This window comes from Sphingobacterium hungaricum, assembly GCF_015210005.1.
Lineage (GTDB): Bacteria > Bacteroidota > Bacteroidia > Sphingobacteriales > Sphingobacteriaceae > Sphingobacterium > Sphingobacterium hungaricum.
The window spans coordinates 346,029-461,371 of the sequence record NZ_MU158698.1; the positions used below are offsets into that span (position 1 = coordinate 346,029).

Annotated in this window: 96 protein-coding genes and 5 tRNA genes (2 of these 101 cut by a window edge); 36 read left to right on the forward strand and 65 right to left on the reverse strand. The window is 37.9% G+C overall.

What is annotated here, in order from left to right; genetic code table 11:
* From C4F49_RS04610 to pyrE, 11 genes are all read right to left on the reverse strand, one after another.
* On the reverse strand, positions 1-396 hold the 5' portion of the coding sequence (locus C4F49_RS04610) for a hypothetical protein (protein ID WP_196934710.1). The gene continues 258 nt to the left of window position 1, outside the view; only the first 396 of its 654 coding nucleotides appear in the window; the start codon lies at positions 394-396; its stop codon lies beyond the left edge, outside the window.
* A 333-nt stretch (positions 397-729) separates the two neighbouring features.
* A complete protein-coding gene (locus tag C4F49_RS04615; RefSeq protein ID WP_196934711.1) occupies positions 730-1,143 on the reverse strand; it encodes a hypothetical protein in 414 nt (137 codons plus the stop codon).
* On the reverse strand, positions 1,144-1,356 hold the full coding sequence (locus tag C4F49_RS04620) for a hypothetical protein (protein WP_196934712.1): 213 nt from the start codon (positions 1,354-1,356) through the stop codon (positions 1,144-1,146).
* 693 nt (positions 1,357-2,049) lie between these two features.
* The gene (locus tag C4F49_RS04625; protein ID WP_196934713.1) at positions 2,050-4,026 is read right to left on the reverse strand and encodes a hypothetical protein; all 1,977 of its coding nucleotides are present in this window, start codon (positions 4,024-4,026) and stop codon (positions 2,050-2,052) included.
* Positions 4,027-4,042: 16 nt separating this feature from the next.
* On the reverse strand, positions 4,043-4,228 hold the full coding sequence (locus tag C4F49_RS04630; protein WP_196934714.1) for a hypothetical protein: 186 nt from the start codon (positions 4,226-4,228) through the stop codon (positions 4,043-4,045).
* A 1,155-nt stretch (positions 4,229-5,383) separates the two neighbouring features.
* Positions 5,384-7,330 (reverse strand): fimbrillin family protein, encoded by a 1,947-nt coding sequence (locus tag C4F49_RS04635; RefSeq protein ID WP_196934715.1) that lies wholly within the window; start codon positions 7,328-7,330, stop codon positions 5,384-5,386.
* A 51-nt stretch (positions 7,331-7,381) separates the two neighbouring features.
* Positions 7,382-7,567: a hypothetical protein gene (locus C4F49_RS04640; protein WP_196934716.1), complete on the reverse strand. Its 186-nt coding sequence runs from the start codon at positions 7,565-7,567 to the stop codon at positions 7,382-7,384.
* 862 nt (positions 7,568-8,429) lie between these two features.
* Positions 8,430-10,298: a hypothetical protein gene (locus C4F49_RS04645; protein WP_196934717.1), complete on the reverse strand. Its 1,869-nt coding sequence runs from the start codon at positions 10,296-10,298 to the stop codon at positions 8,430-8,432.
* 45 nt (positions 10,299-10,343) lie between these two features.
* Positions 10,344-10,526, reverse strand: coding sequence for a hypothetical protein (locus C4F49_RS04650; RefSeq protein ID WP_196934718.1), 183 nt, complete (start codon positions 10,524-10,526; stop codon positions 10,344-10,346).
* 756 nt (positions 10,527-11,282) lie between these two features.
* Positions 11,283-11,681, reverse strand: a complete 399-nt coding sequence (locus C4F49_RS04655; RefSeq protein ID WP_196934719.1) for an SRPBCC family protein — start codon at positions 11,679-11,681, stop codon at positions 11,283-11,285.
* Between the two features lie 11 nt (positions 11,682-11,692).
* A complete protein-coding gene (gene pyrE / locus C4F49_RS04660) occupies positions 11,693-12,343 on the reverse strand; it encodes an orotate phosphoribosyltransferase (RefSeq protein ID WP_196934720.1) in 651 nt (216 codons plus the stop codon).
* A gap of 22 nt (positions 12,344-12,365) precedes the next feature.
* Between pyrE and C4F49_RS04665 the strand changes: the two genes are divergently transcribed.
* Positions 12,366-12,950, forward strand: a complete 585-nt coding sequence (locus C4F49_RS04665; protein WP_231388207.1) for an NUDIX hydrolase — start codon at positions 12,366-12,368, stop codon at positions 12,948-12,950.
* Positions 12,951-13,042: 92 nt separating this feature from the next.
* Here the strand turns inward: C4F49_RS04665 and C4F49_RS04670 are convergent, their stop codons facing one another.
* A complete protein-coding gene (locus C4F49_RS04670; RefSeq protein WP_196934722.1) occupies positions 13,043-13,534 on the reverse strand; it encodes a hypothetical protein in 492 nt (163 codons plus the stop codon).
* A gap of 276 nt (positions 13,535-13,810) precedes the next feature.
* Here C4F49_RS04670 and C4F49_RS04675 point away from each other — a divergent pair.
* The 4 genes from C4F49_RS04675 to C4F49_RS04690 all read left to right on the forward strand — a co-directional run bounded on the left by C4F49_RS04675 (position 13,811) and on the right by C4F49_RS04690 (position 17,295).
* A tRNA-Leu gene (locus C4F49_RS04675) sits at positions 13,811-13,892 on the forward strand.
* A 141-nt stretch (positions 13,893-14,033) separates the two neighbouring features.
* Entirely contained in the window at positions 14,034-14,387 is a 354-nt protein-coding gene (locus C4F49_RS04680; protein WP_231388208.1) for an ISAon1 family transposase N-terminal region protein, read from the forward strand.
* Positions 14,388-14,427: 40 nt separating this feature from the next.
* Positions 14,428-15,363 (forward strand): ISAon1 family transposase, encoded by a 936-nt coding sequence (locus C4F49_RS04685; RefSeq protein WP_196937206.1) that lies wholly within the window; start codon positions 14,428-14,430, stop codon positions 15,361-15,363.
* 183 nt (positions 15,364-15,546) lie between these two features.
* Complete coding sequence (locus C4F49_RS04690; protein ID WP_196934723.1) at positions 15,547-17,295, forward strand: hypothetical protein; 1,749 nt, start codon at positions 15,547-15,549, stop codon at positions 17,293-17,295.
* A gap of 37 nt (positions 17,296-17,332) precedes the next feature.
* Here the strand turns inward: C4F49_RS04690 and C4F49_RS04695 are convergent, their stop codons facing one another.
* Entirely contained in the window at positions 17,333-17,833 is a 501-nt protein-coding gene (locus tag C4F49_RS04695; protein ID WP_196934724.1) for a hypothetical protein, read from the reverse strand.
* A 209-nt stretch (positions 17,834-18,042) separates the two neighbouring features.
* On the opposite strand from C4F49_RS04695, the gene C4F49_RS04700 reads away from it, so the two are divergent.
* The gene (locus C4F49_RS04700; RefSeq protein ID WP_196934725.1) at positions 18,043-18,588 is read left to right on the forward strand and encodes a thermonuclease family protein; all 546 of its coding nucleotides are present in this window, start codon (positions 18,043-18,045) and stop codon (positions 18,586-18,588) included.
* A gap of 54 nt (positions 18,589-18,642) precedes the next feature.
* On the opposite strand, the gene C4F49_RS04705 is transcribed toward C4F49_RS04700, so the two are convergent.
* The 3 genes from C4F49_RS04705 to C4F49_RS04715 form a co-directional block, all read right to left on the reverse strand.
* Positions 18,643-19,308, reverse strand: a complete 666-nt coding sequence (locus C4F49_RS04705) for a response regulator (RefSeq protein ID WP_196934726.1) — start codon at positions 19,306-19,308, stop codon at positions 18,643-18,645.
* Positions 19,309-19,322: 14 nt separating this feature from the next.
* Positions 19,323-21,017, reverse strand: coding sequence for an ATP-binding protein (locus tag C4F49_RS04710; RefSeq protein WP_196934727.1), 1,695 nt, complete (start codon positions 21,015-21,017; stop codon positions 19,323-19,325).
* A 71-nt stretch (positions 21,018-21,088) separates the two neighbouring features.
* Positions 21,089-21,280 (reverse strand): hypothetical protein, encoded by a 192-nt coding sequence (locus tag C4F49_RS04715; RefSeq protein WP_196934728.1) that lies wholly within the window; start codon positions 21,278-21,280, stop codon positions 21,089-21,091.
* Between the two features lie 412 nt (positions 21,281-21,692).
* Between C4F49_RS04715 and C4F49_RS04720 the strand changes: the two genes are divergently transcribed.
* The 3 genes from C4F49_RS04720 (at position 21,693) to C4F49_RS04730 (ending at position 25,343) form a co-directional block, all read left to right on the forward strand.
* Complete coding sequence (locus C4F49_RS04720) at positions 21,693-22,559, forward strand: hypothetical protein (RefSeq protein ID WP_196934729.1); 867 nt, start codon at positions 21,693-21,695, stop codon at positions 22,557-22,559.
* Positions 22,560-22,918: 359 nt separating this feature from the next.
* Positions 22,919-24,262, forward strand: a complete 1,344-nt coding sequence (locus tag C4F49_RS04725; RefSeq protein WP_196934730.1) for an ammonium transporter — start codon at positions 22,919-22,921, stop codon at positions 24,260-24,262.
* Between the two features lie 58 nt (positions 24,263-24,320).
* Positions 24,321-25,343, forward strand: a complete 1,023-nt coding sequence (locus C4F49_RS04730; RefSeq protein WP_196934731.1) for an outer membrane beta-barrel protein — start codon at positions 24,321-24,323, stop codon at positions 25,341-25,343.
* A gap of 4 nt (positions 25,344-25,347) precedes the next feature.
* Here the strand turns inward: C4F49_RS04730 and C4F49_RS04735 are convergent, their stop codons facing one another.
* Positions 25,348-26,115: a class I SAM-dependent methyltransferase gene (locus C4F49_RS04735; protein ID WP_196934732.1), complete on the reverse strand. Its 768-nt coding sequence runs from the start codon at positions 26,113-26,115 to the stop codon at positions 25,348-25,350.
* Between the two features lie 130 nt (positions 26,116-26,245).
* Here C4F49_RS04735 and C4F49_RS04740 point away from each other — a divergent pair, with 130 nt between their 5' ends.
* Positions 26,246-26,713 carry an SRPBCC family protein gene (locus C4F49_RS04740; RefSeq protein WP_196934733.1) on the forward strand — a complete coding sequence of 156 codons (468 nt, stop codon included), beginning with the start codon at positions 26,246-26,248 and terminating at the stop codon, positions 26,711-26,713.
* A 72-nt stretch (positions 26,714-26,785) separates the two neighbouring features.
* Here C4F49_RS04740 and C4F49_RS04745 read toward each other — a convergent pair whose 3' ends face one another.
* The 3 genes from C4F49_RS04745 to C4F49_RS04755 all read right to left on the reverse strand — a co-directional run bounded on the left by C4F49_RS04745 (position 26,786) and on the right by C4F49_RS04755 (position 31,216).
* The gene (locus C4F49_RS04745; RefSeq protein ID WP_196934734.1) at positions 26,786-29,008 is read right to left on the reverse strand and encodes an NADP-dependent isocitrate dehydrogenase; all 2,223 of its coding nucleotides are present in this window, start codon (positions 29,006-29,008) and stop codon (positions 26,786-26,788) included.
* 174 nt (positions 29,009-29,182) lie between these two features.
* A complete protein-coding gene (locus C4F49_RS04750) occupies positions 29,183-30,163 on the reverse strand; it encodes a cation diffusion facilitator family transporter (RefSeq protein WP_196934735.1) in 981 nt (326 codons plus the stop codon).
* A gap of 69 nt (positions 30,164-30,232) precedes the next feature.
* Positions 30,233-31,216, reverse strand: a complete 984-nt coding sequence (locus tag C4F49_RS04755; RefSeq protein WP_196934736.1) for a bile acid:sodium symporter family protein — start codon at positions 31,214-31,216, stop codon at positions 30,233-30,235.
* Positions 31,217-31,361: 145 nt separating this feature from the next.
* On the opposite strand from C4F49_RS04755, the gene C4F49_RS04760 reads away from it, so the two are divergent.
* From C4F49_RS04760 to C4F49_RS04770, 3 genes are all read left to right on the forward strand, one after another.
* A complete protein-coding gene (locus C4F49_RS04760) occupies positions 31,362-32,567 on the forward strand; it encodes a pyridoxal phosphate-dependent aminotransferase (RefSeq protein ID WP_196934737.1) in 1,206 nt (401 codons plus the stop codon).
* A 164-nt stretch (positions 32,568-32,731) separates the two neighbouring features.
* Complete coding sequence (locus C4F49_RS04765; protein WP_196934738.1) at positions 32,732-32,986, forward strand: DUF6364 family protein; 255 nt, start codon at positions 32,732-32,734, stop codon at positions 32,984-32,986.
* 1 nt (position 32,987) lies between these two features.
* Positions 32,988-33,410, forward strand: coding sequence for a type II toxin-antitoxin system VapC family toxin (locus C4F49_RS04770; RefSeq protein ID WP_196934739.1), 423 nt, complete (start codon positions 32,988-32,990; stop codon positions 33,408-33,410).
* Between the two features lie 58 nt (positions 33,411-33,468).
* Here the strand turns inward: C4F49_RS04770 and C4F49_RS04775 are convergent, their stop codons facing one another.
* The 4 genes from C4F49_RS04775 to C4F49_RS04790 are packed head-to-tail and all read right to left on the reverse strand — an operon-like array spanning position 33,469 to position 40,548.
* Positions 33,469-34,740, reverse strand: a complete 1,272-nt coding sequence (locus C4F49_RS04775; protein WP_196934740.1) for a glucose-1-phosphate adenylyltransferase — start codon at positions 34,738-34,740, stop codon at positions 33,469-33,471.
* A gap of 1 nt (position 34,741) precedes the next feature.
* Positions 34,742-36,157, reverse strand: coding sequence for a glycogen synthase (locus C4F49_RS04780; RefSeq protein ID WP_196934741.1), 1,416 nt, complete (start codon positions 36,155-36,157; stop codon positions 34,742-34,744).
* A gap of 4 nt (positions 36,158-36,161) precedes the next feature.
* Complete coding sequence (gene glgB, locus C4F49_RS04785) at positions 36,162-38,072, reverse strand: 1,4-alpha-glucan branching protein GlgB (protein WP_196934742.1); 1,911 nt, start codon at positions 38,070-38,072, stop codon at positions 36,162-36,164.
* Positions 38,073-38,091: 19 nt separating this feature from the next.
* On the reverse strand, positions 38,092-40,548 hold the full coding sequence (locus tag C4F49_RS04790; RefSeq protein ID WP_196934743.1) for a glycoside hydrolase family 31 protein: 2,457 nt from the start codon (positions 40,546-40,548) through the stop codon (positions 38,092-38,094).
* A gap of 274 nt (positions 40,549-40,822) precedes the next feature.
* Between C4F49_RS04790 and queA the strand changes: the two genes are divergently transcribed.
* Entirely contained in the window at positions 40,823-41,872 is a 1,050-nt protein-coding gene (queA, locus tag C4F49_RS04795) for a tRNA preQ1(34) S-adenosylmethionine ribosyltransferase-isomerase QueA (protein WP_196934744.1), read from the forward strand.
* Between the two features lie 66 nt (positions 41,873-41,938).
* Positions 41,939-42,634 (forward strand): 2-C-methyl-D-erythritol 4-phosphate cytidylyltransferase, encoded by a 696-nt coding sequence (locus tag C4F49_RS04800; RefSeq protein ID WP_196934745.1) that lies wholly within the window; start codon positions 41,939-41,941, stop codon positions 42,632-42,634.
* Here the strand turns inward: C4F49_RS04800 and C4F49_RS04805 are convergent, their stop codons facing one another.
* The 9 genes from C4F49_RS04805 to C4F49_RS04845 form a co-directional block, all read right to left on the reverse strand.
* Complete coding sequence (locus C4F49_RS04805) at positions 42,635-42,787, reverse strand: lmo0937 family membrane protein (RefSeq protein WP_196934746.1); 153 nt, start codon at positions 42,785-42,787, stop codon at positions 42,635-42,637. It lies immediately after the preceding gene.
* Between the two features lie 75 nt (positions 42,788-42,862).
* A complete protein-coding gene (locus tag C4F49_RS04810) occupies positions 42,863-43,627 on the reverse strand; it encodes an MBL fold metallo-hydrolase (protein ID WP_196934747.1) in 765 nt (254 codons plus the stop codon).
* A complete protein-coding gene (locus tag C4F49_RS04815; protein ID WP_196934748.1) occupies positions 43,624-43,896 on the reverse strand; it encodes a hypothetical protein in 273 nt (90 codons plus the stop codon). Before C4F49_RS04815 ends, C4F49_RS04810 begins: the two co-directional genes overlap by 4 nt.
* Positions 43,897-43,936: 40 nt before the next feature.
* Positions 43,937-44,944, reverse strand: coding sequence for a glycosyltransferase (locus C4F49_RS04820; RefSeq protein ID WP_196934749.1), 1,008 nt, complete (start codon positions 44,942-44,944; stop codon positions 43,937-43,939).
* Position 44,945: 1 nt separating this feature from the next.
* Complete coding sequence (locus C4F49_RS04825) at positions 44,946-45,896, reverse strand: glycosyltransferase family 2 protein (protein WP_196934750.1); 951 nt, start codon at positions 45,894-45,896, stop codon at positions 44,946-44,948.
* A 33-nt stretch (positions 45,897-45,929) separates the two neighbouring features.
* Positions 45,930-46,547, reverse strand: coding sequence for a DUF4199 domain-containing protein (locus C4F49_RS04830; RefSeq protein ID WP_196934751.1), 618 nt, complete (start codon positions 46,545-46,547; stop codon positions 45,930-45,932).
* A gap of 3 nt (positions 46,548-46,550) precedes the next feature.
* Positions 46,551-47,219, reverse strand: a complete 669-nt coding sequence (locus tag C4F49_RS04835) for a hypothetical protein (RefSeq protein ID WP_196934752.1) — start codon at positions 47,217-47,219, stop codon at positions 46,551-46,553.
* A gap of 5 nt (positions 47,220-47,224) precedes the next feature.
* Positions 47,225-48,490 carry a dihydroorotase gene (locus C4F49_RS04840; RefSeq protein ID WP_196934753.1) on the reverse strand — a complete coding sequence of 422 codons (1,266 nt, stop codon included), beginning with the start codon at positions 48,488-48,490 and terminating at the stop codon, positions 47,225-47,227.
* 202 nt (positions 48,491-48,692) lie between these two features.
* Positions 48,693-49,262 carry a UbiX family flavin prenyltransferase gene (locus tag C4F49_RS04845; protein WP_196934754.1) on the reverse strand — a complete coding sequence of 190 codons (570 nt, stop codon included), beginning with the start codon at positions 49,260-49,262 and terminating at the stop codon, positions 48,693-48,695.
* Positions 49,263-49,585: 323 nt separating this feature from the next.
* Between C4F49_RS04845 and C4F49_RS04850 the strand changes: the two genes are divergently transcribed.
* Positions 49,586-50,236 (forward strand): ankyrin repeat domain-containing protein, encoded by a 651-nt coding sequence (locus tag C4F49_RS04850; RefSeq protein WP_196934755.1) that lies wholly within the window; start codon positions 49,586-49,588, stop codon positions 50,234-50,236.
* Here the strand turns inward: C4F49_RS04850 and C4F49_RS04855 are convergent.
* Together C4F49_RS04855 and ribD are read right to left on the reverse strand one after the other, a co-directional pair.
* Positions 50,233-51,519 (reverse strand): DUF2851 family protein, encoded by a 1,287-nt coding sequence (locus C4F49_RS04855; RefSeq protein WP_196934756.1) that lies wholly within the window; start codon positions 51,517-51,519, stop codon positions 50,233-50,235. The two genes, C4F49_RS04850 and C4F49_RS04855, sit on opposite strands and share 4 nt — an antisense overlap.
* A gap of 47 nt (positions 51,520-51,566) precedes the next feature.
* Positions 51,567-52,613: a bifunctional diaminohydroxyphosphoribosylaminopyrimidine deaminase/5-amino-6-(5-phosphoribosylamino)uracil reductase RibD gene (ribD, locus tag C4F49_RS04860; protein ID WP_196934757.1), complete on the reverse strand. Its 1,047-nt coding sequence runs from the start codon at positions 52,611-52,613 to the stop codon at positions 51,567-51,569.
* A gap of 63 nt (positions 52,614-52,676) precedes the next feature.
* Here ribD and prmC point away from each other — a divergent pair, with 63 nt between their 5' ends.
* The 5 genes from prmC (at position 52,677) to C4F49_RS04885 (ending at position 59,615) form a co-directional block, all read left to right on the forward strand.
* Positions 52,677-53,525, forward strand: a complete 849-nt coding sequence (gene prmC, locus C4F49_RS04865; protein WP_196934758.1) for a peptide chain release factor N(5)-glutamine methyltransferase — start codon at positions 52,677-52,679, stop codon at positions 53,523-53,525.
* A 149-nt stretch (positions 53,526-53,674) separates the two neighbouring features.
* Positions 53,675-53,747 (forward strand) — tRNA-Lys (locus tag C4F49_RS04870).
* Positions 53,748-54,176: 429 nt separating this feature from the next.
* Positions 54,177-54,920: an ImuA family protein gene (locus C4F49_RS04875; protein WP_196934759.1), complete on the forward strand. Its 744-nt coding sequence runs from the start codon at positions 54,177-54,179 to the stop codon at positions 54,918-54,920.
* On the forward strand, positions 54,913-56,406 hold the full coding sequence (locus C4F49_RS04880; RefSeq protein WP_196934760.1) for a Y-family DNA polymerase: 1,494 nt from the start codon (positions 54,913-54,915) through the stop codon (positions 56,404-56,406). The genes C4F49_RS04875 and C4F49_RS04880 overlap by 8 nt, the downstream gene beginning before the upstream one ends.
* A gap of 17 nt (positions 56,407-56,423) precedes the next feature.
* Positions 56,424-59,615 (forward strand): error-prone DNA polymerase, encoded by a 3,192-nt coding sequence (locus tag C4F49_RS04885; protein ID WP_196934761.1) that lies wholly within the window; start codon positions 56,424-56,426, stop codon positions 59,613-59,615.
* A gap of 53 nt (positions 59,616-59,668) precedes the next feature.
* On the opposite strand, the gene C4F49_RS04890 is transcribed toward C4F49_RS04885, so the two are convergent.
* Complete coding sequence (locus C4F49_RS04890; protein ID WP_196934762.1) at positions 59,669-60,373, reverse strand: hypothetical protein; 705 nt, start codon at positions 60,371-60,373, stop codon at positions 59,669-59,671.
* Positions 60,374-60,721: 348 nt separating this feature from the next.
* Here C4F49_RS04890 and C4F49_RS04895 point away from each other — a divergent pair, with 348 nt between their 5' ends.
* Positions 60,722-61,147: a hypothetical protein gene (locus tag C4F49_RS04895; protein WP_196934763.1), complete on the forward strand. Its 426-nt coding sequence runs from the start codon at positions 60,722-60,724 to the stop codon at positions 61,145-61,147.
* Between the two features lie 143 nt (positions 61,148-61,290).
* Here the strand turns inward: C4F49_RS04895 and C4F49_RS04900 are convergent, their stop codons facing one another.
* The 6 genes from C4F49_RS04900 to C4F49_RS04925 all read right to left on the reverse strand — a co-directional run bounded on the left by C4F49_RS04900 (position 61,291) and on the right by C4F49_RS04925 (position 71,760).
* Entirely contained in the window at positions 61,291-63,579 is a 2,289-nt protein-coding gene (locus C4F49_RS04900) for a GH92 family glycosyl hydrolase (RefSeq protein WP_196934764.1), read from the reverse strand.
* Positions 63,580-64,691: 1,112 nt separating this feature from the next.
* Positions 64,692-67,886 (reverse strand): efflux RND transporter permease subunit, encoded by a 3,195-nt coding sequence (locus C4F49_RS04905; RefSeq protein WP_196934765.1) that lies wholly within the window; start codon positions 67,884-67,886, stop codon positions 64,692-64,694.
* A gap of 23 nt (positions 67,887-67,909) precedes the next feature.
* Positions 67,910-68,971, reverse strand: coding sequence for an efflux RND transporter periplasmic adaptor subunit (locus C4F49_RS04910; RefSeq protein WP_196934766.1), 1,062 nt, complete (start codon positions 68,969-68,971; stop codon positions 67,910-67,912).
* A gap of 13 nt (positions 68,972-68,984) precedes the next feature.
* Positions 68,985-70,328 carry a TolC family protein gene (locus C4F49_RS04915; RefSeq protein ID WP_196934767.1) on the reverse strand — a complete coding sequence of 448 codons (1,344 nt, stop codon included), beginning with the start codon at positions 70,326-70,328 and terminating at the stop codon, positions 68,985-68,987.
* Positions 70,329-70,344: 16 nt separating this feature from the next.
* Positions 70,345-70,947: a TetR/AcrR family transcriptional regulator gene (locus tag C4F49_RS04920; RefSeq protein WP_196934768.1), complete on the reverse strand. Its 603-nt coding sequence runs from the start codon at positions 70,945-70,947 to the stop codon at positions 70,345-70,347.
* A 150-nt stretch (positions 70,948-71,097) separates the two neighbouring features.
* Positions 71,098-71,760 carry an NUDIX hydrolase gene (locus C4F49_RS04925; RefSeq protein ID WP_196934769.1) on the reverse strand — a complete coding sequence of 221 codons (663 nt, stop codon included), beginning with the start codon at positions 71,758-71,760 and terminating at the stop codon, positions 71,098-71,100.
* 131 nt (positions 71,761-71,891) lie between these two features.
* Between C4F49_RS04925 and pfkA the strand changes: the two genes are divergently transcribed.
* Genes pfkA through gap form a run of 3 tightly spaced genes read left to right on the forward strand, consistent with a single transcriptional unit; the run spans position 71,892 to position 74,736 of the window.
* On the forward strand, positions 71,892-72,875 hold the full coding sequence (gene pfkA, locus C4F49_RS04930; RefSeq protein WP_196934770.1) for a 6-phosphofructokinase: 984 nt from the start codon (positions 71,892-71,894) through the stop codon (positions 72,873-72,875).
* An 8-nt stretch (positions 72,876-72,883) separates the two neighbouring features.
* Positions 72,884-73,735, forward strand: a complete 852-nt coding sequence (locus C4F49_RS04935) for a hypothetical protein (RefSeq protein ID WP_196934771.1) — start codon at positions 72,884-72,886, stop codon at positions 73,733-73,735.
* 2 nt (positions 73,736-73,737) lie between these two features.
* A complete protein-coding gene (gap, locus tag C4F49_RS04940) occupies positions 73,738-74,736 on the forward strand; it encodes a type I glyceraldehyde-3-phosphate dehydrogenase (protein WP_196934772.1) in 999 nt (332 codons plus the stop codon).
* Positions 74,737-74,955: 219 nt separating this feature from the next.
* On the opposite strand, the gene mnmA is transcribed toward gap, so the two are convergent.
* Positions 74,956-76,047, reverse strand: coding sequence for a tRNA 2-thiouridine(34) synthase MnmA (gene mnmA, locus C4F49_RS04945; protein WP_196934773.1), 1,092 nt, complete (start codon positions 76,045-76,047; stop codon positions 74,956-74,958).
* Between the two features lie 185 nt (positions 76,048-76,232).
* On the opposite strand from mnmA, the gene C4F49_RS04950 reads away from it, so the two are divergent.
* Positions 76,233-76,305: transfer RNA gene (locus tag C4F49_RS04950), tRNA-Phe, on the forward strand.
* Between the two features lie 35 nt (positions 76,306-76,340).
* Positions 76,341-76,413: transfer RNA gene (locus C4F49_RS04955), tRNA-Phe, on the forward strand.
* Positions 76,414-76,561: 148 nt separating this feature from the next.
* Here C4F49_RS04955 and C4F49_RS04960 read toward each other — a convergent pair.
* Complete coding sequence (locus tag C4F49_RS04960; protein WP_472908831.1) at positions 76,562-77,524, reverse strand: ISAon1 family transposase; 963 nt, start codon at positions 77,522-77,524, stop codon at positions 76,562-76,564.
* A gap of 13 nt (positions 77,525-77,537) precedes the next feature.
* Positions 77,538-77,891 carry an ISAon1 family transposase N-terminal region protein gene (locus C4F49_RS04965; RefSeq protein ID WP_231388211.1) on the reverse strand — a complete coding sequence of 118 codons (354 nt, stop codon included), beginning with the start codon at positions 77,889-77,891 and terminating at the stop codon, positions 77,538-77,540.
* A 581-nt stretch (positions 77,892-78,472) separates the two neighbouring features.
* Between C4F49_RS04965 and C4F49_RS04970 the strand changes: the two genes are divergently transcribed.
* From C4F49_RS04970 to C4F49_RS04980, 3 genes are all read left to right on the forward strand, one after another.
* On the forward strand, positions 78,473-79,531 hold the full coding sequence (locus C4F49_RS04970; RefSeq protein WP_196934774.1) for a DUF262 domain-containing protein: 1,059 nt from the start codon (positions 78,473-78,475) through the stop codon (positions 79,529-79,531).
* Positions 79,532-80,158 (forward strand): hypothetical protein, encoded by a 627-nt coding sequence (locus C4F49_RS04975; RefSeq protein WP_196934775.1) that lies wholly within the window; start codon positions 79,532-79,534, stop codon positions 80,156-80,158.
* Positions 80,159-80,433: 275 nt separating this feature from the next.
* On the forward strand, positions 80,434-81,024 hold the full coding sequence (locus C4F49_RS04980; RefSeq protein ID WP_196934776.1) for a hypothetical protein: 591 nt from the start codon (positions 80,434-80,436) through the stop codon (positions 81,022-81,024).
* Positions 81,025-81,293: 269 nt separating this feature from the next.
* On the opposite strand, the gene C4F49_RS04985 is transcribed toward C4F49_RS04980, so the two are convergent.
* From C4F49_RS04985 to C4F49_RS05070, 18 genes are all read right to left on the reverse strand, one after another.
* Positions 81,294-82,244, reverse strand: coding sequence for an MBL fold metallo-hydrolase (locus C4F49_RS04985; RefSeq protein ID WP_196934777.1), 951 nt, complete (start codon positions 82,242-82,244; stop codon positions 81,294-81,296).
* Entirely contained in the window at positions 82,234-82,833 is a 600-nt protein-coding gene (gene coaE / locus C4F49_RS04990; protein ID WP_196934778.1) for a dephospho-CoA kinase, read from the reverse strand. The genes C4F49_RS04985 and coaE overlap by 11 nt, the downstream gene beginning before the upstream one ends.
* Entirely contained in the window at positions 82,834-83,721 is an 888-nt protein-coding gene (locus C4F49_RS04995) for a YbbR-like domain-containing protein (protein WP_231388212.1), read from the reverse strand.
* A gap of 642 nt (positions 83,722-84,363) precedes the next feature.
* The gene (locus tag C4F49_RS05000) at positions 84,364-85,530 is read right to left on the reverse strand and encodes an AGE family epimerase/isomerase (RefSeq protein WP_196934780.1); all 1,167 of its coding nucleotides are present in this window, start codon (positions 85,528-85,530) and stop codon (positions 84,364-84,366) included.
* 12 nt (positions 85,531-85,542) lie between these two features.
* Positions 85,543-86,931, reverse strand: a complete 1,389-nt coding sequence (locus C4F49_RS05005; RefSeq protein ID WP_196934781.1) for an MFS transporter — start codon at positions 86,929-86,931, stop codon at positions 85,543-85,545.
* A 29-nt stretch (positions 86,932-86,960) separates the two neighbouring features.
* A complete protein-coding gene (locus C4F49_RS05010) occupies positions 86,961-88,130 on the reverse strand; it encodes a glycoside hydrolase family 130 protein (protein ID WP_196934782.1) in 1,170 nt (389 codons plus the stop codon).
* A 334-nt stretch (positions 88,131-88,464) separates the two neighbouring features.
* Positions 88,465-89,664 carry a glycoside hydrolase 5 family protein gene (locus C4F49_RS05015; RefSeq protein ID WP_196934783.1) on the reverse strand — a complete coding sequence of 400 codons (1,200 nt, stop codon included), beginning with the start codon at positions 89,662-89,664 and terminating at the stop codon, positions 88,465-88,467.
* 77 nt (positions 89,665-89,741) lie between these two features.
* Complete coding sequence (locus tag C4F49_RS05020) at positions 89,742-90,803, reverse strand: glycoside hydrolase family 26 protein (protein ID WP_196934784.1); 1,062 nt, start codon at positions 90,801-90,803, stop codon at positions 89,742-89,744.
* A gap of 9 nt (positions 90,804-90,812) precedes the next feature.
* Positions 90,813-92,495 (reverse strand): DUF5060 domain-containing protein, encoded by a 1,683-nt coding sequence (locus C4F49_RS05025; protein WP_196934785.1) that lies wholly within the window; start codon positions 92,493-92,495, stop codon positions 90,813-90,815.
* Positions 92,496-92,500: 5 nt separating this feature from the next.
* A complete protein-coding gene (locus C4F49_RS05030; RefSeq protein WP_196934786.1) occupies positions 92,501-93,685 on the reverse strand; it encodes a glycoside hydrolase family 26 protein in 1,185 nt (394 codons plus the stop codon).
* 12 nt (positions 93,686-93,697) lie between these two features.
* The gene (locus C4F49_RS05035) at positions 93,698-94,639 is read right to left on the reverse strand and encodes a hypothetical protein (protein ID WP_196934787.1); all 942 of its coding nucleotides are present in this window, start codon (positions 94,637-94,639) and stop codon (positions 93,698-93,700) included.
* An 11-nt stretch (positions 94,640-94,650) separates the two neighbouring features.
* Entirely contained in the window at positions 94,651-96,183 is a 1,533-nt protein-coding gene (locus C4F49_RS05040; protein ID WP_196934788.1) for a RagB/SusD family nutrient uptake outer membrane protein, read from the reverse strand.
* Between the two features lie 16 nt (positions 96,184-96,199).
* Positions 96,200-99,262 carry a SusC/RagA family TonB-linked outer membrane protein gene (locus tag C4F49_RS05045; protein ID WP_196934789.1) on the reverse strand — a complete coding sequence of 1,021 codons (3,063 nt, stop codon included), beginning with the start codon at positions 99,260-99,262 and terminating at the stop codon, positions 96,200-96,202.
* A 225-nt stretch (positions 99,263-99,487) separates the two neighbouring features.
* The gene (locus tag C4F49_RS05050; protein WP_196934790.1) at positions 99,488-100,369 is read right to left on the reverse strand and encodes an AraC family transcriptional regulator; all 882 of its coding nucleotides are present in this window, start codon (positions 100,367-100,369) and stop codon (positions 99,488-99,490) included.
* A gap of 967 nt (positions 100,370-101,336) precedes the next feature.
* On the reverse strand, positions 101,337-101,660 hold the full coding sequence (yajC, locus tag C4F49_RS05055; RefSeq protein WP_196934791.1) for a preprotein translocase subunit YajC: 324 nt from the start codon (positions 101,658-101,660) through the stop codon (positions 101,337-101,339).
* Positions 101,661-101,687: 27 nt separating this feature from the next.
* Complete coding sequence (locus tag C4F49_RS05060; RefSeq protein ID WP_196934792.1) at positions 101,688-102,137, reverse strand: DUF1573 domain-containing protein; 450 nt, start codon at positions 102,135-102,137, stop codon at positions 101,688-101,690.
* A gap of 6 nt (positions 102,138-102,143) precedes the next feature.
* Positions 102,144-103,091 (reverse strand): transcription antitermination factor NusB, encoded by a 948-nt coding sequence (gene nusB, locus C4F49_RS05065; protein WP_196934793.1) that lies wholly within the window; start codon positions 103,089-103,091, stop codon positions 102,144-102,146.
* 52 nt (positions 103,092-103,143) lie between these two features.
* Positions 103,144-104,217 (reverse strand): Glu/Leu/Phe/Val family dehydrogenase, encoded by a 1,074-nt coding sequence (locus C4F49_RS05070; protein WP_196934794.1) that lies wholly within the window; start codon positions 104,215-104,217, stop codon positions 103,144-103,146.
* A 163-nt stretch (positions 104,218-104,380) separates the two neighbouring features.
* On the opposite strand from C4F49_RS05070, the gene C4F49_RS05075 reads away from it, so the two are divergent.
* From C4F49_RS05075 to C4F49_RS05095, 5 genes are all read left to right on the forward strand, one after another.
* On the forward strand, positions 104,381-106,159 hold the full coding sequence (locus C4F49_RS05075; protein WP_196934795.1) for an ABC transporter ATP-binding protein: 1,779 nt from the start codon (positions 104,381-104,383) through the stop codon (positions 106,157-106,159).
* Positions 106,160-106,319: 160 nt separating this feature from the next.
* Positions 106,320-108,227: a DUF3857 domain-containing protein gene (locus C4F49_RS05080; RefSeq protein ID WP_196934796.1), complete on the forward strand. Its 1,908-nt coding sequence runs from the start codon at positions 106,320-106,322 to the stop codon at positions 108,225-108,227.
* A gap of 84 nt (positions 108,228-108,311) precedes the next feature.
* Complete coding sequence (locus C4F49_RS05085; protein WP_196934797.1) at positions 108,312-110,291, forward strand: DUF3857 domain-containing protein; 1,980 nt, start codon at positions 108,312-108,314, stop codon at positions 110,289-110,291.
* Complete coding sequence (locus C4F49_RS05090; RefSeq protein WP_196934798.1) at positions 110,284-112,194, forward strand: DUF3857 domain-containing protein; 1,911 nt, start codon at positions 110,284-110,286, stop codon at positions 112,192-112,194. Before C4F49_RS05085 ends, C4F49_RS05090 begins: the two co-directional genes overlap by 8 nt.
* A 72-nt stretch (positions 112,195-112,266) precedes the next feature.
* Positions 112,267-112,339: transfer RNA gene (locus tag C4F49_RS05095), tRNA-Ala, on the forward strand.
* A gap of 488 nt (positions 112,340-112,827) precedes the next feature.
* Here the strand turns inward: C4F49_RS05095 and C4F49_RS05100 are convergent.
* Positions 112,828-113,478, reverse strand: a complete 651-nt coding sequence (locus C4F49_RS05100; protein WP_196934799.1) for a hypothetical protein — start codon at positions 113,476-113,478, stop codon at positions 112,828-112,830.
* Between the two features lie 283 nt (positions 113,479-113,761).
* On the opposite strand from C4F49_RS05100, the gene C4F49_RS05105 reads away from it, so the two are divergent.
* Positions 113,762-114,151, forward strand: coding sequence for a hypothetical protein (locus C4F49_RS05105; RefSeq protein ID WP_196934800.1), 390 nt, complete (start codon positions 113,762-113,764; stop codon positions 114,149-114,151).
* Between the two features lie 274 nt (positions 114,152-114,425).
* Here C4F49_RS05105 and C4F49_RS05110 read toward each other — a convergent pair whose 3' ends face one another.
* Positions 114,426-115,343, reverse strand: the 3' portion of a protein-coding gene (locus C4F49_RS05110) for a BT_3987 domain-containing protein (RefSeq protein WP_196934801.1). The gene runs 498 nt beyond the window's last position; 918 of the gene's 1,416 nt are visible here — the last part of the coding sequence; its start codon lies off the right edge, out of view — the gene reads right to left on this strand; it ends in the stop codon at positions 114,426-114,428.

Here is a 115,343-nt window from a genome sequence, read left to right on the forward strand (position 1 = left end):
AAAGTAGTTCATAATATTAAACATTACGTCAGCATGCGCGTAGAAGTAGTTAATTTTTTGCCTACTTAACTCGTTAGCCGCATCATAGGCCTCACCTGTAGAGTGGGCCCCATTTTGTGTCAATCCATTGATTTTATAGCCGTTAAAGCCTATACGAGCTCCAATATCTGGTGTAAACCAATTTCCTACATAGAACTCATAACCCGCTGTAATCCGCTTTCCGAAATCTAATTTTTTATCGTGGTCACCGAAAAACACCTGTGGTCCAGCTCCAGCGCCAATAAACCAATTACTGAATGATCCATCGCCACTAAAGCGATTGCCATAAGCAGACTGTGCGACCGCATAATGAGCTGCCATTACCAAGATGAGAAGTGTTAATAATAAATTTTTCATAGTTAATTAATTAGCTTGTAAATAGATGGTTAAGGTTTTATGTTGATAATATGCAAGGTACATAAAAATTCAACAACAAACTACTCCAATTGATTAAAAACTAGAATTTTACATAAAATAGAGCGACTTTTTGTTGAGCAATCTTAAATATTCTACAAAAAAGACAAATTTGAAGATCGTTTTATTCTATAGATTTTTTTTGAAAAAAGAACAAAGAAAAACCTCATTTATTATATAAAAGAGGCTTGATAAAAATGGACGAAAAAAATAAACCAATTCAATGATTATTGAGCTTGAATAGCATCGTTTTAAAATTATACCATTTTGAGCGCATTAATCGTTCCTTTTAATAACTTTAATAATGGGTTGCGTGCTTGAAATTTTAAATTTAGATCCTGTTGCAATCAATTGAAAGCTAGCTTCTGCTCCTTCTACAAGACCAGACACCTCAAATCTGCAGCGCGTTGAGTTGAATGTCACTTTAAGTTTATAAGGATCAGTCACAACAGTTTTATAAACAACCTCTAACATATAATTTGTTGCACCAACCAATTTATCGCAATTTACAGCTACAACCCCTTCTTTTGTTGTGTTTTTCACGGTAAAATTCTCAGGATCATCCAAGTGATTAATTGGCTTTTTCTCCGTCACCGTAAATCCCGAAGACAGCATAAGCTCGAGAACACCTTTGCAAATCCCCTTAACTTTGACTCCCAAATTGGACACCTCCCCAACCACAGCACTCATTTACGTATCTCGATTAGTACGGTCTTGCCTTGTTCCTGAAAATGCAACTACGATCAGATTCTCGAGAATGTCATTCATTGATTTAATTTTTGCGACCTGTTCAGATAAGTCTTTGAACGTGTCATTTCCAGTCATTTTTTGAATAATTTCTTTGATCTTGAGAATGAATTCCGCATCCGTAAGATCTCCATAATAAGTTACCAAGTAATACATGGTTATATAGTTTACAATTTCTCCTTATATAAGGATTACTATAAATTTAAACAAGTGTATAGATAATGTAAAATACATCTTTTAATAAAATTAATTTAAGACAAAATGTATGAAAAAATCAGCTGAATTTAATATAAAAGCAAATGACTATCAGCAATTAAAAAAACAAAAATGCTATAATTAACCTAAAAATACGGTTTGATAATTGAAACTAAAACCTGTTATCGATGTATTTAAATTTCGCTGTTACAATAGCTTTTTTATCATGGCTAAACAATTAAAACAACTTATAAAAAAACTAAATTGATGGAAAATTCCCGCATTAAACCGATAACTAAATTTTTATAAATCAAAAGAAAATCTTTCCTTCGAATTCCTATAGATATCGTCAATAATGCTGCACCCGAATGGCAAGTTTAATGACTAAAAGATTATTTAAAAAAATAGAAATGCAAAAGTTTTATATCAAATTTCTAACTTTCAAGTCTAAAGTTAGAACTTTCAAGTTAGATTTAGAACTTACTAAGTTCGTTATAGGTTACTGGCATGATCCAATAAATAGCATAGGTACAAAATCTATATATAAATTTATTAGCTTATTCTATTCTGCCAATATATTGTATATCAATGATGGTCCACTATAAATAGCAAAACCCGCTTGAGCGGGTCTTACTAATTTCATTATTTGTTAAGTTATTGAACTTCTTTTAACCATTTTTCGATCAAATTCATCATAATTACCGAATTCGCGACTTTGGTACTTGCCCAAACACTATTTCCAAAAGAACTTATTATTGGCCTTTTGTTCGCATCGAGTAAAAATGGATACGAGGTGTTTCCTACCGATTGAGATGCTTGCGTCCAACCTGGGTTATACACTGTAAATCCTCCATCGGAAAGCCAATAAAAATTGCTCGTTTTTGATTTGAAAAAAACAATATTATCTGTAAAGTCTGCATCTCTTCCTAACACATCAATCATAGAAAGATTAGCATTTAATAATGAATGCCCAGCATTAGCATCATCATAGATATTTTGATTAGCTCCAATACCGAATGAGCCATTTAAAATTGTATTATTTGTTGCGTTACCCAATCTCCAATACACATCATTTGCTCCACCATTCGAAAGAATACCGTTACTTTTGCTTCCAGTTGAATGGGTATCGGAACCCGAATAAAAACTCACTAGCGACTTTTCTCCCGGACTATCTTCCAAGTTTTCACCATAATACAAAACTCGACCTCCAGCAGCAACAAATCCTCTAATAGCCGTCACATCACTAGTCGTTGGACGGTAATCATAGCTAACTAAGAGAAGTTTATAACCCGCTGAATTTAGATCATCTAAACCACCTGAACCTACATCCCTACTTGTCACACTCCAATCATCGTAGCTAGTCGTTATGACTTTGCCGTTAGGGCCAAAATTATTTTGATTAAACATGGCCGCATATAAACCCGAATTTGCATGTCCAGTTCTTACACCTACGGCTTTCTTAGACTCTGCTTCCGAGAATATTTTATAATAAGCATATACTCCAACTTCCAGTATTTTAAGCTTTTTAATATCTATTTTAGGTTTTAATTCGATCTTGGCTGTATAATTATACCCTTCGCTAGTTTGGACTGGCGTAAATGTAAAGGTTCTGTTCGTAAATCCTGTCAAGCCTGCCGTAGTATTAATAGCGAGACCTATAATATTAACATCCATACTAGGAATAGATGTTGCCGGAGCTGTATAATAATATGCCCTTCTAACCGACGCATTAATTTCTTTGAAATCTATTGTCGTTGTTGAAAGAGTACTTGGAGCAGAAGCAAATCCTCCAGTCTTCAAGTCTAATGCGCCCCCTCTAAAATAATTAGCTGAACCTAATCTCCCACTTAAAGCCGTAAATGTTCCTGGATACGTAGAAGCATTGATCTCAATTGTAATCCGGTGAAGCTTGTGCGCAAAAGTTATCTTCACGGGAACAGTAACATCCTGGCCATCTCCTTCAACGCCAGGAATAACACCCGTAAAACCGGCAGCGTGAATCAAGTCCCGTTGATCGGAAGCAATTTTTCCATTAGTTGGCTCTTGAGGTTCATTGTTATCATTAAATGAATAGGCTATCCAGTAATAACTCTTGCCCTTTTCGACAGGAATACTTAATGGCGAGCCGGCTACTCCTATTGTAGAGGAAATAGCTGCAGAAGTTCCAGTTGCGTCAGGATACAGTATCACTCGATATTTCACGTCTTTTACTAAAGGACTCTTTGTAGCGACAGGATTGATGTTATTTAAATTTCCTACGCCCACAGCGCTTAATTTAGACGCTGTAGAACCGTTAGAATTGGCTCCATGATCTTTTCCCATGGAAACTTCAGCATAAAAGTCACCAAAATCAACAATAGTCGGCTTTACATTCTCTGTAACCGGACTTAGATTAGAACGGATAGATGTACTTGCATTCTTATCAAGAGATCCATCAATCTGTTCTTCAATCCCATCAATAGTTATAGCTAATTTTGTACCTGTGTCTGCAGGATTGACATTTATTTCATTTTTACAACTTACAAGTAAAATCGATATAAATAGAACAGGCAAAACAATATTGAAGCTAAAGCTTTCTTTAACTCGATTCAACATAGTTACATATATTCGGTGATGATGTTTAATTTTCATATTATAGCACAATGATTTAAAAATAAGTTTGTTGGGTACCAGGGTTACTACTTTCTTTCCAGTCTTCAACGTCTGGGTAATTTGCATCAGTTCCTTCAATAGTAATCTTAGCACCCGATCCTGTAGCTATCCCCTCCTCCATCTCTAGATAGAATACTTCTATTTTGGGAGCGATATACTCTAATAATTTTTTTCCATTCATGATTTTTACTTTTATTCGTTTTTAGTGGTTGTCTATTATCCATCATATAAGTCCCTATTATTTATAAGTGATATACTTAAAAAATAGGTTTCGAACAATGAGATTACTAAAGGAAAACAGCCTCCCTAATAATTTTCTGTGAATTGATTTGTCTATTGTTTATCGTATAATAATTTGCTTATAACTCGTTCAAATTTTCTTTAACGAATATATTTTTACAAAATTAATTAACTTTAACGATACGAAGCAATAGCGTCAACCTACTATTTATAAGCTATTTAATTCTTGTAGAACAATTACTACACATCACTATGCTAGCATATTTACAACACAATAAAATGAAATATAAACATTTGAATATAAGTAGTTTGAATAATTTTTAAATAAAAATGTTAAAACATATTTTCGCATAAAATCGGATAGAACGTCAATTTTAGTAGGTGAGAAAGGCTAGCCAAATTTGTTGTAGACGTTTGATAGACGCGGTCAAAAGTTAACTAAAAAGATAAAGCAGCTTTAATCTATTAGAAAAGGGTTTTTTGTCATTTCGCCAAAAAGCATTTTTTTATGTCTTACAAATTGTAATCGATTTCTAAGAGGATTCGAGCACGTAATAAACACATATCCTATGGATAATGGAAAGACTTGTATTACGAGACAAGGAGCAAATTCTTCCGATAATAGGTCAGAAAATGACGAATAATTTTGGCGTCAACAAAAATTGCCTGTAGCACAGGCTAATGTAGACTAACATAAAATTAAGAGGAAATATAATATATACTTGTAAAAGATGCTACTCAAAACCTGATTTAATTCTTTAAAGAAGTTTCCTAGAAATATATGTGTATCAAAAGAACTTATTGATTTTTCCTAAAGACGAATCAATAAGGTTGTAGACCAACTATTTTGCAAGTATTGCCTATCAAATTTGTGTACAATCATTCTGACTGATAAAAAAAATCCAATGAATTATTCGAATAACACTATTGTAATCACATCTTTTTGTTAAATAATGTCGGCTTCTTGATTCAAGTCAGTGTAAATATTTTAGTGCGCAGATTTCCTCCCGCTTCTTTCAATATTCATCCAAATATATCCGTGTAATAATAAAGCCCACCAAGGGCGGGCTTTAATTACATAAGTCAACTTAATTGGTTATTGAACTTCTTTTAACCACTTTTCGATCAAATTCATGATAATTACCGAATTCGCGACTTTGGTACTCGCCCAAACGCTATTTCCAAAAGAACTAAGCATTGGGCTTTTATTTGCGTCCAATAAAAATGGATAAGATATGTTGCCCACAGATTGCGACGCTTGCGTCCAAGCAGGATTATATACTGTAAACCCTCCATCTCCAATCCAGTAAAAATTACTGGTCTTCGATTTAAAGAAGACGACATTACCTGCAAAATCAGCATCTGTTGCCAACACATCGATCTTAGACAGGTCGGCTCCTACCAGGGAATGACCTGCGTTTGCATCATCATAAACAGTTTGATTGGCCCCGGCACCAAATGAACCATTCAAAATCGTGTTACTTGTTGCGTTCCCTAGTCGCCAATATACATCATTTGCTCCGCCATTCGAAAGGACTCCATTGGTTTTACTACCTGTAGAATGAGTATCTGAACCTGAATAAAACTTAACTAGCTGTTTTTCCCCTGGACTATCTTCCAAGTTTTCGCCGTAATACAAAACTCGACCTCCAGCAGAAACAAATGTCTTTATCGCCGCTACATCAGCATCTGTCGGGCGGTAGTCATAGCTGACCAACAAAAGCTTATAGCCAGCTGAATTTAAGTCGTCTAATCCACCTGAACCTACATCCCTACTTGTAACATTCCAATCGTTATAACTAGTTGTAATCAGCTTACCGGAAGAGCCAAAATTCTTTTGATTATACATAGCGGCATACAATCCTGAATTAGCATGTCCAACAGCTGTACCGGGAGTCTTTTTAGATTCAGCCTCAGATAATATTTTATAATAAGAGACCGTACCAACCTCTAATATTTTAAGCTTCTTGATATCTATTGTAGGCTTTAGCTCAATTTTCGCAGTATAGTTATAACCCTCGCTTGTTTGGACTGGTGTAAATGAAAAAGTTCTGTTAGTAAAGCCCTTAAGCCCTGCCGAGGTATTAACAACCAGAGCCCCGATAGTGACATTCATACTTGGAATGGATGTGATAGGTGCAGTATAATAGTACGCCCTTCTTACTGAATTGTTAATAACTTTAAAATCTATTGTTGTTGTCGAAAGGGAGCTTGGAGCTGGAGAGAATGCTCCAGTTTTTAAATCTAATGTCCCACCTCTAAAATAATTAGCCGAACCTAAAGTTCCAGTTAAAGTTTGGAATGTTCCAGGATATGTTGAAGCATTGACCTCGATGGTGATGCGGTGAAGCTTGTGAGCGAAGGTAATCTTTACAGGCACCGTAATATCCTGCCCATCACCTTCAACACCAGGAATAACACCCGTGAACCCAGTTGCGTGAATCAAGTCCCTTTGATCGGAATTGATCTTCCCGCTGCTAGGTTCCTGAGGATCATTATTATCGTTAAATGAATATGCTACCCAATAGTAATTTTTACCTTTTTCAACAGGAATACTTAATGGCGATCCGGCTATTCCTATTGTGGAAGAAATAGCGGCAGAGGTTCCCGATGCATCGGGATAAAGTATAATACGATATTTGACATCCTTTAATAAAGGACTCTTCGTGGCAACAGGATTGATATTTTTTAAATTTCCTACACCTACAGCGCTTAAATTAGTACGTGGTGAACTAGTTAACTTGACCCCGTTATCCTGTTGCATGGATACTTCAGCATAAAAATCACCGAAACTAACCACAGTCGGCCTTTCAGCATCATCCACATCCGAATAGCTAATCTTCGACTTTATAGCTGTACTTGCGTTCTTATCAAAAGATCCTTCAATCTGCTCTTCAATCCCATCAATAGTAATAGCCAATTTTGTACCTGTATCAGTAGGATTGACATCTATTTCATTTTTACAACTTACAAACAAAATCGAAATAAGTAGAACGGATAAAACAACTTTAAAGGTAAAACTTTCTTTAACTCGATTCAACATAGTTAAATATATCTGTTTAGTATGTTTAATATTCATATATAGTACAGTAGTTTAAAAATAAGTTTGTTGAGTACCAGTACTAGAACTTTCTTTCCAGTCTTCAAGGTCTGGGTAATTTGCGTCAGTCCCTTCAATAGTAATCTTAGCACTTGATCCTGTAGCTATCCCCTCCTCCATTTCAAGATAGAGTACTTCAATTTTTGGAGCGACATACGCTAATAATTTTTGGTGATTCATGATTTTAATCTTATTTGCTTTAAGTTGATGTTCGTTTATAGTAGCCGATTCTTAATGTGCTATCACATACCTAATAGTGAGCTTCAATTGACATACATAGTCCAATCAAACCTTGTACACTATTCCCCGATATCATGTGTTTTTTTAAGTTTAGTTATCAAATGATTGCTTTTCAACAATGCTGTGCAAAAATAATTAACTTAAAAGATACTTGTCAAGGGATAAATAACCTATTTTGATTCATTTAAATATTTGTAGTTATATAGCTACAAAATGTTTCAAATAAACAACTCAAACCGAGAATAATATAAATTCAACAAACTAATTATCAGTAATTTAAATAAAAATAGCTAATACTTAGTAAATTTCATTTTTTCTTTAAAAAGAGAATATACTATCGAATATACACTATTTAACATCGTCGTAGACGCATGGTAGACGTTGATAAAATTTAACTAAAAAGATAAATTGATATTGTTTTGATTTGAAATAGAAACCTGATGTTCATATTCGTAGTAGAAAGGTCAATTTGCAGAATTTAAATCGTGAATTGAACGTTTCCACGAGAAGAAAATCAAATCGATGCAATAAATTATTACTATAATTTCACAAACAATTTATAATTAGAAATGCCTATCCCTATCTGAAATAATAGACAATAATTCTAATCAAATTTTAGGGAATAGTCTTGTTTGTAATAAATCTTAACTAGCTAGAATCTACAAACACCAACATACGCTGACCTAAAAACCAACATTTATACGTTATTGCCTTCCTATAAAACTGCAATTCCTAAAGGAAAATCCTTTAGGAATTGAGGTTATTGAAGTGGATAATTATCGCTAATTAAAGCATCTCAAAATTACTGCGCATCCAATAATGCCTGTCCGATAATATTCATTAATACAGTAGAATTGGCAACAGATGTTGGAGTACCCGGCGTTGGTGTATACCAAGCTCCAATATAAGGCGCACCCGTCGATGTTAACAAAAATGGAAAAGAATTTGCCCCATTCGCAGACCCAGGAACGTTGTATGAAGAATTATAAACATCAAAGCCACCATCTCCAACCCAGTAAAACTTTCGGGTTTTTGATTTAAACATTGCGACCTGTGCCGCATTTGTAGAATTCGTTGCAAGCACATCTATTAAAGATAGATTAGGACTGGTAATCACAAATCCTGCACCAGCATCGTTACCAACTTGCTTACTTCTTGCATCACCAAACTTCCCATTTAAAACTGCATTCGTAGTTGTATTAGCTAACAAGCCCCAACTTGTATAAGATGTTGTGCCTGCATATGTGCTTAATAGAGAAGCTTCTCCAGCTGAACCAGGATTTTCAACCGCGTATATGACTGTCCCCCCATTATTTAGGAAGGTCGTAATCGCCGTCGCTTCAGCAGTTGTAAGAATATAAGCGTAACCGACGTATAAAAGTTTATAAGAACCTGTATTCAAATCAGTCAATTCACCAGCTACTCCCGGACGAGAAGTCAACGCCCAATCCGTGTTTAAGGTAGGTATGATGCCGGTCGGCCCAAAGTTGCTAGCACTCTTAAGAGCATGGTAAATTCCGGAGTAAGGATGGTCCATAATCGCATATGGCGCTGACCCTACTGATAATATTTTAAAGTTAACTGGGTTAGGCAGCGGCTTGAAATCTACTCTAGCCGTATAACTAGATGACTCACTATTCGCAATCATCGGCCAAGTAAAAGTCCTTGCAGTGGAAAACGACTTAGGGCCACCAGTCGTAGAAATCGTCATAGAATTAATCCGCACTTGAAAATTAGCCAGCGAAGTGACAGGCATGGTGTAATAGGTAGCTGTTTTTACAGCATTGTTCGTAACAGGATTGAAGGTAATTGCTGTACTTGGCATAACTGTATTAGTCGAGTTGGCCGTTAACCCTCCCGTTTTTAAATCAAGTGTCCCTGCTCTGAAATAGTTATTAGCTCCCAAATTTGCGGATATTGCTGTAATTATGCCAGGATAGTTAGCAGCGGTTACTTCTACTTTTATGCGTGAGAGTTTATGCCTTAATCTAATTTTTAGAGGTACTTTAATTTCCTGCCCATCCCCCACTGTGCCCGGGATAGTAATAGGTATACCCACAGCATGCAACAAATCACGTTGATCTGTAGGCAACAAACCATCCGAAGGAGTTCCAGGATCTGTATCATCATTAAAAGAATAGACAACCCAATAATAATTTTTACCTTTTTCTACAGGGATATTTAGTGCTGTTCCAGCCGTTCCTAGGGTTGAGGAAACAGGTACAGTAGAACTAGAGCTGTTATCGTATACCAAAACCCGATATTTGACTCCAGTGGTTAACGCGGTTACGGCCGCCTGCTTAGCGACGTTATTTAAATTTCCGGGCCTCACAGCACTTACCTTAGTTAACTCAGACTGATTATTACTATAAAAATCTTGCTGTAAAGATGTTACCGCATTGAATTCGCCGAAACTTTCGACAGAAGCTTCATCGGCCAATGCCATAGTTTGTTTCGAAAAGTGGGGATGAACAGAGGTGCTTGCATCCTTATCTATTGTGGCTTGACCTTCGTCTTCTATCCCTTCAATAGTAAGAACCAGTCGCGTTCCATCATCTATAATTTCATTTTGCATATTCTCTTTACAACTTGCAAAGAATAGGCATGAGAGTATAAAACTGCTAAAAATTCCAATTTTATACGCACGGATTTTTATGGCTTGTGTTGACATCGTTAGAGGGTGTGGGTTTAGGGTTATTTAAAATGCAGAAGCGGTCTACAAAAAGCTATTCTGGCTGCCAGTTTGTTCGGTCCAATCATCGACTTCGGGAGTGATTGCATTTGTATCACTTCCAACAGTTACAGTAGCACCAGAAGTAGCCGCAATGCTTTGTTCTAAATCTAACCAAGTCACGGTAATGGTAGGAGCAACGTACTCCAATAAACTTCTGCTATTCATTTTGTTTTAAGGTTGAGTATATTTCACATAGATTATTGCTGTTTGCAAACTTTAGCATATAAACTCCTGCGTTTTATTTGCTAGGAATCTGATTTAACAGACTGCCCATCAATGTAAATTGCTACAAACAGGTCTGTCTTACCAATATAAGGTTATGCATTTGCTAGTTTAGGTAGAATATTCTATCAAGGAGATGCCAATATTAATCAAGAGTCATCGTAAATATTTCCTAGCCTAAAACGCATTATTTTCCAGCTAGGACCATTAATAGCTTGGTCAATTTTCATTTGTACGGTAAGACAAATTAAAAACTTGGGTTTAGGAAGTCTTTTGATCTGAATAGTGTTAATAATTAATTATAGCTGTTAATAATTAATATCGACAATACATGTATTCCTAATACATATATTAAGCACAACAAACAAAAATTAACTCATTAGCTATATAAAACAAAAATAATAAAGGAAAACCTACATTTAAAAGAAAATATTGTAATTTAAATGTCATAATAATTTATTTATACTAAGTATATCAATTATTTTTATAATTATAAATACGAAAATTTAAATAAGTAAAGTATAAATACTTAAAATCAACAGAATTAAAACATAAATCAGTCCAGTCGACTAAAAAGGTCAATTTTAAAAATAAGTTTATGGAAGTGGTTAATAGCAAATTAAGCAAAATCAATTACACATCACAAAAAAAGCCTGCTCAATTAGTTTTGAGCAGGCCTTATATCTTTTAATTGGTTTATTATCCTAAAATTTCTTTCAGACGAGCAACTTGGTGATCCGCTAATTTCTGCAAAGGTCCAGCTGCCATCATTTTCATCATCATGTTCAATTGTGCTTCAATGACAAAGGTAGCTTTCGTCACTTCAGAACTCTCCTGCTGCGTTTTCCAGCGCAATGTGATTTCAAAAGGCGCTTCCTCCAAAGGCACACAAACGACTTCTTGATTCTCAATACGTTGACTGATCTTCAAAGAAAGCTTAGCCATATTCTTTATCGTAAAACGAGCCTCATCTTTGGTAGAAGACCAGTTATAGATGTTGTCAGGCATTAGTTGTTCATGATTATTTAAATCCTGCAAAAACTCATAAACCTCTTCAATCGGTTTATTCACGATGCAACTGTTCTGGATAATAGTCATAGGATTAGTTATTAAATTAATTCCGCATTCCAAGTAGACGGGTTTTTACGCCATTCTTCAAGCAGTTCAATATCAGATTCTAAAATATAGCTATTTTTAGCAGCTACATTGATTAATGCATTATAGTCGCACAGGCTAAACAAAGGACATTTAGCTTCTTCAAAATTTGCTGCCGCTTCGTCAAATCCATAAGTGAAGATAGAAACTAACCCAACCACATTACAATCATTCTCACGCAAAGCTTTCACCGCAGCTAAGCTACTTTTGCCCGTAGAAACTAAATCTTCAACAACCACGACACGTTGGCCTGAGTTAATCTCGCCCTCAATAAGATTTTGGCGACCATGATCTTTCGCACTGCTGCGAACGTAGGTAAAAGGTAATCCTAAATCTTGAGCGACTAAAACCCCCTGAGGTATACCTGCTGTTGCGACACCAGAAATCATTTCAACCGAACCAAATTCATTCTGGATCAATTGGGCTAGATTCTGCCTGATGTACGTACGGATCGATGGATGAGATAAAGTTATCCTGTTGTCACAATAAATTGGAGACTTCCATCCCGATGCCCAAGTAAAAGGGTTTTTAGGTTGCAATTTAATTGCTTTAATTTGCAGTAAGGATTCAGCAATTTTCTGTTCAACCTCATTTAATTTATTCATGGCACAAATTTATAAAATTTATATGAACCAATCTCTGCTAATTATTGCAGATTTTGCTCCTTCTGATTTAATTAATATTCAAACAATTGGATTACAAGATATTGACTTAGAAAAACTTTTCAACAATTCTGTAAACAACACGTTACCTGTAACTTATTTATATATTCATCCTCAGGCAGAAAAACATTTTAAAGATATTTTGATCAATACTAGGATCATTAAAGCTGCTGGCGGTCTTGTGAAAAATGGAGACGGGGATTACCTATTTATTTATCGCTTAGGCAAGTGGGATCTTCCAAAAGGAAAAGCCGAAGAAAATGAAAAAATGCGCGATGCTGCATTGCGAGAGGTGGAGGAAGAATGTGGCATTAAGGTAAATTATTTAGGAAAAAAAATCACGACGACCTATCACACGTATATGATGCGTGGCAAATTTGTGCTTAAACAAACAAACTGGTATGATATGGGCGTTAATAAATGTCCAAAATTAATCCCTCAACTGGAGGAAGACATCACTCAAGCAGAATGGATTGGCAAGTCGGAATTCCCAAAAGTAATGGAGAATTCCTATCCTTTGATTATAGACATTGTCAAGAGCATTAGATAGTGAATTAGTGCGTTGGAGTAAAAAAAGAAGCCCTGCTAACAACTAGCAGGACTTCTAAACACTTAAACTATAACTAATCACAAACGTATTTTCTAGCTTTGCAAGCTTTCGGTCGTTTCTTCAGAAACCACTTCTTTGCTTTCGCGCTCTTTTCTATCAAAATTTCTTCTTCGTTCCCCATGTCCGCGCTTGCGGAATCCAGGGCCTTTATCGTTAGCAATCTTATTTTTCATCAGCTCTTTTTGCTCTGGAGTCAAGATTTTTAACAAATCTTCTCTCGAGGCTCTTAAATCCTGTTTGCGCGCTTCCATTTCTTTTTTACGCTGTTCGAAACGGAGTTTTTGTTCTTGCGCAGTTTTTAGATTTAACGCGTAGACTTCTTTTTTCTGAGCCTCTGTAAATTTCAGCTCTTTATCCAAACGATTTGTCTTCATTTGCGCCAGCTCTTCAGGAGTTTTATTTACAAACTCGCTTCTTGGGTGCTTCTTCCCTTTCGTATTTTTTACAGAATCAACTTGTTCTTGTGCGATCGAAGCAAAACTAATCCCTAGGAATGTTAAGCCGAATACTAAGATTTTTTTCATACCCTGAACTATTTTTAATTTAACTTTTAATCTTGTTTATTGGTAAGATGCATATTGGGGCAAATCGTTTAAACTATATACTGTTAAAAAAGGTTAAGAATGGTGTTCTTCGCTTTAACCATAGAAATTTAGAACTAATACCACAAAAATCGCTAAAAATAAAAAACTGATTGATAATGTATTAGCCTAGCACGCATAAAAAACTATAAAACACATTCAATATTGCTTTGCAATTTTCGAAAGAAAATCTATCTTTGCATCATTCCAATTCAAAATGCCCAGCTGGCGGAATTGGTAGACGCGTTGGTCTCAAACACCAATATCTTCGGATGTGCCGGTTCGACTCCGGCGCTGGGTACAAAGAGAGAGAAAGAATTTATTCTTTCTCTTTTCTATTGAGGGTTATTTTTTAATAGACTGCTAAATAAAGGGATCATGTTCAAAAGTTGTGGAGTAGGAAAAAAATAATAAGATATTTGTGCTTTGATCTTTTATAAGTATGCACGATTCGTTCAAAGCTTTAATGCCTTTAATTATTCCGGAAGGAGTTTCCGACTATTTCGAAATGACCCATTATTCTAAAGATGACGGGAGATTGGACATCTTTCTGGAAGAGCTTAACATCACACCCGAAGAATATCAAGGACAAAAATTGGTTTCCAAAGGTTTTTTCGACCCTATCACCCTTCAAGATTTCCCAATACGCGGCCTACAGGTATATCTGCACGTCAAACGCCGTAGATGGCTTAACCGGGATATAGATAAGGCAGTTTATAGGAACTGGGAGCTAGTAGCCAAAGGAACGCGCATCACACAGGATTTCGCGGCTTTTTTAAAAGAGATCAGCGGATAGCCAGGCACATAGCATCCAGAGCATATCTTCATTTTATGGCATAAGCGCTAGCAAGCTAAGGAGATACTATCGGAACAAGCTCAGTGGTTTTCAAGATTGGGAACATCGAGATAATGCAAAGCAGGGGCTCATCTTTGCCGAGAACATCAGCCCTCATCTTTCTATTGACGAAACCTGCCTTTCCCATGGAGAACTTTATACAGTCTTGAGCAATAAACATGCACGAGGCAAAAAGGGAACCATCGTAGCGATATTGAGCGGCACTAAATCCGACAATATTATTCCCTTGCTTCAAAAGATACCTTTGCGGATCCGCAAACAAGTCACGGAGATTACCCTGGACTTAGCTGGAAATATGGGCCTGATCGCTAAGCGCTGTTTTCCCAATGCAGTTCAGGTAATCGATAGGTTCCATGTGCAGCAGCTGGCTAGCGAAGCGCTTCAAGAAATCAGGATAAAACATCGGTGGCAGGCTATAGATGACGAAAATCAAGCTATCGACCAAGCACGGAAGAAGAAAGAAAGCTATTGTCCAGAAATGCTTCCCAATAGCGATACGCTCAAACAGCTGCTGGCAAGGAGCCGATATCTGCTCTATAAAAGCGAGCACAAATGGACGGTTGAACAGAAAGAAAGAGCTGTTATATTGTTCGAGCGCTATCCAGATATTGAAAAAGCTTACCGCCTGTCACAGGAGCTCTCTTGGATATTCAACACAACAGTGGATAAGATATATGGATTTACAAGGCTAGCGAAGTGGGCAGACAAGGTCGAACGGGCGGGGTTCAAGTCCTTCAATACCGTATCCAGAACGATAAACATACACCACAAAACGATATTGAACTACTTCGATAACAGAAGCACAAATGCTTCAGCAGAATCTTTCAATGCTAAGATAAAGGCTTTCAGAAGTCAATTTAGAGGTGTAAGGGATGTCAACTTTTTCCTGTTTAGATTAACTAAATTATTTGCTTAGTCCACAGGTTTTGTTTATGATCCAAATAAAGCAGATATTTTGATAAAACCATGGTTTGTTTATAAAATCCGCTGATTATGAACTACTTAGATTGAGTTAACTATCAATAAGACATCAATAAAAATTTTTAATCGTACTCATCTAATGATTTATAATCGGATCTAACATTAAGATATTGCGCAAATGGCATTTAGATTCTGTTTATTTATTCTTTATTTAACATTAAATCTGAATGGTTATACTCAAACAGTCAGTAACCAAAAAATTAGAGCAGAAATTTCAGATGAAATTTCAAACGAGGAATTTGACTCTGCCTATACCAAGATTACGAACCTAATCAATGCCAATCAATCTAATGAGGATGAACTTATTGAATTATTAGGACTAAAATACATTCTTTTTACAAATAAAGAAGAATTGCACAACGTAATCGCTGTACATACAGAATTTGTTGATTTAGAAAAAACATATCCAAAAAATCACACATTAAAATCGTATAAACATTTAATAAAAGCCTACATAGAATCCTCGCTAAGTCATTATAAAGAAGCAGTCGAAGAAGCCCAATTAGCGTTACTCAGTGGTGAAAAGGCTAAAAATAGCAAATTAATTAATCAAGCAAATCTTCAAATCGCTCAATCATATGTTCAAACTGGCAACACAGGACAAGCAATCAAGTATGCAAATAAAGTTTATAAGGGGCAAATTAAAGACAAGGACTATATAGGCCAACTCGGAGCATTGCTAGTTTTAAATTCATGTAAAGTTCAATTATATTTAGAAGACAAAACCGAAAGCAACGAAAAAAGAATATTGGCAAACCTTTCTCTTTTAAATGATTTAGCCGTAAACAACAAAGAAGATTTAGGTGCCTATAATGAGACGTCGGTATACATCAATGTTGCAAATTTTTACATTTCGGTAAACCCTGATTATCCAGATGCAAAGAAATTAGGCACGCAGGCGTTGGATAAAGCTTTCGCTACAGCAAGGCCAATGAAGGTGAATGACTATTTGCTCGCTCATATTTATAATCTTGAATACCAGTTAAGAAATTCAAACAAAGATCCAAAGGCTATCCAGTCTTTATTTAAGGGAATTCAAGCCCTAAAATCTTCTGCGCTTGTAAACAACTACATGCTGGCTTATCAAAATTTAAAAATAGCAGAACATTATGAAGGAATTGAAAATTATAAAACTGCAAATAAATATTTAAGAGAGGTTCAGCACTATAGTGATTTAGCAAACAGCAATGACCAAAAAGAATCGTTACTCAACAATGAAATTTATTTTCAATCGCAACGTTCAGAAGCTGAAAAAAAATTGTTAGATGAAAAAATTGATTTATTAAATAAACAGAAAATTCTTTCCTTTATCATTTTATTTTTTAGCATTGCTTTTGGCTATGTTACCTATCTATATGTTCGAAAAAAGAGAGACGAAGCAGTCATTGCAAAAATAATTGCTGAAAGTGAATTAGTGAACACTCACGGTCAATTAAAGTCAATCAAAAAAGAAAAAATCAAATTAGAAAAATTAGCTTTAATCGACAAGCTGAACTTAGATAAAAAAACAGAGGTATTGAATCAAATTTCTTCTAAAAACTCTGACAATTTCGAGTCAAATGTTAAAAAAATCATCAAAACGAGCGATGAAAATGATAAAGAAATTTTTCTGATGAAATCTACTTTGAAAGAGATCCATCCCGATTTCATAGATTTTTTGATGGAGAGATCTAACAATACGCTAACGGAGATAGATTTAAAATACTGCTCGTACATCCATTTGCGGTTCAACACGGTGAGCATAGCTTCCATTTTGAATGTCGAAACAAAATCAGTCCGTATGGCAAAATATAGAATTAAACAAAAATTAAAACTAGATAAGGATCTTGATTTGAACAAATTCCTCCAAAATTATCCTCAAGAATAAAATAAATAATATAATTGCAAAAATTAAGAATCGAGTATTACTTTAAATTTATGATATGCCCTTTTAGCTTTTGCAAAATATCCAATAGACATTGGGCATCGTCAATAACTAACGAAACACACGAATCATCGTCATGTCGGTTTAATTTTAAAAAGAAATCCCATGAATTATCCGCAAAACAACTTCCTACTTCAAGCCCTGCCCTACTTAAAAAGCTAACTTCCGTATAGTGTTCTGGATAGGATTGAAATACTTGATTCTTTAAGATTGATATTGATTTTATCAGAACATCCAATTCATCCTCATCTATTGTCCCGACGTTGGAAACACTAGTTTTAGAACAATCAGCTGGGAAATGATTCTCGAATCTAATTGCCATTTCTTGCCTACCATTGATCATGTCCATGTAAATTACGAGCAAGACTTTAATGGTCTTGACGTAACCGATTTCAATAAATTGAGAACTTATTAATACGCCCGCTTTTTTTGAAAATACTTCCGCTTGACTTTGCTGCCTTTCTTTGTGCAAACTATTCATAATACTTAAATTTTTCATCTAGACTCAATGTGTACATAATATACGTTAACAGATTTATTTTAGATTTAAGTGCGTTTTTCGACCATCCTAATCCACCAAGTAGCTCAAAGTTATTCTTACAGCAGGAGAATCAATTACGGTTTCCCGTAAATTAAAGAAATCGTAAATTGCACATTTGTGTAGCATATCATTTCAAATTTTATCGTTTAATGAATTTCTTTTTCCTTGCTTTCCTTGTAACAGTCGTTTCTATCGCGAGTTCTTGCCAAACCTATCCTTCAAATTCTCAAGAATACATCCAAACCTATTCATTGGATGAACTGAACACCACGATACCAAATGGATTTCATCAGGTTACCAAAATTTCTGATGGCGACACATTTTGGTGCGTAAATCGTAAAAATGAAAAAGTAAAAATCAGATTTATTGGAATTGATACTCCAGAATCCAGAAATGCGTTCAAAAAGAAAAAACAGCCTTTCGGAAAGGAAGCGTCAGCATTCACAAGCAATTTAATCATGGATAAATTTGTAAAGCTAACTTTTGATATTGACTCTCTGGATCCGTTTGGTCGCGCCCTCGCCTACGTTTATCTACAGGACGGGACTTTCGTCAACGAAGAAATTATCCGAAATGGCTTCGCAACCATAATGACCGTCGCTCCTAACGTAAAATTCGAAAACAAGTTTATCAAAGCGCAGCGTTATGCAAGGGAACGGAAATTAGGAATGTGGGCTATGCCAATTTCCAATTAAAAAGGAGACCTTAACGATCTCCTTTATCTAAGTTAATTGGTAAATAAAATAGTTTTAGATCAGTCCTTTGTCTCGGCAATAGACTACAAGCTGTTCATTATTCGTTAAACCCAAGACATCTTTCATAAGATTCAGACGCTTTTCGACGCTGCTTAGGCTAGAGGGTCTGATACTTTTTTCCTGCAAATAATCCGGAATACTTTTCTGACGAACACCCTGGGACAGATAAGAAACAATAGCAAGATCCAAGGTACTGAACTCATGGGAGTTCTTTTCACGAATGGCTTGTTTGAAATCCGATGAATAATATATCTTGTTCCTGTAGATTGCTTGGAAAGCATCTTTTAGAGATTGAGCGTCTCTCCTTGCCTTTCGGACATACCCGTTAATTCCGTATATTTTATAAAGCTCATCAATTATGCTATCTCTACTTTCCGCGGAAAAAACAATAACTTTTAAATCCGGCTGAAGCGCTCTGGCGGCTTGAACAAGCTCTTTGCCATCGGCAATTTTCTGTTTATGATGATCCTCTTCAAAAGAAAGATCTGTAATCAACAAATCATATGGATCCCCTTCCCGAACGGCAACCTGAATTCGAGACAATGCATCATCGCAATAATAAACGTATCGGGCATCTGGAATCTCTAAATCCTGCAATGTCTTTTGAATCGAGATATTTGTAGATTCATGATCCTCGGCAATTAAAACCTTTTTAAACATACACTAAACTTTTTTTAGCTGAAAGGAATGAAGATCGTTACCTTGAACCCACTTTCCCTTTCTGTAGCAAATATAATCTCGCCAAAAAGGTTTTCAATACGGTTTTCCGTATTTGCTAAACCATTTCCTTTTACTGAATCATTAGCGAAACCAACTCCATTATCTGAATAATAAATACTTAGACTTTCCGAACTTTTCTCAAAGCGGACAATAACCTCCGAAGCTTGGCTATGTTTCCGCATATTCACCATTAGTTCTTGCAAGACATGCGTAAGTTCGTTCTTTATTTTTTGATCTACGTCCTTCCAAAGCTCAGGTGAACTTCCAGCAGTAAGTACGATCAGATCTTCCGTTGCGAAAGATGTCAATAGATTAGAAATTTTTGTTGAAAAGTCTTCTTCGATCAAAACGTGATCTTCGGTCTCGTAGGATATATCCCTAGATTTTTCATACACCTCTTCTAATTGATCTAATACGGATTCTCGATCAATTTCATCTTTATTTTCAATTTCAGCCATGACCCGGTAAATCCCATTTGCTACCACGTCGTGAACTTTACGGGATGTCTTTAGCCGATTAGCTTTGATTTGCGCATCGGTCTCCAGCTCCAACCTTTGTTTGCGTTTCTTGTACCAAAATATTGCCCCAAAAACTAACAGAACCGACAACAAAAAAATTGAAGTTGTCAATATTTTCTGACGGCTAACACGATAGTCTTTTTCTGCATTATCTTTTTGCAATTCCAGATTTTCAGCTTTATTCTTTTCGACCTCATATCGAATCACAGCGAATTGATTCTTGGCGGAAGATCTAGCAAATTGAACGCTATCTTCAAGAGATTTGTATTTTTCAAAGTAAAATTTAGAAGAGTCCGGAGAACTTAATCGAATCAATTTAGACAAAGATAAAATTTGATCATCAGCGCTTTTTACTCTTGTAGAAACCTGAAGCATCTGATTTGCATAATAGAGTGCAGAATCTGTGCGCACTGTCGAATAATAATCCGATAGGTGAGCATAGCTAGAATTCATGCCCCAATAGTCTTTAGCAGATTCACGAATGTGCAAAGCCTCTAAAAAACTTGGCAATGGATTATAATTTTTAAATAGCCGTCTCCGAGAATTCGCCATGTTCGTAAGCGCTCGAGCTAGTTCTACGTCTTTTATACTTGTTGAATGGATAGCCTTTTCAAAGACAGCGATTGCCTTTTGGTATTCTTTCTTGTCATGATATGTTTTGCCAATATTATTTAGATACACTGCATTATTGGCCGAATCGAGAGAGTATTTTAATGCTAAATTGTAAAACTCTAAAGCTCGGTCGTATTCATTCAGTTGGTAAGTCGTAATACCTAAATTATTGTAATTAGAACTTAAATACACAAAATGTTCAGGCTTCTTTTGATCTAAATATGATATTGCTTCCAGCGAAGTTTCTTGTGCCCCAAAATAATCTCGCTTATCGGACTGAATGATCGCCATCTGTATTAAGCAGTTTGCTGTATTTAGGCTGTCCTTTGCTTCAATAAATATATTTTTCGCAATGTTAAAAACCAAAAATGCACTATCCGTTTTCCCATTATCCAAATGAACATAAGCCTTTTCATAATAAGGATATCCATCTGGCATCGCTTTTTTTGCTTCTTGTTTCTTACAAGAAAATAATAAAGTAATGGAAGTTAATAAAATTAAAGGATTAGATATATTCATAATTTGGTTTGAATGTACAAAAAATATACATAAAAAAAGGAGAGCAAAATGCTCTCCTAAATATTCACCAACTATCGAGTAGGTGGAATTGGTGGCCTTGGAGGAATCGGAGGACGCACTTGCCCCGTATCTCCACCGACACCATGATCATCGCCATTGTCGCCGTCGCCGTTTTCCGTTTGGACATAGGTTTGGACATTATTGCATATTGCGTCCGCAGGGCTGCTTACAGCCAATAAAAGATTGATAAGTAAATACCACATTTTACAAAAAATTAAAAGTCAAAAACTTGTTAGTTCCCTGCGCGCCATGCGCAGGGGTTACTACGTTTGTTTCAGAAGGCCTTCTGAATTTTTTGGGAAGTGGAGACAATCGCGGAAGCAAACAACTGCTTCCCAAACCGGTTATTGACTACCGCAATATTTTCTCCTGTAGAATCTATTCTCTATCTTTATTCACATAGAGCAATTCGATACTTGAATTGATTCTGAGACAAATTTATAACACATAAATTGCTGATTATTAATAAATTCCAGGGTTTCCGATTATTCCATTGGAATTCCGAAAATTCCGACGGGATTCCAAAAAAGCAGTTTGTAATTCGTTGTTTTGTAGATAATAGCGATTACGGTTTTCCGTAAATTCCAAGCCAATTGTTCATTTAATTTTGAGTTGATGTTTACATTTGAAATTTTTAGAGAAGAAGTTATAACCTGTTATAAGGAAAAGAAGCAACAGCATAAACTATATAGCCAACTAGAGAATCCATCACCTGGAAACCTCAGAAATTTATGTTTGATTATCTTTTCAAATGGATTGTCCAAAGAGGATACTCAAACATTTAATGAGTTTTTTAATCCCCTAAATCAGTCCAACGAGTTGGAGACAAGCATAAATCGATTTGACTTAGATAAACTTAGGCCATTAAGAAATTTTATTTTAGGTAAGGCTAAAAACCCAAAAGATGAGGTTGTCAAGCTTTTGGCTATTCTTGTTGACTTCCAGCCTAGACCCTACGAAAATTGGAAAAAATCAAATAGCACAACAGTCATAGAGAATGACAATGTTGAATCAGGGGAAAAGGACAGCTCTGAGATCGAGGCAGAAATCCCAGTAAATACAGAACAAGCAATTACTGCATTAAACGACGCGAATAGCTTAAAATCAAACAGCAAATCAAAATACTTGGTAGTTACGCTTGGTCTAGTTTTGCTTTTAGGAGTATTTTTATTTATAAAATATGGAACCCTACAAAAGCAATGCATGTATTGGAACAATGACCGCTATATTGCTGTGGATTGCAAAGAAAAAATTCCAGGTTCGGAAGTCATTGCATTGGATGAACACAAATTAAACAACTTTAGGAGAATAACACGTCCAGATACGTTATCAAATAAAGATGTAAGCAGGGTATGGTACTCGAAAGTAAATAACTCTGTAGAATTTTTCACCGAACCAGGACATCATCCGCTTTATGATAAACCATTAAAAGCAGTGACGGCCTATATACTTAACCAACACGCTTTGGAGATAAAAAATTAGGATTCAATTCATAAATTATAAATTTTCTACAAAAAAAGGGGGATTCTTTCATCAAAGAATCTCCCTTTTGCATTTAAAAACACAACAAATCCTTCATATTGATAAATATTTTATCCAAAATAAAGCCAATACATAAATATTAATGAAATAATCGATTATAAATTATCTAACAAAAGTATTTTTAATACAAAAAATTCAAATATTAATACAAAAATCAAAGAATTTAAAAATTTAAAAGAAAAATTATTAAAATATTTTCAAAAAAAGTTTAATTTTATAAAAAATATACTAATTTTATAAAAAATATTTCTACTTAACCATAATTATTAATTAAAATTTAACTAAAAACATCTAAAAAAATGAAAAAACTTACACTACAACAGTATCTACCCTTTCTAATCTTACTAATAATTGCGATTTGCGCATTATTTGTTCCATTAGCTCCCAATTTCGATGACGGAACTTACAATTCTTCGGACATTGCATTTGTTTTGATCTGCGCAGCGTTGGTTTTTCTTATGACACCAGCATTATCGTTCTTTTATGGCGGAATGGTCAACAGAAAAAATGTGTTATCGACGATGATGAAAAGCTTCGTCGCAACTGGAGTGATTACGGTCTTGTGGATTGTTATGGGATTCAGCTTAGCTTTCGGCGATAGCATCTACGGAATCATCGGCGATCCGAGAACGTTCTTCTTTTTCCAAGGCGTGAATTCAGGGCCTGCATTCGGAACAATTCCTCTTTCGCTTTTTGCAGTATTCCAATTGATGTTCGCAATCATTACTCCAGGTTTAGTTGTTGGGGCAGTAGCAGAGCGTATCCGATTTACATCGTACATTTTGTTCATTGTCTTGTTCGCGATTTTTGTTTATTCGCCTTTGGCGCATTGGACATGGTCTCCAAATGGATTTCTATTGCAAATGGGTGTTTTAGATTTCGCTGGAGGAACAGTTGTTCATATTTCAGCAGGAATGGCAGCATTGGCTGGAGCATTGGTATTAAAAAGAAGAAAATCTCATTTGGAGCATAAAGAAGTTCCTCCGGCTAACATTCCATACGTACTTATCGGTACAGGCTTATTATGGTTTGGATGGTTTGGATTTAATGCTGGATCAGCTTTAGCCGCTAATTCGTTGGCTGTTTCCGCATTCATTACGACAAATATTGCTGCAGGTGCTGCCGGATTATCATGGATGTTATTTGATGTTGCCAGAGGCAAAAAACCATCTGTATTAGGATTTTGTATAGGTGCAGTTGTCGGTCTAGTTGCGATTACTCCTGCTGCAGGATTTGTCAGCATTCCATCAAGCATTTTTATTGGAACCGTTTCTGCAGTAATTTCCAACCTAGTAGTTGCATGGAAACAAAAAACAAGCCTTGATGACACATTAGATGTATTTCCATGTCACGGAATTGGCGGTATCGTAGGAATGATTTTGACAGGTGTATTTGCAACGACTACGGTAAACAGTGCTGGCCAAGATGGTCTTTTATATGGAAACGCTGACTTCTTTTTCACTCAAGTTAAAGGAGCTGTGATTGTAATTATCTTCAGTTTTGTGGTTTCATTTGTTATTTTCAAAATAGTCAACCTTATTCAACCTATCCGCGTTTCGGAAGCAGAAGAAGAATTGGGATTGGACGAGTCTCAACACAATGAAAAATACAATCAAGGTAATTTAAGCCCTGAAATTTCATAAATACTGAACACTACCTACATTTAAAAGAACCGCTTATTTAACAAGTAATAAACTTATCATGAAAAGAAATTTATTAGCTATATTTTTTATAGCCAGCATGTCCTATGCCGTAGCTCAAGAGAACGAATCATCTTTAGAATTTTCAGGATCCGTAGATACCTATTACAAATATGACTTTGCGAAGCAACCCGGAAACATAAAAACATCCTTTGCAACAGACCATAATTCAGTTTCATTAGGCATGATTGATTTGGCCTTGAAGAAAACTACGGGTAAAGCTTCTTTTGTTGGAGAGATTTCGTTTGGCCCTAGAGGCCAATCACAATCTCTTCTTGACGAAGCGAACAACTCATCTTCATTTAACATTCAGAACCTATTTGTAAATTATGATTTTACAGAGAATTTCTCGATGACAGCGGGTTTTATGTCCACATTTATTGGTTATGAAGTTATTTCTCCAGCAGGAAACATGAATTATTCTACTTCTTACCTATTCTCAAGTGGACCATTTCAAAATGCAGGTATTAAAGGAACTTACCAATTCAGTGAAAAAGCAAGTTTAATGGTTGGTTTGTTTAATGATTGGAATGTCTACACAGCGACTCGTGGAGTTTCTAGCATTGGCGGTCAATTGATGCTTGCGCCTGTTGAAGGCTGGACGGCATACATCAATGTCTTATCTGGAGCTGGACTTGGCGGTTATGGAACGATTGAAGATTTAACGACTTCGTACCAATTTAACGACAGCTTTAAATTAGGATTGAATGTTGCCAATTACGACATCAATGATTCAGAAACACCAGGAAGCTATATCGGCGCGGCATTGTATCCACAATATTCAATCAACTCTATGGTTTCTTTTGGACTACGTGGGGAATATCTGGAGTACAAAAAGACAGGTGACATTCCAAAAACAGCTTACACATCAGTAACCTTATCCAGCAATATAAAAACTGGTGGCTTGATTTTTATTCCTGAGGTACGCTTAGATCACAATGGCGACAGTCCGTTTTTAAATTCCAATGGATTAGCTGCGCCAAATGCCGGACAATTCTCATTAGCAGCGATCTATGCATTCTAAAAAATCAACTACCTATGATACAAACATACACTTTAGTAGCATAATGGATTTTTACAAAATCCCCCTCTTTATGTTCTAAAAATAACTTTTGAAGATCGGCTATCATGCTTTCATAACCCGGCGATCCGACTTGAGGAATGTACGAAGAGGACAAATGACGACCTCTTAAGCTTTCATAATCCAGCACTTGCTGATTACTGAAGACTTTCATTTCACAAGCATAAGGAGCAAAAAAGTTTTGAATATGCTGATAGCCGATATTTCTATGATTGATTTGCACATAGTCACTCGCATAATCTAAGATATGTTGCTCATATGCCTTTTCAAAAGCTGTTTCTGTCAAACGCTCATTCCATATCAACGCTACCAGCCCATTTGGGGTAAGAATCCGCTCAAACTCTGGCCGAACAATCGCAGCATCAAACCAATGAAAAGCCTGAGCCGAAACAATTAAATCCACACTACTATCCTCCAATGAAGTTTGTTCTGCCGTTCCGGCAATAGCTTGAAATTTTTCGAAAGATTTTAATTGATCAATAGCAACATTCCTCATTTCTTGATTTGGCTCAACTGCCGTAACAGCATACCCATAATTTAGAAAAAGCTCGCTTGAAATTCCTGTTCCAGCACCAATATCAGCGATCGTCGAAGTTGGAGAAAGGTTGTAGGCGGAGACTAACCAACTCACAATTTCATTTGGATAATGTGGCCGATATTTCGCATAATCTTCTGCCCTATCGCTAAATCTTTTTGTGCTATCGTGTTTAGACATATCCCAAAGTTTAAGTTTTCATTCTAACAAAATAGTGTTTTTCATGTTAATAAGGTGTAAAATAAAAATTATATCTTGAAAAACCCAAGCAAAGGATTCGCATCTTGCATATGATTTAATCGAATAGAATATGAAAACATATCGCTTAACATTTGAACAATTTCTCCCAACAACTTTGGACAAAGCTTGGGATTATTTTTCCTCGCCATTCAATTTGGCCGAGATTACTCCGAGCGAGATGGCTTTTGATGTAAGATCACCATTAACTAAAGAAGACAAAATGTTTCCTGGCTTAATCATCAGTTATAAGGTTTCGCCTTTATTCGGGATTAAATTAAATTGGGTCACGGAGATTACGCACATTAAAGACAAATCCTATTTTGTCGATGAACAGCGCTTTGGACCTTTTGCCTTTTGGCATCATTTACATCAATTTCAAGAAGTCGACGGTGGTGTATTGATGCAAGATGTGTTGCATTATGCCATCGGATGGGGACCTGTAGGTATTCTGGCGAATGAAATGATCGTCTACAAAAAACTAAATCATATATTCAGTTTTCGGCAGCAAAAAGTTGAAGAACTTTTTAAACCAGAATAATCAACTGAAAAACAATAAAAAAATCCTTGCAAGTTTCCCTGCAAGGATTTTTTACCTTTTATTTGTTATTTTTTACTTTAAAACCGCTAGCGCATCGTTTAGAGTTTTCGAAGGACGCATTGCTTTCGAAGCCGAATCATCGTTTGGAAAGTAATAGCCTCCGATATCCTGAGGCTTTCCTTGCGCAGCAATCAATTCAGCATTGATTGTCGCCTCTTGATCTCCTAATTGCGCCGCAACAGGAGCAAATTGTTTTGCCAATTCCGCATCTTTCGTTTGGTTTGCCAAAGCTTCAGCCCAATATAATGCTAAATAAAAATGAGAACCGCGGTTATCGATTTGACCTACGCGACGAGCCGGTGATTTGTCATTTGCCAAAAATTTCTCAGTCGACTGATCCAATGTTTCAGCTAAAATTAAAGCTTTAGAATTATCCTGTGTTTGTGCAACATGCTCCAAAGAAGCCACTAATGCCATAAATTCACCCAATGAATCCCAGCGTAAATAACCTTCTTCCAAAAACTGCTCAACGTGTTTAGGTGCAGAACCGCCAGCGCCTGTTTCGAACAAACCGCCACCATTCATCAAAGGAACAATCGACAACATTTTTGCAGATGTGCCCAATTCTAAAATCGGGAACAAATCTGTTAAATAATCTCTTAATACATTACCAGAAACAGAAATCGTATCTTCTCCTTTGCGAATACGTTCAATCGAAAACTTACAAGCTTCTATTGGCGAAAGAATACGAATATCCAATCCTTGCGTATCATAATTTGGCAAGTAAGCATTTACCTTTTTGATGATTTCACGATCATGCGCACGATTTTCATCCAACCAAAATACAGCTGGAGTAGCGGACAAACGAGCACGGTTAACTGCTAATTTAACCCAATCTTGAATAGAAGCATCTTTTGTTTGGCACATGCGGAAGATATCGCCAGCCTCTACTTTTTGTTCCATTAAAACAGTTCGATTCGCGTCAACAACACGTACAGTACCACTTTCAGCTAGCTGAAAAGTTTTGTCATGAGAACCATATTCTTCTGCTTTTTGAGCCATTAGACCAACATTCGGTACAGAGCCCATTGTTGTTGGATCGTAAGCGCCATGCAATTTACAGTCTTCAATAACCGCTTCGTAAACACCTGCGTAAGAGCGATCAGGAATAATTGCCAACGTATCTTGCTGCTTTCCTTCTGCATTCCACATCTGACCCGAAGTACGGATCATCGCTGGCATCGAAGCATCCACGATAACGTCAGAAGACACGTGCAGATTAGTAATTCCTTTGTCCGAATTAACCATCGCCAATGCAGGCCCATTACTGATTGCCTGATCAATAGCTGCTTTTACTTCCGCTTCCTTTGCATTACCGGCAATTTTCGCGTATAGCTCACCAAGACCGTTATTTTTATTGATTCCTAATTCTTTAAATAAATCAGCATATTTTGTAAAAACATCGTTGAAATACACTTCAACGATAGCTCCGAAAATAATAGGATCTGAAACTTTCATCATTGTCGCTTTCAAATGCGCTGACAACAATACGCCTGATGCTTTCGCTTCTTCGATTGATTTCGCAACAAAAGCCTTCAATTTAGACATGTTCATAACCGATGAATCAATAATTTCACCAGCTTTCAATGGAGAAAGACCTTTCAATTCTTTAACATCTCCGTTTTCAGCAACAAATTCAATTTTGAATTGTGAAGCTTGATCGACAGTCAATGATTTTTCAGTTCCATAGAAATCGCCATCTGTCATCGAAGCGACTTTTGTTTTGCTTTCCGATGACCAAGCGCCCATGCTATGCGGATTTGCTTTCGCATAATTTTTTACTGCTTTAGGTGCACGGCGATCTGAATTTCCTTCACGTAAAACTGGATTAACCGCAGATCCTAAAACTTTAGCATATGTAGCTTTGATTTCTTTTTCATCTTCGTTAGAAGCATCGTCTGGATAATTCGGAATGTTGTATCCAGCTTTTTGCAATTCAGCGATAGCTCCTTTTAACTGAGGAATCGAAGCTGAAATGTTAGGTAATTTAATAATATTCGCTTCTGGCGTAGTCGCTAACGCGCCTAATTCCGCTAAAGCATCCGAGGTTTTTTGATCGGGAGTTAAATACGAAGGGAAATTTGCTAAAATTCTTCCTGCTAATGAAATGTCCTTTAATTCTACATCAATATTTGCAGTCTTGGCAAATGATTGAACAATCGGAAGAAAAGAGTACGTGGCTAATAAAGGAGCCTCATCAGTTTTAGTGTAAATAATTTTAGAAGGTGTTGACATAGTTTTTATGTATTTTGATAATGCATGTATTCTAATGATAAACAGTTTTGTTTAATTTGACATCCCTGCTTAAAAATCGCCTAAAGATAAGAAAATCATAGAGAAATAGGTCAATTTGATATGAATTTACCAACAGATTCGGTAAAGCCAAAGTCAATTTTTGTAAAGAAAAAATTATTGAGATCGAAAATGCTTCATATTCCGCGTTACGTTTTCAGAAGTCCATTCGATTTCTTTTCGAAATGCCTCACTACGGATTGGGCAAGCCTCTACTTTGCAATAATGGCAGCATTCTGGCAAGCAGGGATCGGCATGTACAAAAAATTCCGTAGGCGACTGAAGACCCTTGTTCAACAGATGGTCAAAGTCAGAAATCCGGTCATGCACTTCCGTCAGCGTATAATAGTTTGGCAAGGTCACATGGCAATCGATATGAAGTTCATTCCCGTAACGTTGCACACGCAAATTATGCACATCAATCCAATCTTTTTTTCGGGCCTTATTTAATTCTTCGACGACTTCTTCTACGATTCCCAAATCAGATTCATCCATTAATCCGGATATGGATTTGCGGAGCAATTTATAGCCATTGTACAGAATAAAACTTCCTAGGATAAAGGAAATCAAAATATCAATCCAAGGTAATTTTGTGAGTTGAATTAAATACAGACCCACAATTAAGCCCAGCGAACTATACGCATCAACTTGCAAATGTTTACCGTCTGCTTCAATGGTCAATGATCGAATGGCCTTCCCTCTTTTCATCAGGTAAAATCCCACGGCGAAATTGATTACTGCGGTGATTGCGATTAAGCCAATACCTTCGCTGATGTTCTGCAATTCGTTCGGAAAGAAAAAGTTGTAGCCTGCTTTGATCAATATAATCGAGCCAGCAATAAAAATCAATCCTCCTTCGACGAAAACTGAGAAAAATTCCACTTTCCCGTGTCCATAGGGATGATTTTCATCCTTTGGTTGCGAGGACAAATAAATGCTATAAAAAGCAAATGATGAGGCAATCACATTCACGATACTTTCGGCCGCATCCGTAAAAATTGCGTTAGAATCTGTAAGGAAATACGCAATAAACTTGACAAGCATTAATACAATACCTGTAAGCAACGATAAAAGAATAAGCCTTCTTTGCCTTGACATACGATAAATAAAACACAAACTTAGGGAAAAGTATCTGCGCTTTTGAGAATCTCTCGATTAAATTTCTAACTATACCTTATTTTTCGTAGGCTCTTCTTTTCCGTATCGCTGGGCAATCAAGGTGATGACGAAAATCTGAAAGGCATGATAAATCATCAAAGGAAGAAAATACAAACCAGCATTCGCTGAATTAGCGAATAAAAACTTCCCAAAAACAGAGCCGTGCGTCAGCGATTTCTTGGATCCGCAGAACAGCGCTGTAATTCGGTCTTCGCGATTAAAATGAAAAACTTTGGTGCAAAGCAAATCGATTAGCCCATATACCAAAAAGAAAAGTGCAATTACCCCGACAAAAATCCCGATTAGGTAGATTTTACCGATATTCTCAAAAACTCCGCTCGTAAAAGATTCCGCAAATGACATGTACACAATCAACAGAATTACTGCTTTGTCAAACTTCGCTAAGGCTTTGCTGTATTTCGTTGCCCATTTCCCCCAATATTTTTGCAACAATAAGCCTAAAATAATTGGAACAATAATTTCTTTGATCAATCCTAGATAGACATCGCCTAAAATATCGACATTTTCGAAATCGAGAAACAGGGACATCCATAAAGGTGTGACAATGACGGCAATCAGTCCAGACAAACTCGCATTAAAAATCGCTGCAGGAATATTGCCTTTAGCAATGGATACCATAACGACCGAAGATGATACTGTCGACGGCAGAGCCGCCAAGAAGAAAAATGACAACCAAAATTGTTCTTGCATGTACGTTTGAACAAATGGCCTGAACGCTAATATGATTAACGGAAATAAAATAAATGTGATGGATTGAATCAGCACATGAAGCTTCCAATTGCTCAGTCCAGTCTTGATGTCTGCAAAACTTAATTTTAATCCATAAAAAAAGAAAATCAAAGAAACACCGATCGTCGAAATGGTTTCCAACAGCTCTCCATTTTGAATCTCATTTAATTGAGGAAAAAGATAGGCTATGACAATAACCAGAAGCAAGGCGAGGATAAATCCGTCGATTTTTATTTTTTTCATCCTATGCGTTTAGAGCTTGCAAAGATAAAAGAAATAAAATGGAGGAAATAGTAATTTAAAATATCATTAAAATGAAATGGAAATTATGACGATTTATTAAATTTTAAGCAGAAGGATTAAAAAGTATGTAATATATTTGCATAACATGAGCACGAAAACGATATTATCTGATCGGATCAATAACTTATCCGAATCAGCTACGCTAAAAATGACAAAATTGGGTAGAGAGTTAGCTTCCCAAGGTATTAATGTAATCAGCTTAAGTGTTGGCGAGCCGGATTTTAACACGCCAGAACATGTAAAGGAAGCAGCAAAAGTAGCTTTAGACGAAAACTACACGCGCTACTCCCCTGTACCTGGATATCCGGATTTGCGTCAGGCTATTGTGAACAAGCTGAAGAAAGAGAATAACTTAGATTATGATGTTTCTCAGATTGTCGTTTCGACAGGTGCGAAACAATCATTGTCCAATGTGATTTTGACATTGATTAATCCAGGAGATGAAGTGATTATTCCGACTCCTTATTGGGTTTCTTATTCTGAAATGGTTGTTTTGGCTGAGGGAAAATCTGTTTTTATTGATACCGATATCGATTCGAATTTCAAAATAACTGCTGAACAATTGGCAGCAGCGATTACGCCTAAATCCAAAATCTTTATGTTTTCATCGCCTTGTAACCCTACAGGATCGGTGTATACAAAAGATGAGTTAGAGGCTTTAGTTAAGGTTTTTGAAAAGCATCCAGATATTTATATTATTTCCGATGAGATTTATGAGCACATCAATTTTGTGGATCAGCACGAATCCATCGCTCAATTTGACAGCATTAAAGATCGCGTCATTATTGTAAATGGTTTTTCGAAAGCATTCGCAATGACAGGATGGCGTTTGGGATACATTGCAGCCAACAAAGAAATTGCCGCAGCGAATGACAAATTGCAAGGACAGACAACTTCTGGAACTTGTTCCATTTCGCAACGCGCAGGAATTGTTGCCTATGAGCAAGGATTGGAGACCGTAAATGTAATGAAAGAAGCTTTTGCTAGACGTCGTCAATTAGTTTACGATTTATTAAATGCGATTCCAGGTGTCAAAACAAATTTACCTGATGGAGCTTTTTATTTCTTTCCAGAAATCAGCTCATTCTTTGGCAAAAAAGATGCTGACGGCAATGTAATCAAAGATTCTTCGGATTTAGCCTTATACTTATTGAACGTAGGCCATGTGGCAACCGTTGGAGGTGATTCATTTGGAAACAACAATTACATCCGTTTATCCTATGCTGCATCGGATGATTCATTAAAAGAAGCGTTACGCAGAATCAAAGAAGCATTAGGAAAATTGAGTTAAAATTTAAATATTCCAATTTAAAAGCCTGAAAATATTTTTTTCAGGCTTTTTGGTTTACAGTCATTTTCTTTATGATTTAGACGAAATGCAATATTTATGAAAAATTCTTATTTTTATATATAAATTGAAGTTTAAAAAACTTATCGTTAAGATTTTTTAGAGATATGGGAACTAAATTAATTTTAGAGATTGATAACGACATCATTGTACGTGCAAAAAAATATGCTTCAAAAAAAAATGTAAGTCTTTCTTTAATAATTGAAAATTATCTTGATTCGTTAACTTATTTGAAAGACAAAGATTTAGAAGTATCTCCTTTTGTCAAAAGTATTACAAATGGTGAAAGTATCCCCGAAGACTATGACGTTAAAAAGGAGCGAAAAGATTTTACTAGCTATCTAGAAAAAAAGCATCAATGAAGTGCAAAAACTATTCTTAGACACGAATATTTTATTAGATTTCCTTGGGGAAAGAAAGCTTTTTTATGAACCCTCTGCAAAAATTCTAACATTAGCAGATAGAAAAATTGTGAAAATTTATACATCACCCACTTCAATCACTAATGCTCATTACGTATTAAGTAAATTTGAAGATTCGAAATCATCGTTGCAAAAATTAAGAAATTTCAAATTGTTATGTGAAGTATCTATTATGAACAATGATGTCGTAGAGAAGGCACTATATTCAAATTTCAGAGATTTCGAAGATGCTATGCAATACTTCAGTGCATTGGAAACTGAATGTGACATCTTGATAACCAGAAATGAGAAAGATTATAAAAATGCTTTAATCCCTGTAATGAATGCACAAAAGTATCTTGAAAAGTATATACAAGACCGTTAAAGCAAAAGGCTGAAAATTAAATTTTCAGCCTTTTGCTTTACAATAAATTCTATTTTATCTAACAGCCAATGGTAACCCCATTTGCAATTACTGCTTCTTTTTTAACGACGACAATTCCATCGACAACCGAATGTGTCTTATAATCACCTTCCACTAAATGCTTCCCTCCTTTTATTCGGACATCATTTCCAATACGGCAATTTTTATCCAAAATCGCATTTTCAATGTAACAACGTTCTCCGACTCCAACTGGCGGCGGCGCTTGCGAAGTTGTCATTTCAATGACTTCGTCCAATTGCTCATAATAATCGCTACCCATCATATAAGTCGATTTAATAACCGTACCGTTTCCTATTCGCGAACGAACGCCAATAACAGAGCGATCGATCTTATCGCCACTGACAATACAGCCATCTGCAATAATCGCATTGTTCAATGTTGTTCCCGACACTTTAGACGGCGGCAACATGCGCGCACGCGTGAACACGGTTTCATTAAACAAATCAAATGAAGGAATATCATCCGTTAAGCCGATGTTCGCTTCAAAAAAGGATGCTATGGTTCCGATATCAGTCCAATATCCGTCAAATTGATAACTCAATACACGTTTTTCGCCAATCGACTCAGGAATAATTTCTTTTCCAAAATCCATCCCAGGATTATCTGCCAAAATCTGCTTTAAAACCCCTTTAGAAAAAACATAAATCCCCATCGAAGCCAAATAATTCCTGCCCTTCTTTTGCATATCCGGAGAAACTTCCGAACTCCAATCTGGCAATAAATCAGAACTAGGTTTTTCGATAAAAGAGGTAATTTCGTTATCCTCATTGGACTTCAAAATTCCAAATCCCGTCGCTTCCCGCTCATGCACAGGAATTGTCGCAATAGTTATTTCACTTCCATTCTCGACGTGAAAATCCACCAACGCTGCATAATCCATTTGATACAATTGATCGCCAGAAAGGATCAATACGTAATCGTAATCGACGTTATGCAAGTTTTTCTGCGTTCTTCTAACCGCATCGGCAGTTCCTTCGAACCAACGGTCGCCATCAGCGGTTTGTTCGGCTGCCAAAATATCGACAAAACCTTTACTGAAAATACTGAAATTATATGAATTTTTGATGTGCTTATTCAGCGAAGCTGAATTGTATTGCGTAAGCACAAAAATCTTGTTGTATCCAGAATTCAAACAATTTGAAATCGGGATATCTACTAAACGATACTTCCCTGCAATTGGAACTGCAGGTTTTGAACGTTGATCTGTCAATGGAAACAAACGAGTTCCTCGACCTCCACCTAAAACGATTGAAACTACTTTATGCGCCATATTAATTAAGTATTCGGTTATACAATTCTACATATTTTGCGGCCGATTGATCCCATGAGAAATCAAGTTCCATTGCCATTTTCCTCGTTTTATCCAACGAGGGTTTATCTTCCACCAAGCCCAATGCTCGTTCAATCGCAACGACTGCTTCATCTGCATTGACTTCGTCAAAGACAAATCCATAGCCATTATTTTCAACATCAATAACCGTATCTTTTAATCCACCTGTATTTCTAACGATGGGCAAGGTACCATATTTCAATGCATACAATTGGTTCAAGCCGCAAGGCTCTACTCGGGACGGCATAATCAGCAAATCCGCCGCAGCATAAACTTCATGCGCTAAGCTTTCATTGTAGCCAAAGAAACAAGCAAACTTACCGACGTAGTCCGGCAGTAGGTTTTCAAGACCTTCTTTAGTTTCTGCTTCTCCCGAACCTAATATAAAAATAATTAAATTATTATTTGCATTAGAAAATAGTTTCTTTATAATAGACGGTAAAATATCGGCTCCTTTCTCTCCAGCAAAACGCCCGATATAAGCCATTAAGGGTTTTGAAGGATCTAAACCATATTTTTTTGCAAATGCCTTTTTGCTATCCGTCTTACCTTTTTTGACACCTTTGATAGTGTAGTTTGGTGAGATTAAAGTGTCGGTCGCAGGGTTCCAAATATCGGTATCTATGCCATTCACAATGCCATAGCCCTTTGACCGTTCAGCATAAAACAATTGATCCAATCCATTCGCCTCGTTAAACAATTCTTTCAAATACCCTTCTGAAACAGTCGTGTAGCTATCACAGCATTTGATGGCCGTGGCCAATGGATTGATAAAACCATCCCAATCCAGCAAACCCCATTTCCAGGTATCAAACTGAGGAAGCAAAATCCCTTTATTCCAATTTACGGTTCCATGGTATTGTCCATTATGGACTGTCGCAATTGTTTTTACAACGTTAAAACTTCGGAACTCTTCCGTATGTTTTGTCAAGAAAGGAATCAATCCGACGTGATGATCATGACAATGCATTACATCAGGCATTATGCCATTTGTTTTTAAGTAATGTAACGACGCATGCTGAAAAGCGATCCATTGTTCCGCTTCATCCGGATACATATACACTTCATCGCGGTCTAATTTTCCAGGGATTTTAACCAAATAGACCGGAAACCCGAGTACATCATCCTTCTCCTTTAGAATTTCATAGTTTAACAATTCGGATCCTTGATAAATCGCACCGGTAGCTACAAGATCAAATTCATGATTTTGAACGAAAGGTTTGTTGTACCAGGGCATAATTAAGCTCGCATCGATACCTAATTTCCGTTGGTATTTAGGCAATGCGCCAACAACATCTGCTAAGCCCCCAACTTTCGCAATCGGGTAACATTCTACACTAAAATGAATTACTTTCATAAATTTATTTAGCTTGTTTAAGAATAAGACCACTTAACGGAGGAACAGATACGCTGATCGAAAAAGGCTGATTCATCCACGGAAGCTCTTCCGAATCGGAAACTTCCACCGGATAGTCAGAACCATAATACGCTTCGCTATCGGAGTTCAATAAGACTTCCCATTTGCCAGCAAATGGAACACCAATCCTATACTCATTCCGGACAGTTGGCGTCAGGTTAAGAATAACCAATAATTGATCTTTCGGGTCATTTCCTTTTCTCAAATAAACAAAAACGCTATTCAAATGATCGCCTAATTCGACCCATTCAAAGCCATCGCCTTGAAAAGACTTTTCGTATAAGGCTGGCTGTTCCTTGTAAATTGAATTTAAGGAATGAATAAATTTTAATGTTTTTTTATGGGGTTCATATTCTAGCAAATGGAAATCCAATGATTGGTTTACATTCCATTCCGAAGTCTGGCCAAATTCAGAACCCATGAACAAAAGTTTCGTGCCCGAAAAGGTAAACATATACAAATACAGCGCCCGAAGGTTAGCAAATTTCTGCCATTCATCGCCAGGCATTTTATAAATCAACGACTCTTTGCCATGCACGACTTCATCGTGCGAAAATGGCAACATAAAGTTCTCATGAAACGCATAGACTGTTCCAAAAGTCATTTTATCATGATGATATTTTCGGTTGATCGGATCTTCTTTAAAATAACTGAGCGTATCATTCATCCAGCCCATCATCCATTTCATTCCAAAACCTAATCCATTAGCAAATGTCGGCTTGGTCACGCCAGGCCATGATGTGGATTCTTCGGCAATAGAATGTACGTCAGGAAAATGCAGATATACCGCTTCATTAAATTCTTTCAGAAAATGTACGGCCTCTAGGTTTTCCCTTCCTCCAAATTCATTGGGAATCCATTCATTTTCCTTACGCGAATAATCCAAATACAGCATCGAAGCAACAGCGTCTACGCGCAAGCCGTCCACATGATAGCGCTCGAGCCAAAACAAGGCATTACTGATTAGAAAAGACCGGACTTCATTTCGACCATAATTAAAAATATAAGATTTCCAATCAGGATGAAATCCTTTGCGCCGATCTTCATGTTCATACAAATAACTTCCATCGAAGCGATGCAAGCCATGAGCATCTTCAGGAAAATGCGAAGGAACCCAATCCAGAATAACGCCAATATTGTTTTTATGAAGTTCTTCGATTAAAAACATTAAATCTTGCGGAGAACCATAGCGTGAGGTGGCTGCAAAATAACCTGTGATCTGATAACCCCAAGATGGATAATAAGGATGCTCCATCACAGGCAAAAATTCTACGTGCGTGAAGCCTGCTTCCAATATGTAAGGAACTAGTGCCTTCGCAATGTCGCGGTAATTCAGAAATTCTTCTGGATTAGCAGGACTGCGCATCCAGGAGCCTAAGTGCATTTCATAAACTGAAACTGGTTTATTCAATCCGACACGCGCTCCCCTTTCCTTTAACCATTCCGAATCCTCCCATTCGTACCAAGTTGTTGACACAATGGAGGCTGTTCTAGGTGGCAATTCTGCTTTCAGCGCGAAAGGATCCGCCTTTTCAAGCTTTTCTCCCTGATTTGAGACAATTTGGTATTTATAAATTTCTCCATTCTTCAGGCCAGGAATAAAACCTTCCCATATCCCACTTTCATCCCAGCGCACAAATAATTTGTGCGTGTGTGGATTCCATGCATTAAAATTCCCAGCAACTGCGACGGAACTTGCATTCGGTGCCCATACCGAGAAATAAACGCCCTCGACACCATTCACATCAATTACGTGCGAACCAAACTTCTCATACAATTTAAAATGTTTACCGGATCGAAATAAAGAAACGTCGAAATCCGTAAACAAGGAATACACTTCTACATATTGGCTCATTAGTTGGTTTATTACTTGATTATTGAATAAGTACTTTTCTAAAATCCTTTTCTACGACAGCAATAGAAACCCCTTGATCATCTTTTTGAACCTGCACCTTCACACCATCCACATTAACGGATTGAGGCTCGAATGGCAAACCAATCAAATGAAGAACGCAACTATCATAACGTTCCGTATAAAGACCTTCGATTGTCTGTAAAATCGTCAATGAATTTTCAGTCCCTTGAGTAATGATGTGCTTTTCCAAAAACACATTTTGCTCATAAGCAAATGTATCGCCATGGTCTGTGTAGATATACGAATCAGTTTCACCGATTGTGAAAAACACATTCAATTTCATAGAATCGATCCGATGTTCGCCAGTATATTGCATTACAGGATATTCCGGAATAACACTTCCACCCTTCATAAAAATCGGCATTTCATCTAACGGAGTATCGATAGTGTGCTCTTGCGATCCTTTATACACTTGATTATTGAAATAGTAGTACCAATCACCTTCCGGAAGATAAACGACTTTATTGGTCTGGTTCGGATGTAATACCGGAGATACCAAAATGTTATCTCCAAATCCGAACTCTTCTTCACGAAGCATATTTTTTTGAACATGCTGTTCCAGCAAAGCTATCGGACGCAAAATCGGCTCACCGTATTTATGCTGCTGCCAAAAAATAGAATAGATATAAGGCAGTAGTTTGTAACGAAGTTCAATGAATTTCTTGCAGATTGCTTCCCATTCTGGACCAAAACTCCAAGGTTCGCGATCGCGGGTATCACCTGCTGAGTGAACGCGCATAAATGGAGAAAACACGCCAAATTGCATCCAGCGAGTGTATAATTCACCATCTGGCTCACCCGTAAATCCGCCAATATCGGTTCCACAAAATGAAAGCCCGGAGACAGACAAACGTTGCAATTGCAATGTTCCTAAACGGAGGTGCTCCCAAGTTGCAATATTATCGCCCGTCCAAACGGATGAATAACGCTGTACCCCTGAATAGGCTGCACGCGTAATCGTAAATGGACGTTTATTTTTATATAACTTTTTTAAACCATCGTAAGTGGCGCGAACCATCTGCATACCGTACACGTTATGTGCTTTTCTATGCGATCCGCGATGTCCTTCAATGTGATGGCGCACATCATCTGGAAATGTACCACGTCCGAAAACTGCAGGCTCATTCATATCATTCCAGAATCCGGCTACACCATCATCTACTAAGCCTTTGTAGAGATTCCCCCACCATTCACGGACTTTCGGATTCGTAAAATCAGGAAATTGACAACGCCCTGGCCACACATAACCTTCCATGAAATAATCATCACCACGGCGACAGAAATAATTGTTTTCTTTTCCTTCCTTAAACACCCAGTAATTATCATCGACTTTTATTCCCGGATCGATCATGACAACAGTCTTAAAACCATTCGCCGCCAGATCGCTGATCATTTTCTTTGGATTCGGAAAATAATGTTTATTCCAAGTAAAACAGCGGTATCCATCCATGTAATCGATATCCAAATACATCGCATCACATGGTATCTCTCTTTTGCGGAATTCATTCGCTACTTCACGAACGCGTTGATCTGGATAATAAGACCAGCGACATTGGTGATAACCTATAGCCCACATTGGGGGCTGTTGGTGTGTTCCAGTCAAGCTATGGTATCTTTTTACAACATCCATGATTTGAGGGCCGTGGATGTAATAATATTGCATCTCACCGCCTTCTGACCAAAAACTTGTATGGTCTTTATGTTCAGCACCAAAATCGAAAAACGTTTTGAATGTATTATCGAAGAAAATACCGTAGGCATCTCCACTCGTAACACCAATGTAGAAAGGAATCGTTTTATACAGCGGATCCTGATTGAATGCGTAAGCATAGGTATCCGAATTCCAGTTTTTGTACCTTCTTCCTCGAAGATTCAAGTTTGTTGCTTTGTCGCCTAATCCAAAATACACTTCATCCTCTTTCGCTTCTTTGCTGCAATACACATAATAGCCACCGAAGTCAGGACTTTCTTCCCAATGCATCGGCGCATGATCTGTATTGAATTCTTTATACTGCTTATCCTGAAAAGAAACTAGGAAAGAAGATTTTTCAATTAAACAGACCACCGTATTGGTTTTCACTTTGTAATAGCGTTCATCATCTTCAATCGTATGAGAAACATATTGTTCCTCCCTTTTAGCGAGTGCATAAGAGAAATCAGCCAAAAAGGAACCTTGGGGAGCTAATCGGACACGAATAATTTCTTCGGTCACCACTTTCACTTCAACGCGCGATCTTCCATCTGAAAATAGATAAGAATTGCCTTCCTGTACATAATTTTTAACTGATGAAAGATATTTTTTCTCTATTTGAGGTAAATCCAAAACCGGATTGTTTACGTGCTGTATATTACCGTCTAAGGATTCTTCAGCCAGCAAATCATTTGCGAAATCTTCTTTTTTAATCGTATCTGCCATTTTAATCTCTTGTAACTCGTTTAGTATGATTTTATTGTTGCAGTTAAATTACAATAATTTTCGTAAAAAAAGAGTTATTAATTAAATGATTCGTTTATTCTACTGACAGAAAAATCTGAATTTCTTAAAATCAGCAAATCCATTGCTTAGGAACTGATTCTAATCAGAATAATAAAACAAAAACATAGAGAATCCGTTAAAAAATATGTACCTTTGTATTCTTTTTTAACACCATCTTTAAGATGGACATTTAAATGCATTATCGAAATTAAAGATGAAATTATCTCAATTTAACTTCAATTTACCCGAGTCTTTATTGGCTTCAGAGCCAACCGAAAACCGTGACGAATCCCGTTTAATGGTTTTACACCGTGATTCAGGTAAAATAGAACATAAAATTTTTAAAGATGTGTTGAACTATTTTGACGACAAAGACGTCATGATATTGAACGACACGAAAGTATTTCCTGCACGCATGTATGGAAATAAAGAAAAAACCGGAGCTACAATCGAAGTCTTTTTGTTAAGAGAATTAAATAAAGAACTTCGCTTATGGGACGTATTAGTTGACCCAGCTCGTAAAATCCGCGTAGGTAACAAATTATATTTTGGCGACGATGATTTATTAGTTGCCGAGGTTGTGGACAACACCACATCACGTGGACGTACTATCCGTTTTTTATTCGACGGAACGGATGAAGAATTCAGACGCAACATCGAAATCTTAGGAGAAACTCCGCTTCCAAAATACATCAAACGTAAAGCAACGCTAGAAGACAAATTCAGATACCAAACCATCTATGCAAAAAATGAAGGCGCTGTTGCAGCACCGACTGCTGGTTTGCACTTTTCAAGAGAATTGATGAAAAGATTGGAACTAAAAGGCGTTGAGTTCGCTGAAGTAACATTACACGTTGGTTTAGGAACGTTCCGTACGGTTGAAGTAGAAGATTTGACGAAACACAAAATGGATTCCGAGCAATTTATTATCAGCGAGGAAGCTGCTAAAACTGTGAATAAAGGAATCGATGCTAAACAAAGAATCTGTGCTGTAGGAACAACTTCCATGCGTGCAATCGAATCTTCGGTATCAGCAGATAAACATTTAAAACCTATTTCAGATTGGACAAGTAAATTTATTTACCCTCCATACGATTTCAGTATTGCAAATTCAATGATTACAAATTTCCACACGCCTCAGTCTACCCTATTGGTTATGATTGCAGCATTTGGAGGTTATGAAAATGTAATGAATGCTTATGAAGTTGCGGTTAAAGAGAAATATAGATTTTATAGCTATGGCGATGCCATGTTAATTATCTAAATCTTCAAAAAGTTGATAACTTTGAAACGTGAATAATTTTATTCACGTTTTTTTATGCGATAGCTTATGGAAATTAAGAATTTTGTATTGATTGCAGCAGGCGGAACTGGATCCAGAATGGGAAAACAGCTTCCTAAGCAGTTTTTATTGCTTGATGGAAAACCTGTTTTGATGCATACTTTATCTCAATTTAACAAAGCTAAAACGCCTGCCGAACTGATTGTAATTTTATCCGATGAGATGAAAGAATATTGGAAATCGTTATGCGTAACGCATAATTTTTCCATCCCCCACAAAGTTGTTTCTTCTGGTAATTCAAGATTTCAAAGCATCAAAAATGGACTTGACTTTATTGCAAAAACTTATCCTTGGGATAGTATTGGATTGATTTCTGTTCACGATGGCGCAAGACCAATTATTGAGCCTCAATTGATTGATCAATCATTTCATGCCTGCAAAGAATATGGAACAGCAGTTTGTGCTACGCAAAGCACAAATTCCATACGCATCGGAAATCATAACGCAAGCAATGCAGTTGATCGAGATGAAGTCTGGATTATTCAAACTCCTCAAGTATTTAGATCAGAAATTCTGTTTAAAGCTTACTCGCAAGAAGAAGACCCATTATTTACGGATGATTCGAGTGTAGTAGAGAAAATGGGCAATACCATCTATCTGATTGAAGGTGATAATAAGAACATTAAAATTACCTACAAAGAAGATCTTGCTATTGCCCAGTTATACTTGAATAATTTGACTTGATTAGGCGTTACCCCTAATAATTCTTAATAATACGACAATAATTGCAATCACCAATAGGATGTGTATGATTCCACCCGTTGCGTATCCCCCCAAAAAACTAATAGCCCAAATAATGACTAAAATTACTGCGATAATGTACAAAATGTTTCCCATGACTGTTAAGTTTAAATTAATTGTTCTTTGGTTATAAGAACAGCCTGGAATTGATTTTGTTTTAATATTTTTTAATTATACCCATAATTTTAAGCCATCATAAGCAATTTTAATATCGTCTGGGAGCAGATTTCTTATCTCCTCATGAGTTCCGAACCGATGGCTAATGTGGGTTAAATAAGTCACTTCAGGCTTGATGGATTGCGCAATAGCAATTGCTTCGTTCATGGTCAAATGTGAAATATGAGGTTCTTGCTGTAGCGCATTTAAGACCAATACTTTGACTCCTTTTAACAGCCCCATGGATTCTTCAGAAATAGTTTTTGCATCCGTCACATAAGCAAAATCATCAATCCTAAATCCTAAAACGGGCATTTTGTAATGCATCACCTCTATCGGCAAGATATCTTTATCGAATAGCTCAAATGCTTTTCCAGCTTCTATTTCTTCCAATTCAAGCTGTGGAATGCCAGGGTATTTATGTTCGCTGAAAGCATAGTAAAACTCTCTTCTCAACGATTCATGCGTAGCATGAGTACTAAAAATAGGAATGGATTGCTGTTGCTGATAATTGAATGCCCGCACATCATCCAAACCAGCAATATGATCTTTATGCGCGTGGGTCATCAAAACAGCTTCTAAATGCTGTACATTTTCGCGCAACATCTGCCAGCGGAAATCTGGGCCTGTATCGACTACAATATTTTTATCATTGTATTCAATCAGGATAGACGACCGAAGTCTTTTATCATGCTTATCAACGGAACGGCATACCGCACAATTGCAAGCAATAACAGGCACGCCCTGAGAAGTTCCGGTTCCTAAAAATGTGATGTTCAAAAAGTAAGATTTGTTTGTTTAACGGATAAATAAAATGCTCTCTGTTTTTCTGTTAATGATGATTGATCCGCATCAATTTCTTGAACCAATTCGGACAAAGCCTGAATTTTCACTTCCAGATTTGAAAACTTATTCACCACAATAATTTTTGACGATAATAATTTACAGGCACCAGTTTTGAAATTGCCTTTTTCATACCTTATTTTATAACCTAGGTCTTTTAATAAAGTTTCTAATTTATCTAAATAATGTGCGGTATAACTTAGCATTTCAACAGACAAGATAACAAATTACCTGAATGAATACTGCCTATTTCGATTTTTTATTTAAAATGAAGGAGTCGAGATAGTTTCTTAAAAATCCAAATCCATAGGCAAATAGCTGAGTGAAACTTGCGACAATAGATAATAGGGCCACATAAAGACTTTTAGTTTTTACCAGAGCATGCAAAAACAACAAAACTACATATAGGAAAAACAACGAATTCCCCAACCAAGCTAATTTGTGCAAAAAGTCGATATCATTAAATGTCAATAAATTGATAGCATTAATTCCTAAAAGTGCGAAAAAGCAGATCACAAAAACAGATGGCAAGGCATGCACCCATTTTAGTTCAGAAGGAAATAGTTTATAAATTTCTATCCTGCCCTTTCCAAAGCGATAAGTTTGCCAAAAGAACTGCTGGAAATTTGCCCTTCGTTTGTGGTAAACAAAGGCATCTGGAATCAATCCGACTTTAAAATTTTGCTGGATCATCCGAATGCTGAATTCGATATCTTCCGATTGGCGCGAAAGCAGAAAACCATTGGTTTCTTCATACACTTTCCTAGAAATCCCCATATTGAAACTTCTTGGATGAAACTGGCCGACATGTTTTTTATTCCCTCGAATTCCGCCCGTTGTGAATGGACTGGTCATGGAATAACTGATGGCTTTCTGAATGGAAGTAAACGATTCATGGGCCGCGTCAGGACCTCCAAAAGCGTCCCAGTGATGCTCATTCAAACCCGCAATCACCTTTTCAAAATAATCTGAAGGAACTAAAATATCGGAATCAAAAACGATAAAGTAATTGCCTTGCGCATGTGCGAACCCAAAATTCCTAGCAAAACCCTGACCCTCATTCTCTTTATAGAAATACCGGACGTTCAGCTGATCCTGAAAACTTTCAATTAGTTTTTCTGCACGATTGGACGACCCGTCCTCCACAATAATCACTTCAAAGTTAGTATAGCTCTGAGTAACTAACGAAGCCAAAAGTTCTTTAATTTCCTGAGGCCTGTTATAAAGTGGTATAATGACAGAAAAAAAATACATTCTAGATAACTTGATCTATGTGGTAATTATTTCTATCCGTACTATTTCTTGAAACAAGTTCGGCAATAAATCCAGTCATGAACAATTGAGAACCTAAAATTATTGCGACGAGCGAAAGAAAAAACAAAGGCTGATCGGTTACGTTTCTATACGGTGAACCATCCGCAATGCTCATCAGCTTTTCGATGATTAAATAAAAGGTAATAAAAAATCCAATTAAAAAACTGATTACACCAATAGGCCCGAAGAAATGCATTGGGCGCTTACCGAATTTTCCAACAAAGAAGATGGAAAGCAAATCCAAAAATCCTTTTACAAAACGGCCAGGGCCGAATTTTGTGGTCCCGTACTTTCTAGGATAATGCTGAACAACTTGTTCCTGAATGTTGGTAAATCCAGCCCATTTTGCTAAAACCGGAATATAACGATGCATTTCACCATATACCTCAATGCTTTTGACAACATCTTTTTTATACGCCTTTAATCCGCAATTGAAGTCATGTAAATTATTGATTCCAGACATCTTGCGAGTCACAGAATTGAAAAGCTTCGTCGGAATGGTCTTGGTTAATGGATCGTAGCGCTTTTGCTTCCAGCCAGAAACTAAATCAGCTCCTTGATTCAAAACGCGGTCATACAATTCAGGAATTTCATCAGGACTATCTTGCAGATCCGCATCCATTGTAATGACAACATCACCCTGAGCCGCAGCAAAACCAACATTTAAGGCTGCTGATTTTCCATAATTCCTCCTGAACCGGACTCCGGTAATGTTTTCATCCAAAGCTTTTAATTCCCGGATAACATTCCAAGAACCATCGTTACTGCCATCGTCAACCAAAACAATTTCATAAGAAAAATTATTTTGAATCATTACCCGTTTAATCCAAGCCGTAAGCTCTGGTAAGGATTCTGCCTCATTAAACAAAGGGATTACTACAGAAATATTCATTTACTCTTCCTATGAAATTATTTTGATGTGCTATTAAATTTGGTCTTTATTGTCTTGCCAAGCATGAGGATTGTCAGAAGATTCAACCTTAATAAATACAGGTTTTTCTCTTTTGAAAATTGCAGCTAAAACTAAAGCTAAGATGAAATAAGCAATTAAACTCACACCTAATCCTTTTAATATCTGACCAAAAGAAATAGTTCCTGCCGCTTCTTTAGTTTCTTCTAACATAGCAACCATGCTATCGATCTGTTCATCGTTTGTGCCCATCTTTTCCAAAGACTCAATCGTTAGATTCATCGTGTTATTAATGGATTCTTCTTGAACTTGAGGCATCGCAAAATTAAACAGAGAGATACCGACAATAGAAATAATCGCGCTTATAGCAAGCATGATGTAGATATTCTTCAACGCCGTACTAAAATCCCAGTAGCCACCGACATATTTTCGCAATGAATTAGCGAATATACAAGCGACAACGACAAACAACACATAATTTAACGCCGCTGAAATTGCGGATGAAAGAAATAATGATGTTGCAGACTTTAAAACGTATAAACTTATTATTGAAGCTACTAATGAAATGACACCTAGGATTACCCCATAGCTGATGGATTTCTTTTTAGGATCGATGGTTACAAATTCAGACATAATTTATTTGTTAAAGTTTATAATTAATTGATAGATTGCATTGTCGTATGATTTATTCAAAGCGCTAGCCGAAAAATCAGTTAGTTTTTCAGAAGAAGGATTTGGCTCTGTGAAGAAACTCATGATCGGATAGAATACATCCGCCAACTCATCTTCAATATCCAATGTTTTTGCTGTTTTCGCTATTTCTGCATAATCGCTTTCAATTAAAATCTGGTTAGCGATCACTTTTTCATATATACGATGTTCGTCCTGAAATTCATCATCTTCTACCAACAAGAATTCTTTCAGAAAATCGTCTAAACTAGGATTAACTTCTTCATCTGCACATTCGCGCAAGTATAAAAAGACATTAAGCAATTCGGTTCCGCGATCTAAGGTTTGGTCTTCGATCGATTCCCATTCTTCAGAATCTAAATAGTCTTCTTCTAATTTTTGAATATCTTCAGAGAAGAAATTGATCATCAACAAATCGAACGCAACTTCGCGCAATTCTTCGAACTGCTGATTGGTATCAAATGCCTCGTCCAACAAAGACACTTTATCCATAAATGGAGCTTCGGTGTCATAAATATTTTCCAATGTAGAAAAGAATGCTTTTCCATCAATGCCCTCTTCTTTTGCATAAGCTAGAAGTCCGGCTTCTAATGCATTTTTTACTTTTAAATCCATACTATTTAGTTGTTGAGGTTTAATTTATCATTATTAAAAACCGCTTTCACTTTTCCTTTTAATTCTTGTCCTAACAAAGGACTATTTTTCGATTTAGAATGATTGGTTTTTTCGTCGAAAACCCACGTTTCATCGATATTAAACAATACAAAATTAGCAGAAGAACCTTCTTCAAAATTCGGAACTTCGATATTCACCAACTTTCTTGGTGCAATCGCTAATTTTTCAACAATGGTTTCGGCCTCTAATCCTGCTTTGACTAAGATAGGCAAAACAGTTTGTAATCCAATAATTCCATTTTTTGCGATATGAAATTCCACATTTTTAAATTCAATCTCATGCGGCGTATGCTGTGAAACAATCGCATCGATTGTTCCATCTTTCAATCCTTTCAGTAAAGCCTTTACATCTTTTTTAGTTCGTAAAGGCGGGCTAACTTTGAAATTGCTATCAAAACTTACCACCTCTTCTTCTGTGAAATACAAATGATGGGCAGCGACATCGCAAGTAACTTTTAATCCTTTAGCTTTTGCTTTTTTTACTAAATCCACCGTATCTGCTGTCGAGATTGTCGTAAAATGGATAGATGAATCGTTATATTCCGCTAAATAAATATCGCGTGAAATCATTAATGTTTCCGCTAAATTTGGAATCCCTTTCATCCCCAAATAGGTACTGACGATTCCTTCATTCATTTTATTATCTGCCGCAATGGAATGGTCTTGAGGAAATGAAATGATTAAGCCATCAAATCCTTTGGCATACAATAGCGCGCGGTTCATTAAACCTGCCTCCTGAATACTTTTATTGCCGTCAGAAAATGCAATTGCACCATTGGATTGCATGTCGTACAATTCTGCCAGTTCTTTTCCTTCTCTATTTTTGCTGATGGATCCGATTGGGAACACATCCACTAAAAATCCTTTCGAAGAATTCACAATTAAACTCACTTCAGAACGGCTATGAATTGGAGGGGCCGTATTAGGTTGCACAGTAACTGCGGTAAAACCACCAGCCGCCGCGGCAGCCGCACCCGTTTTCAAATCCTCTTTAGTCTCCAAACCCGGTTCTCCAAAATTGGCGTTTAAATCAAAAAATCCAGCAGAAAGGTAACTGCCTTTTCCATCAATCGTTTCGATGCTTTTATCTGAGGAAATTTTCTTAGCAATTTTACTGATTCTGCCCTTTTCAATAAGAACGTCGACAACTTGATTGTGGTATTTGTTTTCTGGAGAAAGTAAAGTTGCTGAGTTTATTTGAAATGTGTTCATAAATATATTTTCTACGAAGTCAATTTGGGATAACTTGAGGATTGAGAGCGAATATTCTGCAGATTCATTGCTAAAAACAACCTCTTATTTTTAGAAAATGTATTTCTAAAAATAGGTAATTTTTGCAATACGCCAACAGAACATCTCATTGAGAAACAAAAGTACAAAAATCAATGAATTGTGTAACAAAAAACCTAAAAAACTATTCGCCCCACTGGTAACTTTTTATGTCCAAACCAGCTAAATGAAGACATCGGTCTATCACAGTGGCTGCTAAATCTTCGAAAGTCTTTGGCAAAGAATAAAATGATGGGCTTGCAGGGCTAATAATCGCACCCGCCTGAGTCAACAATGCCATGTTACTGATATGAATTGGGCTTAGAGGAGTTTCACGGGTAATGAGAATCAATTTTCTCCGTTCTTTCAACATCACATCCGCGGCGCGAGTGGTCAAATCAGAAGATATTCCATGCGCTATGCGTGCCAATGTCCCCATCGAACATGGACATACAAACATCGTATCGTAGTTGGCAGAACCGGATGCAAATGGAGCGAAAAAATCATTTTTTGCATAAACTTTAAACGGATAGTTTGCATATTCTTCATTTTGCAATTCGAATTTCCAAACATCTTTCGCATTGTCTGACATGACCACGCCCACGCTCTCGATCTGCTGATGCAACGCTTTTAGCTTATCCAACAACACTTTAGCATATATAGAACCGCTTGCTCCAGTGATTGCAACGACGATTTTCCGTTTTTTTTCTTCCATCAAAAACAAAGCTATAAAAAAAGGGTCGAATAAGAAATATTCGACCCTACATCTACCTATGAAAAACATGCCCTTGGGGAGGGCATTACAAATGTACATCAAGATTTTTTAATTTTTATATTTTTTTTAAAATTATCTTTGAAATTTGTAGATTTTTACCTACAAGAAAATTTCTTTAGTAAATCTCAAAAAAAGTTTCACTTTTTTGTCAAATTTTTTAAAAAATTGTTCAGATTGATTCAAACCTGCTTCCAATAAATTTGCCAAAACATACGTCAAATTAACATTTTTTTGCTTATTTCGTATAAATAAATAGCAATCAAATGAGTTTAACCGTTCTGGAGGAATATATTGAAACAGGTAATCACCAAGATTTGGACGTGCTGTTGCGCGCCAATCCTGAGCTTACAAAACAAAACACAAGTCACGACATCTCTCCCCTATTGCTTGCATGCTATTACAACAAACCTGTTATTGTTCAGACTATTTTAAAATACAGCAGCTCGCTAACCATTCATGAAGCTGCCGCTGCAGGACTTACAGAACAGGTCGATTTAATGGTCAAACAAAAACCAGAGGTTAAGGATGAACTTTCAAGCCATGGTTTTACGGCCTTGGGAATCGCTGCTCATTTCGGACGCGAAGATATCGTCCGTCTGTTATTGAAAAATCTGGCTGACCCAAACATTTCATCCCAAAACGGCTACAGCGTATTTCCGTTGCATGCCGCATTGAGCATAAATCATGATGGCATCGCCAAGATGTTGATTGAAGCAGGCGCTGAAGTCAATATTTTGCAAGCGTCCAGAATCACGCCGTTGCATTTAGCGGCTCAGCATGGAAATATTGATCTCATTATTATTTTATTAGAAAACGGCGCTGACATCACCGTCAAAAATGACTTCGGACTAACGGCTTCGGATTTAGCAGACGAAAAAGGCTATAAAGAGATCGCTTCAATACTTCAGGTTTAGATTTTTCGTTTCAAGATCGAAAGACCAATTGAACAGTCAAGGCAGTTTTTCTTTTCGCAATAACGTGCGTACAAATGAAGCAATGCCTGAGAATCAGAGGCATTCTTAGCTTGCAATCCCAATTCTTTAAACTTTTCCGTAATTGAGTTTTTTTCAGGTTTCAGATCTGACAGCCAACGGATTGCCTTTTCAATGAACATCGGATTATCCGAATATTTCCCGTAGGAGAACACAAGCACCGAAAAACAATTGATGACCAGATGTTCAATAAAAGCAGGGCTCCAATTTGTGGAATGCCGGTTTGTTGTTTTTGAAAACCTAAAATGATTTTCCCAATAAACATGCATTGTGAAGGGCTTAAAAAACGCTGTAAAATTTGTAGCTGCATCCATCTCAATTATTTTGGAAAAGAATGAGGGAAATTCAGCGTAAAAACAACAAAGCTGGGCGATTCGATAGGTTGGAAAATTATAGGGCCGCATGCGCAAGAATTTCCATTCTTCAGCATTCATCTGATTGAAATGATAAACAGCTTTCAAATGACGGTAAGTTAATTGCAAGGATAAATAATAGTCATCACCTTCATCCTCTTCCAAAAAACCCGCCTGACCAAAACAGAGCGCCTCAATTTTCACTTTATCTGCGCGAAATTTTTGGAACAATTTGATGTCAATTAGTTCAGCAAGCTTAAGAAATGCTTCAGCATTTACTTTCATCCCAAACGAACGGCACAAAAGCATAAACGCAGCCTTTTCCCAATCCGATTGATGCGACGCAAGGTATTTTTGAACAGCATCAAATTTCAGCTCCAATCGTTCAATACTCATGCGCTGGAGCAAGTTCAGCTTAAGCAACCCATCAACTTCAGGCAATTGCTTTGCGCAAGGAATCCAGCGTTTGGAAGATATCAATTCACTGTAATTGACAAGCACATTGGCATCCACATAATGGCTTAAAATCAGCGTTGGTATTTCAGTTCCATCTGCCCGTCGACAGGGAATCAAATTTTCCCAAATAACGTGTAAAATAACATTGTTGTAGGCAGGGTCTGAATCGTGTTGATGCTGGTACCAATCCTGACCAGTCAAATGGATTTCCACATGACCGACCCATTCCGCTAATCCAATCTGTATTTTGGAATAAAGAAAATCTGGACCGGCATTTTTATTATGCTGGCCTACGCCAACAACCCTGATTTTCTCTCCGTCAGCAGAGAACAAATCCAGTGATTGATAGAGCCTAAACTGCCAAATAAAATGAAGTAATTCTTCCTTAAACAACATAGATAAATATACTGTTATCTAATTGTTTACAGATAATCGGATAAAAACTATAGAGGTAGAATAATTTTTAGCGTATCGGTTGAAATTTTTAAAATTTCAGTAATTTTCCCATTGATTTTTGGTGATTTTTTACCTTTATGCAAAATTGTTTTTGATGTAATCACACGCGCTTCATCCCAGAGATTGGCGTCAATAAATTGTTGAAGCGTATGTGCGCCACCCTCGATAATGATTGACTGCACATCCATCAGGAACAATTGATAAAGAATAGTCTGAGGTAAGTATAAATCAAAGTTTTCAAGAGCGATAAATTTCCGTTTAGCTGTCCATTCAGATTTGACATCATTGAAAATAATAGTCTCCGCTTCTTCCGAATAGATCGAGTTTGTTAGAGGAACATCCAAATGTTTGTCAATCAGAATCCGTTTCGGATTTTTGCCCGACCATTCTCTGACCGTTAATGACGGATTATCAGCAATTGCCGTATTCTTACCAACCAAAATAGCATCTTCTTCGCTTCTCCATTTATGTACAAGCTGTTTGCTTGCCTCATTTGAAATCCAAAGCTGCTGTTGTTCTTCTGGCGCAAAATAGCCATCCGCCGTTTCTGCCCATTTCAAAATCACATAGGGCCTGCTTTTTTCCAATTTCGTGAAGAATCTTCTGTTTGACCACTTTGCTTCTTTTTCCAAAACACCAACCATGACTTCGATGCCTGCATCTTTTATTTTCTTTACTCCTTCGCCATTAACCTTTGCAAACGGATCTATGCATCCAATTACAACTTTTGAAAACTGCTTTTGAATAATCAAGTCAGCACAAGGCGGTGTTTTTCCAAAATGCGAACAAGGTTCGAGGCTAACATAAAGCGTACTTTTTGTAAAAAGTTCGTCAGCGGATTGTCCATATTTTGAAGAACAATCCTGAATGGCATTCACCTCTGCATGAGGGCCGCCATAGGGAGAAGTATATCCTTCGCCAATAATCTTATCTTCATAAACAATCACTGCGCCAACCATCGGATTCGGACTGACAGTTCCGGAACCCAATTGAGCGAGCTCAAAACAGCGCTTCATGTAATGTTCATCTTGCATATACAAAATTATTAAAATCTCCCATAGTAAACGATTAAGGAATCGCTTTTGTAAATTTGCTCCATGAATTCATACAATGCCCTGTCTGAACAGTATAAAAACAATTTACAAGAGCTGTATACTGCGGATGAAATACAGTCAATTCTGAACCTCGCGCTCGAAAAGCTTACGGGGAAAAATGCTTTGACTGTACGCATGCAAAAAGAGATTTCTTCAGAAACTTTTAACCGTGCTTTGGAAATTGGAAATGAGCTTCAGCAAGGCAAACCTATTCAGTATATTTTGGGTGAAGCTAGTTTTTATGGCTTAACCTTGCAGGTTAATGAACATGTCCTGATTCCACGAATGGAAACTGAAGAACTGGTGAACCTGATCATTAAAAATCATAAGGCTGAACAAAACCTGGAAATTATCGATATTGGAACCGGTTCGGGTTGCATTCCAATTGCCTTAGCGAAACACCTACACTATAAAGAAATTACTGCAGCGGACATTTCTTCAGATGCCATCCGATTGGCTAAACAAAATGCGTCAGACAATCAGGTAGCTATCCATTTTAAAGAAATTGACATCTTGGAATGGGATCTTGTTTTTGATGCTGAGCAATATGATTTAATCGTCAGCAACCCGCCCTATATCCGAAACATGGAAAAGGCGGCCATGCATAAAAATGTGCTAGCCTACGAACCTCATTTAGCACTTTTTGTCGAGGACCATACTCCTTTATTATTTTATACCACCATTGCTGATTTTGCTTTGCAACATTTAAAAAAATCAGGAAAACTCTATTTTGAAATCAATCAATATTTAGGAACTGAGACGCAGGACATGCTCCTAAAAAAAGGTTTTAAGAATGTTTTGATTCTAAATGACATCAATGGGGCACAAAGGATGATCGTGGCAGACAGGTAAAATTATATGCATTTTTTCAAACTGAATAACAAGCACTTAATTAATATCCATTAAAATAAGCTGTATTTATTTTGGCACTAAAGTGAATTTTTATACCTTTGCATCACTTTAAACAAAGAAAACAACTTATTTCTTAAACGTTTAAAAAGGATTCCGTAGCTCAGCTGGTAGAGCAATACACTTTTAATGTATGGGTCCTGGGTTCGAATCCCAGCGGGATCACAACTTTCAGAGTAAATTACAGTAAAACCCTTTAAATGGTACCATTTAAAGGGTTTTATTTTTGACCATATCCCCCTTATTCTTCTGTAAAGCTGTTCTTAAAAAGTTCGTAAATCGAGACCTCACTTTTCAACATAAAAAAAGGTCACCAATTTTAACAGTATTAGCCTGACCAATAATCAGTCATGTACCATGCCATATATTGGACATTTTGCCAATCCTCTTCCATAAAAAACTATTTACAAATCGCTTTCCATCATATAACAGCATCTGTTACAAAAAACAAAAAGACGGATAGCACGATGCGATTTTTAAACTCATAATCAATAGGTTGACTATTATTTTGAAAACATTTTTTGCTAAAAATATTAGTATTTTGTAGATTGCATTCAGTATTTTTATTCTAAACACATCAATAATCAAGCGGATATGGAAGGGACTGCAAAAAAAGAAATAATCAAAGTTCTGCGAGAGAGCATATTGAAGATTGAGGGTTTCAAAAGTGTAACAAACGAAATGGACCAGCCAGATTGTATGCTGAATGACATGGCTTCAGCATTTCCCTATGGGAGATTTCCTACCGGAGCTATACATGAGTTTATCAGCCCAACTGCTGCCTGCGCTACCTCTGCAAATGGTTTCATTGCCGGATTGTTATCTGCTTTGATGGCTAATGGATTGCCCTGTCTATGGATCAGTACAAAACGAAGCCTCTTCCCAGCGGGATTAAAATATTATGGCATTGAACCGCATCAGGTTATTTTTATTGATGTAAAAAAGAATAAAGATGCACTTTGGGTTATGGAGCAAGGGTTGAAATGCAATGCCGTAGCTGTAGTCGTAGCAGAGCTCAATGAAGTTTCTTTTTCAGAGTCCCAGCGTTTGCAGCTTGCTGTAGAACAAAGTCGGGTAACTGGGTTTCTCCACCGCAAAAGGCCTCACAAAGAAAATACGCTAGCTTGTGTATCTAGATGGAAAATAAGGCCTAAAAAAAGCTATATAATCGATGATTTGCCTGGCGTTGGCTTTCCGATGTGGGAAGTACAGCTCGAAAAGATCCGCAATGGTAAACCCGGTAAATGGGTGTTTGGATGGAGGGATAAACAATTTGTGTCTATACCACTAACACCTCTCCAAAAAATCCCAGTGCTAAAAATGGAACAATATGGCTAAGCGAATTCTGTCCCTATGGTTCCCTTATCTGGCTACGGATCGGCTAAGCAAACATTATCCTGAACTCAAAAACAAACCTTTTGTATTATCTGCATCTGAAAAAGGAAGGATTGTCATCAAGGCGGCGAATTTGCTCGCTGAGCAGGAAGGTATTACAGCAGGTAAAGTACTGGCGGATGCTAGGGCGATCTTTCCTTCAATAGATGACTTTAAGTACGATCTCGAAGTGATTAACAAGCTTCTTGAATCGCTGGCTGCATGGTGCCTCCGCTTTACGCCGATAGCAGCAGTTGACCCTCCAAATGGCATCATGCTGGATATATCCGGATGTGCGCATCTGTGGGGAGGAGAACCACAGTATCTGAAAACGATTGTCAAGCGACTATTGGATAATGGTTATGAAGTAAGGGGAGCGATAGCCGACACAATCGGAACAGCATGGGGAACCGCAAGATACGGAAGCGGATTTTCTATTGTAGAAAAAGGCAAACAGATTGAAATGCTTGTTTCGCTTCCTTCGGATGCGCTTCGTCTGGAAACGCCAGTCCTCCAGCGTATTCGTAAACTGGGATTTCGCAAAATAGGACAATTCATAAACATGCCAAGCGCAACGCTTCGCCGACGTTTCGGAGAAACATTATTGGAACGCTTAGGACAAGCAGTAGGCTCCTATCCAGAAGCATTGCATCCTATAAAGCCCCAACAGCCTTATCAAGAACGCTTGTCCTGCCTTGAACCTATACGAACAGCTACGGGCATAGAGATTGGACTCCAGAATTTATTGGAATCGATCTGTAACAGAATGGGAAAGGAAGGCAAAGGCTTTCGAACAGGAATATTCAGAGGATATCGCATAGATGGAAAAGTAGAACAGATTAGCATTGGAACCAGCAGAGCTTCAAATGATCCCCTGCACTTATTTAAGCTTTTTCAGCTAAAGATTCAACACATAGAACCCGCGCTGGGCATTGAGCTTTTTGAGTTAGAAGCCTCCCTCGTCGAGGATGTTGAAGAAGATCAGGAAGTCCTATGGAACGTTGGGGGCAACCCTAAAAAAATTGCTGAATTACTAGATAATATCGCAGGAAAAATCGGGATGAATGCCATACACCGCTACTTACCGACCGAACATCACTGGCCCGAACGTTCAGTAAAGTTAACATCTTCACTGGATGAAAAACCATCAATAGCATGGCCTGCGGATAAATTGAGACCGTTGCATCTTTTAGCCAAACCCGAGCCCATAGATGTAATGGTTCAATTACCCGATTATCCACCTATGTTATTTACCCATAAGGGAAAAGCTTATAAACTAATGAAAGCGGACGGCCCTGAGCGCATCGAACAGGAATGGTGGATGGCAACGGGACAACCCCGGGATTACTACCGCGTCGAAGATGAAAATGGCGCACGCTATTGGCTGTTCCGCTCAGGACATTACGAAGATGGAGAAGTACAGTGGTTTCTCCATGGATTTTTTGCTTAAAAATAAGACAGATCAAGATGCAGTATGCAGAACTACAGACAACAAGCAACTTTTCATTTCTTAGAGGGGCTTCACACCCCCAAGAACTTATCGACACAGCCATAGCATTAGGTTATGATGCAATCGCTATTGCTGATCACAATACGCTTGCAGGGATTGTGCGCGCGCATGTTGCCGCAAAAAAAGCAAATATCCGATTTATTCCTGCTTGCCGGATTAACCTATTGGACGGACCTCCTTTGCTCGCATATCCTACCAACAAAGAAGCTTACAGTGCGCTCTCTTCCTTACTCAGCACAGGAAATATACGTACAGAAAAAGGACATTGCCTGCTCTATAAAGCAGATGTCTACGAACATGCAGGGGGAATGAAGTTTATTTCGATTCCTCCTGAAACCCTAAATAGCAATTTCGATTTCGAAGCCGAATACATACATGCATTAAAGGAATATAAAGAAGTACTCGGGAATAATCTCTATTTAGGAGCGTCATTTCTTTATAAAGGTGATGATCAGAAAAGAATGCACCGTCTTTATCAGTTACAGAATAAGCTGAATATTCCAATGGCCGCTATAAATGATGTTCATTACCACAGTCCAGCACGCAGGGAACTGCAAGATGTGATGACCTGTGTACGGGAAAAATGCACGATCCAAACAGCAGGCTTTAGGCTACATGCCAATGCAGAACGCCACCTGAAGCCTATCAAAGAAATGCATCGGCTATTCAAGCACTATCCACATGCTATAGAAAACACATTAGCGATTGTAGAAGCATGCAGTTTTTCTTTAGATGAATTAAAATACATTTATCCGGAGGAAATCGTCAATGAGGGGCGAACGCCTATGGAACAGCTCACTTACCTTACTTGGAAAGGCGCACACGAACATTTCGGCAATACGATACCTGATAAATTAAAGAAAACCATTGAGCACGAACTGGGATTTATGGAACGCAAAAATTATGCGTCTTATTTTCTTACAGTCTATGATTTTGTGAGCTTTGCAAGAAAAAAAAACATCCTTTGCCAAGGGCGCGGTTCTGCCGCCAATTCCGTAGTCTGTTATTGTTTAGGCATCACCTCAGTAGATCCCTCTAAATTCAAGTTGTTATTTGCAAGATTTATGAGTGACGCAAGGAACGAGCCTCCTGATATTGATGTAGATTTTGAGCATGAAAGACGAGAGGAAGTGATGCAATATATTTATGCCAAATACGGCCGAGATCGTGCCGGGATTGTTGCAACGGTAACACAGCTGCACTGGAAAGGCGCAATAAGAGATGTCGGAAAAGCAATGGGTTTATCGGTGGATACTGTGGACAAACTTTCAAAAGCAAGTTATGAGTTTACTGAAGACTGGTTTTCAGGAAAATCAGCACCTACCTCAGATGGTTTCAATATTAGTGATCCTCACCTGAAAAAAGTATTGGAGCTTACGCATCAGTATATGGGATTTCCACGACAGCTCGGCCAACATACAGGCGGATTTGTCATCACACAAGATAAGCTATCGGATCTTTGTCCCATTATCAATGCAAGAATGGAAGACCGTACTAATATTGAATGGAACAAAGACGACATCGAGGCTTTGGGTTTTTTGAAAGTGGATGTGTTGGCGTTGGGAATGTTGACATGTATCCGCAAAGGATTTGATCTTGCCAAGCAACATTATGGTTTAGATTTGACACTAGCCAACATCCCTCAAGATGATGTGAGGGTTTATGAGATGATTAGCCATGCAGACACTGTCGGTGTTTTCCAGATTGAGAGCAGGGCGCAGATGTCGATGTTGCCCAGATTAAGGCCTCAAAATTTCTACGATTTGGTGATCGAAGTGGCCATTGTCCGACCAGGGCCGATACAAGGAAATATGGTACATCCTTATTTAAGGCGGCGCAACGGAGAAGAAATCGTTGAATATCCTTCGGAAGAATTGCGGGAGATATTAGGACGGACATTAGGCGTCCCTTTGTTTCAGGAGCAGGCGATGGAGATCGCTATCGTTGCAGCTGGTTTTACCCCCGATGAGGCGGATGGGCTCCGAAGAAGTATGGCGACCTTTAAAGCAAAGGGAAAGGTAAGCGACTGGGAACGAAAACTAATCAATGGGATGATTGCAAAGGGATATAAAGAAGAATTTGCAAAGCGTGTATTCAGGCAGCTCGAAGGATTTGGAAGCTATGGATTTCCAGAAAGTCACGCAGCCAGTTTTGCCCTGCTCGTCTATGTTTCTAGCTGGATAAAATGTTTTTATCCCGATGTATTCGCAACCGCTTTGCTCAACAGCCAACCAATGGGATTTTATTCGCCTGCTCAGATTGTGATCGATGCACGCAAACATGGGGTCGAAGTAAATCCCATTGATGTCAATTATTCGCTTTGGGAAAATATATTGGAAGAAAAATCAGGACAGTATCATCCTTTACGCCTAGGTTTCCGGCAAGTAAAAGGGCTACAAGAAAACGACATACAACTATTGGTATCAAACAGAAAGACAGCTTTTGGTACGGTCAATGACTTGCTAAATACTGGAATATCCCAATCAGCATTGGAAAGATTAGCGGATGCTGATGCCTTCCGCTCGCTAGGCTTAGACAGAAGGCAGGCTCTTTGGGAGGTTTCCGCTCTTTCAGATCATCCTACCGGATTATTTGACGGACAACCTTCGCACAGCGAACACGAAGCAAAAGTAGACCTGCCTCCTATGTCAGCTATGGAGCACGTCATGCAAGATTACAGCTCCACCACTTTGTCGCTAAAAGCACATCCTGTTAGCTTTGCAAGGGAAAAACTGGACATCTTGCATGTCACCCCTTGCGGGAAATTAAATCAACTCAATAATGGAATATTGATTAAAGTATGCGGGCTGATCACGATCAGGCAAAGACCGGGAACTGCAAAAGGAGTCTTGTTTATTACGATCGAAGATGAGAGCGGGGTAGCAAATCTTGTGGTTTGGAGCAAAACATTTGATGCCTATCGGAAGATCATTCTCCAATCCCGACTTCTAATGGTGACAGGAAAATTGCAGATTGAAGGAGAAGTTACCCACGTCATTGTCCACTCTTGTCATAATTTAAATTCACTCATGAGAATTGATAACAAAAGCCGTGATATCGGTTCTGTTCAAAAAACAGCAAAGCCTGATCAGAATAATTCGGGCCAAGCAATCCAAGGACAACTTTTTCCATCAAGGGACTTTAAATAATGTATGATTTTTAACATTTGCCGAAACATAAACTTAATTCTATTTATAGGGGATTAATTTATCCTTTTCCAGTCTCTATCGTACAAGGTTTTTAATTTCGTTTTAAGGTCAGCACTAAAAATTTCTATTGGGTCTTCGTTTACGTCTAGCGTAACTTCAAATGTCGAAACTTCATCCTTATCGTCGAATTTAAGATTTTTATTGCTGTCTTTGGTCGCTGTGAGAATGATTTTATTGGAGCTTTCAATGAAAGCCCAATTATTTAGATTATAACCTTCAGGAGACAATTTTCTAAATTTTTTCCCTTCTTTATCAGAGACAAACAAATAAATCGGATCGATAGCATTTAATAAGCTGTCGGAGTTAAAGTCTGTTGTGCGAACTTCATAAAAAATATGATTTAACTTCTTTGGTATACTAATTCCTTCGTCTATGTTATACTTGAAATCATAATTTAGAATCAAAACTTTATTTTCCGTCAAAAGATGTGTCGTACTTGTGTGCGTGTTGTAGAACAAAACATTCCAATATCCATTATGGGGCATCTCTTTATACAAATAGTCATTTTCCCTATCCTTATTTTCTCCCATTTTCAATGGAAAAATAAGAATTCCGGAACTATCAATTTCTGAAAATTGCATAGTTTGAATATTTAGATTTTCAATAGGCTCAACATGGACAATTCCTTCGGGACTTTTATCCCGGTTACACGAAATTGATAGAACCAATAAACACAATAAAATAATTGGATTTCTCATAATGGTCTTAATTTTTGATCAATAAATGAGCAACAGTTAAGCAATGAATATTTGAAAATCAATTTATAACAAAATCTTTCTGCTACTATTTCAATATTAATTTAACAAAAAGCATCACAATTTGGAAAAATTGATATTCGATTTTAATGTTCCTAAAATTCTTTAGGTTCGTTTAATCGCTTAAGATTTATCAAGCTCCTTTTGTTACTAAATAAATCCAAAAATCATTAATTAAAAGCACACAACCAAGCGCAAAAAGTAAATTTTATTTACTAATGATTAATATCTATATATTTATTTTGTACGAACATAATAGAAGGAATAATCAACGCACTAAAAGATAGAATTATGAAAGCATATATAGTATCGGGCTTGATTTGGTTATTGCTAGTTTCTTGCGGAAAAGAGGATTGTTTTACAGCGCCTGAGCCAGTGGTTTTTGAATTTGTGGACGGGGCAGGAAATAACTTAATTACCACAGGCGCACTAAATCCTCAAAACTTTGATTTCCGTAAAGTAACCGGCGAGTTTGAAGATGTAAAAATCGATTACAGCTTAGGAGATGATGACCGAATCACGATAAATTCTTTTACAGATGATCCAGGCGTTACAAATTACCGATTTTATTCCATCATCCAATCATTTAGCTTTTCAGTTAAGGCCGAAGAAAATGCTTCGTGCGAAGGCAATAACATTGTTGATGTCCTTCTTATTCATGATGATTACACCGAACAAAACATGCGATTATTTCGCGTGACTTTAGCTAGGCAATAATTTCAACTTGTTTCAAAACTACTTGTTTGGAATCCCATTTTTTTGAAACGTCAAGTGTTGGCGAAATTTCCTTAGATGAAGTATATCCTTGAGGTTTTATAAAGCCTCAAGGATATTGAATAGTTTAATTTAGAAAGGAAAGACTAGTTCTTAGCGCTTAATTCCTTTGTAAATGAATATGGAAAAGCAGAGTCCTTCGTACCTCGAGTTAGATTGGGTTCTGCTGACATATCAAATTGCAATTTCGCTCCCTTCATTAACTCATCAAAGCTTAAATAATTCTTGTCATAGGCTTTGCCATTCAATTTCAGGCTTTTCACATACACATTCTCTTTCTGCTGATGAGTAGAACTGATTTCTACTTTTTTGCCATTTTCAAGATGCAAGGTCACTTTTTTAAATTGAGGGGAACCCAAAACATATTCGCCCGACGCTGGCGCTACAGGATAGAATCCCATCGACGAAAACACATACCACGCAGAAGTCTGTCCATTATCTTCATCTCCGCAATAACCATCCGGTGTAGGCTGGTAAAGTTTATCCATAATCTTGCGCACCCAATATTGTGATTTCCAAGGCTCACCCGCATAATTGTACAGGTAAGGCATGTGCTGTATTGGCTGATTCCCATGTGCATATTGCCCCATGTTCATGACCTGCATTTCGCGCATTTCATGGATCATGCTCCGGCTTTTCATTCCCTCATAACTTGGAATCACGAAAACAGTATCCAGCATTGCTGTAAATGCTTTATTTCCTCCCATCAAATCGATCAAGCCTTGAGGATCATGAAAAACACAGAAACTCCAATGCCAGGAATTACCTTCAGTAAAATCCCTTGACCATGCGCTTGGATCAAACTCAGCGCGGAAATTACCGTCCGAATCTTTAGGGCGCATCAGCTTGGTCTGCGCATCATAGACATTTTTATAGTTCATTGCTCGCTTCGCATACACGGCCGTTTCTGAATCCGGACGACCGATTGCTTTGCCAAATTGATAAATGCACCAATCATCGTAAGCATATTCTAGCGTGCGGGCTACATTCTGGTTAATATCCCGACCAAAAGGAACATAGCCTAATTCATTATACAATTGATAACCCGTTCTTCCCGTAGCCGAAATCTTTGGATGGACGTTATTCGCTCCATGTTGCAAAGCTTCCCACAAAACAGCTGTATCATATCCTTTTCTACCTGTCCGCAACGCATCTGCAACTACTGAAGCAGAATTATTCCCAATCATGGATTCCCGATGGCCAGGACTTGCCCATTCCGGCAGGAAACCGCTCTCTTTATATGCGTTGACCAATCCTTCCTGCATCTGATCATTCATGGACGGATACAACAGATTCAACAGCGGAAACAGCGAACGAAACGTATCCCAAAATCCGGTATCGGTAAACATTGCCCCTGGTAAAACCTGCCCGTTGTATGGAGAATAATGGACTCTATTTCCTTGCGCATTTATCTCAGAAAAATCGCGCGGAAATAACGTAGAACGATATAGAGCGGAATAAAATGTTTTGACTCGCTCCAAATCGTCATCTTCCACTTCTACCCTTCCGAGCACCTCATTCCAGCGATCTTTACCGGCTTGCTTGATTTCTTCGAAGGATTGAGAAACTTCCTTTAGGTTCAGTGCTGCTTGATCGAAACTGATAAACGATGAAGCGACCCTTGCCGTGACTACTTCTCCCTTTTTCGTCTTAAATCCAACAATTCCTCCAGCATGATTATCTTGAACTTCTAACTTCCCTTCCTTGATCTCATTGTTGCTAACGCCAGCTTGGTAGGTAAACGGTTTGTCGAATTCGATGACAAAATAGTTTTTGAAATTATCAGGAACGCCCCCGCTATTTTTTGTAGTATAGCCGATGATTTTATTTTCATTCGGAATAATCTTGATGTAAGAACCTTTGTCGAACGCGTCTATCGCTACAAAAGCTTTGTCCGTTTCCGGAAATGTAATTTTGAATATTGCAGAACGCTCGGTCGGCGAAAATTCAGTTGTGATATCGTAATCGGCAAGGTAGACACTGTAATAATAAGGTAGCGCAATTTCTGCTTTATGCGAGAACCAGCTCGCGCGTTTCTCTTGATCGAATTCAGCTTTACCCGTCATCGGCATAATTGAAAATTGTCCATAATCATTATTCCAGGGACTGGGCTGATGCGTCTGCTTAAAGCCTTTAATTTTGTCAGCGGTATACGTATATACCCATCCATCGCCCATATTACCTGTCTGTGGTGTCCAAAAATTCATTCCCCAAGGCCGGGCAATCGCTGGATAGGTATTCCCGTTGGACAGTTCGTATTTAGATTGCGTTCCGATCAATGGATTTACATAATCTACGGGACTTTTTTCTTGTGCGGTCGATGCTGTTGCAAAAAGCGCGAAACTTAGTGCGACTACGATTTTTGTAAGGTTCATTACATAAAAGTATAGAATCCATGTTAAATAAAAAAATGTGGGAGATATGAGATGTGAGATTTTGGAGTAAAGAATAAGGATGAAGGATTTGGTTTCTAGGTTAGATGTAGTTATTCGATATTTTCCATACAGGATGCCCTAGCAAAGATCTTAAATAGAATGTAGCTGTTCGATATCTTCCGAAGGGAGATTTCGCACTTAGGATGTATCGGGATTTGTAATCCCGAATCTTACTAAGATTTTTCTAGTAGTTCGGATTGCAAATCCACTTTTATCATTAATTCAGGATGACCCTTCGGAACATCCTGGATAGCGGAGGTATATTTGTAATTTATATAAACACACGCGGAACGCGTACGCTAGCGCCCTCTTGTACATTGCTCCGTAGGAGCAAAATATTTGTAGCAAATAATATAGTCTACAATCAGCGATCCGTAGGTTCGCAACAATTATTTGAAAACAATTTGTCAATTCGGTTGCGTACCTACGGCACGCTTTTAATTCCAACCAATCATTCTACCAATATTTAGCCTCTACAAGGCTTTAAGGTGTATTTTCTACTGGCAATAGATTGCTATTTATAAAACATACGCGAAACACGGGCGCTAGCTTGAGTTACCCGCAGATAGGTTTTTGAATTTTTACTTTTGAATTTTTACTTTAAATCCCGCTTTTATCATTAATTCAGGATGACCTTTCGGAACATCCTGAATAGCGGAGGCATATTTGTAATTTATATAAGCACTAGCGCAACGCGTGCGCTAGTGCCCTCTTGTACATTGCTCCGTAGGAGCAAAATATTTGTAGCAAATAATATAGTCTACAATCAGCGATCCGTAGGTTCGCAACAATTATTTGAAAACAATTTGTCAATTCGGTTGCGTACCTACGGCACGCTTTTAATTCCAATCAATCATTCTACAAATATTCAGCCTCTACAAGGCTTTAAGATGTATTTTCTGCTGGCAATAAGTTGTTATTTATAAAACACACGCGGAAAGCGTTCACTAGCATACCGATTTAAAATCCCGAATACTAGAGCGGATTGCCCTAAAAAAAATGCGCTCGGAAAGTAAATTCCGAGCGCATCTTTATCGATATATTTTAGCGAGTTATCCCTTGTGAGAGACTTCTAATTCATCGACATAATGTTCGTTAGGAACATAGTCAGCTACCATTTCAGCTTCGTAATCGATTTTCTCTTTCTTACCGAAACGTCTAGTTAATCCATCAAAGATTGAATACACAACCGGAACGATTACTAAAGTAAGGAATAAAGAAGATAACAAACCTCCGATAATAACGATTGCTAAACCTCTGTTCATATCAGCACCTTCACCTGTTGCTAATGCAATAGGAACCATACCGATAACCATCGCAATCGTCGTCATTAAGATTGGACGAAGACGAGCGTGGTTGGCAGCGATCAATGCATCATGTGTATTATCACCAGCGTCTTTACGATGATTCGCAAAATCCACTAGTAAGATTGCATTCTTACAAACCAAACCAATCAACATGATGATACCTAAGATGGTAAAGATGTTTAAAGTTGTATTTGTTAATGCCATCAATAATAATGCACCGATAAATGACAACGGAACCGAGAAGATTACGATAAATGGCGTGATAAAACTATCGTATAAGGACACCATTACTAGGTAAACCAAGATAATCGATGCCAATAAGGCGATACCTAAAGTACCAAATCCTTCTTCTTGACTCTCCATGTCACCACCCCAAATGTAGTTTACGCCTGGTTTTTGTTCCAACTTATCGAAGTTGGTACCCGTCCATTCAGTAGCAATGGTTGTTAATGGCTTACCAATAACCTGGGCCTGTACAGAAACCGATGGAGATTTATCACGACGTTCCAATAAGGTAGGACCCGAACTGTATGATACATCAGCAAATTGAGACAATTTGACAACTTGTCCTTGGTTATTTTGACCAGTAGTTACAAATTCAAGGTTTTTAACATCGTCAATACTTGTTCTTCCAGCTTCCATAAAACGGATGTTGATATCATACTCATATTGACCAGCTCTAAACTTACCATCTGTGTTACCCGCAAAAGCTGTTTGCATTGTCAAACCGACTGTAGATAAATTCAAGCCTAATTCAGCCATTTTATCACGGTCAACTTGCACGTTGATTTCAGGATTACCTTCTTCTGAGGTTAATTTTACTTCAGATGATCCTGGGATTTTGCGAAGTTCATCTGCTGCTTTATTTGCATATTCCATCGCCTCTTCCAAATCAGCACCTACAACCGTAAGCGTCAGTGGAGCTTGCTCTGGGCCCATCATTCCGACAGGAACCGATGTAATTTTGACACCTGGAACTTGATTCTCTAATTCGCGTTTTACTTTAGCGGCATAGACATTTGTACTTTCTTTTGATTCACGTTTCTCATGAAGAATAACTTGAATTTCGGATTTATATTTCGTTCCGGAAACACTACCCATTCCATCCGAAGATTGACCTACTGTCGTAATTAAACGCTCAACATCAGGAAGGTTTGTTAAGTATTGTTCAGCTTTTTGAGTTGCAAAATTCGTTGTCTCAATTGACGCATCTTTCGGCAATTCCATCTGAATCATAAATTCGCCTTTATCCGATGCAGGGAAAAACTCCCCTCCGATAAATCCAAGACCTACTAAAGATAGCGAAGCGAAGAACATTACAATAACCACTAACATCGTGATTACTTTGTTCCATCTGCTTTTCAAACTCCAAGTCAACAAATCCGAAATAGAGTGCGTAAACTTGTTTAATCCTGCTTCGAAACCATGAACAATTTTTCCAAAAAATGAATTTGGATTCATGTGCTCTAATTTACCGAAACGAGAGAACAACCAAGGAACGACTGTAAACGATACAAGCAAGGAAAGCAAGGTGGCAATAATGACCGTGACACAGAATTGGGACAGGATATTTGCCGCCATACCCGAAGACATTGAAATCGGCAAGAACACAACCACAATTACTAATGTAATCGCTGTAACCGTAAACCCAATTTCGGAAGCTCCATCATAGGCTGCACGAATCGCACTCTTACCCATTTCCATGTGTCGGTGAATATTCTCGATAACAACGATCGCATCATCGACCAAAATACCAACCACCAATGAAAGTCCTAGCAAGGTCATTAAATTCAGGGTATAACCCATGAAATAAATACCGATAAAGGTAGCAATTAGGGATAATGGTATCGCAACCATTACAATCGCGGCATTTCTCAAACTATGTAAGAAGAACAACATGATTACACCTACCAATACAATCGCCAAGAATAAGTCAAAAATAACGTTACTTGCTGCTTTTAATGTATAATCTGATGTATCGTTCGCAATAAATACTTTAACCCCTTGAGATGAATAACCTTGCTCAACTTCTGTGATCGATTGTTTAACCGCCTCACTCACCGCCACCGCATTTGCATCAGACTGCTTCATGATCTGCAAGAAAATTGTGCTCTGCTGATCTAGCCTTGAGATTTTTTCAACTTCTTTTTCACCATCTTGTACATCTGCAATGTCTGAAAGACGAATGCGCATGCCCGCAGGTGTCGTGATAGGAAGATTACGCAATTGTTCGATTGACGTGAATTTACCTGCCAAACGAATCAATGTTTGGTTATCTCTAGTTTTTACGTTACCTGTAGGAAAGTCAAGATTTGAAGAAAGCAATTCTTGCTGAACAGCTGAAACTCCCAATCCATAACCTTCTAATTTTTTAGGATCTAAACTTACTTCGATCTCACGCTCTTGTCCACCGATTAAATTAACCTGCGCAACACCATTCACACGAGAAAAGATAGGCTGAATCTGTTTGTCCAACAAATCGTACAATTCTTTTTCTGATACATTACTAGTGACACTCAATGTCATAATAGGCATATCATCCAAAGAGAATTTCACCAAGGACGGATTATCTACATCCTCAGGAAGATCACTTAAAATGGCATTAATCTTTCGCTGGGCATCATTTAGCGCATAATTCGCGTCTGCACCATCGTTCAAATAAATCAATACCAAGGATAAACTTTCGTAGGATTTAGCTTCCAGCTTCTTTACGTTTTCTAAAGACGAAACCGCATCCTCTATTTTACGGGTCACCGTATTCTCGACCTCCGAAGGCGACGCTCCAGGGTAGACAGTCTGTACAGTTAAAATGTTGACCTCAAACTTTGGAATGAGCTCATAACTTAATAAACTGTAACTTAAAATCCCTCCTAAAGTCAATATAATAAACATTACAATGACTAAACTTGGTCTTTTAATGGATATTTCTGAAATTTTCATTTACGCTTCTAATTAGTGTGTAATTATTTAATTGCACTCACTTTTGTACCATCCAATAAGTTAATCTGACCTGATGTGATCACCTTGTCACCAGCTTTTAAGCCTCCTAACACTTCGATATCATTTCCGAAATTACGTCCAGATGTGATTTTTACCATTTTAGCTGTGCTATCTTGTTGCATCACAAAAACTGTATTCGAACTTACACTACCCACAAATGCATTGCGTGGAACGACTAACGCATTGATATTTGCGTTCTCTCCAAAAGATGCAGTTCCGTACATACCGGCTCTCAACAAATTGTCTGAGGTATTTTTAACTTCAATTTCAACTGGGAAATTTAAGCTTCCATCCGCTTTAGGCGCAATAAATGTAATGCGTCCAGTGAAACTTTTATCAGGGTAGACACTTACGTTAATCGCGATTTGATTGCCAACTTTTAAAGCCGCAACATTTTTCTCATCAACGTTTACGCGTAATTTTAAAGTGGATACATTCACGATATCGAAAGCTGGCGTTCCTGGAGAAACATAAGTTCCTGGCTCAATTTTACGAGAATTAACGATACCCGAAACCAATGAACGGATCGTAATATCTCCAGCATTTAATTTTGAACTTTTCAATGCATTTTTAGCATTCTCGAATCTCAATTTCGCTTGGTCAACTTGTTGCTGTGTTACACCTCCAGAAGAAAATGCACTTTCAAATCGTTTAACTTCAGCTTCTGCATTGTTGTATTCTGCTTGCGAGTTTGCAACAGTTACATTTAATTTATCACCTTCTACAATTGCTAAAGTCTGTCCTGCGCTCACGCGAGAACCCTCATCAACTAGTACACGAGTAACTTTACCAGATGCCTCAGCAGATACAGTCACCTCTTGAGCAGGAATAAATGTTCCATTAGCAATGTATTGCAAATTGACATCTTGTTGCTTAACAGTATCTAATTGAACCAAAACCGAAGCATTGCGCTGCGCAACAACTTGAACTTCAGCTTCGTTTTTAGCTTTATTTTTTGTTAGGACATAATAGATACCCCCTAATGCGGCAACAATAATAATGATTGTTATAATCGTACGTTTCATTTTTTATAGTTAATTATTCGTTTACTAATGATTTTAAATTTCCGTTTGCTTTGATTAATTGAATTTCAGCTACTTTGTAATTCAATAATGAGGTGGTGTAATTATTTTGAGCATCTGCATAAGCTGTTTCTGCTTCCAATAATTCAGTTAATGTAGCTAATCCATTGCGGTAGTTGTTTCTTGTATTCTCCAAAACATCTTCCGCTAACCCCACATTTTCCTCGTTGCTATTGATGACCAATAGACTATTTTTGATTTGAGCCTTTGCGTTTTCGTTAGCAAGATTTAACCCCAATTTCGTATCTTCTATATCAACCGCAGCTTTTCTGATTTCAATGTCTGCCTGACGGATTTTAGATCTAGTCGCACCACCGGTGAAAATAGGGATAGTCAAGTTCAAACCTACTGAAGAGAAGTTCGACCAAATGTAACCGCTATTTCCAAAAGTTGGAAAAATGTTACCGTTACTTAAATTCCCAAGGTTTCCAGAGATTGACAAGGATGGATAATAAGCAGCCATCATCGATTTTTTATTTAATTTCAGCAACTCCGTTTGTGTATTAAGAGCCAATATCTCAGTTCTGTTATTTACATCATTTGTTTCAAGCGTAGAATTCAGATTCACATTAAATGTTTCTTTTGGCAATTCAATATCCGTGCGGATATCCATTCCGATCGCAAATTTCAATGCATTTTCTTGAATTTCTAATGCATTCACCAATTGCTGTTTCTGTGATTCTAAATTGTTGACTGCAACTGTTGTACGGTCTAAATCAATTTTCTTTCCTAAACCAGCTTTTACCAAACCTTCAATTACACCTCTAGTCTTTTTAGTATTATCTAGATTGCTCTGCAATGTTTTCAATTGCTGCTGTGTCTGAAAAACTTCGTAATAAGAGTTCGCGACCTTCTCAATTAACAGTTCTTCTGTCAATGTATTGTTGATCATATAAAACTCGCGTGTAGTTTTCGCCGCTTTCAAACCAGTAAATAAAGCCTGATTAAAAATTTGTTGCGAAACGGACGCTGTAGCGTTTGTACCCCATTTTTGTCCAAAAGCAACCATTTCAATCTGACTAGGACCTCCAGAAAAAGCACCTACATCTATCGGACTTTTTTGAAGAATCGGATTGTAATTAAGAGATGCTGTAGCACTCAATTGAGGCAATGCTCCGGCGCGAACTTCATCGATCTGGTATTCCGCATTCTCAATATCCAATGCAGATTTTTTTGCATCCGCTTTGTTTTTTAACGCAAAAGTGATTGCTTCTTGCAGGGTTAGCTCTTCTTGAGCGAACAAGGGGTTTGCCATTACAATACTGCAAGCTAGTATTGCAAATAACTTTAATTTATTCATTTGTTTGTATATAGTCTTATTTGTGTATTATTTTATCTTCAAAAATAAATTGGGTTGCTCTTTTTTGACTTTCGAGAATCAAATCGATTTTGTCGTAGTCCGGCAAACAGTTAATAATATTTGAAATATTTTCTTTTAAAGCCAAACCTTTCATAATATCAATATAAAGTTCGGCAGCCTCATCAATGTTGCTGAATTTCACTTCGCCCATGCTTTCTGCCTTTTCAAAAAGACCTCTAAGCTCGGTACAATCTCTGCATTTCATGTCCTCGATGATTTCATCCAATTGTAGATCTTTGATCCAATCTAGATTTTCAGCAAGGTGCAGCATGTAGTATTTCTTAATGACTTTGCAGCGATGCTCTATAATGTCAAATAGCGTTCCTAAAAAATCTCCTTTGAAATTTTCAATGATTTTTATTTGCCCGTCTATCATCTCATTACCAATGTATAAGATAACATCAGCAATTAGCTTCGCTTTATCGGCATAATAGTAATACAGATTCCCCTTCGTAATATTCAAGTCCTCGGCAATCTCGTTCATGGTCGTTTTACTGAAACCAAAACGGGAGAATCTTAGCAAAGCAACTTCAATAATCTTTTCTTTATTTAAACTCATCTCGTATTATCAAAATCTTAATTATTGACTTTTTCTAAATTTTGTTCAAAAGTATAAAAAGAAAACTAGATTGCCTTATCGTTTTTGAAAAAAACAATAGATTATTGACAATTTGATGACCTGCAGTAGTGAATGCTTTTAATCTGTAGCTTATTCTTGACTGAATAGCTTGGCGAATTTGCGCTTATCAAACTTATACAATCGAGCCGCACGATAGGAAACATGCTGTTGCACTTCGTTCAATTCTTTTAAATAGCCCAAATTCATAATCTTTTTGCGGAAGTTCCTTTTATCAAGCTTCTTGCGCAAGATTTCTTCATAGACCTGTTGGAGCTGGGTCAATGTAAATTTGTCGGGCAGCAATTCGAATGGAGCGGTGGAATAGGAAATGGATCTTTTTAATTTATCCAGACTTAAGTTAATGATTTCTTGATGGTCAAAAGCCAATTCTGGCAATTCTGAAACAGAAAACCAGTTCGCCTGTCGCATATAATCCGTCACAGGCTTGACCTTATTTTTTACATCATCAAAACGGATAAGCGTGGTGTACGCTACGGTCAAAATACGTCCTTCCGGATGTCTTTTCACACCTGCAAATGCTGCGAGCTGTTCCATAAAAATGTCTTTCAGGCCAGTCATTTCATACGAAATACGCGCAACTGCATCTTCCATTTCTTCGTACTTATTGACAAAAAAACCAGGCAGTGCCCACCAACCACTGTATGGTGATTCGTTTCGTTCAGTCAGAAGCACTTTTAATTGCCCTTCATGAAAACTATAAATAACGCAGTCGATCGTAAAATGTGTATGCAAACGCTTTAATTTAGTAAACTTTCTGTAACAATTATCATTAAAATATTGTTAAGAATCAAGAAAAACGCAAAAAAATTTAATAGTGTAATATTTACACACTATATTCGTATTTCTAAATATGATATAATCGAATGATAGAAATAAAAAATATAGGCGTTTTCACATCAGGAGGAGATGCTCCGGGCATGAATGCTGCCATCCGTGCTGTAGTTCGTACAGCATTATTTAATGAAAAAAAAATAACAGCAATTTATCAAGGATACCAAGGCATGATTGAAGGCAATTTCTGCGAAATGCAAAGCAGATCGGTCAGCTCAATTATTCAAAAAGGCGGTACAATCCTTAAATCAGCAAGATGTTTAGAATTTAAAACCAAAGAAGGCCGTCAAACAGCTTTTGAAAACTTGCAAAAAGAAGGCATCGACGCTTTAGTGGCGATCGGTGGCGACGGAACTTTTACTGGCGCTAACTTATTCTCGTTAGAATACGGAATCCCTGTTGTATGTATCCCCGGAACAATTGACAATGATTTGAATGGGTCGGATTATACCTTGGGTTACGATACGGCGAATAATACGGTAATCGAAGCAATTGATAAAATCAAAGACACGGCTGCCTCGCATAGCCGTTTGTTTTTTGTGGAAGTGATGGGTCGCGATTCAGGATGCATTGCCTTAAATGCAGGTGTGGCATCAGGTGCTGAAGCGATTTTATTGCCTGAAAAAGACACTGCAATCTCGGAATTGATCGACATGTTGGAAACGGCAGCGGACAAAAACAAATCGTCGACGATTGTAATTGTTGCAGAAGGAGATAAAAATGGTGGCGCGTATAATGTGGAAAAGCATGTCAAGCAAAAATTTGATTATTATGACACAAAAGTTAGTATCTTAGGGCATCTTCAACGCGGTGGTTCTCCTAGTAGTTTTGATCGTGTTCTTGCAACCAAGATGGGCTATCATGCTGTTCAGGAATTATTGAAAGGAAGCACACGAGTAACAATTGGAATCCGAGGAAATAAAATCGTAACCACTCCTTTAGAAGAAGCATTAAATAAAAGCGAATTTAAGCTAGATGAAGATTTAGTTAAAATTGCGCAAGTAATGAATATTTAAGTATAGACATGATTGCAGTTATTTTTAGCGGTTCACGATATGCAGATTGGCGCTTAGCCGAAAAAGGCCGTATTGCCTTTGGTTTTCGCACATCTGGAATAAATCCGTACATCCAAGATGAGCGATATATTCTGCAACTGCTAAACAAAAACACCAATCTCATCAATAATGCAGAAAAGATCAGGAAGATTTATTTCTTTGGCGCCGGCGCTTCGTCGACCGAGCGGCAAGAAAAAATAGAGAAAGTCTTTCAGCAGTTCTTTAAAAATGCAAAAATCAAAGTCAGCCATGATGTGCTGGCTTCGGCAATCTCTACATTCGGGGACGAAAAAGGAATTATCGGAATCATAGGTTCGGGATCTAACGCAGCTTACTATACCGGAAAAAAAGTTTTAGAAAACAACTTTGGCCTTGGCTATATTTTGGCGGATGAAGGATCGACAAATTGGCTAGGCAAACAGTTGCTTAAAGATTTCTTAACAGAAGTAATGCCCTCTGGTTTGAGAGAAAAGCTCTTGCTAAAACATGCTTTGGATCGCAAAACCATTTTGGAAAAAACGTACAACTCGCCTAATCCAAATATCTTTTTGACATCGTTCGCTGATTTTATTTACGAAAACCGCGACGATGCCTACATGTGCCAAGTCATTAAGAATGGATTGTCCAAATACGTAAAGACGTATCTGGTTCCTTTATCGGAACAATATCCAGATGCTGTTTTTAATTTTACAGGATCCGTAGCGGACAATTATGGCGAGTGGCTCAAAGATGCAGTCAAAGAATACCATTTGCCGATAGGCATGATTGTCAAAGAACCTGTACAGAATTTAGTAAAATATTACCTTAATAAAAATAAATAAAAATGAAAATTGGAATTAACGGATTCGGTCGTATCGGCCGTTTAGCTTTCAGAGCAGCTGTAAAACGTAGTGATATTGAAGTAGTAGGTATTAACGATTTAGTTGAGCCAGACTACATGGCTTACATGCTGAAATACGATTCTACTCATGGCCAGTTTGATGGTACAGTAGAAGTTAAAGATGGAAATCTTGTTGTAAACGGAAAAACAATCCGCGTTACAGCTGAAAAAGATCCTGCAGATTTGAAATGGAATGAGGTAGGTGCTGAAGTAATTATTGAATCGACTGGCTTTTTCTTGACTCAAGAATTGGCTCAAAAACATATTGATGCTGGTGCGAAAAAAGTTGTTTTATCAGCTCCTGCAAAAGACGATACCCCTACTTTCGTAATGGGTGTTAACCACAAAGAATTGAAAGCAGATCAAAACATCGTTTCGAACGCTTCTTGTACAACAAACTGTCTTGCTCCTATCGCTAAAGTATTAGATGACAACTTCGGAATTTTAGAAGGATTAATGACAACTGTACACGCAGTTACTGCAACTCAAAAAACTGTAGACGGCCCTTCAGCGAAAGACTGGAGAGGTGGACGTGGTGCTTACCAAAACATCATCCCTTCTTCAACTGGTGCTGCTAAAGCGGTAGGTTTAGTATTGCCTCAATTAAAAGGTAAATTAACAGGTATGTCTTTACGTGTTCCTACGGCTGACGTTTCTGTAGTTGATTTAACTGTACGTTTGGAAAAAGGTGCTTCTTACGAAGAAATCAAACGCGTAATGAGAGAAGCTTCTGAAGGCGAGTTAAAAGGTATCTTAGGATATACTGAAGATGAAGTTGTATCTACAGATTTCTTAGGTGATGCTCGTACATCGATCTTCGATGCAAAAGCTGGTATTTCATTGAACGATAACTTTGTGAAAGTTGTTTCTTGGTATGACAATGAGTGGGGTTACTCCAACAAAATTGTTGACTTAGTACAAGAAGTAGGAAAGCTTGGATAGTATTTAGTAGTTAGTATATAGTATTTAGATACGTGGGTTAATTTCTAACAACTCAAATCTCATATCTAACGTCTTAATAGTAGTTAGTATTTAGATGTAGAGGATGATTGTAGATATCTCATATCTAACATCTCAAATCTCATATCTATAACCTAACAGCTCAAAACAAAAAAAGGGAGAAAATTAATTTTCTCCCTTTTCTGTATACCTAAGTTTTCTCTATTTCATCAAGAATCCGCCGCCAAGCAAATCATTGCCTTCGTAGAACACTGCGGATTGTCCTGGAGCAATACCTTTCACATGATGTGGAAAATCTACACGCATAATATCGCCGTCTTGAACAATGGTCGACAATGCACCTGCGTCTTTGTAGCGGATTTTTGTAATCGCTTCCATCGGTTCGCTAATGCTTGCATATTTCACCAAGTTGATGTTCTTCACGAAAGCTTGCGATTTTTCCAACTCATGCTCCTCTCCTAACATGACCGAATTGCTTTCGGGCAATATTTGGATCACATACATAGGCTTGCCAAAAGCAACCCCCAAACCTTTACGTTGTCCGATCGTGAAATACGGATAACCGATATGCTGTCCAACGACCGTTCCATCTGCCAAAATAAAGTTACCCACGCCAATCTCTTGGTCTAAGGTTGGTCTTTTATGTCTTAAGAATGAACGGTAATCATTATCTGGAACAAAACAGATCTCATAGCTTTCCGATTTATTCGCTAGTTCTTGCTGGCCCATTTGCATTGCCATTTCACGGATTTCCTTTTTCGTAAAGTTTCCTAACGGAAATTGCGTACGTGCTAGGTTTTCTTGTGAAACACCCCATAACACATAGGACTGATCTTTATTTTCATCCAGACCTTTTGAAATCACATGGCGTCCGTTATCATGCAAACGGATATTTGCATAATGCCCTGTTGCGATAAATTCACAATCCAGCTTATCCGCACGCTTCATTAAGGCTTCCCATTTGATATGCGTATTACATAAAACACAAGGGTTAGGTGTGCGTCCGGCAATGTATTCATCCACAAAATTGTCGATTACAAAATCCCCAAATTCATCGCGGATATCGAGAATAAAATGCGGAAATCCATAGTTCACCGCCAATGAACGAGCGTCATTGATGCTATCTAAACTACAGCAGCCCGTTTCTTTCGAAGAACCACCAGAAGAAGCATAATCCCAAGTTTTCATCGTAATACCAATCACTTCGTAGCCCTGTTCGTGCAACATCACTGCCGCAACCGAACTATCCACTCCGCCACTCATGGCCACTAAAACTCTTCCTCTTTTACTCATATCAATTTACTAAAGCGCAAAGATACCCTTATTTGCAAAAATCTCTGTTTATTTGTTGTAAATTTATCTTAATCAAAATCAATACTTTGCTACCTAGAGGCAACTTTTTTAAATCAAAAGTTTTAGATATCGAAAAAAGAAACTACATTTGCAACGCAACAAAGAAATAATGTTGTTTCAAATAAGGTGCCATAGCTCAGTAGGTAGAGCAAAGGACTGAAAATCCTTGTGTCGCTGGTTCGATCCCAGCTGGCACCACAAATTTGAAATCTCATTAGGAAATTGTCTTGCAGGGTGCCATAGCTCAGTAGGTAGAGCAAAGGACTGAAAATCCTTGTGTCGCTGGTTCGATCCCAGCTGGCACCACAAAATTCTCTTCAAATAGTATAATCCACAGATTTTATTTATTGTTAACGGAAACTTAAGGCAAGTAGGCTTTTCGGTTTGGTATTGTATTTAAATTTAACTTATTTATTTTTCCTAAACACTTAGGATCATAAACAAAACCTGTGGACTAAGCAAATAATTTAGTTAATCTAAATAGGAAAAAGTTGACATCCCTTACACCTCTAAATTGACTTCTGAAAGCCTTTATCTTAGCATTGAAAGATTCTGCTGAAGCATTTGTGCTTCTGTTATCGAAGTAGTTCAATATCTTTTTGTGGTGTATATTTATCGTTCTGGATACGGTATTGAAGGACTTGAACCCCGCCCGTTCGACCTTGTCTGCCCACTTCGCTAGCCTTGTAAATCCATATATCTTATCCACTGTTGTGTTGAATATCCAAGAGAGCTCCTGTGACAGGCGGTAAGCTTTTTCAATATCTGGATAGCGCTCGAACAATATAACAGCTCTTTCTTTCTGTTCAACCGTCCATTTGTGCTCGCTTTTATAGAGCAGATATCGGCTCCTTGCCAGCAGCTGTTTGAGCGTATCGCTATTGGTAAGCATTTCTGGACAATAGCTTTCTTTCTTCTTCCGTGCTTGGTCGATAGCTTGATTTTCGTCATCTATAGCCTGCCACCGATGTTTTATCCTGATTTCTTGAAGCGCTTCGCTAGCCAGCTGCTGCACATGGAACCTATCGATTACCTGAACTGCATTGGGAAAACAGCGCTTAGCGATCAGGCCCATATTTCCAGCTAAGTCCAGGGTAATCTCCGTGACTTGTTTGCGGATCCGCAAAGGTATCTTTTGAAGCAAGGGAATAATATTGTCGGATTTAGTGCCGCTCAATATCGCTACGACGGTTCCCTTTTTGCCTCGTGCATGTTTATTGCTCAAGACTGTATAAAGTTCTCCATGGGAAAGGCAGGTTTCGTCAATAGAAAGATGAGGGCTGATGTTCTCGGCAAAGATGAGCCCCTGCTTTGCATTATCTCGATGTTCCCAATCTTGAAAACCACTGAGCTTGTTCCGATAGTATCTCCTTAGCTTGCTAGCGCTTATGCCATAAAATGAAGATATGCTCTGGATGCTATGTGCCTGGCTATCCGCTGATCTCTTTTAAAAAAGCCGCGAAATCCTGTGTGATGCGCGTTCCTTTGGCTACTAGCTCCCAGTTCCTATAAACTGCCTTATCTATATCCCGGTTAAGCCATCTACGGCGTTTGACGTGCAGATATACCTGTGGGCCGCGTATTGGGAAATCTTGAAGGGTGATAGGGTCGAAAAAACCTTTGGAAACCAATTTTTGTCCTTGATATTCTTCGGGTGTGATGTTAAGCTCTTCCAGAAAGATGTCCAATCTCCTGTCATCTTTAGAATAATGGGTCATTTCGAAATAGTCGGAAACTCCTTCCGGAATAATTAAAGGCATTAAAGCTTTGAACGAATCGTGCATACTTATAAAAGATCAAAGCACAAATATCTTATTATTTTTTTCCTACTCCACAACTTTTGAACATGACCCAACACTTAATATTTTATCACAATAAGATATTTAACACTTAATATCTGACACACCAACCCAACCAGTTTAATTAATAAGCTGATTGAATGGTAGTAAAACATTACTTTATTTAAACCGATTTGTATAAATACACTAGCCAATCTGCGAGGTAAGTAGGATATCATTTAATAGACATCGGACGCATGGTTCAACGATATATACAAAATAGACGAAGACTGTTTATCGTATTTTTGACAAAGGTATGGATGATTGGAACGTCATAAATAGTAACAGCATCGTAAGCTGAGCAATACTGTAAAAGAGATTGTTTTTTAGCTAGATATGATAATACTTAGTTAAAAGACAACTGATTTACAAAATCAAGGAATTACCCGAACAAGAAGTATTACAAACATCGTAGCTTAATAAATACGGAAAACCGTTTTATTTATTACTTGGTTTGGCGTATATTCATTGCGGTAATTCCAAAATGGAATACGTTAAAATCTGCGATTATTAAAAATAGAACTTAAATGAAAAATTTCGATAGTAGAACATATAGTATTAACGATTTTCTTGAATGGCATGATAAAAAGCAACTAGAGCTTTCTCCAAAATTTCAAAGAAAATCGGTTTGGACAGATGATGCACGTTCATTTTTAATGGATACAATTATTAGAGGGAAGCCTATTCCAAAAATATTTATAAGACAAACATTAAATATTGATACTAGACAATCGATTAGAGAAGTTGTGGATGGTCAACAAAGATTGAGAACAATTCTTTCTTATCTCAATGATGGATTCGCAATAAGTAAGAACCATAATGAAGAATTTGGAGGATATTATTTTAGCCAATTGAGTAGTATCGATTTAACAATTCAATCTCAAATACTTAATTATGAATTATCTGTTGACCTTCTGGTAAATTTACCAGACAGAGAGATATTAGATATATTTAGTCGTTTAAATTCTTATGCGGTAATACTTAACGAACAAGAAAAAATTCACGCAAGTCATTTTAGCCAATTTAAAATTGTTGTGGACAAATTATCTCACAAGTACAACGAATTTTGGACTGAAAATAAGCTGCTAACAAATCAAAAAATTCTTCGAATGGAAGATACAACTTTAGTAGCAGATTTAGTTATTTCAATTCTAGATGGGATTCAATCAAAGAAGCAAATAAAGTCATATTATAACAAATATGAGAAAGATTTCCCTTTTATGATGAAAGATATAGAATCAAAATTTGACCAAACCATTTTATTAATTCAATCTATTTTTAATGAGGGATTAAAAAACACGGAGTTTAGACGTATACATCTTTTTTATACATTATTTACGTCCTTTTATCATTTTCAATTTGGTTTAAAAGACTTCGATTTAGTTGCAGGCGACATTCATAATAAGAACTGCGAACGTATAAAAAATGAATTGACTTCTTTGAATGAAATTTTCAACTTAAAAGTAATCAATAGCTTGCCAGCAAATGACATCCAATTTTTAGACGACAGTAGAAGAGCAACAACCGACACTAAAGTTAGAAAGAGAAGAACAGAATATCTAACCAATAAAATAAACGCTATTTAAATGGGTTTAGTTCAAAATTTAACAGATTTTAGAGCATCAATAACTGAACTAAATCAGCACATAAGTTTTGCTCATCAAAAATATTCCAGTGGTAGCTATAAACATCAATCTAAATTACGGGAATTTATAGCAGAATCTGCTTTTCTAAGAATTTATGTCGCATGGGAAACATTCGTCGAAAAATGCTTTATTGATTACCTCATCAACGAAGAGTCTATAAATCATAATCGACCAGCAAAATGGGCAATGCCTATAGACGCTAAACACGCAAATGATATAATTATTGGTAATCAGAAACATATGGATTGGTCAAATCCTGAAACTGTAAGAAAAATAAGTAAAATTTTCTTTCATCAAGGATACGTTTTTGATTCATCCTTAAGTTCGATTAATAGCGATTTAATGGATATGAAAACTATACGAAATTCAGCTGCACATATATCTTCATCTACTACTTCTAAACTAGATGGTGTTGCCTCAAGAATATTAGCAATTAGTGCGACTAACTATTCAGCCTATAGATTATTATTTTCTATTGACCCAAGGTCATTATCTTTAGCTAAAACTGTTTTAGAAAGATATTTAGATATTCTTGATGTTACAGCAGAACAAATTGCAAATGGCTAAATCATCTTCAAGAAAAAAATCATATTGATTACATTCGTACATTTATTCTTGCTCTTCACTCAATAGTGGGTAAAAAACTGATACAATTATATTAACCATTGATTTGTACCAGTTTAATTACTAGCTAAGGCGAAAATTTTATATCGAACATACACCCTCCAAGCTTTAGTGTTTTTACTTTCTACGAATCAAATGATCACAAAACCTCCATATCTAGCAATCAAACTTTCCCTCATCAAAAAACTTTCCCTACCTTCACCTACCAATTTATTTTTATGAAATACCTAATCACCCTAATCCTTTGCGTAAGCTATTGCCATTCCTTTAGCCAAAAGATGCAGGTTTATTGTCCGGAGGTTGTAGATACGCTGCTACGAAGCGAGCAATTTGCTGGCGAAAATATAACGGTTATCCTTACTGATGCACGGAAACTTCCAAAGAATACCCAAGCTGACTGTTCCGGCAATCAAGTATTAGGAGCGCTAGTTAAACAGCTTCGGAAAACCTATCCAAAGGCTACGCTGAACATAAAAAACAACTTAAATGCTCAACAGCCTATTTCAGGAAAATACATTAAAATCATGTTAGAAGCTTATCAATTTGGTATCGAAAAGGATTTTGCGGCTTCAATCAACCCCAAATACTACGCACCTGAATCTTTTAAAGATATTCCCGAAGACAGCTATACTGCAGGAACTATACTTGCATTTGAAATCAAAACGGATGAAAAACCTTTCCACTTTGTCGCTTCCCAATTTCATCGCTTTGCGCTAGAAATAAACGAATCAACGAGCAAAAAAGCGCTGCGAGAATCCTTTACCAAAGCATTGAACGACTTCGTTCTGTTTATCGATAAAAATCAATAAGATTACATTAAGGTCATCAGATCTACAAAACAAAAAAACCTGATTAAATCTAAATAATCAGGTTTTTATATCTCTTAGAAGCCTTCCGCTCCTATAAATAGCCCAGTAAATAATAGATAATAATAAACACAATAATAGTTCCGAAACATCCGAAACCCATTTTCTTGGCTCCCCAACCTGCTATTAATACCTTAAAAAACTTATTCATGGCTTTTCTTTTCTTATTGATGTAAACTAACAACATCAAATCAATGAAATTGTTTTCTTTGCTAACGAAGTTCCTTGACCGCGATCGATCCACTTAAATAATCCTTGAGATGACGCCCATCGCCATGGATAGTCCATATTTCCTGAGGACGAACCTGCTCAATAAAAGACAGCAAATCATCCCAATCGACATGGTCCGAAATCAGCAGTTCAATTCCATTCTGATGCTGCAGGCGTTTCCATCCCGATGCAAAAGCACGTATCACATTCTTCGCGCGCATGTAACTTGAAAAAGTAAACGGCGGCACCAAATAAATCTTATTTTGGTCAGGCACTTTCATGGCTTGCCGATTATAAGGCAGGTAGGTCAATTGCTGAAAACCCTCCCGATCATAGATGCGATGAAAAGGCAGAATGCCATGATGCACCAGCACTTCTTTATCTGGGCAATGCGCATTGATCAATGCGGTCAGGCGCTGGGCTTTGCCCAATGTATAACAGCCTAAAAGAATATTGATTTGGGTGGTATTTAGCTTTTTGATTTCTTCGACCGGATCTGGATGTTTGGTCTCGGGATTTGCAAATGTGGTTTCCGTTATCAATACATCCGCCTGTTCGATTTCAATCGGTTCGCAGGTGCTGTCTTCCTGCATCTTAAAATCGCCGGTATACAGGTATTTTACGCCCTGATAAATCATCATGATTTGGGCGGAGCCCAAAATATGACCGGCAGGAATAAAATACAGATCGACCTCCTTAAGCTTAAAATGTTCTGAAAAACCATACACACGGTAAGACTCCTTTCGTTGCCGTGTATATCGGGTTTGCATAAACACAGACGTTGCTGCCGTCGTATAGATTAAGCGGTGACCTGGCCGCGCATGATCGGCGTGAGCATGCGACACCACCGCAGTTTCCACAGGTTCCAATGGATCTAAGTAGAAATCACCATAGCGGCAATAGTACCCTTTATTTTGCTGGACCAGAAAATCAGGCAATGGATTAAGATTCATTCGCCTCCTCTAAAAATAGCTGATGCAGCTCGTAAACCTGAGCGATCAGCGACGCTTTTCCGTCATTTAGCAGGATAAAATCAGCCAACGCCTGTTTGTCCGCATCAGTCATCTGCTTGCTGATTCGATCTTTCACTTGTTCTTCCGTGGCCCCGTCACGTTCCATCACCCGTTGGATTCGGATGGCTTCGGGAGCGGTGACCAGAATAATTTTGTCCAATGCTTTATAAGAACCGCTTTCAAACAATAGAGCAGCTTCTTTAATCGAATACGGATAAGTCTGCGCTTCTGCCCAGTCTTTTCCGTGCTGAATAACAATCGGATGAACGATGGAATTGAGCTTCTTTAATTCAGTTTCGTTATTAAACACTTGATCAGCCAAAAACTTGCGGTTGACTTGTCCGTCTGCGAGGTAGGTTTCCTTGCCGAAGGCAGCTATCAAAGCTTCCTTCAGTTCCGGATTGCTGACCATCAGCGATTTCGCTTCGCTGTCTGCATCATATACCGGCACTCCCAAGGTTTTGAACAGCTTGCAAACCAAACTCTTGCCTGCTCCTATCCCACCCGTTATTCCTATTTTTAAGCTCATTTATTTTCTGACTAAAAAATCCACATTCGCCGGATCGACGCTAATGACTTTTACAAATTCCGGTGACCGCGTAATCAGTACCGGCAGACTTTTCACATGGTTTTCTTCCCATGAATTCATATCCACTACAGCCTCAAAATCGCGCGCTGTCCAAGTATTGTAATCCTTGATCGACACCAAAATAGCGACCTTGACTTTGCTCGGAAGCGTCCGTACGGACGTATATTTTGATGCATTCTCCACGCGGAGCGGAATTTCCAGTATCTTTTCCGTCAGCTCGCCTACCGGAATGGTTATCTCCGTGAATGTCGGATAAATGGTAATGTTGTTTTTTTGATTTCGGTTTAAATAGGCAATCGTTCGGATGTCCGAATGAATGGCCGAACCTTTTATGCTGTCCGTTTCAAGGTATTCGATGCTTGCGACATCTTCCATCGGTCCAGTTACGGTCACATACGCGGGATTGCTTTTGGTTTCACCAATAATGCCATACTGCTTTTTGAAATCAATATGTGTCAGCACGCGCACAGGAATTTTACGCTGTGTCTGCTTTGAAAAATCAAAGAATAAGGTATCGGGATGCACTTTGATTACTTTCTTATCTGCTGGAAACTGCTTGTTGATAAAACCAATCTGGTTAGACATGACGACGAAATTACGGTTCGCCAACCCGCTAAGATCAACCTGAATGGTCGATGTATCTTTATGCAAGTTTGCCAGAAACACTTTCCAACCGGACATGGTTACTTCCACATCTACGGTATCGGATTGCAAGGGGTGAAAAGCTCTTTTCTCGGGAATATTCACGTAGGAAATACCCGCCTTAATGCGGTACTTGTAATCGCTCGATATAGCAAATAGCAACCAGGCGATAAATGATATAAGCACACAGCGCAGAAAAACACCAATTTTTCTCCGTTGATTCTTACTTATTCGTCGTTGCGCCATACTACAAATGTACTATTTTCAAAAGAAACCCGCCATGGATTTTTTAGTGCTACGAGCTAAGCTATTTTGCGGGATTGATTGCGTAAGCATAGTTGTTCAACATCTTCCGAAGGGCGCGATGTAGAAATTATAAGATTACGGAGTAAAGCATAAGGAGCAAAGATTTGGCGACTATGAAGAAGTCGCTGTGAGCTATGTTCAAAATAGCATTCCTTCTGCAGGACAACTTATACAAAATAATGCAAACACATTTACCAAAGGCACAACCGCTTTATAGAAAATACAAAGCGATAAATTTTGTGCCTTAGGTACAAACCTTATTGAAATGGGTAGCGTACCTACGGCACGCTTCTATTATCTTTCCTAAGACTACAAAGCGGTAGCTCCTACGGAGCATTTTTGTATTTTATATAAGCACACGCGAAACGCGTGCGCTAGCGAAAGGGTTTGCGATTAAGCAGGTCTTTGAATTTTTACTTTTGACTTTTTATTTTGAAAGCTGTTCGATATCTTTCGAAGGGTCATCCTGAATAGCGACAATAGCGTCGTAACACGCAGAACGTTTTTTTTACTTTTGAATTTTTACTTTTTACTTTGAAAAGCCATCATCTCTAAGCACATACGTCCGTTATGGTAAGGACATTTCCAAAATCCTGCTTTGTCGTCTTTTCGATTGATGGATCCACCCTCGTTCCGGCTCCAATACCATTCTCCATTTTCATAATCAATAAGCTCGTTCTGAATATATTTCCAAAGTATTTTCGAATATTCCAAGTAGTGAACTTGATCGAATTGAACTGCTAGGTATTGGAAACCAACAACAGCTTCCGCCTGAACCCACCAATGCCGTTCTTTATCCAAAACTCCATCCTTTAATTCATAAGCCATGCTTCCATCAGCCAACAAGCCTTCCGCCGAAGCTAAGGCAATCGCGAGCGATGTAGTTGCAACTTCTTCTTTTAATTCTGTATTATTTAGTACCTCTGCTGCCTCAAGCATTAGCCATGCGGCCTCAATATCGTGTCCATAGGAAATCGTGTCCGTCTGTGAATTCCAATTTTTATCAAAAAACAATTGCAGATGTCCATTTTTCGGATTGTAGATTTTATGAAGAAAGAGATCAAGCAATTCATGCTGTGCGCGAATAACTTGTTGATCCGGCCAGATTCGCAACAGATTCGTATAAGGTTCAAGAATGTGCAAATGCGTATTCATGGTCTTAGCTTCGTTCTCATCTTTATCGCTCAAACGCATATCCTCGATCGGTTGCCAATCTTCAGTAAACGCTTCCCAATATCCTCCCGTTTCTTGATCTTTAAGCGATTCAATTTGTTCAAAAAATGCTTTTGAAAGTGTCAAAGCTTCGGGAATGGAGGTTGCACGGTAATATTCCGAAAATGCATACAATGCAAAACCCTGTGCATAGGTCTGCTTTTTCTTGTTCACTGGATTTCCAAGGTAATCCAATTCCCAATATACACCGCCAAATTTGGCATCAATAAAATGCAGTTTGATGTATTCAAAAGCACGATTCGCGATATTGAGATAACTTTCTTTTTTCAGCACCCTAAAGGCAGCTGAAAAAGTCCACAAAATCCGCGCATGCATAACGACACCTTTGTTCGCCTTTTCTTGTAACCGATTGTGACCGTCAATCGCGCCATAGAATCCTCCATGTTCGTAATCAACCATTTTTTCAGCCCAAAATGGCAGAATATTTTCTTCTAATTCTTTTCTAAATTCATTCATGCAATGCCGCACTTATTTTCTTTTATCTTCTAATTCTGATGTTATTTGGATCATTTTCTTTTCGCTCAACGGATAAAAGCTGATAAACAGCACTGATAAAATCGTCCCTATTGCTGGAAAGAAACTTAGAAACATGCGAATTCCGCTTAGCGTTTCAGCACTTTGATCCTGATTTGCCTGAAATCCGTAATAGCCCAAGAGCCAACCTGTCAGCGCTGTACCAAGCGCCCAGCCTAACTTTTGGCTCATCGAAGAGGAACTAAAAATCAGACCTGTGGCTCTATTTCCGGTTTTTAGTTCCGAATAGTCAGCGCAATCTGCATACATCGACCACAATAGCGGAAATATGGAACCTGCACAAATACTGATCATAATCTGCAAACTGAAAATAAGCACAAGATTATCGCTAGCCAGCCAATAGAATGCAATGCTTCCAACAGTGGCTAAAATCATGGAGATCATGTAGGTGTTCTTTTTTCCTATGCTGTTGCTGACGGGAGCGGCAAGCACCACACCAAGAATATTCGCAGCCTGACCTACAGCAAGGTACAAACCACTCAGAACAAACGGTATATTGAACAATACAACATCGCCAAACAGGTCTTCCCTGATGTAATATTTAAAATAGTACAAAGTCGCGCCATCGCGAATGGAATTGAACAGCAAAGCCGCAACGCCCGCGCCTAACAAAATCCACCAAGGCTTATTGTTGAATAAATCCTTTATGTCCTGTTTTAAACTCGTAGAATGTTCTGATACTGGCTGAACGCGTTCTTTGGTCCAGCTGAAGCAGAGCAAAAAAAGCACAACGCAACAAACAGCAATCACAGCAACTGCCATCACCCATCCATACTGTTGATTTTCGATCAATTGGCTTCGCCCACTAAAGTAATTGACCAGCGGATTAAAGAGCAATAAAGTCACGAAGCTTCCAAGGTATGCAAAGGTCATCCGGAAAGTAGCCAATACATTGCGCACTTTCGGTGAAGGACTCATGACCCCCAACAAGGATGCGTAAGGCACATTAATCGCCGAATACACCATCATCATGATTGAATAAGTTACATACGCGTAGACTATTTTACCTGATTCTCCAAAGGAAGGCGTGTAAAATGTCATGACGCCAATCACGCCAAACGGAATGGCTACATACAAGATATAGGGTCGGAATTTCCCCCATTTTGACTGTGTTCGATCAGCTAAAGCCCCAATTATCGGATCGAACAAAGAATCCCAGACCCTAGTAATTAAAAACATGGTACCAACGACCTTTGCTTCCATACCGAAAACATCGGTGTAAAAAAACATCAGGTACATGCCGAACAACTTCCAAAACATCGAAGAAGCGGCATCGCCTAGTCCATAGCCAATTTTTTCTTTAAGAGTAACTTGATCTTTCATTTAAGTTTGGTTGAGTAATGGAGCCTAAGTTAGCGATTCAAATTTTTTGAAATCAAATCTGAAAGAATTTTCACCGAAGCCGCGGATCTAAATCCATCTTCGGGCGTGTGGATACAATAGTCCAAAAGACGCTCTACCGACGACACAGCTACATGCATCCGCGTATCACTTGATGCATAATAAATAAATACTTTCCCATCTTCATCTGCAATCCAGCCATTTGAGAACAGCACATTCGAAACATCGCCTACGCGTTCTTCGCCTAGCGGCGCCATCAGATGTCCAGCTGGTTCGGCAATCAGCTGATCCGGATTATGCAAGTCAGTTAAGTAAACATAGAGTACATATCGAAGTCCAGCCGCACAGTTACGAACGCCATGCGCTAGATGCAACCAGCCTTTTTCGGTTTTGATCGGCGCCGGCCCTTCCCCATTCTTCAGTTCCTTGATTGTATGGTAATAACGGTGGTTGATAATCTTTTCTTCGTGGACAATTGCATTTTCCATGCTTTCTACCAATCCCCATCCAATTCCTCCGCCACTTCCTGTATCAATAAAGCCATCTTGCGGTCTTGTGTAAACAGCATATTTTCCATCGATAAACTCTGGATGCAGTACAACATTTCTTTGCTGGCTTTTGGATTGTAAATCAGGCAGACGTTCCCATTGGACAAGGTCTTTGCTTCGAACAATTCCTGCCGACGCAACTGCCGATGATAGATCGCCTGGCAATGCATTCGGATCTTTTTTCTCTGAACAAAAGATACCATAAACCCACCCATCTTCGTGAGCGGTAAGCCTCATGTCATAGATATTCGTATCTGGATCTTCTGTTTCGGGAATAACGATCGGAAAGTCCCAAAACTTAAACTGGTCAACTCCCGTAGCGCTTTCTGCTATCGCAAAAAAAGATTTTCTATCGTTCCCTTCTACCCTAACCATCAACAGATACTTGCCATTCCATTTAATTGCGCCAGCATTAAACGTTCCGTTAATGCCAAATCGTTCCATAAAAAATGGATTTTCTACCTCATCTAAATCATAACGCCAATAAATCGGCGTATGTTCTGCCGTGATGACCGGATACGTATATCGTTCGAAAATCCCATTTCCTGGCAAAACAATTTCATTCTTTCTATTTATTAATTCTTCATGCGCCTGTTTTACGGCCGCTATCCGGTTTTCAAATTTGTCTTTCATTTATTTTTAAACGATGATGGTTTTGATGCTCTATTTTATATGTGTTTTATTCTTCTATTTCCTGTATGATTCAGCGACTGGTATCGTTACGATGGTTTCTAAAATTGGTAAAGTTTAAAAGGTTAAAAAAAGACGAACAGCTAAGCATCCAATCTAATTAATCCATAGTCAAAGATAATTCTTAGAGGAAGTCAATTGCTAGTATTATTTTAACCTTTAATGACACAAATACTATGAACAACATCAAATTTGCACCGCTGGACAACGTAATCAGGATATACTATTTTATCTGACTTAGCCGTCTTCTTACTGTAGGTAGCAAATGATTTGATCGTTAAGGATAGACTAATGCTGGATAATTGATGTAAAAATCATTCGTTGCGGTCTTAATTGCATCGAAATTTCCATAGTTATCATTTTCCCAAGGATTTTTCCAAGCGCAAACGCCCGCATATCCATTCCAGTAACTTTGTTTATAATAATTGGCCAAGGTTATGTTCCAATTTCCAGCATTGTTATACGATGAACTATTAATGTTATACCCTGGAGTTTCTCCGATTAAAACCGGTTTGTTCCCATTATCCAGCCAATATCCGACACTTGTCGCAAATGGAGCGCCTGACGATTGCCATTGGTACCAATGTGGTGAATAAAAATCGAGGTACGCATTGCTGTTATTGTACTGAGCTTGGAGTTTGGCATTGCTGTAATTATTGCCGCCATGTGTATCCCAAGATGCATAACGATCGCTGTTAAAAATAATCCACATCGAACCTACCGTTACCGGCTTACTAGAAAACTCATTGATTTTCGCTGCACACCAAGCTACGAATCGGATGACATTATTTTTATTAAGATATCCGCAGTTTGCATCGCGCCACATGTGTTCCGGCTCATTGCAAATATCGTAGCCCATAATCGTCGGCTCGTTTTCGTAGCGCTGCAAAAATGGCACTAAGAAATATTCAGTATACCATTGTGTTTTGTTCACATCATTGATAATCTGCCGGTACTGAAGGTGTTTTGAACTGGTATTTTTGACCATGTCAAAAGACCAAAACGTGACCATCAAATAAACTCCCTTTGATTTCGCCAGCTGAACCAATTGATCCATGTTCGACCAGAATTGGCTGGTCGCCCCTGTCACCAAGCCATCGCCATTTAGGGAAGGGCTGTGGCTGCCAGAACCATGAATCCAGATACGGGCTAGATTTATTTTATTGTCCTTGTAACGCTGAAATTCAGTATTCCACCAGGCATAATCAAAATTGCGTCCGAGGAAATCCAAGGAATAATCACTCTGCTTTTGCCAAGCTGTATTAATGCCATTAAAGAAAATCGGCTTCTGGTTGACATAAAATTTGTTCCCGGAAATGCTAACAGCTTGCGTTATCGAAGCCGGCGCCACGCCTGCATTTAGGGTTGAAATGTCCTTTAGCGCAAATTCTTTTTCTACATCTGCGTCTGTTAATTTTTGACAACTAAACATTCCAATGAGGATGCTTAGTAAACTGATCAGTTTAAGCTTTTTCATTTTAATTTTATATTTGGTTAATCAAAATTAAGACTGCAGCTTATAAATGGCTAATACTTTTTTGACCAATTATTGTATTAAATACCTGATTTTAAATTATTTAAATCACCAAGCATATACACACGATCTGATCCAAAAACCTCTTTAATCGTTTCTTTGGAATTGTGCTCGAATACCAATTCAGACCAGCCCATAAAGAAAATCCAGTCTTTCTGCTGATTTAAAACTTCAACAGACGGTAACTTTTGGCATTCTCCGATTCCCATTGGTTTGCCCTTGGCAATTCGTTTGATCGATTCATATTTCTCATTAGAAAAACCCGTCGCGTCATCATATACATCTAACGACACGATATCCCAGTAATCTGAGCCAGGATTGTATTCATCTACATCTTGATCCAGCGTCGGAAAATCTTGTATATTCCAAACCCAAATCAAATTATGCAATCCCTTCTCATGTTCAAGGTAATCATGGATCTTCCGATAAAGCTTCGCTGTACCATCTTGTCCTGAACGTCCTCCCCACCAAAACTTTCCTTGATTCATTTCATGAAAAGGTCTAAATAAAACGACCACCTTATTTTCTTGTAGTTTTTGCAAGTAAACTGCGATTTCGTCCACGCGTTGCATGAATTGTGTGTGGATTTCGGAACCTTCAACAAATAATTGTTTCCATTGATCGTCAGATAGACTGCTTAGCACTCCCTTTCCATTATCCCATTCACAAGGCTGTCCGTATGCAGGATTACAAGCATGCCACATGATATTGACTACCGCACCGCTTTGAAATTGTTTGATTGCCTCATCAATCATTGTCCCTCGATGATCGATATTTTCTTTTTGAAATAAAAAATCAGCGCTCCATAGTGCAGGATATTCTCCTGTCAATTTGTGAATTTCATTCGTCCATTTTGCTGGATCGCCGTTCGGTTCGCGGTTATGAATTCCGCCGAGGACGTGATTTGATTTTATATCAGAAAGAAAAGTTAGCAACTCTTGCTTTTTGACAGCTAATTCATTCGTGTCGATCGCTGCTGATCGATCGTCTTTTTTCTCTGAAGAATTTGATTGCGTGCAGGAAGTAACAACTGCAAAACTAATCAAACCTATCAACCCCATTTTCATCTTAATTTTAAGCATACGCTGTTTTTATTTGTTTTTCAAAATGTAAACCATTTCCTTTTTTGATCCTATGAAAATATCATCAAGAACAATTTGCTGATCTTTAAAGTCAATATACCCCAAATCTTCGTAAGTCAGCAACGTGGGTTCGAATTGTGTGAGCGCTAATGCTGTATCAAAACGATATGGAACTTTCAGGGAAACAGATTGCTTTTGTACGCGATTCGTCGGATTATACACATAGATGTATATATGATCTTTGCACTTAAGCGCATAAGCATGAAGATCGCCAGCCTGCACTTCTAATGGAATAAATTCTCCTTTCCCCGCATCGAGCATCTGATCGCTAATCTCACGAACGCCTCTGAAGTAAGCTGTCATTCCTCGATTTTCAAAATATTCCCACCACCAGCTCATTGGCAATACAGGTGTAGGCGAGAAAATCCCATACCATAAACCTCGTTTGAAATCCACTTCCATCCCATGCGAGAAATCATCGAAATTCTTCTGCCAATCCCATTCAAACCCAAATTCTCCAATAATGTAAGGCTTTTGATGTTTTTGGGTATACTCGTTGATTTCTTTTGACAGAATATCGGTGTTGTTATAAATGTGTTTTTGATTGATGTCGATTGTTGAAATATCGTTGAGCCCCGGAATATCCCGATGTGAGATACTCGTCGTGATGATATGGTTGTATGGATCCAATTCTTTGAGATACGCGCTCATTTCCTGATGCCATGTCACAATATCTTCTGTCTTGATCGGAGTTTCACGTCCATTAAACTGAATATTGTCCACTTCGTTTAAAAACTCCCACATCGCAATGTGCGGGCTAAATCCCCAGCGAGCAACAATGTAACGCAACCTATTTTTATAAGTTTGTTTTGCAATGGGACTCGCAAAGAAATCATCCGAAGTTTTCACGTCATTCGGATTCTTTCCACGATAATCTCCTGTACCTAAGGTCAACATGATGTACAAGTCCAACGAATCCGCCAAATGAATTAAATGATCCATCCTCGCAACGGCACTCTCATTGAAATATGATTCAGAAGCAGTATATCGCTCGTTGTTAAAGTTTGAACTAAAATCAATCGGCAGGTTCCAAGAACACATCCAAGTCCGGAAAAAATTACCTCCGTTCTTCGCAAAATCGGGTAACAGGAAATCGTACGAGTACCTATCGGATCTTTCATGCAACTCTTTAAAATATTTTGAGTCATCTTGATCCCTCGATTCCCAGCAGATATTTTCGGCGATTCCTCTAAAAAGACCGTTGTTGTCAAACTTCAGCGTCCAATTATTGTTAACCGTCAGAAAACCTTTGTCGGCTGATGCCAATACTTCCACTATTTGCGGTTTCGAACTTGATGGTTTTTTCTTTTTGCTAGACAGCTTAAAGTAAAAGTTATATGTTCCTATTTCCTGAGGTGCGAAGTTTGCTTTCCATTCGGATAATTCACCAGATTTTCCGCTTTCATAAAAACATGGAAGCACCAGTTGTTTTCCAGAAGGTGATTGAATATGCATATCCAATGCAATGTCTTCTTGTAAATAGGGATTCGTCCATTCTGCTTTTAATTGAATCTGAAGCTCGGCTTTCTTGTACAGTTCTACCGTTGGAGAAAGTAATTTAGCAGAGCTAATCTGTGCTTTTGCAACAGATGAAATCAAAACAAATATGGTTACGATGAATGCTATTCTCATATCGATTAATTTACCGTGACTTTGTCCGCCATCACATACATATTTGGCAAATCTTTAGAAAAAAGACTTACTGTGCTTCTGAACAAAACTTTAAAATCATCTGTAGAGCTATGGTTTTTCCACGGCCCATAAAAATGCATGCCCTGTTTTAACGGATCGTACGCATTTCTCCACAAAACAACCATACTGACTTTCTTTCCGATCATAGGAATCAAAATTTCATTTGTCCAATAAGTCGTGTAAGGTGCACCGCCGTTTTGAATTCCTTCGATACCGATTTCGGTCACACCGCAAGGTTTCAATTTCTCCTGAGAAAGTTCCTGCAATGCTCTAAGATTTGATTGGAATGCTTGGGTATTTGCACCGTGATAACAATCCATCCCGATAAAATCGACCGCATCATCCCCTGGCCAACGAAACAATAAATCTTGCTTTGTACCATTATTATCTCTTTGGGGCGAAATCGCATAGATAAAATTGTGAACCGATTTAGTATCTTTCAAATAAGATTGGGTAAACTTCCATAACTGAATAAATTCCTCCGCTGTTGTACATTTACTTCCCCACCAAGACCATTGCTGTGTATGTTCATGGAAAGGTCTGAAAATAATGGGAATTGCTTTGCCATTATCATCTTTTAACGACAGCGCAAATTCTGCTAAGTTATCAAGCCAGCTTTTGAATTTTAAATTTGTGGCACTGCCTTCTAACAGAATCTGTTTAGCTACATCATTGGACGAATTATCCCAAGAGTCGCCTCCAGTCAGCGGATTATTCAAATGGCAGACTGCAGTAATTACTTCTCCTCGTTTTCTAGCTTCTAAAATTGTTCGCTTTCTTGCTGCATTTAGCGTAGATGTATTTTTTCTGTCGTCCATCAGCTCTGCAAAATCTACGCTGAAAACCGCGGGGTAATCATCTACAATTTCTTTGACATCCGATCGTCCTGGTTCATTTGTCCATTCTCGTCCGTAAATCAATCCATCATGATGTCCAAACATAAATCCTTTGCTTTGAATACGCCAAAGCTGAGAATAAAGTGCTTTGGTTTCAAGGGTTGCACTTTTATCAAATAATTGCAAGGCAACTTCGGTTTCTGGTTTTGTAACCTCTTCTTCGGTGCTAGTTGATTTCTCACAACTAAAGCATGCGACCAAAGCGGCAAAAAGCAATGCATGATACATTTTCATAATTTTCCTTTTTTAGTTCTGTTTTTTGACCTCGATCCAATAACGTCTTGGCTTTTTAACGAATTTGTCGAAATCTGAATAAATTGTACTCCAATCGTCGGTTCCATTCAATGAAAATGCAAATGCATTATTTTGTATGGTCTTTGTCGCATTGTTTCCTAAATTTTCTGTTGTTGCTCCTAAAAACTCACAGTTTACGCGCGTGCCATCTGCGAATATCAAGGTTAGCACACCCGTTGTATAATCTCGTTCCCAAGTTCCTTCCCCTTTTGGTAATTTTCTATAGAATCGGTTCACGTCTGTGCGAGGATCCAAAATGTAGGTAAAATCAGCATACAATCCGTCCGCTCCGGCATCATTGATAATTGCTCCTGTCGTTTTGCCATCTGGCGTTACGCCCGTTAATGTAAATGTCAGTTTGTTATCGAGTTCCACTTGCGGACCCATAGTTGCCGACCAGATCCAAGGCTTGCTCGTTAATGATAAAACTGCAGCTCCGCCATATTCGGGCCCTGTTCCGCCATAAACGACTAAATCAGTGATCGCATATTCTCCAGTAATCGTTTCTTCGAATGGTTCTACTTCGATTTCCCATTGACGCGACTCGCCAGATTCAGCAACTACGGTATAGTTAAATTTATAGTCATTCGCTAAGAAATTAACTTCTTCCCCTGAATTTGGGGCAACAGTCGCACGATAAGATTGTTGAATGATCGGTTTCACTTTTGAGAAATCAGTATTTTCTTCGACCAAAACTTTTACTTTCACTTTTCCTTGAGCCCTATCAACTACTGCGGCTCCGATTTGTGTAAATCCATCACCCATGGTGAAATTCTCAATGGACTTTTCATTGCTCACGACACCATCATACGGATCTTTTCGACAACCATTCAGCAGGATTAGCAGAACAATTGAAAATTGGACGAACGTCGCATGTATTATTTTCGATTTCATAATTTTAAAGTTTAAGGTTGCATTAATGGATTTGAATCAATTTCACGTTGAGGAATTGGGAAGAAATAAGCACCACTAGTAATGCTCTTTCCATACTTTTGCACCAATATTCTTTCCATGGAATTCGTGCGTCTCAAATCGAATAATCGATTTCCTTCAAATGCCAATTCAAGTGCTCTTTCTTCAACCACCGCATTCCGAAAATCTGCTGTCGATAATCCAGTTTGCAAAGGGGCTAACCCAGCACGCGTTCGGATTTTGTTCACTGCCAAATAAGCTTCTGTCGTTGGCCCCGCCGCTTCCGCGTAAATTAATAAAATATCGGAATACCGAATGATCGGTGAATTGGTGCTCATTTTATCCGCATCTCTCAATGGATCGATAAATTTCCTCGTAAAAGGACGCGAAAAGTCATTGATCCCTAATTGAATCACATTGCCATCCGGATTGATGACTTCCGAAACGATCAGATCTAATTTTCTCTTATCACTTCCGTTATAACTGTTGTAATGGAAAGCTTCCATCTGAAAATGGTTCCAGCCTCTTCCGATATTGATTAATTCACTATTCGGGTCGCTCGCGTTATACGGAATAGTCATTGCGAATCCCGGATCGGGCAAGAACATATTCGGAAGTTTAGAGTAGTTTCCTTCACGCTCTCCTTCACGATCCACAGCAGCATCAAAAATATGTTCAGAAATTGCTGCATTCTTATAAATCTCGGTATTCCAGATATCAGGAAGCACATTCGTGAAATCAAATACAGATTGCTGATTAACCACTTTGTCTGCATAAGCTAAAGCCTGCGCGTACATTTCATCGCTATTCGCAACAAAATCATATCCCACAGATCCTGATTCTTTGGATGATGCCAACTGCAAGTATACTTTAGCTAATAAAGCTTGCGCGGCTACGCGGTTTGCACGTCCTTCAAAATTCTTCGTGATCGGCATCAATTCTTCTCCTTGTTTCAAATCAGCAATGATGATATCATATATGGCTTCAATCGACGATTTGGCTACAGGGATTTGTTCTGCTTCCACTAAAGGTTCCAAACGCAAGGGAACTTCACCAAATAAACGCACCAAATTGAAATTATGAAGTGCTCTTAAAAAATAAGCTTCACCAATAATTTGATTTTTTGCAGCATCGACCATGTTCGGAACATTTGGCACATTTGCAATGACGGCATTCGCTCGGGCAACGCCTCGGTACATATACGTCCATAAGTTGTCCAAATCCGAATTGGTCGATGTTGTGCGCAATTGCTCAAGTTCGAAATTCGCCTGGCCTGCATCCGATTTAGCGGTTAAATTTTCGGTAGGCAATTCTGTAATGATGTAATAGCCTCTTGAATAATAACCTACTTCGGGCAAAATAGCATATGCATATACTAATCCCGATAAAGCATCTTCAGCTGTTTTATAAAACGAATTTGAATTTACGATACCATAAGGTTCTTCTGTCAATTTAGAGCAGGACAGAAAAATACTGCTTGTTATTCCTGTCAGGCAAATGCCTGCAATTATTTTACTAATCTTCATATCTTGATAATTTAGATTAAAATCCAACTGTTAAACCCAATGAGTACGCTCTAGGACGAGGGTAGTTCCCCCAATTGATTCCGTCTAATCCAACTTCTGGATCAAAGCCCTTGTTGAATTTTGTGATGGTCAACAAATTATTTCCTGACGCATAAACACGAATGTTGCTAATCCCTTTAATGATGCCTGGTTTGAAATTATATCCAACTGTTACGTTTTGAAGACGTAAGAATGATCCGTCTTCCACGAAGAAATCAGACGCTTTATACCCTCTAGTATTATTTGCTCTTGGGTATAGATCGCTCGGATTGTCTGGAGTCCAGCGCTGTACCTGCCTGCTCGGTGTCATTTTTTGAAGGTCAAAAATATCATTGCCATACACACCATAAAACTGCGCACTTAAATCAAACTGCTTATAGTTCAATGAGGTATTGAAACTGTAAATGAAATTCGGTGTTGGATCTCCGATAACCGCACGGTCGTAGGTAGGATCGATTGTTCCATCCGCTGTGCCATCTGCTCCGGAAATATCCACGTACCTAATCTCTCCTGGAAGCGCTTCACCTCCCGTAAGTCCAGCTTCGATTCCTTGTTCTAGAGATTGGATAATTCCATTTGAGCGATATCCATAAAAGGTATACATTGGTTGACCTACGATAAAGTGATTGACGTTCTGACGAACCATTTCAATCAGTGAACCCGTCACTACACGATCGCTCTCGCCCATAGCTACAACACGGTTTCTATTCAGCGCGAAATTACCGCCTAAGGACCAGTTAAAATCTTCCTTACGAATAATGTCTGCATTGACACCAAATTCAAAACCTTGGTTGTTAATTTCTCCATCATTTACCCATTGCTGATCAAATCCAGATGATGGCGAGATGGTGCGCGTGCGCAGTAGATCTTTCGTACGTTTGTTGTAGAAATCCAAAGTTAGGGTAAAACGCTGATCCATAATTCCGATATCTAAACCAATATCATAAGATGTCGTAGTTTCCCATTTCAAGCTTTTATTCCCTAAACCGCCTACGATTGTCAAGCCTTGTTCGTTATTTGCGCCTGCTAATCCAGGACCAAATCCAGTCATGAACCCATTTTGAGAACCTACATAATAGCGATCGGAACCGAACCTATCCAATGTTTGGTAAGGAGAAATACCTTGATTACCCGTCAGACCGTAACTCGTCCGCAATTTTAGTTCAGAAAAGATGCCTAAGTCTTTAACAAAGGATTCCTCGTTAATCTTCCAAGCAACGGCAGCTGAAGGAAAGAACGCCCATTTGTTATTTTCGCCGAATTTTGTTGAACCATCGGCACGTCCGGTAACTGTCACAAGATACTTGTCCAACAAAGCGTAATTCGCTCGTCCAAACCAAGAGTGCAATGTCGAAGCATAAAGTCCATTATTTAGCACCTTTGTTTTGGCACTATTTAGGTTTTCATTTTGCAAATTATCATTTACAAAATTCATCCCTTGAAGATTGCTCGTCCTTGTTTTGGAATTCTGCAAGGAGAATCCTCCAACGAAATTTAATCGATGAATATCTTTGAATGTTTTGTCGATCGTTAAGTAGTTTTCATTAACTAGCTCGTTGTTGTTGTAATTGTTGATCGCCCCGAAACCTGTGTTTTCGTATCCTCGGAAGGTGACCGTTGCTGGCTCATACACATCGCCGATAGAATTACCGTATTTTGTACTCAACTGGCTTCTAAACTGTAGCCAATCCGTAATTTTGACATTCACGAAAAATGTCCCCAACACATCGATGGATTTTGATTTATTCAAAACTTCATTGGCAATCGCCATTGGATTTCCGAAGTCCATCGCTGAAGTGCGGAAGTAATTTCCATTCTCGTCGTACACAGGAAATATCCGTGTGCGGCCTGCACTCAAGTTTTGACCTGTATTGTTTGTATAGGTTAAAATAATATTTGTTCCAGCGGATATCGCGTTATTTATTTTCTGATCTAGATTAAGCCTTCCTGTGTATTTATCATACGCATTCTTTATCGCTAGACCTTCTTCTTTATAGTAATTTCCTGACATCGAGTACTTCGTGTTATCAGATCCACCATCTATTCCTAAGGTATAATTTTGCGAAAAAGGATTTCTATACACTAAATCCACCCAGTCTGTATTGGTAGCCCATTTTGGTTTATTCGGATCCAATCCACGCAATTCGGCGATGGAAGGAAAATAAACGCCGCTGCGAATCTCTCCTAAATAAGGCAATTGGCTAAGCGGAGTTCCACCATTTAAGGCCGCTTCATTTGCATACACAGCTTCTTCGATTCCATCTCGCCATAAGTCTGGTTTAACAGAAAGCGTAGACCCTGTATTCATTGTATTTAACGTGATGCGAGGAGTCCCTGCGCGCGCTTTTTTCGTTGTCACCATGATTACGCCATTCGCTCCGCGGGAACCATAAATAGCCGCTGAAGATGCATCTTTCAACACTTCAATAGACTCAATGTCTTCTGGGTTAATTTGCTTTAGGTCACCCGCATCTCCCCATGGGAAACCATCGACAACCACCAATGGTGCATTCGAACCGCTCAATGAACTGTTACCGCGAATACGGATTGTCGCACCGGCTCCTGGCTGTCCGCTAGAGATTGCAACTTGCACACCAGGAATCTTCCCTTGAAGCAACTGATCGACAGAAGAGGCTGGAGTTTTATTCAACTCGCTTCCTTTTAAGGTTGCGACAGATCCAGTCAGATCACTCTTTTTGACACCGCCATATCCAACGACAACGACATCTTCTAGGTCGACAGATGAACTCAGTAACACCGCGTCGATTGTGCTTCTCTTGTTGATTGAAATTTGCAATGTTTCTAATCCGACAGAGCTAAACGAAAGCACGTTATCCGCATCGGATACCATTAACTCATAAATTCCCTCTTGGTTTGTCGAGGTGCTTTGTCCATTGGATTTCACCGTGACGCCAGATAAAGGTTTACCCTCACTATCCTTAACCACTCCCTTGATGACACGGCTTTGCGCCGTCGCGAGTTGGACAGTGAAAAGTACGCTAAGAAAAATAGCGCAGGTTTTTAATAAACTTCTTCTCATTATATTAAACATTTAGATTTATTTATTTAGCTTAATTGGTAATTTTTCACCCCGACAAATTAGCAAGGGATTTTTCATAATTGATTTATATTAAGCTTTAGACAAAGATATCTTACGAAGGGGCAACGGGTGCAATACTATTTTAGCTAATTATTGTACAATAACTAGTTAAATGGTCTGCTTGTGCAAACAGATGACCAAAAAGGCATATATTATTTTAACTTATTACACAAAGATCCTGCTGCCGCTAAAGTTTAAGCGGTACTCAGAAGGTGTGCAATTTTTCTTGCGCCTAAACATGCGGTTAAAATTGGAGATGTTATTGAATCCGCATTGGTAGCATATTTCAGCAACGGTATTGCTTGTTTCGATCAGCATGCGAGTGGCATGGCCGAGACGAATTTCATTCAAATTATCGATAAAGGTTTTGCCCGTTCTTTTCTTAATAAACCTAGAAAAGGAAACTTCGGACATATTCACTTGATCCGCTAAATCTTTCAATGTGACATGCTCACTAAAATGACGGTTCATGTATTCGAATGCGCTATCCAAACGTCGGCTACGATGGGTCAAGCTTTTGTCTAATAGCATATCGCCATCGACCAACGTTTTTGTGTCTTTGGCTATGGACAAATCCCGCAGGATCAACATCAGTTTAATGACAGAGTCGAAACCTGTAGTCTTGTGCAGATTTAGAATTTCCGGAGCAATTTGTTTCACCGTATCCGACGAAAAATGAAGTCCATAGCGACTTAGGGACAACATTCTCTTGATAAAATTCAATTGGTTTTTATCTAAGAAACGCTCACTGAAAAGATCTTGATGCCATTGTATAGTGACTTCAATAATTTTCTTTGATTCGCAATTATGGTTGAACCAGCCATGAGGAAGGTTTGGCCCTGCTAAAACCAATTCGAGTTCATCGATCTCTTCGACATGATTTCCCACAATACGCTGTGCTCCCTTTGCATGCAGTATCATATTTAACTCATACTCCTCATGATAATGATAGGGAAAATCAAACTTCTCTTTCTCCCTGTGGAAGACAGTGAAACATTCAGTTTCTCTTAAGGGAGTAACTTCCTTGATTGCGTGGTTTTGGCTCATATCGGTTAGAATCCTATTATCGAAAATAACAATAAAAATTTTAAAATCTAGCTATACACACAAATAATTAATCATTTAAAATAAACCTAAGTAATTCTATTCATAATTGGATAAAATACTATCATAACTAAATTCGTAGAATAAAATGGGGTGCGTACCTACGGCACGCATATATTTGTCGAATAATCTTGCTACAAAGGGGTAGCTCCTATGGAGCAATATCGATTCAATTTTGCTAACATTAATTCTGTCATTCTGAGGAACTAAATTTTGCTCACAAAACTCTTGGAAGATATTGACGGTAAAGTGCTAATTGATTCTTTGTCAATACGCTCCTAAAACAGTAAAGTATATTGAATAATGGATAGAGGTCGGATTATACTTTATTTTAAAGCCTCGTTAGAGGCTGAATGTTTGTAGAAATAATTAGGAGAATTAAATGCGTGCCGTAGGTACGCAATCCGATCGAAAAGATTTATATAGCTTTAAAATAAATTGTTGCGTACCTACGGCACGCTATCATTATTACGTATTTTTTTCCTACAACCATTTTGCTCCTACGGAGCAATTTCAAAGCCAATAGATTTTCCGCTCAATATGCCGTAGGCACAACCGCTTTGTAGAAAAAAAACAGCGAAATATTTTGTGCCGTAGGTACAACCCTTTACCAAAAGGCGCGTACCTACGGCACGCATGTATTTATCAATAAATCTTGCTACAAAGCGGTAGCTCCTACGGAGCATTTTTGTATTTTATAAAAGCACACGCGAAACGCGTGCGCTAGCGAAAGGATTGGCGATTAAGCAGGTTTTGAATTTTTACTTTTTATTTTGAAAGCTGTTCGATATCTTCCGAAGGGAGATGTCGAACTTAGGATAGATCGGGATTTATAATCCCGAAAAACAGAAAAAAAAATAAGCCATTCAAATTGAATGGCTTATTTACTAAAGCATAAAAATGCTATTTCTTATTTTTTCGCAACTTCGCCGTTAGCAACACGAGAAGCGTCTAAAGCAACTGCTGATTTATCAAAACGGATTTTTACACCTGAACCAACATCTACTAAAAATGTAGTATCGCTTACTTCAACGATGCGCCCGTGAATACCTGCAGTAGTTACTATTTTAGAATTTACTCCTAATTCTTCGATATATTTTTTGTGATCTTTTTGTTTTTTCATTTGTGGTCTGATGATAAAGAAAAAGAAAACCACAACGATCAAGATCATTGGTAAGAAACTCATTAAACCCCCAGCTCCTGATGAAGCTTGTAATAAAATAGATGAAATCATTTTAATATTATTTTAATTTTAAATGTATTACTTTGCTGTTACTGTCCCTTTAATTTGTACAGTTTCTACGCTATTCTCCGCATTCGAGCGGATAGTTACGATTTTTTGCTGTTGACCTGCTTGACCATTGCTGTCAAAATGAACTTTAATCTCACCCGACGCTCCTGGTTTAACGGGTACACTAGTGTATTCAGGCGTAGTACATCCACATGTAGCAGATACTTGCGCTAGGATAACAGGTGCTGTCCCCGTATTGTTAAATGTAAAGACATGCTCTACAATCTCGCCCTCTTTGATTGTACCAAAGTCGTACTCCCTTTCCGGGAATTCAATGGTACCTATCCCAGCATTTTGATTAGCTGCAACAGTTTCTGTTGAACTGCTGTCCGTTGTTTCAGTACTATTTTTAGAAGCTTGATTACAAGACATTACTGAAAAACTCAATAAGCCAATCAGTGCTATATTCGTGATATTCATACGTATTTAACTTTTAAGTCCGCGACCTTCTTTTTGAATGCGGCCTTGATCATTCAAATCTGCGAAAATTTTATCTAAAATACCATTTATAAACGAATTACTTTTCAGCGAGCTGAACTCTTTTGACAATTCTATGTATTCGTTGATGGTAACCTTTACAGGAATGGTCGGAAAGTTAATTAATTCGGCAATTGCCATTTTCATTAGAATGGTATCCAATAAAGCGATACGATCAGCTTCCCAGTTTTTAGTTTTGACCGCGATCAAATCATGGTATTCGCTGTTATTGCGAATGGTATAATGCAATAGATCTTCGATAAATAAGCGGTCTTCGTCCCAATTAGGGGTCAAATCTGCTAACTTATTCTGTGCAGGATTTTCGCTCGAGAAATTTTTAAAGGTCTTGGCAATCATTGCTTGCAACACCTCTTTATCTACCGGCCAGTTAATAAAACGCTGTTCAAAAGCTTGTTCGATTTCCGGAGTTTTTAAAATAATCTTCTTGAAAATAAACTTGATAATGTCTTTTTCGGCGCCGATCGAACGATCTTCATCCATAATGTACGCCGCATATTGTTCTGTATTTTTCAGCTGTGCGAATACAAGCCGAACAATTTCTGGGTCGAAACCCCAATCTACTTTGTATTTTTTCACTAAATCCACATACTCTCTATTTTGTCTTAGCGACTCAATAAATGCATTGGTATTTAATTTGGTGGTTAATGATTTATCCTTATCCGTCGGCAACCATTTATTGGCTCTGCCTTCTGCATCGATAAGCACAAATTCAGCTACTTCGTCCAGAAGGTTCAATGTCCAGATGTACATCTCATTGACTTCTTCAACGTTTTTTAGCAGCGCTTTTTCATAGTTTTTTGCTTGTTTATCTTCCGATAAGTTGTACGCGTAAAGCGTTTGCATGACCTTAACCCTAAGGTGTCTTCTGTTAAGCATATATAGATATAAGAACGATTTTGTTTTTTATGTTAAATGAACAAGCCAAGTATTATCTCCTGATTTTTCTGACGTCAAAGATACGCTTTTCTGCCAATTGATTTGCAGCTTCGTGGGTAGTAATATTTTCTTCCCTTGATTTTTGGATTACATGACGGGTTGCGTTATAGATATGACGCACCAAATGTTCGGTACGATCGGCTCCATAACCTTCTATTTCTGAGAAACAACTGATCAATGCACCAGAATTAATCAAGAAATCCGGTGTGTATAAAATATCGTGTTTTTTTAGCAGCAAGTTTGTTTCCGCTTCATCTTTTAATTGATTGTTTGCCGAACCGGCAATGATTTTGCAACGCATTTTAGGCACAGTTTCTGGATTAACAGTTCCGCCTAACGCGCATGGCGCATACACATCCACGTCCAATTCGTAACTTGTCGAATAGGTAATCGGCTCTGCTTTGTATTTTGCTGCAATTTTCATTTTGCGCTCTTCGGTCATATCCGAAACATACACACGCGCATTTTCAGAACGAAGCATTGCGACCAACTGTTCGCCCACGCTGCCCACGCCTTGAACAGCCACCTTGCGCCCTGCCAATGTATCATCTCCGTAAACTTCTTTAATAGCGGCTTTTATTCCATAAAAAACACCTTTAGCTGCCGATAAAGTTGTATCTCCGCCCCCATTCATGGCCGTAGGCAATCCTGCGACATGATTAGTTTCGGCATACATGTATTCCAGATCTTTTTGGGTTGTACCCACATCGATGGATGCGATGAAATTTCCATTTAACCCTTCGACGAACTGACCAAAACGGCGCATAAGCACCTCTGTTTTATCCGTGCGGTTATTTCCGATAATGATGGCACTTCCGCCACCTAAATTTAATCCAGCCAAAGCCGATTTGTAGGTAATTGCTTTGGACAAACGCAATGCATCTTCCACAGCCTCTTGCATCGAAGTGTATGGCAACATGCGGACACCGCCAATCGCCGGGCCTAAAGTCGTATCATGAATGGCAACGATGGCCTGTAAACCGACCTCTTTGTCTTGACAGAAAAAAAGGTTCTCGTGGTTTGACTCTCCCATCCAACCAAAAATATTGCGCTGATCTATATCCATTTCAAATTGATTTTGATATGCTCTTGAATTTGCTACAAAATTAGAAAATTATTTATTCTCAACCAGTTATTTCAGCGATTTCTTAAATTTTACAAAAGCGTTAATATTATACGCCTTTAGCAGAAATTTATTTAAATAATATAGCTTACTTTTGTAATTCTTTATGAAAGATTTAGCTTATCTAAATAAATATTTCTACAAATATCGCTGGCGATTGATTCCCGGTGTACTGTTTGTTGTGATTTCAAACTATTTCGGAATCTTGCCAGCGAAAGTCATTCGCGAAGCATTCGACTTGGTCAAAGAAAATATTGACTTATATCGCATGTTTGACGGTTTCGAACGTCAAGAACTGATTTATCAGGTCTTCGGAAGCAGCTTATTGTTCTTTGGCTCATTAGTCTTGATTTTAGCGCTAATACGCGGTTTGTTTCTTTTTATGATGCGCCAGACAATTATTTTGACGTCAAGACATATTGAGTATGATTTAAAGAATGAAATCTACAATCATTACCAAGAGTTGGATTTTGCTTTCTTTCGTAAAAACAACACGGGTGATTTAATGAATCGCGTCACCGAAGATGTCAATCAAGTACGGAATTATTTGGGTCCTGCCATTATGTATTCCATCAATACGTTGGTACTGTCGGTAATGATTATTTATGCGATGTATGATGTGAATCCCACGTTGGCAACCTATTCATTATTGCCTATTCCGATTCTATCGGTTATCATTCTTTTTGTCAATAAAATTATTAATCAACGAAGCGAACGCATTCAGCGCCAGCTGTCGAAATTATCCACTTTCGTCCAGGAAACATTTTCTGGAATTCGAGTGATCAAAACCTATAACCGCGAACGGTTTAAAATGGGTGTATTCGCTGACGAAAGCAATGCCTACCGCTTGATTAACTTGGACCTTGTCAAAATTCAAGCGATATTCTTTCCGCTGATCATCTTTTTGGTCGGTTTCAGTACGATTATTACGGTTTATGTAGGTGGATTGGAAGTCAACAAAGGCACCATCACGGCAGGAAATATTGCCGAATTTATTATCTATGTCAATCAGCTGACCTTCCCTGCGATGGCATTAGCTTGGGTGACTTCGCTAATCCAGCGAGCAGCCGCATCGCAGAAAAGAATCAATGAATTTCTGAAGACGGAACCTAGCATTGTCGAAGGAAAGCTAGATGTACCGCTCGAAGGAAATATTAAAGTCAGCAACATATCGTTCACCTATCCGGAAACAGGCATCAAGGCAATTGACAATGTTTCCTTTGAGATTAAAAAAGGAGAAACATTAGCAATCATCGGCCGCACAGGTTCAGGTAAATCGACTTTGGCGAATTTGCTTTTGAGAATGTATGATGCAGATCAAGGCTCCATCAGTTACGATCAGCAAGCTATTCAATCGTTTAGCTTTGATTCCCTTCGCCATCAAGTGGGTTTTGTCCCGCAGCAAGTATTTTTGTTTTCGGATACGATTGCCAATAACATTGCTTTTGGTTTGGATGTTGCCGACCAAGATTTGGTCGAACAAGCGGCAAAAGATGTGGCTGTATACGATAACATCATTGCTTTTGACGAAGGATTCCAAACACATATCGGCGAACGCGGCATAACACTTTCCGGAGGACAGAAACAGCGGGTGTCGATTGCTCGTGCACTGATCAAGGATCCTGAAATTCTTATATTCGATGATTGTCTTTCTGCAGTAGATACCAAGACGGAAGAAGAAATACTGAACAACTTGAGCCGGATTATGGACAATAAGACGTCTATATTTATTGCCCACCGCATCTCGACGATCAAGAATGCCGATCACATCCTCGTGATGGATCAAGGAAAAATCATTGAGGAAGGCACGCATGAGGAACTGTTGCAACTTGGAAAAGAATATGCTGAGCTTTACGAACAGCAGCTTTTGGAAGGTGTAGAATAAAGCGCGCTCAATCAGTTATCAGAAATAATCATTTCATAATTTAATCCTATTTAATTAATAGAAAATATTTATTATTTTTGGTTTTTAACTGATTATGAAACTCTTTTCCACCCTCGTATGGCTATTTGCCGTATTCTATTGCCAGGCTCAACAGCTGAGCATGAAGCCTTTTAAGCCGGCACAATTCGAAACAACTTGCACTGAACTAGACAGTTCCGCAAATGCGTTTGTTATCGAGGAGTACGGAAATACAGAATTTGACGCAGCCGGAGCTTCCGAGTTAAAACTCATCCATTATTATTCTGTACGGATCAAAATAATTAATCAAGAAGGTTTTGATAAGGCTAATTTCAAAATTCCGTTGTACAGAGTTGGTGATAAATTTGAAATTATCTCATCCATCAAGGGAAAAACTTACAATTTAGTCGACGGAAAAGTGGTAACGACGGAACTGGAGAAGGATAATATCTTCACGGAAAAATATTCGGACAATCTGCAATTCTGCAAATTAACGCTTCCGAATATTCAAGAAGGTTCAATTATTGAACTTAAATATCAAATCACTTCAGAAAGCCTGTTTCAGTTCAGAAGCTGGATGTTCCAAGATGATATCCCAAAGCTATACAGCGCATTTGTCAGCGAAATTCCAAAAAACTTCGTGTACAACATAACAGTCAAAGGAAGAGTTCCGATGTTCAAAAAGGAAACAGTTTTGAAAACAGGCTGCTTCAATTATAACAACGAAATGAGAGATTGTTTTTCGACAACCTACATCATGAAAGACATTCCGGCGTTCGTACAGGAAGATTACATGCTGTCTCCGATTAATTACTTGGCGGCAGTCACTTTTGAGTTAAAGCATTTTCAAGATGAGAATGGAATGGTTATCAAAAATTTCACTAAAACTTGGAAAGATGTCGATGAATTGATGATGGCTGATGCTTCATTTGGAGGACAATTAAAAAAAACAAATTCATTCAAAAAGATATTGCCTCCTATAATTGAAAACAAAAGCAATAATTACGATAAGTCAAAAGCGATTTACAGTTATATACAAAATCAGATCAAATGGAACAATTACTACGGATGCTTTTCTCAAAAAGGCATTGAGGAAAGCCTTAAGATTAGGACAGGAAATGCTGCAGACATCAATCTAGCCTTGGTTACCGCCTTGAATGCAGCCGATATTGAAGCATATCCCGTCGTGCTATCTACCCGAGAAAATGGTCTTCCGAACATGTTTCATCCGGTTATATCGGATTTTAATTACGTGATTGCTTTGGCAATTATCGACAGCACAAAGTATTTCTTGGATGCAACCGAGCAGTATAATCCTTTTGGCGAACTGCCATTAAGAACCATCAATCATAATGGCCGCGTTATTTATTCGAAAAAATCTTCTGAATGGTTGCCGATGGTAAATCCCAGGATTTCTTCGTCAACATATCAATTCGATGGTGAATTACTCACTAATGGCGAATTAAAAGGGATATTGACCTTCAATTATGCAGGAATAGATGCGCTAAATAAACGAAAAGAAATCAGTTCGGCGGGCAATGATGATTTGTTTAAAGAAGAACTGGAAAACTCGATGACGAGTGCGAAAATTGACAGCATTCGCATTTTTAATTTCAGCGAAATCGACAATGTGCTTAACATTCAATTGGGTCTTACATATACCTTGTTAGATAATCAAGACGAAGATTCACAAACTTTAAGCTTTAATCCAATTTTCTTGAATAAAACAACAAAAAACCCATTTAATCTAGATGAGCGGACTTATCCCGTCGATTTGGGTTCGCTAAAGGAAAACAGCCAAATGATAAAAATCAGAATTCCCGATGGATACACCTTAAAAGAAAAACCAGCGAATTCTTCCTTGGCGCTTCCGGAGCGTGCCGCACGTTATGTATTTAAAGCCGAATTCAAAGACCAAATTCTTTCTGTACATCAATCCGTCTTGCTGAATAAAAGCTTGTACCTAGAGGACGAATATTTAGACTTAAAAGAATTCTATTCAAGATTAATACAGCATCAGAAATTGGAGTTTGTTTTCACCAAAAATTAGCAAATTAATAATATAGCATTTAAACGAAATTGAATCGGATTTTACTGAAAAATTAGTGTATTTTCGATTTTCCAATTATTAGTTATGGCGAAGTATATTGTCTTTTTTATTTTGTTAATTCCTGTGCTGTCTTTAGCTCAAGAATCTCCTTTTAAACCATTGAACGCTGGAACGTACCATGTAAACTACCAAAGTCTGGATAGTCAAGCAAATGCGATTGTGATGGAAGAATACGGAAAATCTAGAATCGAAGTTATTGAAGCGGATCGAGGTGTTCGATTGATACATGATTACCATGTACGTATCAAAATAATTAATCAAGAAGGATTTGGCAAAGCCAATTTCACGCTTCCTTTGTATAAAATCGGCGATAGTTTTGAATACATTCAAGATTTAAACGGATTGACCTACAATCTAGAGAATGGAAAACTTGTCACAAAGGAATTGACTAAAAAGCAAATTTTCAACGAGAAATATTCAGAACGTGTGCAGCTGAGCAAATTCACTTTTCCTGATATTAAAGAAGGTTCAGTAATCGAGTTGCATTATAGACTGATCTCTCCCGATTTATTTAATTATAGGCAATGGCAATTTCAGGATGATATTCCAAAATTGCACAGTCAATACATTGCTGAAATTCCAGGAAACTATACGTATAATGTCACTTTAGTCGGCCCTTATAAATTGACTGACCAAAAATCAAAATTGTTAAAGGAATGCTTTTTATTCAATGGCATGCGTACCGACTGTTCGCAATTGACCTATGTTCTCAAAGACATTCCCGCATTTGTCGAAGAAGATTATATGCTTGCCCCAAAGAATTACCTTTCAGCCATACAGTTTGAATTGGTTTCTTTTCAAGATGGCCGCGGAGGAAATTATAAATATACCAAAGAATGGAAAGATGTTGACCGTGAATTATTAACGGATAAAGAGTTTGGAGGACAGCTCAAAAAAACCGACGAGTTTAAAGACATTCTTCCTACACTAATAAAACCTGAAGACACTCAATTAGCTAAAGCTAAAGCGGTCTACAACTATGTAAAAAACCAACTGAAATGGAACAACATGTATGGTTTTTATTCCCGTGCCGGAGTTGAAGAAAGTTTAAAAAGCAGATCGGGAAGTATTGGCGACATCAACCTGACTCTAGCTACGGGTTTGCTTGCCGCCGGCATTGAAACATATCCGGTTCTATTGTCTACTCGGCAAAATGGTTTGCCAAATTCGTTGCATCCTGTGATTTCAGATTTCAATTATGTCATCGCATTGGCCATTATTGATGGAGAACAGTATTTGTTGGATGCTTCGGAGAAATATTTGCCTTTCGGGGAATTGCCTTTAAGAGCCATAAATCATAATGGGCGCGTCGTGTATTCAAAAAAATCTTCGGATTGGCTTCCGATGGTAAATACTACGGTATCTAAAACAATCAATGCATTTAATGGACAACTGAATCTCGACGGAAACCTTACTGGTCAACTAAACTTCGAATATGCTGGCCTAGATGCGTTGAATAAACGGAACGAGATTAAAAAATACGCTTCGGACGAGGAGTATCTGGAATTTTTGCAGGAGCGCATGACCAACATGACCATCAATAAAATGGAATTGATTAATGTGGATGACTTAGATAAATTATTATCCGTTAAATTGGAAATCACTTACAACTTATTCACTGATTCGATTGGTAATTCAAAAGAAATAAATCTAAATCCTTTGTTTGTCAATCGTACGACAAAAAACCCATTCAATTTAGATGAGCGAAATTACCCGGTAGATTTAGGTTCACAAAAAGAAGAAAGCCACATTGTGATTATCAAAATGCCTAAAGAATATTCTTTAAAGGATAAACCAAAAGACGTTTCCATGGCGCTTCCCGAAAAAGCGGCAAGGTATGTCTATCAATCTTCGTTTACGGCGAATGTACTCTCCGTCAAGCAGAATATCTACCTGAATAAAAACATTTATAACGTCGACGAATACTTTCATTTAAAAGAGTTTTTCTCTAGAATAATTCAACAACAGAAATTGGAATTTTCATTTACTAAAAACAATGAATAGATTATTATACAGCACACTTATTTTCTTTTGCTTGTCAACGGCTTTTGCTCAGCAAGAGCTAGCTAGCGAAAACATCCCTAAAAACTTGTTGCCTAGAGCCAACGCTGTTGTTAGGAATCAAGTGACCCAATTGGATATCAAGTCGGAAAAGGAAGTTGTAGAAACAGTGAGCGAAGCGATTACGATTTTGAACAAACGCGGAGATTCGTATGCGGATATTGATCTGTATTACAATAAAAGCGCGTCGATCAAATCCTTAAAAGGCGAAATCCTAAATGAGCACGGCACCGTTTTGCAGAAGCTTGCGCTGAAAAACTTTTCCGACAGAAGCATTACAGATGATGGAACTATGTTTGCAGATTATCGCGTCAAAACGTATTCCCCAAACATCATTGAATACCCTTATACGATTGTATACACCTATGAAATCGTCCATAAACAAAGTTTATCCATTCCCTACTGGCGACCTAATTATTACGATGACGTGGCGGTTGAGAAGAGTAAATTTATTTTCACGAGCCCTCCTGCTATGGAATTGCGCGTGGAATCAAAAAACTTAAGTAAAGAGCCGAAAATTGAAAATAGCGACAAACTAAAATCATACACATTTGAAGCTGAGAATTTGCCAGCGCGCAAGACTGAACCATTTAGTCCGAACTCTGATTTAACGAGCATATTGGTCAAAGTTATCCCAAAAACATTCTTTTATTATTCAAAACAATCTACTGTCAATGACTGGAATGATTTTGGAAAGTGGGTGTATGATGATCTATTGAAAGATAAACGGCAATTGCCTGCCAAAGCGGTTGAAGAGGTTAAGAATTTGATTAAAGATGCGAAAACCGACCAAGAAAAAGCACAGATTTTGTATCGATACATGCAGAATAAAACGCGTTATATCAGTGTGCAAATTGGAATCGGCGGTTTAGAACCTTTTTCGGCTCAATACGTGGACCAATTGAGCTATGGGGATTGCAAAGCTTTGGTCAATTACATGCAGAGTTTGCTTGATGTAGCTGGAATTCCTTCCTATTATTGCATCGTCGAGGCGGGAAGCCGTAAAATTGATCTGGACGTTAATTTTGCGAATGCAATGGACGGAAACCACATTATTTTATGTTTGCCTTTCGAACAAGACACGACTTGGCTAGAATGTACTAATAACAAGATACCATACGGATTCTTAGGTGATTTTACAGATGATCGATTGGTACTTGCCTGTACCGAAGAAGGAGGGAAAATTTTGCGCACACCAAAATATCCGCATGAAGATAATTTGCAAAAGCGAACTTCTCACTTTAAAATATTGGAAGATGGCTCATTAAAAGGAACGGTGAATACGCTGTTTATGGGTTCTCAATTTGACAACCACTTCTACAACCAATTTTTGAGTCCAACGGAGTTGAATAAAAGGCTGAAAGACCAATATGATGTCGATAACATCGTTTTCGAAAAGGTAAAATATTCGCTGAACGAAAACATGATTCCGACCATCGAAGAGAACATGGATGTGTTTATCAAAAGTTATGTAGTGAAAAGCCAGAATTCTAAAATTATTCTGCCAAATTTATTTTCCGTCGGCGGAACGATACCAGACTTAAAAGAACGAATAAACCCTGTCTACATTAACCGTGGTTTTGTAGATATTGACACACTGATTTTCGATCTTCCAGAGGATGTATTGCCCATCGTAAAGCCTGAGCAGAAAATCATTAAAGCTCCGATGGGTTATTATGAAATGAACACTTTGGTTAAGGACAATCAATTGCATTATTACAGACGTTTTGAACTGTTCCAGGGAACTTATCCTCCAGAATCGTATGCAACGTTTAACCAGCTAATGAAAGATGCTTCATCATCTGACAAAGGAAGGTATAAATTGAGCGTCAAAACAGCAGAATAAATTGAAATTAATTCTTTGGTTATTTACAGAATAATTACTTTTGTGAGCCACTAAAGTAACAGTTTCAATAAAGGGGAATTAGCTCATTTGGTAGAGCGCTTGCATGGCATGCAAGAGGTGACCGGTTCGATTCCGGTATTCTCCACACTGATTTAAAAAACTTAAGAAGTATACACCTTAAACAAAGGTATCCTGCCTCCCATTTCACAATAGCATAATCTATCTTTTCAACGCCTACAACAACATACTTGATAGTCGTCGTTTCACCTCGAACTGTGATTTGTACTTCTTTTAACATGATGCAGAATCACTTAAATTATTAGTAATTAAAATACATTTATTGTCGTGTCGTTACAGTTGGAAAAGAAATCAAATTTTAAACAATCGATTGCGCAAGGTATTCGAGCAAGAAATTAGAATATTCGAAGTTTATTTTTTTTATCAATGGTTAACTATTTTAACTTCGTATAAGTTTGGAGGCAACTCCCCGTTGCTTTAATATAGGTTAATTTCCCCAGTGTAAAGACTGGGGATTTTTTTATTTAAAGATATCCAACTTCCCTATTTCTACCCTAATGACTATTGAAAAACTCAAAAAAGAATTGTTAGAAAAAAAACACAAGGCTAGTATATCTATTTCTTGACTAGCTTATAAATATACCGTACGTTGCAATAAGCCAATGTATCTGTCGCTTCAGTCATACGCTTTGATGTTGGGAAGTGATAGATATTGCCATAGAAAAAACTTTTATCGTCTACAAAACCTTCGCCTCGTTCATCTAAATAAAAAGACATTCCTTCTTTACGATCCTTTATTAGTCTAACAAAATAACGTTCATAACTAATTTCCTGTTTGTTCTCAGGAAACTTTCCATAATACTGACAAAATTTAGCGTAGATGTTCCAACGAAATAGCGAGTCTTTATCACCAGTTTTAAATTTAAAAGTGTTCGCTTCATAATTCAATGGATATTCTATAAGCGTGTCTTTCACAGCACGTATAGAGTCTTGTTTGAAATACTCTAGTTTACTTTTGTCGAAATATGCAGTTCTAAAATATTTCTCTGGATCGAATTGTTCGGTTCGATCCACAGCACCATCTTCAGACCCAGCGTACATTTTTTTGCCAACAATCTCATAACGCTCAAAAGCATATAGGAATTCATCGTCTTTTTCCTCCACTTTGGGTTCTGGTGGATCATTTTTCGAACAAGAAAAAATAAAAAAAGAAAACAAAAACAAAAACAATATACCGATAAATTTAATGCTATAGCACTTATTCATAATTGAAAGATTTACATTTGAACAAAAACATTGTCCTACAAATTTAATTTATTTAATAGAAAGTTAAAACACATTTCAACTTTTTACTTTTTCCTTTTGATACCGAAAGACTAAAGAAACAGCAAATATCATGATAACCAATTCAATCGCCTAGCCAAAGTTATTCATCGATGCAATTTCCATTAATACATTAAAGTGTCGGATATCATCCAATGTTGCCAAAGTTTTTATTTGCCACTACATAACAGGTATTATTTTTGATAAACACTTTCAAAAATAGAATATGGCACTTTTCGTAAAATTGATATCCTTTGGTTTTTTAACTTTAATAGCAACAAATACACAATACTCCAAACTTCATAAGCGCTGGAAAATTATCGCTGACAACACGATTTACCTTAACCTAGACGGTTCTTCTCATGGAGGATTCAAAGACCGGATTGACTCTGTGAAAAGTGATACTGTTTTCATCGAATTCTTTAATGATGGAAAATTTAAATCTGTTGAAGGTGATGGTACGTTTACGACCGATAATGACTCGTTATACCTAAATCTTCCAGAAGGTTCATCATCGTTCAAATATGAATTAAAAGATAGCTCATTATATCTCCATATCGACTTCTTAAGGGATGACTATATCCGACGGGAGGTGCTGCATGCAATCCCCATGTAATGCAAGAAGTTTTGGAAGGCTCCGAAAGGAACACTTTGAAAAGGATCATATTGAACATAAAACCAACGAGTTTTTACAATCGCTTCACGTAATTCTCTTGCGAAATAGCAACTCACTATTATCCTGAGTTTAGGAAGCTCCTTTGGAACAGCCGAATACTACATCAGATTGACATTGTACCCTAACTAGGTTATCAGTCAGATACGGTTCAAACAAAAAAAGCAGGTACCGGGGAGGTACCCACTTTTAACTAAACTAAATCAACTTTAAATCTTTACCAGTCTTTCTTGTATATTTTTGAGTTATCCACTACAAGCTCATCGTCGTACATGTAAACAGCGATATTTCGCAAGGCAGATAATTGGAAAAACGAATAATTGGACCTATTCGGATCCAGTGAAAATATCATAGTTCCACCATAACCTCCGGTTTTAATGTTACGTAAAGCTGTTGGGGATGGGTAGTAATTTCGCGCGTATTCACCCGAAGATAAAAACCAACCCGATCTTTCAAGTTCTGGGTAGTTATTCGTTAACGAGTAACTCTGTAAATAATCATGCAATGCATAGTCTACGTATTGACCTGCAGGAATTCCAGGAAGTGCACTAGAACCTCCGAAATAATTTGTCCGACCATAGACATAGACCATTGTCTTCTTATCTGGCATTGCCTGTTTTGTCTCGTAGACTAACCTTGCGGCAGCTTGATTTGAAGGCGATACAAATCCTGGCGGAACAGGATATTGATACGCCGAATATTCATCATCGAAAAACACGCCATCTAAATCGTATGCCAAACAAGTCGCTTTCAACTCCTGAGCAAATTCCTTTGCCGCTTGCTCAGATAGATTAGCAACACCCGACCTATCATGATTCCCTAAAACGCTCAAAATAACTTTCATACCTCTATCTTTTAAGGGCTTGAGGTATTTATCTTTATTTTGAAGCAAATGAGTAACGTTCGGGTTGTGGGTCAACACCACCTTACCTGTTGTTTCATTATAATTAATATTTGAAGAAAAAAGAATAACTTCATCTACCAATAATTTCCCGCTATTCTTTAATGTAAACGCCAAATTATTTAATGGATTTGTATCGTTTACTTCCATACAACTAATAACCTTGAGGCCATTTGGCTTATCTGTCGAAGGTATTTTGGTCATATCTTTGACAAATAGCATAAATGTATCGAA

Bases quoted from the DNA above. Each gene is read 5' to 3' on its own strand.
- C4F49_RS04615 (WP_196934711.1), bottom strand. From the start codon at position 1,143: ATGAGTGCTGTGGTTGGGGAGGTGTCCAATTTGGGAGTCAAAGTTAAG.
- C4F49_RS04620 (WP_196934712.1), bottom strand. From the start codon at position 1,356: ATGTATTACTTGGTAACTTATTATGGAGATCTTACGGATGCGGAATTC.
- C4F49_RS04625 (WP_196934713.1), bottom strand. From the start codon at position 4,026: ATGAAAATTAAACATCATCACCGAATATATGTAACTATGTTGAATCGA.
- C4F49_RS04630 (WP_196934714.1), bottom strand. From the start codon at position 4,228: ATGAATGGAAAAAAATTATTAGAGTATATCGCTCCCAAAATAGAAGTA.
- C4F49_RS04635 (WP_196934715.1), bottom strand. From the start codon at position 7,330: ATGTTGAATCGAGTTAAAGAAAGTTTTACCTTTAAAGTTGTTTTATCC.
- C4F49_RS04640 (WP_196934716.1), bottom strand. From the start codon at position 7,567: ATGAATCACCAAAAATTATTAGCGTATGTCGCTCCAAAAATTGAAGTA.
- C4F49_RS04645 (WP_196934717.1), bottom strand. From the start codon at position 10,298: ATGTCAACACAAGCCATAAAAATCCGTGCGTATAAAATTGGAATTTTT.
- C4F49_RS04650 (WP_196934718.1), bottom strand. From the start codon at position 10,526: ATGAATAGCAGAAGTTTATTGGAGTACGTTGCTCCTACCATTACCGTG.
- C4F49_RS04655 (WP_196934719.1), bottom strand. From the start codon at position 11,681: ATGACTATTATCCAGAACAGTTGCATCGTGAATAAACCGATTGAAGAG.
- pyrE (WP_196934720.1), bottom strand. From the start codon at position 12,343: ATGAATAAATTAAATGAGGTTGAACAGAAAATTGCTGAATCCTTACTG.
- C4F49_RS04665 (WP_231388207.1), top strand. From the start codon at position 12,366: ATGAACCAATCTCTGCTAATTATTGCAGATTTTGCTCCTTCTGATTTA.
- C4F49_RS04670 (WP_196934722.1), bottom strand. From the start codon at position 13,534: ATGAAAAAAATCTTAGTATTCGGCTTAACATTCCTAGGGATTAGTTTT.
- C4F49_RS04680 (WP_231388208.1), top strand. From the start codon at position 14,034: ATGCACGATTCGTTCAAAGCTTTAATGCCTTTAATTATTCCGGAAGGA.
- C4F49_RS04690 (WP_196934723.1), top strand. From the start codon at position 15,547: ATGGCATTTAGATTCTGTTTATTTATTCTTTATTTAACATTAAATCTG.
- C4F49_RS04695 (WP_196934724.1), bottom strand. From the start codon at position 17,833: ATGAATAGTTTGCACAAAGAAAGGCAGCAAAGTCAAGCGGAAGTATTT.
- C4F49_RS04700 (WP_196934725.1), top strand. From the start codon at position 18,043: ATGAATTTCTTTTTCCTTGCTTTCCTTGTAACAGTCGTTTCTATCGCG.
- C4F49_RS04705 (WP_196934726.1), bottom strand. From the start codon at position 19,308: ATGTTTAAAAAGGTTTTAATTGCCGAGGATCATGAATCTACAAATATC.
- C4F49_RS04710 (WP_196934727.1), bottom strand. From the start codon at position 21,017: ATGAATATATCTAATCCTTTAATTTTATTAACTTCCATTACTTTATTA.
- C4F49_RS04715 (WP_196934728.1), bottom strand. From the start codon at position 21,280: ATGTGGTATTTACTTATCAATCTTTTATTGGCTGTAAGCAGCCCTGCG.
- C4F49_RS04720 (WP_196934729.1), top strand. From the start codon at position 21,693: ATGTTTACATTTGAAATTTTTAGAGAAGAAGTTATAACCTGTTATAAG.
- C4F49_RS04725 (WP_196934730.1), top strand. From the start codon at position 22,919: ATGAAAAAACTTACACTACAACAGTATCTACCCTTTCTAATCTTACTA.
- C4F49_RS04730 (WP_196934731.1), top strand. From the start codon at position 24,321: ATGAAAAGAAATTTATTAGCTATATTTTTTATAGCCAGCATGTCCTAT.
- C4F49_RS04735 (WP_196934732.1), bottom strand. From the start codon at position 26,115: ATGTCTAAACACGATAGCACAAAAAGATTTAGCGATAGGGCAGAAGAT.
- C4F49_RS04740 (WP_196934733.1), top strand. From the start codon at position 26,246: ATGAAAACATATCGCTTAACATTTGAACAATTTCTCCCAACAACTTTG.
- C4F49_RS04745 (WP_196934734.1), bottom strand. From the start codon at position 29,008: ATGTCAACACCTTCTAAAATTATTTACACTAAAACTGATGAGGCTCCT.
- C4F49_RS04750 (WP_196934735.1), bottom strand. From the start codon at position 30,163: ATGTCAAGGCAAAGAAGGCTTATTCTTTTATCGTTGCTTACAGGTATT.
- C4F49_RS04755 (WP_196934736.1), bottom strand. From the start codon at position 31,216: ATGAAAAAAATAAAAATCGACGGATTTATCCTCGCCTTGCTTCTGGTT.
- C4F49_RS04760 (WP_196934737.1), top strand. From the start codon at position 31,362: ATGAGCACGAAAACGATATTATCTGATCGGATCAATAACTTATCCGAA.
- C4F49_RS04765 (WP_196934738.1), top strand. From the start codon at position 32,732: ATGGGAACTAAATTAATTTTAGAGATTGATAACGACATCATTGTACGT.
- C4F49_RS04775 (WP_196934740.1), bottom strand. From the start codon at position 34,740: ATGGCGCATAAAGTAGTTTCAATCGTTTTAGGTGGAGGTCGAGGAACT.
- C4F49_RS04780 (WP_196934741.1), bottom strand. From the start codon at position 36,157: ATGAAAGTAATTCATTTTAGTGTAGAATGTTACCCGATTGCGAAAGTT.
- glgB (WP_196934742.1), bottom strand. From the start codon at position 38,072: ATGAGCCAATATGTAGAAGTGTATTCCTTGTTTACGGATTTCGACGTT.
- C4F49_RS04790 (WP_196934743.1), bottom strand. From the start codon at position 40,548: ATGGCAGATACGATTAAAAAAGAAGATTTCGCAAATGATTTGCTGGCT.
- queA (WP_196934744.1), top strand. From the start codon at position 40,823: ATGAAATTATCTCAATTTAACTTCAATTTACCCGAGTCTTTATTGGCT.
- C4F49_RS04800 (WP_196934745.1), top strand. From the start codon at position 41,939: ATGGAAATTAAGAATTTTGTATTGATTGCAGCAGGCGGAACTGGATCC.
- C4F49_RS04805 (WP_196934746.1), bottom strand. From the start codon at position 42,787: ATGGGAAACATTTTGTACATTATCGCAGTAATTTTAGTCATTATTTGG.
- C4F49_RS04815 (WP_196934748.1), bottom strand. From the start codon at position 43,896: ATGCTAAGTTATACCGCACATTATTTAGATAAATTAGAAACTTTATTA.
- C4F49_RS04820 (WP_196934749.1), bottom strand. From the start codon at position 44,944: ATGTATTTTTTTTCTGTCATTATACCACTTTATAACAGGCCTCAGGAA.
- C4F49_RS04825 (WP_196934750.1), bottom strand. From the start codon at position 45,896: ATGAATATTTCTGTAGTAATCCCTTTGTTTAATGAGGCAGAATCCTTA.
- C4F49_RS04830 (WP_196934751.1), bottom strand. From the start codon at position 46,547: ATGTCTGAATTTGTAACCATCGATCCTAAAAAGAAATCCATCAGCTAT.
- C4F49_RS04835 (WP_196934752.1), bottom strand. From the start codon at position 47,219: ATGGATTTAAAAGTAAAAAATGCATTAGAAGCCGGACTTCTAGCTTAT.
- C4F49_RS04840 (WP_196934753.1), bottom strand. From the start codon at position 48,490: ATGAACACATTTCAAATAAACTCAGCAACTTTACTTTCTCCAGAAAAC.
- C4F49_RS04845 (WP_196934754.1), bottom strand. From the start codon at position 49,262: ATGGAAGAAAAAAAACGGAAAATCGTCGTTGCAATCACTGGAGCAAGC.
- C4F49_RS04850 (WP_196934755.1), top strand. From the start codon at position 49,586: ATGAGTTTAACCGTTCTGGAGGAATATATTGAAACAGGTAATCACCAA.
- C4F49_RS04855 (WP_196934756.1), bottom strand. From the start codon at position 51,519: ATGTTGTTTAAGGAAGAATTACTTCATTTTATTTGGCAGTTTAGGCTC.
- ribD (WP_196934757.1), bottom strand. From the start codon at position 52,613: ATGCAAGATGAACATTACATGAAGCGCTGTTTTGAGCTCGCTCAATTG.
- prmC (WP_196934758.1), top strand. From the start codon at position 52,677: ATGAATTCATACAATGCCCTGTCTGAACAGTATAAAAACAATTTACAA.
- C4F49_RS04875 (WP_196934759.1), top strand. From the start codon at position 54,177: ATGGAAGGGACTGCAAAAAAAGAAATAATCAAAGTTCTGCGAGAGAGC.
- C4F49_RS04880 (WP_196934760.1), top strand. From the start codon at position 54,913: ATGGCTAAGCGAATTCTGTCCCTATGGTTCCCTTATCTGGCTACGGAT.
- C4F49_RS04885 (WP_196934761.1), top strand. From the start codon at position 56,424: ATGCAGTATGCAGAACTACAGACAACAAGCAACTTTTCATTTCTTAGA.
- C4F49_RS04890 (WP_196934762.1), bottom strand. From the start codon at position 60,373: ATGAGAAATCCAATTATTTTATTGTGTTTATTGGTTCTATCAATTTCG.
- C4F49_RS04895 (WP_196934763.1), top strand. From the start codon at position 60,722: ATGAAAGCATATATAGTATCGGGCTTGATTTGGTTATTGCTAGTTTCT.
- C4F49_RS04900 (WP_196934764.1), bottom strand. From the start codon at position 63,579: ATGAACCTTACAAAAATCGTAGTCGCACTAAGTTTCGCGCTTTTTGCA.
- C4F49_RS04905 (WP_196934765.1), bottom strand. From the start codon at position 67,886: ATGAAAATTTCAGAAATATCCATTAAAAGACCAAGTTTAGTCATTGTA.
- C4F49_RS04910 (WP_196934766.1), bottom strand. From the start codon at position 68,971: ATGAAACGTACGATTATAACAATCATTATTATTGTTGCCGCATTAGGG.
- C4F49_RS04915 (WP_196934767.1), bottom strand. From the start codon at position 70,328: ATGAATAAATTAAAGTTATTTGCAATACTAGCTTGCAGTATTGTAATG.
- C4F49_RS04920 (WP_196934768.1), bottom strand. From the start codon at position 70,947: ATGAGTTTAAATAAAGAAAAGATTATTGAAGTTGCTTTGCTAAGATTC.
- pfkA (WP_196934770.1), top strand. From the start codon at position 71,892: ATGATAGAAATAAAAAATATAGGCGTTTTCACATCAGGAGGAGATGCT.
- C4F49_RS04935 (WP_196934771.1), top strand. From the start codon at position 72,884: ATGATTGCAGTTATTTTTAGCGGTTCACGATATGCAGATTGGCGCTTA.
- gap (WP_196934772.1), top strand. From the start codon at position 73,738: ATGAAAATTGGAATTAACGGATTCGGTCGTATCGGCCGTTTAGCTTTC.
- mnmA (WP_196934773.1), bottom strand. From the start codon at position 76,047: ATGAGTAAAAGAGGAAGAGTTTTAGTGGCCATGAGTGGCGGAGTGGAT.
- C4F49_RS04965 (WP_231388211.1), bottom strand. From the start codon at position 77,891: ATGCACGATTCGTTCAAAGCTTTAATGCCTTTAATTATTCCGGAAGGA.
- C4F49_RS04970 (WP_196934774.1), top strand. From the start codon at position 78,473: ATGAAAAATTTCGATAGTAGAACATATAGTATTAACGATTTTCTTGAA.
- C4F49_RS04975 (WP_196934775.1), top strand. From the start codon at position 79,532: ATGGGTTTAGTTCAAAATTTAACAGATTTTAGAGCATCAATAACTGAA.
- C4F49_RS04980 (WP_196934776.1), top strand. From the start codon at position 80,434: ATGAAATACCTAATCACCCTAATCCTTTGCGTAAGCTATTGCCATTCC.
- C4F49_RS04985 (WP_196934777.1), bottom strand. From the start codon at position 82,244: ATGAATCTTAATCCATTGCCTGATTTTCTGGTCCAGCAAAATAAAGGG.
- coaE (WP_196934778.1), bottom strand. From the start codon at position 82,833: ATGAGCTTAAAAATAGGAATAACGGGTGGGATAGGAGCAGGCAAGAGT.
- C4F49_RS05000 (WP_196934780.1), bottom strand. From the start codon at position 85,530: ATGAATGAATTTAGAAAAGAATTAGAAGAAAATATTCTGCCATTTTGG.
- C4F49_RS05005 (WP_196934781.1), bottom strand. From the start codon at position 86,931: ATGAAAGATCAAGTTACTCTTAAAGAAAAAATTGGCTATGGACTAGGC.
- C4F49_RS05010 (WP_196934782.1), bottom strand. From the start codon at position 88,130: ATGAAAGACAAATTTGAAAACCGGATAGCGGCCGTAAAACAGGCGCAT.
- C4F49_RS05015 (WP_196934783.1), bottom strand. From the start codon at position 89,664: ATGAAAAAGCTTAAACTGATCAGTTTACTAAGCATCCTCATTGGAATG.
- C4F49_RS05020 (WP_196934784.1), bottom strand. From the start codon at position 90,803: ATGCTTAAAATTAAGATGAAAATGGGGTTGATAGGTTTGATTAGTTTT.
- C4F49_RS05025 (WP_196934785.1), bottom strand. From the start codon at position 92,495: ATGAGAATAGCATTCATCGTAACCATATTTGTTTTGATTTCATCTGTT.
- C4F49_RS05030 (WP_196934786.1), bottom strand. From the start codon at position 93,685: ATGAAAATGTATCATGCATTGCTTTTTGCCGCTTTGGTCGCATGCTTT.
- C4F49_RS05035 (WP_196934787.1), bottom strand. From the start codon at position 94,639: ATGAAATCGAAAATAATACATGCGACGTTCGTCCAATTTTCAATTGTT.
- C4F49_RS05040 (WP_196934788.1), bottom strand. From the start codon at position 96,183: ATGAAGATTAGTAAAATAATTGCAGGCATTTGCCTGACAGGAATAACA.
- C4F49_RS05045 (WP_196934789.1), bottom strand. From the start codon at position 99,262: ATGAGAAGAAGTTTATTAAAAACCTGCGCTATTTTTCTTAGCGTACTT.
- C4F49_RS05050 (WP_196934790.1), bottom strand. From the start codon at position 100,369: ATGAGCCAAAACCACGCAATCAAGGAAGTTACTCCCTTAAGAGAAACT.
- yajC (WP_196934791.1), bottom strand. From the start codon at position 101,660: ATGATTTCATCTATTTTATTACAAGCTTCATCAGGAGCTGGGGGTTTA.
- C4F49_RS05060 (WP_196934792.1), bottom strand. From the start codon at position 102,137: ATGAATATCACGAATATAGCACTGATTGGCTTATTGAGTTTTTCAGTA.
- nusB (WP_196934793.1), bottom strand. From the start codon at position 103,091: ATGCTTAACAGAAGACACCTTAGGGTTAAGGTCATGCAAACGCTTTAC.
- C4F49_RS05070 (WP_196934794.1), bottom strand. From the start codon at position 104,217: ATGGATATAGATCAGCGCAATATTTTTGGTTGGATGGGAGAGTCAAAC.
- C4F49_RS05075 (WP_196934795.1), top strand. From the start codon at position 104,381: ATGAAAGATTTAGCTTATCTAAATAAATATTTCTACAAATATCGCTGG.
- C4F49_RS05080 (WP_196934796.1), top strand. From the start codon at position 106,320: ATGAAGCCTTTTAAGCCGGCACAATTCGAAACAACTTGCACTGAACTA.
- C4F49_RS05085 (WP_196934797.1), top strand. From the start codon at position 108,312: ATGGCGAAGTATATTGTCTTTTTTATTTTGTTAATTCCTGTGCTGTCT.
- C4F49_RS05090 (WP_196934798.1), top strand. From the start codon at position 110,284: ATGAATAGATTATTATACAGCACACTTATTTTCTTTTGCTTGTCAACG.
- C4F49_RS05100 (WP_196934799.1), bottom strand. From the start codon at position 113,478: ATGAATAAGTGCTATAGCATTAAATTTATCGGTATATTGTTTTTGTTT.
- C4F49_RS05105 (WP_196934800.1), top strand. From the start codon at position 113,762: ATGGCACTTTTCGTAAAATTGATATCCTTTGGTTTTTTAACTTTAATA.